The organism is Mesorhizobium sp. LNHC229A00 (assembly GCF_000502415.1).
GTDB lineage: Bacteria > Pseudomonadota > Alphaproteobacteria > Rhizobiales > Rhizobiaceae > Mesorhizobium.
Genome location: NZ_AYWQ01000006.1, coordinates 563132 through 678474, shown reverse-complemented (window position 1 = coordinate 678474; position 115343 = coordinate 563132). Strand labels below are relative to the sequence as shown.

At 63.6% G+C, this 115343-nt stretch carries 102 protein-coding genes, 1 tRNA gene and 4 pseudogenes (2 of these 107 running past the window's edge); 56 read left to right on the top strand and 51 right to left on the bottom strand.

The genetic code is table 11. From position 1 onward, the window contains the following. Positions 1–118, bottom strand: the 5' portion of a protein-coding gene (locus tag X742_RS154210; RefSeq protein WP_023772528.1) for a polyamine ABC transporter substrate-binding protein. The gene continues 986 nt to the left of window position 1, outside the view; 118 of the gene's 1104 nt are visible here — the first part of the coding sequence; the start codon lies at positions 116–118; the stop codon falls past the left edge of the window. 120 nt (positions 119–238) lie between these two features. Here X742_RS154210 and X742_RS154215 point away from each other — a divergent pair, with 120 nt between their 5' ends. Then, the gene (locus X742_RS154215; protein ID WP_023772527.1) at positions 239–1147 is read left to right on the top strand and encodes a LysR substrate-binding domain-containing protein; all 909 of its coding nucleotides are present in this window, start codon (positions 239–241) and stop codon (positions 1145–1147) included. 25 nt (positions 1148–1172) lie between these two features. Here X742_RS154215 and X742_RS1000000176530 read toward each other — a convergent pair whose 3' ends face one another. The 3 genes and pseudogenes from X742_RS1000000176530 to X742_RS154225 all read right to left on the bottom strand — a co-directional run bounded on the left by X742_RS1000000176530 (position 1173) and on the right by X742_RS154225 (position 4924). Then, complete coding sequence (locus X742_RS1000000176530; RefSeq protein WP_023772526.1) at positions 1173–1316, bottom strand: phosphate acyltransferase; 144 nt, start codon at positions 1314–1316, stop codon at positions 1173–1175. Positions 1317–1339: 23 nt separating this feature from the next. Continuing rightward, positions 1340–3598: pseudogene (locus X742_RS154220) on the bottom strand (NADP-dependent malic enzyme); the annotation flags it as partial. A gap of 132 nt (positions 3599–3730) precedes the next feature. Continuing rightward, entirely contained in the window at positions 3731–4924 is a 1194-nt protein-coding gene (locus tag X742_RS154225) for a glycosyltransferase (protein WP_023772524.1), read from the bottom strand. A gap of 159 nt (positions 4925–5083) precedes the next feature. On the opposite strand from X742_RS154225, the gene mutS reads away from it, so the two are divergent. After that, positions 5084–7816 (top strand): DNA mismatch repair protein MutS, encoded by a 2733-nt coding sequence (gene mutS, locus X742_RS154230; RefSeq protein WP_023772523.1) that lies wholly within the window; start codon positions 5084–5086, stop codon positions 7814–7816. On the opposite strand, the gene X742_RS154235 is transcribed toward mutS, so the two are convergent. The 3 genes from X742_RS154235 to X742_RS154245 form a co-directional block, all read right to left on the bottom strand. Further along, positions 7817–8662 carry an aldo/keto reductase gene (locus tag X742_RS154235; RefSeq protein WP_023772522.1) on the bottom strand — a complete coding sequence of 282 codons (846 nt, stop codon included), beginning with the start codon at positions 8660–8662 and terminating at the stop codon, positions 7817–7819. Positions 8663–8760: 98 nt separating this feature from the next. Next, complete coding sequence (locus X742_RS154240) at positions 8761–9153, bottom strand: DUF305 domain-containing protein (RefSeq protein WP_023772521.1); 393 nt, start codon at positions 9151–9153, stop codon at positions 8761–8763. 43 nt (positions 9154–9196) lie between these two features. Continuing rightward, positions 9197–11713 (bottom strand): heavy metal translocating P-type ATPase, encoded by a 2517-nt coding sequence (locus X742_RS154245; protein WP_023772520.1) that lies wholly within the window; start codon positions 11711–11713, stop codon positions 9197–9199. A gap of 237 nt (positions 11714–11950) precedes the next feature. On the opposite strand from X742_RS154245, the gene X742_RS154250 reads away from it, so the two are divergent. The 6 genes from X742_RS154250 to X742_RS154275 all read left to right on the top strand — a co-directional run bounded on the left by X742_RS154250 (position 11951) and on the right by X742_RS154275 (position 19912). Next, positions 11951–12754: a glycosyltransferase family 25 protein gene (locus tag X742_RS154250; RefSeq protein WP_023772519.1), complete on the top strand. Its 804-nt coding sequence runs from the start codon at positions 11951–11953 to the stop codon at positions 12752–12754. Positions 12755–12843: 89 nt separating this feature from the next. Continuing rightward, a complete protein-coding gene (locus X742_RS154255) occupies positions 12844–15645 on the top strand; it encodes a [protein-PII] uridylyltransferase (RefSeq protein ID WP_023772518.1) in 2802 nt (933 codons plus the stop codon). Between the two features lie 46 nt (positions 15646–15691). After that, positions 15692–17299, top strand: a complete 1608-nt coding sequence (murJ, locus tag X742_RS154260; RefSeq protein WP_023772517.1) for a murein biosynthesis integral membrane protein MurJ — start codon at positions 15692–15694, stop codon at positions 17297–17299. A gap of 173 nt (positions 17300–17472) precedes the next feature. Then, positions 17473–18540: a tryptophan--tRNA ligase gene (gene trpS / locus X742_RS154265; protein WP_023772516.1), complete on the top strand. Its 1068-nt coding sequence runs from the start codon at positions 17473–17475 to the stop codon at positions 18538–18540. A 102-nt stretch (positions 18541–18642) separates the two neighbouring features. Then, positions 18643–19134, top strand: coding sequence for a universal stress protein (locus tag X742_RS154270; protein ID WP_010913128.1), 492 nt, complete (start codon positions 18643–18645; stop codon positions 19132–19134). A gap of 208 nt (positions 19135–19342) precedes the next feature. Beyond that, a complete protein-coding gene (locus X742_RS154275) occupies positions 19343–19912 on the top strand; it encodes a NifU family protein (protein ID WP_015314175.1) in 570 nt (189 codons plus the stop codon). 158 nt (positions 19913–20070) lie between these two features. On the opposite strand, the gene X742_RS154280 is transcribed toward X742_RS154275, so the two are convergent. Then, positions 20071–20688 (bottom strand): L,D-transpeptidase, encoded by a 618-nt coding sequence (locus X742_RS154280; protein WP_023772515.1) that lies wholly within the window; start codon positions 20686–20688, stop codon positions 20071–20073. A 225-nt stretch (positions 20689–20913) separates the two neighbouring features. Here X742_RS154280 and cueR point away from each other — a divergent pair, with 225 nt between their 5' ends. Together cueR and X742_RS154290 are read left to right on the top strand one after the other, a co-directional pair. Then, entirely contained in the window at positions 20914–21303 is a 390-nt protein-coding gene (cueR, locus tag X742_RS154285) for a Cu(I)-responsive transcriptional regulator (RefSeq protein WP_023772514.1), read from the top strand. Between the two features lie 182 nt (positions 21304–21485). Beyond that, positions 21486–21956, top strand: coding sequence for a nucleoside deaminase (locus X742_RS154290; RefSeq protein ID WP_023772513.1), 471 nt, complete (start codon positions 21486–21488; stop codon positions 21954–21956). A 291-nt stretch (positions 21957–22247) separates the two neighbouring features. Here X742_RS154290 and X742_RS154295 read toward each other — a convergent pair whose 3' ends face one another. Further along, positions 22248–22439 (bottom strand): hypothetical protein, encoded by a 192-nt coding sequence (locus X742_RS154295; protein ID WP_023772512.1) that lies wholly within the window; start codon positions 22437–22439, stop codon positions 22248–22250. Positions 22440–22520: 81 nt separating this feature from the next. Then, positions 22521–22718, bottom strand: coding sequence for a hypothetical protein (locus tag X742_RS154300; protein ID WP_023772511.1), 198 nt, complete (start codon positions 22716–22718; stop codon positions 22521–22523). A 425-nt stretch (positions 22719–23143) separates the two neighbouring features. Between X742_RS154300 and X742_RS154310 the strand changes: the two genes are divergently transcribed. Further along, complete coding sequence (locus tag X742_RS154310; RefSeq protein WP_023772509.1) at positions 23144–23641, top strand: MmcB family DNA repair protein; 498 nt, start codon at positions 23144–23146, stop codon at positions 23639–23641. A 53-nt stretch (positions 23642–23694) separates the two neighbouring features. On the opposite strand, the gene nhaA is transcribed toward X742_RS154310, so the two are convergent. The 5 genes and pseudogenes from nhaA to X742_RS154330 form a co-directional block, all read right to left on the bottom strand. Next, positions 23695–24888 (bottom strand): Na+/H+ antiporter NhaA, encoded by a 1194-nt coding sequence (nhaA, locus tag X742_RS154315; protein ID WP_023772508.1) that lies wholly within the window; start codon positions 24886–24888, stop codon positions 23695–23697. A gap of 280 nt (positions 24889–25168) precedes the next feature. Next, a pseudogene (locus tag X742_RS01000000170160) lies at positions 25169–25806 on the bottom strand (ActR/PrrA/RegA family redox response regulator transcription factor). 64 nt (positions 25807–25870) lie between these two features. Next, positions 25871–27202, bottom strand: coding sequence for an ActS/PrrB/RegB family redox-sensitive histidine kinase (locus tag X742_RS154320; RefSeq protein WP_032922016.1), 1332 nt, complete (start codon positions 27200–27202; stop codon positions 25871–25873). A 26-nt stretch (positions 27203–27228) separates the two neighbouring features. Further along, positions 27229–29691 (bottom strand): ATP-dependent helicase HrpB, encoded by a 2463-nt coding sequence (gene hrpB, locus X742_RS154325; protein ID WP_023772506.1) that lies wholly within the window; start codon positions 29689–29691, stop codon positions 27229–27231. Positions 29692–29749: 58 nt separating this feature from the next. Continuing rightward, positions 29750–30640 (bottom strand): DMT family transporter, encoded by an 891-nt coding sequence (locus tag X742_RS154330; protein WP_023772505.1) that lies wholly within the window; start codon positions 30638–30640, stop codon positions 29750–29752. Between the two features lie 26 nt (positions 30641–30666). On the opposite strand from X742_RS154330, the gene X742_RS154335 reads away from it, so the two are divergent. From X742_RS154335 to X742_RS154405, 15 genes are all read left to right on the top strand, one after another. Beyond that, a complete protein-coding gene (locus tag X742_RS154335; RefSeq protein ID WP_023772504.1) occupies positions 30667–31356 on the top strand; it encodes a PIG-L deacetylase family protein in 690 nt (229 codons plus the stop codon). A 264-nt stretch (positions 31357–31620) separates the two neighbouring features. Then, positions 31621–32952: an ABC transporter substrate-binding protein gene (locus tag X742_RS154340; RefSeq protein ID WP_023772503.1), complete on the top strand. Its 1332-nt coding sequence runs from the start codon at positions 31621–31623 to the stop codon at positions 32950–32952. A gap of 123 nt (positions 32953–33075) precedes the next feature. After that, positions 33076–34023 carry a sugar ABC transporter permease gene (locus X742_RS154345; protein ID WP_023772502.1) on the top strand — a complete coding sequence of 316 codons (948 nt, stop codon included), beginning with the start codon at positions 33076–33078 and terminating at the stop codon, positions 34021–34023. Next, positions 34020–34709 (top strand): carbohydrate ABC transporter permease, encoded by a 690-nt coding sequence (locus X742_RS154350; protein ID WP_023772501.1) that lies wholly within the window; start codon positions 34020–34022, stop codon positions 34707–34709. The genes X742_RS154345 and X742_RS154350 overlap by 4 nt, the downstream gene beginning before the upstream one ends. Further along, complete coding sequence (locus X742_RS154355; RefSeq protein ID WP_023772500.1) at positions 34706–34912, top strand: hypothetical protein; 207 nt, start codon at positions 34706–34708, stop codon at positions 34910–34912. Before X742_RS154350 ends, X742_RS154355 begins: the two co-directional genes overlap by 4 nt. Positions 34913–34915: 3 nt before the next feature. After that, positions 34916–36028 carry an ABC transporter ATP-binding protein gene (locus X742_RS154360; RefSeq protein WP_015314194.1) on the top strand — a complete coding sequence of 371 codons (1113 nt, stop codon included), beginning with the start codon at positions 34916–34918 and terminating at the stop codon, positions 36026–36028. Next, positions 36021–37034, top strand: a complete 1014-nt coding sequence (locus tag X742_RS154365) for an ABC transporter ATP-binding protein (protein ID WP_023772499.1) — start codon at positions 36021–36023, stop codon at positions 37032–37034. Before X742_RS154360 ends, X742_RS154365 begins: the two co-directional genes overlap by 8 nt. A gap of 68 nt (positions 37035–37102) precedes the next feature. Beyond that, on the top strand, positions 37103–38743 hold the full coding sequence (locus tag X742_RS154370; RefSeq protein WP_023772498.1) for a dihydroxyacetone kinase subunit DhaK: 1641 nt from the start codon (positions 37103–37105) through the stop codon (positions 38741–38743). Between the two features lie 3 nt (positions 38744–38746). Beyond that, complete coding sequence (gene dhaL / locus X742_RS154375) at positions 38747–39418, top strand: dihydroxyacetone kinase subunit DhaL (protein WP_245275546.1); 672 nt, start codon at positions 38747–38749, stop codon at positions 39416–39418. Beyond that, positions 39415–39804 (top strand): dihydroxyacetone kinase phosphoryl donor subunit DhaM, encoded by a 390-nt coding sequence (gene dhaM / locus X742_RS154380; RefSeq protein ID WP_023772496.1) that lies wholly within the window; start codon positions 39415–39417, stop codon positions 39802–39804. The genes dhaL and dhaM overlap by 4 nt, the downstream gene beginning before the upstream one ends. 21 nt (positions 39805–39825) lie before the next feature. Beyond that, positions 39826–40128: an HPr family phosphocarrier protein gene (locus X742_RS154385; RefSeq protein WP_023772495.1), complete on the top strand. Its 303-nt coding sequence runs from the start codon at positions 39826–39828 to the stop codon at positions 40126–40128. A 41-nt stretch (positions 40129–40169) separates the two neighbouring features. Beyond that, positions 40170–41744 (top strand): phosphoenolpyruvate--protein phosphotransferase, encoded by a 1575-nt coding sequence (ptsP, locus tag X742_RS154390; protein ID WP_031247958.1) that lies wholly within the window; start codon positions 40170–40172, stop codon positions 41742–41744. A gap of 11 nt (positions 41745–41755) precedes the next feature. Further along, entirely contained in the window at positions 41756–42178 is a 423-nt protein-coding gene (locus tag X742_RS154395; RefSeq protein WP_015314201.1) for a hypothetical protein, read from the top strand. Between the two features lie 40 nt (positions 42179–42218). Next, a complete protein-coding gene (gene dhaK, locus X742_RS154400; RefSeq protein WP_023772493.1) occupies positions 42219–43205 on the top strand; it encodes a dihydroxyacetone kinase subunit DhaK in 987 nt (328 codons plus the stop codon). A gap of 70 nt (positions 43206–43275) precedes the next feature. Next, positions 43276–44298, top strand: a complete 1023-nt coding sequence (locus X742_RS154405; RefSeq protein WP_023772492.1) for a nucleotidyltransferase family protein — start codon at positions 43276–43278, stop codon at positions 44296–44298. A 9-nt stretch (positions 44299–44307) separates the two neighbouring features. Here X742_RS154405 and X742_RS154410 read toward each other — a convergent pair whose 3' ends face one another. The 3 genes from X742_RS154410 to X742_RS154420 are packed head-to-tail and all read right to left on the bottom strand — an operon-like array spanning position 44308 to position 46030. Then, entirely contained in the window at positions 44308–45294 is a 987-nt protein-coding gene (locus X742_RS154410; protein ID WP_023772491.1) for an HPr kinase, read from the bottom strand. Further along, positions 45291–45728, bottom strand: a complete 438-nt coding sequence (locus tag X742_RS154415) for a lasso peptide biosynthesis B2 protein (protein WP_023772490.1) — start codon at positions 45726–45728, stop codon at positions 45291–45293. The genes X742_RS154410 and X742_RS154415 overlap by 4 nt, the downstream gene beginning before the upstream one ends. A gap of 11 nt (positions 45729–45739) precedes the next feature. After that, entirely contained in the window at positions 45740–46030 is a 291-nt protein-coding gene (locus X742_RS154420) for a PqqD family protein (RefSeq protein ID WP_023772489.1), read from the bottom strand. A 756-nt stretch (positions 46031–46786) separates the two neighbouring features. On the opposite strand from X742_RS154420, the gene X742_RS154425 reads away from it, so the two are divergent. The 4 genes from X742_RS154425 (at position 46787) to X742_RS1000000175685 (ending at position 49721) form a co-directional block, all read left to right on the top strand. Next, on the top strand, positions 46787–48502 hold the full coding sequence (locus X742_RS154425; protein ID WP_023772487.1) for an AMP-binding protein: 1716 nt from the start codon (positions 46787–46789) through the stop codon (positions 48500–48502). Positions 48503–48965: 463 nt separating this feature from the next. After that, positions 48966–49136, top strand: coding sequence for a hypothetical protein (locus X742_RS1000000175695; protein WP_023772485.1), 171 nt, complete (start codon positions 48966–48968; stop codon positions 49134–49136). Continuing rightward, a complete protein-coding gene (locus tag X742_RS1000000175690) occupies positions 49136–49387 on the top strand; it encodes a hypothetical protein (RefSeq protein ID WP_023772484.1) in 252 nt (83 codons plus the stop codon). The genes X742_RS1000000175695 and X742_RS1000000175690 overlap by 1 nt, the downstream gene beginning before the upstream one ends. Positions 49388–49406: 19 nt before the next feature. Further along, the gene (locus X742_RS1000000175685; protein ID WP_245275545.1) at positions 49407–49721 is read left to right on the top strand and encodes a hypothetical protein; all 315 of its coding nucleotides are present in this window, start codon (positions 49407–49409) and stop codon (positions 49719–49721) included. A gap of 119 nt (positions 49722–49840) precedes the next feature. Here the strand turns inward: X742_RS1000000175685 and X742_RS154430 are convergent, their stop codons facing one another. From X742_RS154430 to X742_RS154455, 6 genes are all read right to left on the bottom strand, one after another. After that, the gene (locus X742_RS154430; RefSeq protein ID WP_023772482.1) at positions 49841–52225 is read right to left on the bottom strand and encodes a polysaccharide biosynthesis tyrosine autokinase; all 2385 of its coding nucleotides are present in this window, start codon (positions 52223–52225) and stop codon (positions 49841–49843) included. Positions 52226–52373: 148 nt separating this feature from the next. After that, positions 52374–53270, bottom strand: a complete 897-nt coding sequence (locus X742_RS154435; RefSeq protein WP_023772481.1) for a UTP--glucose-1-phosphate uridylyltransferase — start codon at positions 53268–53270, stop codon at positions 52374–52376. Between the two features lie 74 nt (positions 53271–53344). After that, positions 53345–54313 carry a glycosyltransferase family 2 protein gene (locus tag X742_RS154440; RefSeq protein ID WP_023772480.1) on the bottom strand — a complete coding sequence of 323 codons (969 nt, stop codon included), beginning with the start codon at positions 54311–54313 and terminating at the stop codon, positions 53345–53347. Continuing rightward, positions 54303–55253 carry a glycosyltransferase family A protein gene (locus tag X742_RS154445; protein ID WP_023772479.1) on the bottom strand — a complete coding sequence of 317 codons (951 nt, stop codon included), beginning with the start codon at positions 55251–55253 and terminating at the stop codon, positions 54303–54305. Before X742_RS154445 ends, X742_RS154440 begins: the two co-directional genes overlap by 11 nt. Beyond that, positions 55253–56242, bottom strand: coding sequence for a glycosyltransferase family 2 protein (locus X742_RS154450; RefSeq protein WP_023772478.1), 990 nt, complete (start codon positions 56240–56242; stop codon positions 55253–55255). The genes X742_RS154445 and X742_RS154450 overlap by 1 nt, the downstream gene beginning before the upstream one ends. A 15-nt stretch (positions 56243–56257) precedes the next feature. Next, positions 56258–57430: a glycosyl transferase family 1 gene (locus X742_RS154455; RefSeq protein ID WP_023772477.1), complete on the bottom strand. Its 1173-nt coding sequence runs from the start codon at positions 57428–57430 to the stop codon at positions 56258–56260. 184 nt (positions 57431–57614) lie between these two features. Between X742_RS154455 and X742_RS154460 the strand changes: the two genes are divergently transcribed. Beyond that, positions 57615–59111 (top strand): lipopolysaccharide biosynthesis protein, encoded by a 1497-nt coding sequence (locus X742_RS154460; RefSeq protein WP_023772476.1) that lies wholly within the window; start codon positions 57615–57617, stop codon positions 59109–59111. A 54-nt stretch (positions 59112–59165) separates the two neighbouring features. After that, entirely contained in the window at positions 59166–60188 is a 1023-nt protein-coding gene (locus X742_RS154465; protein ID WP_023772475.1) for a phosphoribosyltransferase family protein, read from the top strand. Positions 60189–60215: 27 nt separating this feature from the next. Here the strand turns inward: X742_RS154465 and X742_RS154470 are convergent, their stop codons facing one another. The 7 genes from X742_RS154470 to X742_RS154495 form a co-directional block, all read right to left on the bottom strand. Continuing rightward, entirely contained in the window at positions 60216–61295 is a 1080-nt protein-coding gene (locus X742_RS154470; protein ID WP_023772474.1) for a glycosyltransferase, read from the bottom strand. A 67-nt stretch (positions 61296–61362) separates the two neighbouring features. Further along, entirely contained in the window at positions 61363–61662 is a 300-nt protein-coding gene (locus X742_RS1000000171525; protein WP_023772473.1) for a hypothetical protein, read from the bottom strand. 65 nt (positions 61663–61727) lie between these two features. Then, positions 61728–63059 carry a UDP-glucose/GDP-mannose dehydrogenase family protein gene (locus tag X742_RS154475; RefSeq protein ID WP_023772472.1) on the bottom strand — a complete coding sequence of 444 codons (1332 nt, stop codon included), beginning with the start codon at positions 63057–63059 and terminating at the stop codon, positions 61728–61730. Between the two features lie 50 nt (positions 63060–63109). Beyond that, complete coding sequence (locus X742_RS154480; protein ID WP_023772471.1) at positions 63110–63976, bottom strand: family 16 glycosylhydrolase; 867 nt, start codon at positions 63974–63976, stop codon at positions 63110–63112. Positions 63977–64119: 143 nt separating this feature from the next. Next, entirely contained in the window at positions 64120–64521 is a 402-nt protein-coding gene (locus X742_RS154485; RefSeq protein WP_023772470.1) for a hypothetical protein, read from the bottom strand. A 277-nt stretch (positions 64522–64798) separates the two neighbouring features. Continuing rightward, positions 64799–65821 (bottom strand): glycosyltransferase family 2 protein, encoded by a 1023-nt coding sequence (locus tag X742_RS154490; RefSeq protein WP_023772469.1) that lies wholly within the window; start codon positions 65819–65821, stop codon positions 64799–64801. Between the two features lie 64 nt (positions 65822–65885). Continuing rightward, the gene (locus X742_RS154495; RefSeq protein ID WP_023772468.1) at positions 65886–67016 is read right to left on the bottom strand and encodes a nucleotidyltransferase family protein; all 1131 of its coding nucleotides are present in this window, start codon (positions 67014–67016) and stop codon (positions 65886–65888) included. Positions 67017–67523: 507 nt separating this feature from the next. Here X742_RS154495 and X742_RS1000000172440 point away from each other — a divergent pair. The 6 genes from X742_RS1000000172440 to X742_RS154520 all read left to right on the top strand — a co-directional run bounded on the left by X742_RS1000000172440 (position 67524) and on the right by X742_RS154520 (position 73338). Beyond that, complete coding sequence (locus tag X742_RS1000000172440) at positions 67524–67676, top strand: lasso peptide (protein WP_015314225.1); 153 nt, start codon at positions 67524–67526, stop codon at positions 67674–67676. Between the two features lie 136 nt (positions 67677–67812). Continuing rightward, positions 67813–68112, top strand: coding sequence for a PqqD family protein (locus tag X742_RS154500; protein WP_015314226.1), 300 nt, complete (start codon positions 67813–67815; stop codon positions 68110–68112). A gap of 109 nt (positions 68113–68221) precedes the next feature. Further along, positions 68222–68614 (top strand): lasso peptide biosynthesis B2 protein, encoded by a 393-nt coding sequence (locus X742_RS154505; RefSeq protein WP_245273778.1) that lies wholly within the window; start codon positions 68222–68224, stop codon positions 68612–68614. Next, positions 68611–70533, top strand: a complete 1923-nt coding sequence (locus tag X742_RS154510) for a lasso peptide isopeptide bond-forming cyclase (protein WP_023772466.1) — start codon at positions 68611–68613, stop codon at positions 70531–70533. The genes X742_RS154505 and X742_RS154510 overlap by 4 nt, the downstream gene beginning before the upstream one ends. Further along, positions 70530–71501: an HPr kinase gene (locus tag X742_RS154515; protein ID WP_023772465.1), complete on the top strand. Its 972-nt coding sequence runs from the start codon at positions 70530–70532 to the stop codon at positions 71499–71501. The genes X742_RS154510 and X742_RS154515 overlap by 4 nt, the downstream gene beginning before the upstream one ends. Beyond that, on the top strand, positions 71494–73338 hold the full coding sequence (locus tag X742_RS154520) for an ABC transporter ATP-binding protein (RefSeq protein ID WP_023772464.1): 1845 nt from the start codon (positions 71494–71496) through the stop codon (positions 73336–73338). The genes X742_RS154515 and X742_RS154520 overlap by 8 nt, the downstream gene beginning before the upstream one ends. A 22-nt stretch (positions 73339–73360) precedes the next feature. On the opposite strand, the gene X742_RS154525 is transcribed toward X742_RS154520, so the two are convergent. Then, positions 73361–73636, bottom strand: coding sequence for a hypothetical protein (locus tag X742_RS154525; protein WP_023772463.1), 276 nt, complete (start codon positions 73634–73636; stop codon positions 73361–73363). A 746-nt stretch (positions 73637–74382) separates the two neighbouring features. Here X742_RS154525 and X742_RS154530 point away from each other — a divergent pair. Together X742_RS154530 and X742_RS154535 are read left to right on the top strand one after the other, a co-directional pair. Then, a complete protein-coding gene (locus X742_RS154530; protein ID WP_015314232.1) occupies positions 74383–75060 on the top strand; it encodes a sugar transferase in 678 nt (225 codons plus the stop codon). Positions 75061–75146: 86 nt separating this feature from the next. After that, positions 75147–76403 carry a polysaccharide biosynthesis/export family protein gene (locus tag X742_RS154535; RefSeq protein ID WP_032922086.1) on the top strand — a complete coding sequence of 419 codons (1257 nt, stop codon included), beginning with the start codon at positions 75147–75149 and terminating at the stop codon, positions 76401–76403. A 190-nt stretch (positions 76404–76593) separates the two neighbouring features. Here the strand turns inward: X742_RS154535 and X742_RS154540 are convergent, their stop codons facing one another. After that, entirely contained in the window at positions 76594–77892 is a 1299-nt protein-coding gene (locus tag X742_RS154540; RefSeq protein ID WP_023772461.1) for an O-antigen ligase, read from the bottom strand. A gap of 454 nt (positions 77893–78346) precedes the next feature. Here X742_RS154540 and X742_RS154550 point away from each other — a divergent pair, with 454 nt between their 5' ends. The 6 genes and pseudogenes from X742_RS154550 to X742_RS01000000170145 all read left to right on the top strand — a co-directional run bounded on the left by X742_RS154550 (position 78347) and on the right by X742_RS01000000170145 (position 84689). After that, complete coding sequence (locus tag X742_RS154550) at positions 78347–79099, top strand: SDR family NAD(P)-dependent oxidoreductase (RefSeq protein ID WP_023772459.1); 753 nt, start codon at positions 78347–78349, stop codon at positions 79097–79099. 192 nt (positions 79100–79291) lie between these two features. Next, positions 79292–80209 carry a hypothetical protein gene (locus X742_RS1000000171520; protein ID WP_280800194.1) on the top strand — a complete coding sequence of 306 codons (918 nt, stop codon included), beginning with the start codon at positions 79292–79294 and terminating at the stop codon, positions 80207–80209. Beyond that, complete coding sequence (locus tag X742_RS154555) at positions 80202–81542, top strand: glucoamylase family protein (protein ID WP_023772457.1); 1341 nt, start codon at positions 80202–80204, stop codon at positions 81540–81542. The genes X742_RS1000000171520 and X742_RS154555 overlap by 8 nt, the downstream gene beginning before the upstream one ends. Further along, positions 81532–82215: pseudogene (locus X742_RS0137020) on the top strand (FAD-dependent oxidoreductase); the annotation flags it as partial. The gene X742_RS154555 and the pseudogene X742_RS0137020, both read left to right, overlap by 11 nt. A gap of 47 nt (positions 82216–82262) precedes the next feature. Then, on the top strand, positions 82263–83285 hold the full coding sequence (locus tag X742_RS0137015) for an FAD-dependent oxidoreductase (RefSeq protein WP_245275543.1): 1023 nt from the start codon (positions 82263–82265) through the stop codon (positions 83283–83285). A 207-nt stretch (positions 83286–83492) separates the two neighbouring features. Then, positions 83493–84689, top strand: coding sequence for a glycosyltransferase family 4 protein (locus tag X742_RS01000000170145; RefSeq protein ID WP_245275542.1), 1197 nt, complete (start codon positions 83493–83495; stop codon positions 84687–84689). A 188-nt stretch (positions 84690–84877) separates the two neighbouring features. On the opposite strand, the gene X742_RS154565 is transcribed toward X742_RS01000000170145, so the two are convergent. Next, positions 84878–85453: a DUF1349 domain-containing protein gene (locus tag X742_RS154565; protein ID WP_023772455.1), complete on the bottom strand. Its 576-nt coding sequence runs from the start codon at positions 85451–85453 to the stop codon at positions 84878–84880. Between the two features lie 64 nt (positions 85454–85517). Then, a complete protein-coding gene (locus X742_RS154570) occupies positions 85518–86957 on the bottom strand; it encodes an aldehyde dehydrogenase family protein (RefSeq protein WP_023772454.1) in 1440 nt (479 codons plus the stop codon). Positions 86958–87232: 275 nt separating this feature from the next. Between X742_RS154570 and X742_RS154575 the strand changes: the two genes are divergently transcribed. Continuing rightward, positions 87233–87892 (top strand): TetR/AcrR family transcriptional regulator, encoded by a 660-nt coding sequence (locus X742_RS154575; protein WP_023772453.1) that lies wholly within the window; start codon positions 87233–87235, stop codon positions 87890–87892. A gap of 80 nt (positions 87893–87972) precedes the next feature. Here X742_RS154575 and X742_RS154580 read toward each other — a convergent pair whose 3' ends face one another. The 10 genes and pseudogenes from X742_RS154580 to ssuD all read right to left on the bottom strand — a co-directional run. After that, positions 87973–88458 carry a hypothetical protein gene (locus tag X742_RS154580; protein ID WP_023772452.1) on the bottom strand — a complete coding sequence of 162 codons (486 nt, stop codon included), beginning with the start codon at positions 88456–88458 and terminating at the stop codon, positions 87973–87975. Between the two features lie 167 nt (positions 88459–88625). Continuing rightward, positions 88626–89873: an SfnB family sulfur acquisition oxidoreductase gene (locus tag X742_RS154585; RefSeq protein ID WP_023772451.1), complete on the bottom strand. Its 1248-nt coding sequence runs from the start codon at positions 89871–89873 to the stop codon at positions 88626–88628. Between the two features lie 24 nt (positions 89874–89897). Then, entirely contained in the window at positions 89898–90689 is a 792-nt protein-coding gene (locus X742_RS154590; RefSeq protein WP_023772450.1) for an ABC transporter ATP-binding protein, read from the bottom strand. A 66-nt stretch (positions 90690–90755) separates the two neighbouring features. Further along, positions 90756–92093, bottom strand: coding sequence for an ABC transporter substrate-binding protein (locus X742_RS154595; RefSeq protein WP_023772449.1), 1338 nt, complete (start codon positions 92091–92093; stop codon positions 90756–90758). A gap of 79 nt (positions 92094–92172) precedes the next feature. Next, positions 92173–93213: a branched-chain amino acid ABC transporter permease gene (locus X742_RS154600; protein WP_023772448.1), complete on the bottom strand. Its 1041-nt coding sequence runs from the start codon at positions 93211–93213 to the stop codon at positions 92173–92175. 3 nt (positions 93214–93216) lie between these two features. Beyond that, the gene (locus X742_RS154605; RefSeq protein WP_031247951.1) at positions 93217–94116 is read right to left on the bottom strand and encodes a branched-chain amino acid ABC transporter permease; all 900 of its coding nucleotides are present in this window, start codon (positions 94114–94116) and stop codon (positions 93217–93219) included. Beyond that, positions 94113–95057, bottom strand: a complete 945-nt coding sequence (locus X742_RS154610; RefSeq protein ID WP_023772446.1) for an ABC transporter ATP-binding protein — start codon at positions 95055–95057, stop codon at positions 94113–94115. The genes X742_RS154605 and X742_RS154610 overlap by 4 nt, the downstream gene beginning before the upstream one ends. Before the next feature lie 124 nt (positions 95058–95181). Further along, positions 95182–96285 carry a dimethylsulfone monooxygenase SfnG gene (gene sfnG, locus X742_RS154615; protein WP_023772445.1) on the bottom strand — a complete coding sequence of 368 codons (1104 nt, stop codon included), beginning with the start codon at positions 96283–96285 and terminating at the stop codon, positions 95182–95184. Positions 96286–96447: 162 nt separating this feature from the next. After that, positions 96448–97905 (bottom strand): FAD/NAD(P)-binding protein, encoded by a 1458-nt coding sequence (locus X742_RS154620; protein ID WP_023772444.1) that lies wholly within the window; start codon positions 97903–97905, stop codon positions 96448–96450. A gap of 79 nt (positions 97906–97984) precedes the next feature. Further along, positions 97985–99142 (bottom strand): annotated as a pseudogene (gene ssuD, locus X742_RS1000000172435) (FMNH2-dependent alkanesulfonate monooxygenase); the annotation flags it as partial. 670 nt (positions 99143–99812) lie between these two features. Between ssuD and X742_RS154640 the strand changes: the two are divergent. Next, a complete protein-coding gene (locus tag X742_RS154640; protein ID WP_023772440.1) occupies positions 99813–100487 on the top strand; it encodes a GntR family transcriptional regulator in 675 nt (224 codons plus the stop codon). A gap of 190 nt (positions 100488–100677) precedes the next feature. Continuing rightward, positions 100678–101379 (top strand): Crp/Fnr family transcriptional regulator, encoded by a 702-nt coding sequence (locus X742_RS154645; protein WP_023772439.1) that lies wholly within the window; start codon positions 100678–100680, stop codon positions 101377–101379. 722 nt (positions 101380–102101) lie between these two features. Here the strand turns inward: X742_RS154645 and X742_RS154660 are convergent. Together X742_RS154660 and X742_RS154665 are read right to left on the bottom strand one after the other, a co-directional pair. After that, positions 102102–102177: transfer RNA gene (locus X742_RS154660), tRNA-Ala, on the bottom strand. Between the two features lie 173 nt (positions 102178–102350). Continuing rightward, positions 102351–102740 (bottom strand): TIGR02300 family protein, encoded by a 390-nt coding sequence (locus X742_RS154665; protein WP_023772436.1) that lies wholly within the window; start codon positions 102738–102740, stop codon positions 102351–102353. 206 nt (positions 102741–102946) lie between these two features. Here X742_RS154665 and aroA point away from each other — a divergent pair, with 206 nt between their 5' ends. The 4 genes from aroA (at position 102947) to X742_RS154685 (ending at position 109016) form a co-directional block, all read left to right on the top strand. Then, positions 102947–104305 (top strand): 3-phosphoshikimate 1-carboxyvinyltransferase, encoded by a 1359-nt coding sequence (aroA, locus tag X742_RS154670; protein WP_023772435.1) that lies wholly within the window; start codon positions 102947–102949, stop codon positions 104303–104305. A gap of 157 nt (positions 104306–104462) precedes the next feature. Continuing rightward, positions 104463–105113, top strand: a complete 651-nt coding sequence (cmk, locus tag X742_RS154675) for a (d)CMP kinase (protein WP_023772434.1) — start codon at positions 104463–104465, stop codon at positions 105111–105113. A 205-nt stretch (positions 105114–105318) separates the two neighbouring features. Beyond that, positions 105319–107016, top strand: a complete 1698-nt coding sequence (rpsA, locus tag X742_RS154680) for a 30S ribosomal protein S1 (protein WP_015314259.1) — start codon at positions 105319–105321, stop codon at positions 107014–107016. Positions 107017–107147: 131 nt separating this feature from the next. Next, complete coding sequence (locus X742_RS154685; protein WP_023772433.1) at positions 107148–109016, top strand: hypothetical protein; 1869 nt, start codon at positions 107148–107150, stop codon at positions 109014–109016. Here the strand turns inward: X742_RS154685 and X742_RS154690 are convergent. The 4 genes from X742_RS154690 to X742_RS154705 all read right to left on the bottom strand — a co-directional run bounded on the left by X742_RS154690 (position 109001) and on the right by X742_RS154705 (position 113108). Further along, the gene (locus X742_RS154690; RefSeq protein ID WP_023772432.1) at positions 109001–109708 is read right to left on the bottom strand and encodes an SDR family NAD(P)-dependent oxidoreductase; all 708 of its coding nucleotides are present in this window, start codon (positions 109706–109708) and stop codon (positions 109001–109003) included. The genes X742_RS154685 and X742_RS154690 overlap by 16 nt on opposite strands. A gap of 225 nt (positions 109709–109933) precedes the next feature. After that, a complete protein-coding gene (locus X742_RS154695; protein ID WP_023772431.1) occupies positions 109934–111514 on the bottom strand; it encodes a 5-guanidino-2-oxopentanoate decarboxylase in 1581 nt (526 codons plus the stop codon). 80 nt (positions 111515–111594) lie between these two features. Further along, positions 111595–112266: a TetR family transcriptional regulator C-terminal domain-containing protein gene (locus tag X742_RS154700; RefSeq protein WP_023772430.1), complete on the bottom strand. Its 672-nt coding sequence runs from the start codon at positions 112264–112266 to the stop codon at positions 111595–111597. Beyond that, on the bottom strand, positions 112236–113108 hold the full coding sequence (locus X742_RS154705; RefSeq protein WP_023772686.1) for a dimethylarginine dimethylaminohydrolase family protein: 873 nt from the start codon (positions 113106–113108) through the stop codon (positions 112236–112238). Before X742_RS154705 ends, X742_RS154700 begins: the two co-directional genes overlap by 31 nt. Before the next feature lie 214 nt (positions 113109–113322). On the opposite strand from X742_RS154705, the gene X742_RS154710 reads away from it, so the two are divergent. The 3 genes from X742_RS154710 to X742_RS154720 form a co-directional block, all read left to right on the top strand. Then, the gene (locus X742_RS154710; RefSeq protein ID WP_031247950.1) at positions 113323–114138 is read left to right on the top strand and encodes an ABC transporter ATP-binding protein; all 816 of its coding nucleotides are present in this window, start codon (positions 113323–113325) and stop codon (positions 114136–114138) included. A gap of 55 nt (positions 114139–114193) precedes the next feature. Further along, positions 114194–114991, top strand: a complete 798-nt coding sequence (locus X742_RS154715; protein ID WP_023772428.1) for a transporter substrate-binding domain-containing protein — start codon at positions 114194–114196, stop codon at positions 114989–114991. 205 nt (positions 114992–115196) lie between these two features. Further along, a protein-coding gene (locus X742_RS154720; RefSeq protein WP_032924130.1) for an ABC transporter permease crosses the window boundary here: on the top strand, positions 115197–115343 show its start. 519 nt of this gene lie beyond the right edge of the window; the window shows 147 of its 666 coding nt (coding positions 1–147); its start codon is at positions 115197–115199; its stop codon lies off the right edge, out of view.

Here is a 115343-nt window from a genome sequence, read left to right as displayed (position 1 = left end):
GCACGTAGTCGTACCAGAAGAAGATGTTGACGATCTTGTCCTCGGCCGCGGCTGCACCGCAAAGCGAGGCGGCGGAGAGGCAAAGCATCGAAGCGGCAAGCAGGGCGAGACTGCGCATGGGGCGGCTTTCCAGCAGAAGGGCTATGGCCACAAACTGACGGACGCGGCATTTTCAGACAAACGGCTTTTCGGCCCGAGTCAGTTGACAAAAATTCACCTGATGCTGTCTCATCACCCCATGAAGCTCCCCTCACTGAATGCCATCAGGGCTTTCGAAGCGGCGGCACGGCTGCGCAGCTTCAAGGAAGCGGCGGACGAACTCCGGCTCACCCCTTCGGCGGTAAGCCGCCACATCCGGCTGCTGGAACAGGCGCTGGGCCTCGACCTGTTCGAGCGCGGCTTCCGGCAAGTGGCGCTGACGCCGAAGGCGACACACTACGCCCGCCGGCTGTCGGCGGCTTTCCGCGAAATCGAGAATGCGACCGAGGAAACCGGCGAACAGGCAATAGGCCGCAAGGCCAGACGCGCTTCGTTGTCGATCAACGCCACCTTCATGAACCTCTGGCTCGCCGATCGCTTGCCACGCTTCCGCGACCGGCATCCCAACTGCGAACTCGATATCTCGATTCATGACGACGAGAACCGGGGCGGCAACCCGAGCGCCGATCTGCTGGTGCTGTTCACCGTTGAGACCGGCGATCCCTCGCTCCTTCCGCTCGTCTCGCTCGTCATCTTTCCGGTGTGCTCGCCCGCTTTCCTCGACAAAACGAATGCACCACGAAAACCCGCCGATCTCGCAAGCTGCCGGCTGCTGCATGAAAACACCACGGTGTGGTGGGAGGAGTGGTTCGAGAAGGAGGGGCTCGCCGGATTGGACGCGAAACCTGGCCCGATCTTCCACGACCCGGCGCTTGCCGTCCGTGAGGCCGTCAATGGCGGCGGCGTTGCGCTGGCCGACAACATCATGGTCGAGGACCTGCTGGCCAGCGGCCAGCTGGTCGCGCCCTTCACGATCCGCCACGCAATTCCACAGAGCTACTGCCTGCGGCAGAAGCCCGGCAACCGCAATTCAATCAGCGTCAGGCTGTTTCGGGATTGGCTGCTATCTGAGATCGCCAGCCACAAGCAGGTGATGCGGCTGGCGTGAGGCGTCCAACACGAAGGAAAGCCCCTCAAGCCCCCGCCGTATAGGCGGCGATCGCCGCCATGTTCACGATATCGCTGTCCTTGGCATTCAGCGACACGATCTGCACCGGCTTGTTCAGACCGACCAGCAGCGGGCCGATGACGGTCGAGCCGCCGAGTTCCTGCAGCATCTTGGTCGAGATCGAGGCCGAGNGGCGATCGCCGCCATGTTCACGATATCGCTGTCCTTGGCATTCAGCGACACGATCTGCACCGGCTTGTTCAGGCCGACCAGCAGCGGGCCGATGACGGTCGAGCCGCCGAGTTCCTGCAGCATCTTGGTCGAGATCGAGGCCGAGTGGAAAGCCGGCATGATCAGGACGTTGGCCGGACCGGTCAGCCTTATGAACGGGTATTGCGCCATGGCGCGGGCGTTGAGCGCGACGTCGGCGGCCATCTCGCCGTCATATTCGAAGTCGACGCGCCGCTTGTCGAGGATGCGCACGGCTTCCTGGACACGCTCGGAACGTTCGCCCTGTGGATGGCCGAAGGTGGAATAAGCAAGCATCGCGAGCCTTGGCTCGTAGCCCATGCGGCGAGCGAAGCCCGCCGCCTCCTCGGCGATGTCGGCGATCTGCTCGGCGTTGGGCATGTCGTGCACCGCGGTGTCGGCGACCAGCACGGTCTTGCCGCGCGCGAGCACGATCGAGACGCCGATGACGCGGTGGCCGGGCTTGGCGTCGATGACGCGCCTGATGTCGTCAAGCGCGGTCGAATAGTTGCGGGTCACGCCGGTGACGATGCCGTCGGCGTCGCCCAGCGCCACCATGCAGGCGGCGAAATGGTTGCGGTCGTTGTTGATCAGCCGCTGGCAGTCGCGGAACAGGAAGCCTTTGCGCTGCATGCGTTCGTAGAGATAGTCGGTGTAGATCGAATTGCGGCGCGACAGGCGCGCATTGATGATCTCGATGCCTTGCTTGTTCAGGTCGATGCCGGCGTGCCTGGCGTTCTCCTTGATGACGTCGTCGCGACCGAGCAGGATGGCGGTGCCGAGCCGCTGGTTCACGTAGGAGACAGCGGCGCGCATCACCTGCTCCTCCTCGCCCTCGGCGAAGACGATGCGCTTGGGCTGGCGGCGCACGCGGTCGTAGATGCGCTGCAGGGTCGAGGCGATCGGGTCGCGGCGGGCGGAAAGCTCCTGCGCGTAACGGTCGAGATCGAGGATCGGCTTGCGCGCGACCCCCGAGTCCATTGCCGCCTTGGCCACGGCGATCGGAATGGCCGAGATCAGGCGCGGGTCGAACGGCACCGGAATGATGTAGTTGGGGCCGAATTTCGGCCGATTGCCCTGATAGGCCGCGGCGACATCGTCGGGCACGTCCTGGCGCGCCAGTTCTGCCAGCGCGCGGGCGGCGGCGACCTTCATGTCGTCATTGATGGTGGTGGCCCTGACATCCAGCGCGCCGCGAAAGATGTAGGGAAAGCCGAGCACGTTGTTGACCTGATTGGCGTAATCCGACCGCCCGGTGGCCATGATGGCGTCGGTGCGGATCTCGGCGACTTCCTCCGGGGTGATCTCGGGATCGGGATTGGCCATGGCGAAGATGATCGGGTTCTTGGCCATCGACTGCACCATGGCGGTGGTCAGTGCCCCCTTGGCGGAAAGGCCGAGGAAGACGTCGGCGCCGTCGAGCGCTTCGGCCAGGGAACGCGCCTCCGTCTTGACCGCATGCGCCGACTTCCACTGGTTCATGCCTTCGGTGCGGCCCTGGAAGACCACGCCCTTGGTGTCGCACAAGATGATGTTTTCGGGCGAAAAACCCATCGCCTTCATCAACTCGATACAGGCGATGCCGGCGGCACCCGCGCCATTGCAGACCATCTTCGTGGTCTTCATGTCGCGGCCGGTAATCTCCAGCGCGTTGATCAGGCCGGCGGCCGAGATGATGGCGGTGCCGTGCTGGTCGTCATGGAAGACCGGAATGTCCATCAGCTCGCGCAGGCGCTGCTCGATGATGAAGCACTCCGGCGCCTTGATGTCCTCCAGGTTGATGCCGCCGAAGGAAGGACCGAGGAAGCGCACGCAGTTGATGAACTCGTCGGCATCCTCGGTGTCGACCTCGAGGTCGATGGAATCGACATCGGCGAAGCGCTTGAACAGCACCGCCTTGCCTTCCATCACCGGCTTTGAGGCCAGCGCGCCGAGATTGCCGAGGCCAAGAATGGCGGTGCCGTTTGAGATGACGGCGACCATGTTGCCGCGCGTCGTGTAGTCGAAGGCTTTGGATGGATCCTCGGCGATGGCTCGCACCGGCACGGCGACGCCCGGCGAATAGGCGAGGCTGAGATCGCGTTGCGTCATCATCGGTTTGGTGGCGACGATCTCCAGCTTGCCGGGTCGGCCCATGGCGTGGAATTCGAGCGCTTCCTGCGCGCTGACGGACGGACCGTTGTTCTCGGTTTTCCTGGCCATGATGCTTTTGATTTCCTCGCCGATGAAGCACCTCCTTGAAACGGGTGCCTGTGTGCTTGCGAATTAAGACCACGGGCCCCCGCGTGTAAACCACGAAGCTGGGCAAGGCTGCTTCAAAGCGGACACGGCTGGTCAGAAGCCTTTCCGCGCCGTTCCAAATGTCGTGATTTCGTGCGCATGCTGGCGGGCCGTTGCCCAGCGCCGCAAGAGACCAATTTCGGGAAACGGCCATTGCGATAGCGGCGGCTGGCTGCTTCCCATCCTCTTCAACAGTTCCGACAGGAACACTGTGAGTTCCTGTCGTTGAGCCCGCACCTTGGCCAGCGTGCGGTTGCGAATCTCCTCGCGGGGAATGGCGCGATCGCGCAGCGTCTCGACCGCGCGCCGGATCGCCGCCGGATCGGGCTCGGCGATGATGCAATAGTCCGGATCGAAAAAGACGTCCCGGCCGCCAAGACTGGGCGTGCTCACCACCGGCAACCCCGCCATCAGATATTCCATGCTGGAGCGCATCGCTCCTTCCGCCGCCGACAGACAGAGGCCAACCGAAGCCTGGTTGTAGATGCGGTTGATCTCCTGCGGCGGCAGCAAGCCAGCCAGACCATCGATGATCGGGTTGGCGATGCGATGCAGCGGCGATTGCGCCTGCAAGCGGCGGATGAAGGCACGGTTGCCGGCCCGCGGCAACTCGCCGATCGAAAAGGTGATGTGGGCCAGCCTTTCGATATCGAAGGCGAGGTGGTGGCGCTTGGTGTGCGAGATGCGAGCATTATAGACCGCGTCGAACTCGACGGGGACATCCGGCAAGGGTCGGAAGATGTCCTCGTTGATCATCAGATTGTGGTTGGAGAAGATCGCGGTTCCTCCAACAGCGGTGACCAGACGGCGCTCTTCCTCGGTGTTGCAGAGAAAAATCAACTCATGAGCTGGAAACCGCTCGCGGTGCCAGGCGAGGTCCCTGCCGAGCTTTGGGATGAGACGCGGCCGCTCGAGTGTCCAGTTAGGCATCATCAGGAAGGCGGCGCGGCGCGAGGCCAGGCGACGGCCGATTGCCACGACCGAGTTGAGGGGGCGCTCGCCGCCGATCGGCGTGTAGATCATCAGCGGATCATGACTGATGACATGGACAGCTACCCGGATGCCTCCGTCGAAACCGGAGAAAGGGCCGGTAGTCGGAAGGATGAAAGGAAGCCTATTGGCCGCCAGCTGCTTCAGATTGCCTACCCTTTGGCCGGCCTGGCGAGCAGCATTGAGCCAGAAGCGCTCGAATGGCGAGTCGATCGGTCCCACCATCTCCTCGAACGTTTCGTGCCCGTCTTTGTCCATGAAGCCCCGCCCTTATACCCAAAGACGACAGATATTTGGGATCGCCGCGTCGGGCAATGCAGCCGAATAGCCATTCCGGGGAGACAGCTCGCGGTCTTCCCCTGCTTTTCGATGGCCTGGCATTAAACCCCGCCATCACATCTGCTAGCGTGCCGCGCCATGAACATGCACAGCCCGAACGAGCCCGACGCCGCCCCCGAGGCGATGACGCCGCCGCAGCCCGGCGTTGCCACCGTCACGCCGATGATGGAGCAGTTCATCGAGATCAAGGCGGCTAACCCGGATTCGCTGCTGTTCTACCGCATGGGCGATTTCTACGAGCTGTTCTTCGACGATGCCGAGAAGGCGAGCCGGGCGCTGGGCATCGTGCTCACCAAACGCGGCAAGCATCAGGGCCACGACATTCCAATGTGCGGCGTGCCGGTGCATGCGGCCGACGACTATTTGCAGAAGCTGATCGGCCAGGGCTTCCGCGTTGCCGTCTGCGAGCAGATCGAGGATCCGGCCGAGGCAAGGAAACGCGGCTCCAAATCGGTCGTGCGCCGCGACGTGGTGCGGCTGGTGACGCCGGGCACCATCACCGAGGACAAATTGCTGGCGCCGTCGGAATCGAGTTTTCTGATGGCGTTGGGTCGGGTGAAGGGCGGCAGCGAGCACAGCTTTGCAATTGCCTGGATCGACATCTCGACCGGTGCCTTCCGCGTCGCCGAGACCACCGGCGACCGGCTGCTGGCCGACATCTTCCGTGTCGATCCGCGCGAGCTCATCGTCGCCGAGCCGGTGTTTCATGATCCCGACCTGAAGCCGGTGTTCGACGTGCTCGGCCGTGTCGCCAGCCCACAGCCGCCGAGCCTGTTCGATTCGGCCTCGGCCACGGGACGGATCGCGCGTTTCTTCGAGGTGGCGACACCGGACAGTTTCGGCACGTTTTCGCGCGCCGAACTGTCGGCCATCTCGGGCGCCATCGCCTATGTCGAGAAGACGCAAAAGGCCGAGCGGCCGCCGCTGTCGAGGCCCGAGCGCGAGGAGCAGGGCTCGACCCTGTTCATCGATCCGGCGACGCGCGGTAATCTCGAACTGTTGCGTACGCTGTCCGGCAGCCGCGAGGGTTCGTTGTTCAAGGCGATCGACCGCACGGTGACCGGTGGGGGCGCACGGTTGCTCGCCGACCGGCTGATGGCGCCGCTGACCGACCCAGCGGCCATCGGCGCGCGACTGGACTCCGTCTCGTTCTTCCGCTCCGAGGTCAGGCTTTGCCAGGCGGTGCGGATGAGCCTGAAGAGCGTCGCCGACATGCCTCGCGCCTTGTCCAGGCTGGCGCTCAACCGGGGCGGGCCACGCGATCTCGGCGCGTTGCGCGCCGGCTTCGAGGCGGCAGGCGCCATCGCCGAAACCTTTGCCGCGACCGCCTTGCCTTGGGAACTGGCCGGCGCAATGGCGGCGATTAACGCGCTGCCCAAGGCGCTTGCCCAGCATCTCACCCAGGCGCTCGGCGAGGAACTGCCGCTGCTCAAACGAGACGGCGGCTTCGTTCGCGGCGGCTATCACCCGGAACTCGACGAGATGCGGGCGTTGCGCGACGAGTCACGAAAAGTGATCGCCGGACTAGAGCGCTCGTTGATCGAGGAGACCTGCATCCGCTCCCTGAAGATCCGGCACAACAATGTGCTCGGTTACTATATCGAGGTGACGGCCAATCATCATGCCGTCATGACTGGCAGCGATGGCGCCAAGGCGCGCTTCATTCACCGCCAGACCATGGCCAACGCCATGCGTTTCACCACGACCGAACTCGCCGAACTCGAGACCAAGATCGCCAATGCCGCCGACCGGGCACTGAGCTTCGAACTGGCCGCCTTCGATGCGCTGACGGCGGAGGCGGTCGGCGCGGCCGAGGCGATCCGCGCCGGCGCCGACGCGCTTGCCGTGCTCGACGTGTCGGCGGCGCTTGCGCTTCTGTCGGAAAGCGAGGCCTGGTGCCGGCCGGTGGTGGATTCCAGCCTTGCCTTCGAGATTTCTGGCGGGCGGCATCCAGTGGTCGAACAGGCGCTGCGCCGTTCGGGCGAAGGCCCGTTCGTCGCCAATGATTGCGACCTCTCGCCGGAGGGCAATGCCAAGAACGGCGCGATCTGGCTGCTGACCGGTCCCAACATGGGTGGCAAGTCGACGTTCCTGCGGCAGAACGCGCTGATCGCCATCCTGGCTCAGACCGGCTCCTTCGTGCCTGCGGCGTCTGCCCATATCGGCGTCGTCGACCGGCTGTTCTCACGTGTCGGCGCCTCGGACGACCTGGCGCGCGGCCGCTCGACCTTCATGGTCGAGATGGTGGAGACGGCGGCGATCCTCAACCAAGCCGGCGAACGGGCGCTGGTGATCCTCGACGAGATCGGCCGCGGCACCGCCACCTTCGATGGGCTGTCGATTGCCTGGGCGGCGGTGGAGTATCTGCACGAGAAGAACCGCTGCCGGGCGATCTTCGCCACCCATTTCCACGAAATGACGTCGCTCGCGGGAAAGCTGGCGCGGCTTTCCAATGTCACCATGCGGGTCAAGGAGTGGGAAGGCGACGTCGTTTTCCTGCACGAGGTCGGCAAGGGTGCCGCCGACCGCTCCTACGGCGTCCAGGTGGCGCGGCTCGCCGGCCTGCCGGAAGCGGTGGTCGACCGCGCTAAGGCGGTGCTGCACCAGCTGGAGGAAGGCGAGGTCTCCGGCAAGACCAACCGGCTGGTCGATGACCTACCGTTGTTTTCGGTGGCGATGAAACGGGAAGCGCCAAAGCCGGTGAAGAGCGACGCGCTGGGCGTCGCGCTCGGCGACATCAATCCCGACGAGATGACCCCCAAGGAAGCGCTGGAGGCGCTTTACCGGCTGAAGGGGCTGACGGGGAAATAATCAGATCATCTCCAGCCCGCGTTTTCCCGTCGGCGGCGGGAAGGCACGGTCAAGATCGGCGAGGTCACCGGACGTAAGCTTGATGTCCAGCGCGGCAAAGTTCTGGCGGACGTGCTCCTGGCTGCTGGCCTTGGGAATGGCGATAACGCCGTCCTGATGCATCAGCCAGGCCAAGGCGATTTGTGCAGAGGTCGCATTGTGGCGGGCGGCGATGGCGTCAAGCCTGCTGTTGCGCGCCAAGGCACCCTGCTCCACCGGCGAATAGGCCATCAACGGGATACCTCGCTCTCGGCTCCAGGGTACCAGATCGAACTCGGGGCCGCGCCGCGACAGATTGTAAAGCACCTGATTGGTCTGGACATTGCCGCCGGCGCCGAGCCCGGTCAGTTCCTCCATCTCGTCGGTGTCGAAATTGCTGACGCCCCAGTGGCGGATCTTGCCGGCCTTCTTCAACGCCTCGAAGGCCTCGACCGTCTCGGCCAACGGCACGCTGCCCGGCCAGTGCAGGAGATAGAGATCGATGCGATCGGTGCGCAAGCGCTTCAGGCTTTTCTCGCAAGCCGCCGGCACGCCGGCTCGCGAGGCGTTGGACGGCAGCACCTTGGAGACGAGAAAGAGTTCTTCGCGCCGGCCTGCAATGGCTTCGGCCACCACCTCCTCGGCGCCGCCGCTGGCATACATTTCGGCGGTGTCGATCAGCGTCATGCCGAGGTCCAGCCCAAGCTTCAAGGCATTGACCTCCCCGGCTCGACGGCGGGCATCCTCACCCATTTTCCAAGTGCCCTGTCCCAGCACCTGGACGGCTTCGCCCGAAGGCAGCTTGGTGGTTCTTGTCGTCGTGGGCATGGGGACTCCTGGGTAAGCGATCGAGGCGCATGGCATCACAAGCAAACGGAGAAATCCAGGATGGAGCTCGGGTTGTCCTGTCGCCGCTGTTTGATGCCTTACTTCACCGGATGGGCGACGAGCCAGTCCTGCATCTGCTTGATTTCGGCTTCCTGCGCGGCGATGACGCCTTCGGCGAGTTTGCGGATTTCCGGATCCTTGCCATTGGCAAGCTCGACCTTGGCCATGTCGATCGCCCCCTGATGGTGCGGGATCATGCCACGGACGAAATCGACATCGGCGCTGCCGGTATATTGGGAGGCCATCATGTCGGTATGCATCTTGTCCATTGCCGCCTTGTAGCCTGCCGTGGAAGGGCTTTCCGCTCCCATGGCCATGGCACCCATGTCGTGCTTCATCTCCTCGCTCTGCGCCGGCACGCTTTCGAGGAAGACGGCAAGCAGCATTCCAGCGGCCATCAGCAGCAGCACAAGTTTTTTAGCCAAGGTCATTCATAGTCTCCTGTCGGTTGGGTTTCGTATCTGGGGGTTAATCTCAGAGTTTCAACGTTCTCAGGCGCAATGCGTTTGCGATCACCGAGACCGAGGACAGGCTCATCGCCGCCGCCGCCAGCATCGGCGACAGAAGCGTGCCGGTGAGCGGATAGAGCACGCCGGCCGCGACCGGCACGCCAAGCACATTGTAGAGGAAGGCGAAGAACAGGTTCTGCCGGATGTTACCGATGGTCGCCTGGGCCAGGGTTCGGGCGCGTACGATGCCGTTTAGGTCGCCCTTGACCAATGTGATCCCGGCGCTTTCGACCGCGACATCGGCGCCCGTTCCCATGGCGATGCCGACATCGGCGGCGGCAAGCGCGGGCGCATCGTTGACGCCGTCGCCGGCCATGGCGACGCCGGCACCCTTGCCGCGCAGCTCCTCGACCAGCGCTGCCTTCTGTTCGGGCAACAGACCTGCCCGGACCTCGTCTATGCCAAGCCGTCCAGCGATCGCCCTAGCTGTCCGCTCATTGTCGCCGGTCGCCATGATGATCCGCAGCCCGCTGTCATGCAGCGCCTTGATCGCCTCGGCCGTGGTTGCCTTGACCGGATCGGCGACGGCGACGATGCCGGCCAGCTTGCCGTCGACAGCGACGAACATCACCGTCTTGCCATCGCCCTGCAAGGCTTCCACGCTGGCCAGGACCCCGGAAACGTCGACGGCGAGATCGGCCATCATCGCGGCATTGCCGAGCGCGACCTTCTTGCCCGACACCGAGCCGGAAACGCCCTTGCCGGTAACTGCCTCGAAGCTGCGGGCCTCTGCGATCTTCACCCCGCGCTGGCCGGCTCCCTCGACGATTGCCTCGGCCAGCGGATGCTCCGACCCTTTTTCCAGGGTCGCGGCGCATCTCAGCAATTCGTCCTCGGAAAAGCCGCCGGCAGCCATGACATCGGTCAATTTCGGCCGGCCCTCGGTCAGCGTGCCGGTCTTGTCGACGATCAGCGTGTCGACGGAGGCGAAGCGCTCCAGCGCGGCGGCTTCCTTGATCAGCACGCCCGCATGCGCGCCGCGCCCGGTAGCGGTCATGATGGACATCGGTGTGGCGAGACCCAGCGCACAGGGACAGGCGATGATCAGCACCGAAACCGCCGAGACGATGGCGAAGATCAGGCTGGGCTCGGGGCCGAAGATCGCCCAGGCGACGAATGCGGCGATCGCGACCAGGACGACGGTCGGGACAAAGTAGAAGGAAACGCGGTCGGCCAGGCCCTGGATCGGCGCGCGCGAGCGCTGTGCCTTGGCGACGAGTTCGACGATGCGCGACAGTGTCGTCTCGGCGCCGATCCGTTCGGCGCGCATGATCAGCGAGCCATTCTTGTTGAGCGTGCCGCCGGTCAAAGCGTCGCCTTCGGCCTTCTCGACCGGCAAGGGTTCGCCCGTAATCATCGATTCATCGATGGAGGAGCGGCCTTCGAGCACCGTGCCGTCGACCGGGACGGCATCGCCGGGACGGATGCGCAGGCGATCGCCGCTCTTGACCTCGTCCAGCGCTATATCGATCTCGGCGCCGTCCTCGGCGACCCGCCGGGCGGTCTTCGGCGCGAGGTCGAGCAACGCGCGGATCGCCGATCCGGTCTTTTCGCGGGCGCGCAGTTCCAGCACCTGGCCGAGGAAGACCAGCGCCACGATGACGGCTGCCGCCTCGAAATAGACAGGCACCGCACCGCCATGGCCGCGAAACTGATGCGGAAAGATGTCCGGGAAGAGCGTGGCGACGACGCTGTAGAGATAGGCGGCGCCGACACCCAGCGAAATCAGCGTCCACATGTTGGGGCTGAGGTTGAGGATCGAGTCCCAGCCGCGATGGAAAAACGGGAAGGCTGCCCACAACACCACGGGGCTCGCCAGGATCAGTTCGATCCAGACCTTCGCGCGATCCTCGACCAGGCCCTCAAGCGACAGGCCTATCATCGGCGCCATGGCGACGATCAGCAGCGGGACCGACAGCACCGCGCTCACCCAGAGGCGTCTGGTGAAGTCGACCAGTTCGGGATTTGGCCCTTCATCGCCCGTCGGCACGCCCATGGGCTCGAGCGCCATGCCGCAGATCGGGCAGGAGCCGGGCTTGTCGCGGATGATCTGCGGATGCATGGGGCAAGTGTATTGCGTGCCCTTGGGCATCGGCGCCGGCGCTGGCCCGTCGCCGAGATAGGTTTGAGGCGCCGCCTCGAACTTCGCCTTGCAGCCGGCCGAACAGAAATAGAAACCCTGGCCTTCATGGCGGACGAAATACCTGGCGTCGGCGCGGTCGACGCTCATGCCGCAGACAGGGTCGACTGCGATCAGGTGGCTTCCCGGCTCGGCCTTGAACTTCGAACGACAGCGCTCGCTGCAGAAATGATAGAGGCGGCCGCCATGCTCGGATGTCGGCTTGCCGGCGGCCGGCTCCACCGCCATGCCGCAGACCGGATCGCGCAGAACCGCATCCGAGCCTCCGCCCGTGCCCTTTGCCGCGCAGCAGCCGCCACCATGGGCGCCATGCGTGTGATGATCGTGATCTGAATGCGTCATTTCGATGCCTCGATGCAATGCTTCGAAGCAGAGGTAGTGCTTCCAGTAACTGGAAGGTCAAGGGCTGTTTTGACCTTTCACATTCAGGAGTTGGGGAGTCGTCGGATCGGAAGAATTTCCCTATACAAACGCGCTATCGATGCTAAACGTTGCTCGCTAGAATTGCCGTGTCAAAATTCTTCTCATTAAAATTGTTGCGCTCTGGCAGCTTGGTGCCGCCTTGGATTCGTTCAACAGATGAAGCGTCTGGTCATCAACCTCGATCGGTCTCCCGACCGGCTTGCGCATATGAGGGCGGAGTTTGCGCGCATCGGCCTCGGATTCGAGCGGGTCGCCGCAATCGATGCAAGGGACCGGCCAGACCTCGCGCTGGAGCGCCAGCATGCACGATATGCGGTGCGACGTCTGTCCGGCAGCGAGATCGCATGCTTGCACAGCCATCGCGCCTGCTGGGCCATCATCGCGCAAGACGACTCGCCCTTCGGCGCCGTCTTCGAGGACGACATGGTGTTTTCCGCGAAAGCCGGTGCGTTGCTTGCCGATACGAACTGGATCCCCGCCGACGCCGATGTCGTCAAGCTCGAGACATTCTTCCACACTACCGTGATCCAGCGGGAGAGGTTGCCCGTCGGCGGCGGGTTTTCGCTGTTCAGGCTCCGCAAGCACCACATAGGCACGGGCGGTTACCTGCTCTCCCGGCAGACGGCACGCGCGCTTCTCGAGACAACCGCCGATGTCAATGTGGCGGTGGACAATCTCGTCTTCGATCCCACATTCGCGATCTCGACCGGCAAGACGATCTACCAGCTTGTTCCGGCGCTCTGTGCGCAGGACCAATTCGTGCGCAACAGGTTGCCGAGCCTGCTCGAACAGAGTCGGGAGGCCGAGTGGGTCGCAAGCGGGCTCGCCAATGGACACGGGATACCGGCTCTCGCGCGTATTCGCAGGGAGGCCAGGCGGGCAGCGCGGCAGATGATCGATCTCTGCAGGCTACGGCGGCAGATTGTCGTCCCGCTCGCTCCAGTCGAGGCAACCGACTAGAGCGTTTGCCGGATTGACAGCAGGCCCATACCCAGCGCCGCGAAAACACGCTATAGACGCCGCCCAAAAGGCAAGGCCAACCGGTATCTATGGCGAAAATCTCCCTGAAGCTCGATGAACTGATCGACGGCGAAGCCTTGCGCCGCGAGATGACCGCGCTAACCGAGGCCAGTGCCGGCGACGGTTCCAGCAAGGCCATCCGCACGGCCGTTCTTCAGCTTCTGAAGCGGCGTCTCGCCGAGGGCCGCAAGACAGCCGAAGCCATGCTGAGGCAAGATGGTGGCGGCAACGCCTGCGCCGAACGGCTGTCGCACCTGATGGACGAGCTGATCCGCTCGCTCTACGATTTTGCCGCAACCCATGTCTACCGGGTGAAGAACCGATCCTCCGCCGAACGCATGGCGGTCGTTGCCGTCGGCGGTTATGGCCGCGGCACGCTGGCGCCGGGATCCGACATCGACCTCCTGTTCCTGCTGCCTTACAAGCAGACGCCGTGGGGCGAACAAACGGTTGAATACATGCTCTACATGCTGTGGGACATGGGGCTGAAGGTCGGCCATGCCACCCGCAACATCGATGAGTGCCTCAGGCTGTCGCGCACCGACATCACCATCCGCACCTCGATCCTGGAAGCCCGTTTTCTGTGGGGCGAACGCAAGCTCTATGACGAGTTGATGCTGCGCTTCGACCATGAGGTGGTGCGCACGACCGGCCCGGAATATGTACAGGCCAAGCTCGCCGAACGCGACGAGCGCCACGCCAAGGCCGGTGAAAGCCGCTATCTGGTCGAGCCCAACGTCAAGGACGGCAAGGGTGGCCTGCGCGACCTTCAGACGCTGTTCTGGATCGGCAAATATTTCTACCGCGTGCGCACCGGCGAGGAACTGGTCGAGAAAGGCGTCTTCACCGGAGCCGAGTACCGCGAGTTCCAGAAGGCCGAGGATTTCCTGTGGGCGGTGCGCTGCCACATGCACTTCCTCACAGGCAAGGCCGAGGAGCGGCTGCATTTCGACATTCAGCGCGAGATCGCCGAACGGCTCGGCTATACGACCCACCCCGGCCTGTCGGCGGTCGAACGCTTCATGAAGCACTATTTCCTCGTCGCCAAGGACGTCGGCGACCTGACCCGCATCTTCTGCGCCGCCCTGGAGGAGGAGCAGGCCAAGCACGTTCCCGGCTTCAACCGCATCTTCCTCACCTTCCAGCGCCGCAAGCGCAAGCTTGCCGGCACGTCGGACTTCATCGTCGACAACCATCGCATCAACATCGCCGACGACGGCGTCTTCGAGCGCGACCCGGTCAATCTTCTCAGGCTGTTCTGGTTTGCCGACAAGCACGGGCTGGAGTTTCATCCCGATGCGCTGAAACTGCTCACCCGTTCGCTCGGCCTGGTCAACAAATCGCTCAGGCGCGACGAGGAAGCCAACCGGCTGTTCCTCGACATTTTGACCTCGGACCGCAACGCCGAGCTCAACCTGCGGCGGATGAACGAGGCGGGATTGCTGGGCCGGCTGATCCCGGATTTCGGCAAGATCGTCGCCATGATGCAGTTCTCGATGTACCACCACTACACGGTCGACGAGCACCTGATCCGCTGCATCGGCGTGCTGGCCGAGATCGAGCGCGGCGACGGCGAGAAGGTGCATCCGCTGTCGCATGCGCTGATGCCGGGGCTGAAGAAAAGCCGCGAGGCGCTCTATGTCGCCGTACTGCTGCACGACATCGCCAAGGGCAGACCAGAGGACCATTCCGAGGCCGGCGCCAGGATCGCAAGGCGGATCTGCCCGCATATGGGGCTTTCGCCGGCCGATACGGAAACCGTCGCCTGGCTGGTCGAGAACCACCTCGTCATGTCGATGACGGCGCAGACCCGCGACCTCAACGATCGCAAGACGATCGAGGACTTCGCCTCGATCGTGCAATCGGTCGAGCGGCTGAAGATGCTGTTGGTCCTCACCGTCTGCGACATCAGGGGCGTCGGACCGGGCGTGTGGAACGGCTGGAAGGGCCAGTTGCTGCGTACGCTCTACTACGAGACCGAACTGCTGCTGACCGGCGGCTTTTCGGAAGTCTCGCGCGCCCAACGCACGGCGGCGGCGCGCGAACGCCTGGCCGAGGCGCTCGCCGACTGGCCCGACAAGGCGCGCAAGCGCTATGTCGGACTGCATTATGAAAACTACCTCCTGACCGTGGACCTGCCGGACCAGCTTCGCCACGCCGAATTCATCCGCGAGGCGGACGCGGCGGGCAATAAGCTCGCCACCATGGTCAAGACCCACCAATTCGAGGCGGTGACCGAAATCACCGTGCTGGCGCAGGACCATCCCCGTCTTCTCTCGGTCATCGCCGGGGCATGCGCCGGCGCCGGCGGCAACATCGTCGACGCGCAGATCTTCACCACGTCGGACGGCCGCGCGCTGGACACGATCCTGATCTCGAGAGAATTCGACCGCGACGAGGACGAACGCCGGCGCGCCGAGCGCGTCGGCCGGCTGATCGAGGACGTGCTGTCGGGCAAGAGCTGGCTGCCGGAGATGATCGAGAAGCGCACCAAGCCAAGGCGCGGATCCAAGGTCTTCAAGATCCCGCCACGCGCCGAAATCCGCAATGCATTGTCGAACCGGTTTTCGGTGATCGAGGTCGAGGGGCTCGACCGCCCCGGCCTGCTGTCGGAAATCACCGGAACACTGTCCGACCTGTCGCTGGACATCGCATCGGCGCATATCACCACCTTCGGCGAGAAGGTCATCGACACCTTCTATGTCACCGACCTCACCGGCCAGAAGATCGACAACCCGGCCCGCATCGCCACCACCCGCAACCGGCTGATAGCGACGCTCGAAGGTGTAGCGCTCGAACGCGGCGGCAAGGCCAAGGCAGCCGCCGAGTGACGGCCATCATCTCCTTCTTCCAACCCCACAGGCAGTCTGCGAACGCATGAGTCTCGTCAAGAAATTCGCTACCGTCGCTTCCGGCACGCTGATGAGCCGTGCGCTCGGTTTCGGCCGCGAGATGCTGATGGCGGCCGCACTCGGCACCGGGCCGGTCGCGGACGCCTTCAACGCCGCCTTCCAGTTCCCCAACACGTTTCGCCGGCTGTTCGCCGAGGGCGCGTTCAATGCCGCCTTCGTGCCGCTGTTCGCCAAGGAGATCGAGACGCACGGCACCGATGGCGCCAAGCGTTTTTCCGAAGAGGTGTTCGGGGTGCTGTTCACCGCGCTCCTGGCGCTGACCATCGCCATGGAACTGGCGATGCCGCTGATCGTGCGCTACCTGGTGGCGCCGGGCTTTGCCGACACACCGGGCAAGTTCGAGACGACCGTCACGCTTGCGACGATCATGTTCCCTTATCTGATCTGCATGTCGCTCGCCGCCATGATGGCGGGCATGCTGAACTCCTTGCGGCGCTATTTCGCCGCGGCAATCGCGCCGGCCTTCCTCAACATCATCCTCATTAGTGTGCTTGGCTATGCCTGGTACCACGGACTGGATGCACACGCTGTCGGCTTCGGCCTCTCCTGGGGCGTGCTGGCGGCCGGCGTCGTGCAGCTCGCCATCGTCTGGGTGGCGGTTCGCAATGCGGGCATCTCGATCGGCTTCCGCCGACCGAAGATGACGCCGAACGTGAAGCGGCTCCTGATCCTGGCGCTACCGGCGGCGATCACCGGTGGCATCACCCAGATCAACCAGCTGATCGGAACAGCCATCGCCTCGGCGCAGGACAGTGCCGTGTCCTCGCTGGCTTATGCCGACCGCGTCTACCAATTGCCGCTCGGTGTCGTCGGTGTCGCGGTGGCGATCGTGTTGTTGCCCGAACTGTCGCGGGCGCTGAAGTCAGGCAATCTGATGGAGGCAGCCAATCTGCAGAACCGCTCCGTCGAATTCACCCTGTTCATGACCTTGCCGGCGGCGGCGGCGCTTTGGGTGATGGCGGAGCCGATCGTGCGGCTGGTCTACGAGCGCGGCGCGTTCGCCACCAACCATTCGACGCCCGTCGTGGCGGCGATCCTGGCGATCTTCGGTCTCGGCCTGCCGGCCTTCGTGCTGATCAAGGCCTTCACCCCAGGCTATTTCGCCCGCGAGGATACGCGCACGCCGATGATCTTCGCCGCAATCTCGGTGGCGGTGAACGTCGCTACCGCGCTGACGCTGTTCCCGAGGATGGGTGCACCCGGCATCGCCGTGGCCTCCGCCGTCGCCGGCTGGGTCAACGCGCTGATGCTGCTTGCCGTGCTGATCCGGCGCGGCCATTGGGGCCGCGACGTGCCGCTGTTGAGGCGCATCCCGCGGCTGGTGCTGTCGGCGGTGGTCATGGGTGTCGCCCTCTATTTCGCCGAGCATTGGTTGGCTACAAGGATCGGGCCCGGCTCGCCGCTGGTGGTCAAGGCGACGACGGTGCTGGCACTGGTGGCCGGAGGGGCGCTGCTCTATTTCGTCACCGCGTTCGCAACCGGCGGTGCCGATTTCGGCATGATCCGGCGCAATGTGGGGCGCCGGGGAACAGAAGCCGGCCTGTCCGTGGCAAAATCGGAACTCGACGAATAAATCGGCCGGCCATCCCGCCTGGCCGGTCTTGATCCCATCCGCGCTCTCGTCCATAAGCGCGCCGTCGCAAGAACTTCGCCGCGCGCGGTTTCCAGCCGCATGATTGGCTCCGAAAAGTCCGCAACTTTTCGGAATCACGCTTATACGGCCCTCCACAAGCCATGAGGAAAACCATGTCCGCCTTCAAGCCACTCGTCTTCTCCGGTGTCCAGCCGACCGGCAATCTGCATCTGGGCAACTATCTCGGCGCCATCAAGAAATTCGTCGCCTTGCAGGATACGTCCGACTGCATCTATTGCGTCGTCGACCTGCATTCGCTGACCGCCCAGCTTGTCCATCACGACCTTGCCGACCAGACGCGGTCGATCACCGCGGCGTTCCTCGCCTCCGGCATCGACCCGAAGAAGCACATCGTCTTCAACCAGTCGCGGGTGATGCAGCACGCAGAGCTCGCCTGGATCTTCAATTGCGTGGCGCGCATCGGCTGGATGAACAAGATGACGCAGTTCAAGGACAAGGCCGGCAAGGACCGCGAGAACGCCTCGTTGGGCCTGCTTGCCTATCCTTCGCTGATGGCGGCCGACATCCTGCTTTATCGCGCCACCCATGTGCCGGTGGGCGAGGACCAGAAGCAGCACCTGGAACTGACACGCGACATCGCGCAGAAATTCAACAACGATTTTTCCGACCGCATCGCCGGTCTTGGCGTCGGCGTCGAGATGACGATAGGCGAGGAGACGGTGAACGGCTATTTCCCGTTGACCGAGCCGGTCATCGGCGGGCCGGCAGCGCGCATCATGTCGCTGCGTGACGGCTCCAAGAAGATGTCGAAGTCGGACCCGTCGGACCTGTCGCGCATCAACCTGACCGACGATGCCGACGCCATCTCGAAGAAGATCCGCAAGGCCAAGACCGACCCGGAGGCCTTGCCGAGCGAGATCGACGGATTGGAAAGCCGGCCGGAGGCGGAGAACCTGGTCGGCATCTATGCTGGCCTCGCCGAGATGTCGAAGGCCGATGTGCTCAAGGAATTCGGCGGCCAGCAGTTCTCTGTATTCAAGCCGGCGCTGGCCGACCTCGCGGTGGAGAGGCTGGCGCCGATCGCCACCGAGATGCGCCGCATCCAGGGCGACCGCGCCTATGTCGACGCCGTGCTGCGGGATGGCGGCGAACGCGCCGGCGTGCTCGCCGAAACGACGATGAAGACGGTGCGCGACATTATCGGGCTGCTGCAAGGCTGATCGCGGCGCCGTGCACTGCACAACACTGGCACAAGGCCGGCGGCTTGCCGCCGGTCAGCGGCGGTGGCAAATTGCGGCCGGAAAGATACCGAGTAGATTGACATGGTCTCCAAACGCCTCAGCCGCGAAGCCGGTCATCGCAGGAAATTCCTGACGATCATCGACGACACGCCGGAATGCGAACGCGCCGTCGCCTACGCCTCTAAACGGGCGCAGAGCACCAGCGGCACGCTGGTGCTGCTGTATGTCATCGTACCCGACGATTTCCAGCACTGGCTGGGGGTCGAGAAGATCATGCGCGAAGAGGCGAACGCCACGGCGCGCGCGGCGCTGGACGGCTACGCCAACAAGGTGCGGCAGAAGCTCGGCATCGAACCGGAGATGGTGGTGCGCGAGGGCAAGCCGACAGAAGAGATCCACAAGCTGATCGAGGAAGACCAGGACATCGCCATCCTCGTGCTGGCGGCCGGCGCCGGCAAGGAAGGTCCAGGACCACTGGTCGGAGCCGTGGCCGGCAAAGGCGCGGCCTTTCCGATCCCGGTGACCGTGGTGCCGCAGAATTTGTCGGATGAGGAAATCGACAGCCTCGCCTGAGCTATGTTGATATTCAGGTGAGGCCGGTCTGCAAATGCATGATACCTGCGCTTCCTGAATCTCAACACATCTCAAGACGGCGGTAGGCTCGAAAAAACATTCCGCCGGCCAGCCGTCCCGGCGATGCGTTTCGCTTGAATGTCCAGCCGATAGAGCCTATTTAGAACTATTCCAAACTAGTTGCCCAAAAACGGGCATGGAGACGGCCATGTTCATCCAGACCGAGTCGACGCCCAATCCGGCGACGCTGAAATTCCTGCCCGGCAAGGAAGTGCTCCTAGAAGGCACCGCCGATTTCCGCGATGCCGACAGTGCGGCCATCGCCTCGCCGCTGGCTGGGCGGCTGTTCGAAATCCCCGGCGTCACCGGCGTGTTCTTCGGCTACGATTTCATCACCGTGTCCAAGGACGGCCCGGACTGGCAGCACCTGAAGCCGGCGATCCTCGGTGCCATCATGGAGCATTTCATGTCCGGTGCGCCTGTCATGGCCAAGGCCGGCCCCGCCGCCGAGACCAGCCAGACCGGCGAATTCTACGACAAGGCCGACGAGGAACTCGTCATCACCATCAAGGAGCTGCTCGACACGCGGGTGCGCCCGGCGGTGGCGCAGGACGGCGGCGACATCACCTTCCGCGGCTTCGAGAACGGCACCGTGTTCCTGCACATGAAAGGCGCCTGCGCCGGTTGCCCGTCGTCGACGGCGACGCTGAAGCACGGTATCCAGAACCTGCTTCGCCATTTCGTGCCGGAAGTGCAGCAGGTCGAGCAGGTCTCTTAGACCTCAATTTCCCACTCACAGACAACAAAAAACCGGGCCGAATTGCCCGGTTTTCTGTTTGGGACGTCCGTTGTTGCCTAGACGGTCCGCGTATGAAGGGCGACTTGCAGTTTAACCACGAATGCCGGAAAAGCGGACAGGCTTTCCGCGATCATGGCCTAAAGAACGATGACCTTGGCGCCGACCTCGGCGCGATTGTAGAGGTCGATGACATCCTGGTTCATCAGCCGGATGCAGCCCGACGACATGGCCTTGCCGATCGAGTTCCATTCCGGGCTGCCGTGCAGGCGGTAGCCCATGTCACCGCCCTTGTTGAACAGATACATGGCGCGCGCGCCGAGCGGGTTCTTCAGGCCCGGATCCATGCCGCCGGCGAACTTGGCGAGTTCGGGCTGGCGCTTGATCATCTGTGAAGGCGGCGTCCAGGTCGGCCATTCCCGCTTGATGGCGATATGGGCGGTGCCGTGCCATTCGAAGCCCTCGCGGCCGACGCCGATACCGTAGCGGATTGCCCGGCCATCGCCCTCGACGAAGTACAGGAACTTGTTCTGCGTATCGACGATGATGGTGCCGGGCTTTTCCTTGGAGTCGTAATTCACTTCCTGGCGATGGTACTTCGAGGGCACCTTCTCGATGGGGATACGTGGCAGCTGGTAACCCGCATCGGTCACCGCGCCATAGTCGTTGGAGAACAGCTGCCCGCCGATGGTGCTGCAACCGGCAATAGCAGTGGACAGCGCCAATGCGGCGATGATTGCAAGCGACTTCATGCGCATGTGGTGATCCGGTGCCCCGCCCAAACTAGAGCGGCACGAGTCGGCCGCTTTCTCGCCATCATTCATGCTGGCATTTGCTTTGCTTGCCAAGCACACGATGCCTATATGCGGGACCTTACGTGCTGGTATGCGTCCCACTATGGCATTTCGGCAACATACTTCACCGGATTGTGAAGGAAATTCAATGGGCCTGAATTGCAGGCCTGGAAAAGTCGAGGACCCGCCATGAATGTCGGCGACGCCGCCCACCGCTCAGGCCTGCCGGCCAAGACCATCCGCTACTATGAGGAGATCGGCCTGATCGCGCCCGCGCGCGCCGCCAATGGCTATCGCGATTATTCGGGCGACGATATCCACCGGCTGGCCTTCCTGCGCCGCGCGCGCAATCTCGGCTTTTCGATAGACGATTGTCGCCAGCTGATGGCGCTCTACAAGGACCGCGGACGCGCCAGCCACGACGTGCGCGCAATCGCCGCCGCCCATGTCACCGCCATCGAGGAGAAGGTGCGCGAGCTGCAATCGATGCGCTCGACGCTGCAGAAGCTGATCCATGCCTGTCACGGCGACGAGCGGCCGGACTGCCCGATTCTGGATGACATGGCAGGGCGGCCTTAGTCAGCGGCAAACCCCACCCCGGGAGCGATAGACCGCCTGGGCGGCGTTAGCCGCCTTGCCACGCGCTCGTGAAAGCCGCCAGCATTGGTTCGTGTGGTATATTGCAGGCTCAATATAAGCGTAGGGTAAAAGCACTGTCGCTGGCCGCGCCGGCCGGTGACCCCAATGGCCGGAGAGAGCGCATGACCCGCGACCAGATGCTCGCCCACCTTCGCGCCGCCGATGCGGTCGCTCGCGAGGCTGCCGTGCACGGCCACCATCCCTTCGGCGCGGTGCTGGTCGGCCCCGACGACGCAATCCTCATGCGCCAAGGCAACATCGACACCGTGCATCATGCCGAGACCGAGCTTGCGCGGCGCGCGGCGGCAGCCTATCCGCCGGAGTTTCTCTGGACATGCACGCTGGTCTCAACCGGCGAGCCCTGCGCGATGTGCACCGGAACGCTCTACTGGGCCAATATCGGCCGGCTTGTCTATGGGTTCGAGGAGACCGAGCTTCTCGCGCTGACCGGCGACCATCCCGAAAATCCGACGATGAGCCTGTCCGCGCGAATTGTGCTCGGCTCTGGACAGAAGAAGATCGAGGTCCACGGCCCCTTCCCCGAAATCGAGGATGAACTTGTATCGGTGCACCGTGGCTTCTGGCGTCGGTAGTTGTTCCCCACGCCCCGCGAAAGGTCAGAAAGAGCGGACCGGACATAGGCGCAATGTGCGCACTGCTACATGGACTTGAGCGGAACGCCGCCCTTCGTTCGAATGACGCCAACCCGTCAACCCTGCGATACCCTGGTCAAAGCTGACGGCGAACTCCCAAATCCCCAAATTTGCCGCCGCCAGTCAGGCTCGGCGGTTTTGCCCGTATTTATGTCCCCCCAAACCGCCGAGCCGCCCCGGTCAGCCGGCAAACTCCCTCGATTTAGGGGCCCTTCCCAAACTGAATTCAGCCTAGAGCAGCACGACCCTATCCAGCCCCAAGCGTATCCGCTGGCCTTCCGCATAGGACAGCGCGAACGATTCCAGTTCAAATGATCGGGTAAGTTCTTGGCCGCCTTCGGTGACGCGGACGAGCCATTCGCCAGAGACTTCCGCCACTTCGACACGAGCCGACACATTGCGGAACGGAACCACGTTATCCATCGCATGCCTCCCTAGAAAGCAATGGGGAACGTCGATTTTTATAGGACCAGCGAAGTCGTCAGATCAAGTGCGATTGTGGGCTTATTGCTGGCTATCGTCCGCCGCTCCGGTGATCTGGCTAACCGCCACTTCCGAAAGTTTGTGAACCGCCAGCTGCTGAATGAACCATTGGGCATGTTCGCCCCATTCGGCAGGCGAGACGTTGTTTTCGCGGACAGACTTCATGAATGCCTCACGAAGCGCATCAAGATCGAAGATGGAAATGTCCCTGCCAGGCATATAGGGGAATATGCTGGTTGAAACCGGAGCTTCAAGGCAGAGATTGCAAAATCAGTTAACGCGCGGGCGATGCCGTTTATTCAACGGAAAGGGACAGGCCGGGTGAAGGGCCGAGGATCGCTTTCGAATCCGCCCGACTTAGGAGACGGCGGGACCGCTCGATGAGCCGGCGGCTTTCGGACATCACGCTGGCGACTTCCTCTAGGAGCTTTCGCGATTGCTCCTGAGTAAGGTTTACCTGGATGATAGAGGATGCGGTGTTCCAATCCATGGCTTGCCGAACTGCCATGCGCCAAAATGGTTCCGTAGCTTAGCAGAATTATTTTTGTGCCGTCTCCCCTATTTCACTTTGGGTTTGGTCAACCGTATAATCGCCCCATAAAAACCGGTTCAAACCGTGAACAAAGTCTGGCATGGTGCCTGCCATGCCAATCATCTCCCCGATCCTGAACCCTCTGATCGACGGTCGCCAGTCCGAGCGCGCCATGCTGGTGCGGCGGGGCGTGCAGCGGTTGCTGATGCAGATGGGCGCGCATGTGCTGCCTGAGCTGTCGCTGGCCACCGGCCGGCGCGCCGATCTCGTGGCGCTGACGCGGCAGGGCGATATCTGGATCATCGAGATCAAATCCTCGATCGAGGATTTCCGGGTCGACCGAAAATGGCCTGATTACCGGCTGCATTCCGACCGCTTTTTTTTCGCCACACATCCCGGCGTGCCGCCGGAGATTTTCCCGGAAGAATGCGGCTTCATCCTCTCCGACGGCTATGGCGCCGAGATTTTGCGCGATGCGCCCGAGCACCGCATGGCGGCGGCGACGCGGAAGGCGCTGATGCTGCGCATCGCGCGGGCCGGCGCGGCGCGGCTGCTGGCGGCGGAGCTGGCGGGTGTCGCGGTGCCGGCGCTGGAGGGGGAGAGCGAGTAATCGCGGCCCAAAAATTGAAGCCCGCAACTGTCAGATGCTCCAGCCCCGAACGGCTACTCCGCTTCTTCCTCGCCACCCACAGCCGGGGCCATCAGCAGCACCGCGGCACCAAGCAGCGCGGCGATGAAGGAACCCGCGAGGATGCCGACCTTCACCGCGTCCTGCAGCGCCACGTCGTTGGCGAAGGCGAGCAGGCCGATGAACAGGCTCATGGTGAAGCCGATGCCGCACAGGAGCGAAATGCCGATCATGTGCGACCAGCCGGCATGGGCCGGCAGGTCGGCGAGGCCGAAGCGGATGGCGAGCGCGGAGGAACCGAAGACGCCGACCAGCTTGCCGACGACGAGACCGGCCGCGACGCCCAGCGTGAGCGGCTCGATCAGGGCGCTAAAACTCAGGCCGGTGAGCGAAACGCCGGCATTGGCAAAGCCGAAGATGGGGATGACGACGAACGCCACCAGCTTGTGCAGGCCGTGCTCGAGCCGGTGCAGCGGCGAATGGTCCGAGTCCTGGCCTGTTCCGGCGGAACGTTCGAGCGGAATGGTGAGCGCGAGTGCCACACCGGCCAGCGTGGCATGGACGCCGGACCTCAGCACAAGCACCCACAGGATGGCGCCAAGCACGAGATAGGGCACAAGGCTCATCACCCGCATACGGTTGAGCAGGACGAGCACGGCAATGACGGCGAAGGCAGCGCCGAGATAGGCCAGCGACAGGCCGCTGGTGTAGAATATGGCGATGATGATGACGGCGCCCAGGTCGTCGATGATGGCGAGCGCGGTCAGGAAGACCTTCAACGAGGCCGGCACGCGGCTGCCGAGCAGCGACAGAACGCCGAGCGCGAAGGCGATGTCGGTGGCGGTCGGGATCGCCCAGCCGGACAGTGCGGCCGAATTGTTGCTGTTGATGGCGACATAGACCAGCGCCGGCACCACCATGCCGCCGGCCGCCGCGATGCCGGGCAGCACCCGGCGTGGCCAGGTCGAGAGCTGGCCGTCCAGCATCTCGCGCTTGATCTCCAGCCCGACGAGCAGGAAGAACACCGCCATCAGCCCGTCATTGACCCAGTGCGAGACGCTGAGCGGGCCGAGATAGGCGTGGAGAACCGAGAAGTAGGTCCCGGCGAGCGGCGAGTTGGCGACGATCAGGGCAAGGGCGGCGGCCACCATCAGGATGATGCCGCCGGCCGCCTCGCTGTCCAGGAACTCGCGGAAGACGGAAACCGGCCGTCGCTTCAAATCCTCCATGTCGCCTCCATTAAGCAGCTAGTTTCGACTTTGCCGCATTACCCTTTTATAGGCGTTAGCGCTGCCCCCTCACCTGCCTGCCGGCATCCTCTCCCCGGGGCGAGGCACGCTGGCATCAGCGGTTTCGCCAATCGCCAACGTCGCGGCCAGCCGCTTTCGCCCCGTTTACGGGGAGAAATGCCCGGCAGGGCAATGAGGGCGGCGCTGACTTCGACGATCGATGGCCTCCACCGCGAATTCGAAATCGGCGAGTGGTAATCGTTCTGCCTGCCCAGTGATCCTAACGCGGCGCGCGCTTGGCCAGGATCCGCTGCAGCGTGCGGCGATGCATGTTGAGCCGGCGTGCGGTCTCTGAAACGTTGCGCTCGCACATTTCGTAGACACGCTGGATGTGCTCCCAGCGCACGCGGTCGGCCGACATCGGGTTTTCCGGTGGCGCGGCGCGCTCGCCGGTGGTGCGTGTCAGTGCCGCAAAGACATCGTCGGCATCGGCGGGCTTCGACAGATAGTCGACGGCGCCGAGTTTCACCGCGGTCACCGCGGTGGCGATGTTGCCGTAACCGGTCAGGATGATGGTGCGGGAGTCCTCGCGCTTTTCGCGGATGGCGGCGACGACATCGAGGCCGTTGCCGTCGCCCAGCCGCATGTCGACCACCGCATAGGCGGGCGGATTGGCGCGCGCCTTGCCCACGGCCTCCTCGACGCTCTCCGCCGTCTCGACCACGAAACCCCTGGTTTCCATGGCACGGGCCAGNCCTTGCCCACGGCCTCCTCGACGCTCTCCGCCGTCTCGACCACGAAACCCCTGGTTTCCATGGCACGGGCCAGACGGGTCAGGAACGGCTTGTCGTCATCGACGATCAGAAGCGAGGTGTCCTCGCCTTCAACCATAGGCCCACTGTTCTCATCGCCTGTCATCGTCTCGAAAATTCCTGCTGCCTTATTTTTACGCAGATATAGTTTTGCGGGGCCATTGTCCAATTTACGCAGTGTCAAACATGGTGGCTGGGGCCGATTCCGGGTTCAGGAAGATGCTTCTCGGCCACGAAATCCGCACCACGGCTCCTTCGCCGAGGCCGCTCGAATTGCGAAAGTCGAGCGTGGCGCCCGAACGTTCGAGCAATGTCTTGGCGATGAACAGGCCGAGCCCGAGGCCGCCTCCAGCTTCCGTGCCCTGGCGTGTCGACATGTAGGGTTCGCCAATACGGTCGATGATCTCGGGCGGGAAACCCGGGCCGTCATCGGTGATCGAGAAGGAGACCATCACCTCGTCCCAGCTCCAGCGCACGGTGACGCTCTTGCGGGCGAAGTCGACGGCGTTCTCGACCAGATTGCCGAGGCCGTAGATGACGCCGGGATTGCGGCGCCCGACCGGCTCCGGCCCGGTTCGCTCGCCTGGGCGAAGCTTGATCGAGATGCCGAAGTCGCGATGTGGCGCGGTCACCTCCTCGACCAGCGAGGTCAGCGGCAGGCGGGATAGATGCGCCTCGCCCTCCGACGACAGGCTGGTCAGGCGCTTGAGGATTTCACGGCAGCGCTCGCTCTGAGAGCGCAGCAGCTTCACGTCTTCCCCGTATTTCGGATCGCTGCCGAGCGCCTTTTCCATCTCCTTGGCGACGAGCGTGATGGTGGCGAGCGGGGTGCCGAGTTCGTGCGCCGCCGCCGCCGCCAGCCCGTCGAGCGCGGAAAGGTGCTGCTCGCGCTGCAGCACCAGTTCCGTGGCGGCGAGCGCGTTGGCCAATAGCCGGGCTTCGGCGGCCACCCTGAAGGCGTACATGGCGGTGAAGGCGATGGAGGACAGCACCGCCATCCACATGCCGGCGACATAGATGAAGGGCATCACCAGGGGCGCGCCTTCGTACCAGGGCAGCGGCAGATGGCGAAAGACCAGCAAGGTCGCCGCGATCATCACCAGCCCGCCGAGGATGGCGGTGAGGCGAAGGGGCAGCGACGTCGCCGAAATGACGACGGGCACGGTCATCAGCAGCGAGAACGGATTGGTCAAGCCGCCGGTCATGTAGAGCAGGCCGGCAAGCTGAAGGCTGTCGAAGATCAGGATGCCGAAGGCGGCGAACGGGGTGAGCCGGTGCGCGGCCGGAAAGCGAAAGGCCAGAAACAGGTTCATCCAGGCCGAACAGGCGATGAGGGCAAAACACAGACTGACCGGCAGCGGGAATTTCAGGCCGTAGGCAACGACGAGCACCGTCACGCTCTGGCCGACAATGGCCAGCCAGCGCAGCCGGATCAGCGTGTTGAGGCGCAGTCGCTGGCTTTGCTGGAAGTCGGGCGTGTTCAGGATGTTGATCATGGCCATGGATTACAGCCGCCAACCAGCAAAGGCTAGGTCCCGCGCGGCTTGGCGCGGGCGGTGGCGGCGGCGAGCAATGGGTTTTCCGGCCAGACATGCTTTGGATAGCGGCCGCGCATGTCGGCGCGCACATCGGTCCAGGAGCCGCGCCAGAAGCCCGGCAGGTCTCGCGTCGTCTGGATCGGCCGGTGCGCCGGCGACAACAGTTCAAGCGTCAAGGGGACGGTGCCGTTGGCGATCGACGGATGACTATCGAGGCCGAATAATTCTTGCACGCGCACCGCCAGAACCGGCCATTCGCCGTCATAGCGGATCGGCACATGGCTGCCCGACGGGGCATCGAAATGAGTCGGCGCCAGCGCTTCGATCTTGCGTTGCAGGTCATGCGGCACGAGCGACGCCAGCCCGGCCGGAACAATTCCGGGTTCAATGGCGGCCAGGGATGCCGCACCGGACAGAAAAGGCAGCAGCCAGTCGTCGAGGCGCGCGATGAGCGCTTCCTCCGACATGTCGGGCCAGGGCGCGCCTAAGCCCTTGTGCAGCCAGGACAGCCGGTGGCGCAGCATCCGCGCCTCCTTGCTCCAGGTCAGAAGGGAAAGCCCATGCTCGCGCAAGGCCTCGATGATGGCGCGGTCGGCATCGGCGCCGGCCGGCGGCGGCAGCATGCGTTCGGCTAGCGTGATGGCGCCAAGGCGCACGGTTTCGCGCACCCGCACGGCGCGCCTGTCGCGATCGAAACTCGTCTGCTTACGAGTTTCGATCCTGCCGCCAAGTGCTGCCCGGATGTCCTCCTCGCTGCTTGCCGCCGCCGCCGTAATGCGGGCATTCTGCGCCTTGCCCTGCAGGTCCGCGACGACCAGAAACGGCTCGCCCGCCAGCGGGTCGCCGGCGTCGAGCGTGGCGCCGGAACCGTTGGCCAGCACGAAACGGCCGCGCTCGCCGCGCGCCTTGGCGACGCGGTCCGGCCAGGCGTGGATGAGCAGGGTTCCGGCTGGAACAGCTCCGCTGGTCTTCGCACCGCCTACCTGCCTGGCCAGGCGCTCGGCAAGCTGGCGCGCCGACGTGGCACGCGGCGATCTTTCCGCGCGAAAGCGCATCAGCCGCCGTTCGAGGTCGGCACCGTCACCGCCAAGGCCGCGCTCGGTCAGCAGTACGGCAAGCATGGCCGCCTCACCACCATGACCGCTGCTGGCCGCCTCGGCGACCATATGCGCCAGCCGTACCGGCAGAGCGAGCTTGCGCATCGAAGCGCCCGCGTCCGTCAACCGCCCTGCTTCATCAATGGCCTCAAGGGCCCGCAAAAGCGACCCTGCTTCATTCAGCGCGGGAGCCGGCGGCGGATCGAGGAAAGCAAGACTGGTTGGATCAGCGACACCGAAGGCGGCGCAGTCGAGCAGCAGGCCCGACAGGTCCGCCTCGAGGATTTCCGGGGGTGTGAAGGCGGGAAGTGCCGCCGTCTGCTCGGCACGCCACAGCCGGATGGCGACGCCGGCCTGCGTGCGGCCGGCCCGGCCGGCGCGCTGGTCGGCGGAGGCCTTGCTGACGCGCACGGTTTCCAATCTGGTCAGTCCGCTGGCCGGCTCATAGCGCGGCAGCCGCGACAGGCCGGAATCGATAACGACGCGCACGCCGTCGATGGTTATGGAGGTCTCGGCGATGGAGGTCGCCAGCACCACCTTTCGGCGGCCTGGCGGCGCCGGCTTGATCGCCGCGTCCTGCGCCTTGCCGTCGAGCTGGCCATAGAGCGGCACGATATCAGTGTCGGCGTCGACCTTGCCGGCCAGCCGCTCGGCGGTGCGCTCGATCTCGCGCTGGCCGGGCAGGAAGGCAAGCACGCTGCCGCTCTCGTCGGCAAGGGCGAAGCGGATCGCCTTGGCCATGGCGTCCTCGATCGGGGTGCCGGCCGGCCGCTCGTCGTATCTGACATCGACGGGGAAGGCGCGGCCCTCGCTTTCGATCACCGGCGCGCCGGACAGGAGTTTCGCGACCCGTGCGCCGTCGAGCGTTGCCGACATCACCAGCAGACGCAGATCCGGCCGCAGCGCGCCTTGCACATCGAGGGCGAGAGCGAGACCGAAATCGCCGTCGAGCGAGCGCTCGTGGAATTCGTCGAAAATGACGGCCGAAACGCCGGCCAGTTCAGGGTCGTCGAGGATCATGCGCGCCAGCACGCCCTCGGTGACGACCAGGATTTTCGTCCGCGCCGAAGTGCGGTTTTCCATGCGCATGGCGTAGCCGATGGTGGCGCCGGGCTCTTCCCCCAGCAACTCGGCCATGCGGCGCGCGGCGGCGCGGGCGGCGAGCCGGCGCGGTTCGAGCAAGACGATCTTGCCCGTGCCCAGCCAGGGCGCATCGAGCAGCGCCAAGGGCACCAGCGTGGTCTTGCCAGCGCCGGGCGGCGCGACCAGCACGGCGCTGTTGCCAGAGCCGAGCGCCTCGCTCAGCGCCGGCAGCACGGCGGACACCGGAAGTTCCGGCAAGGGTTTGGTCGTCATTACGCCCGCATATCAGCGGTCGCGGGCGCCGTGCAACTTTATCGCACCAGGGCCTTGTTTAGAGCCGTGCGCGGGAAAACGGATTCCAGCGCACCGTGCCCAGCCGCACCTCCTCGCGCACCATGGTCAGCAGGCCCGATCCGCCGACGACGGCGAGGCCGACCAGCGACAGCCAGTCTGGATATTCCCGGAAGAACAGCGCGCCGAGGATGACCGCCCAGACGATCTGCGAATAATGAGTCGGCGCAATCCGGTTGGCCGGAGCGTATTTGGCGGCCAGCAACTGCAGCAATTGCCCACAGGCGGTGAAGGCGCCCGCCATCACCAGCCATGCCAGCTGTTTTCCATCGGGGACGGTGAAGGAGGTCGCGGCGGCACCGATGCCGTTGAACAGCAGTCCATAGCCGATCAGCACGCCGAGCATGGTCGTTCGTTTTTCCTGCTGCGCCAGCGACCGCATCAGGATGACGTTGGTGGCGGCGAGAAAAGCGATGGTGAAAGCGGCAAGGTGACCAAGGTGCAACTCGCGAAAGCCCGGCCTGACAACCAGCATGACGCCGGCAAAGCCGGCGACCACCGCGAGCCAGCGCCAGGGCCCGACCTTTTCCTTGAGGATCACGGTGGACAGAATGGTGACGCAGAGCGGCGCCAGAAAGATGAGCGCATAGGTCTCGGCCAGCGGAATGGTGGTGAAAGCATAGACGCTGAGCACGCCCGACGCGATGCCGGCCCAGGCCCGCGCCTGCACCGCCCAGGGACGTTTGGCGCGCCAGAAATCACGCCAGCGCTCGTTGGCCGGCCGGCTGAAAAAGAGGAAGCAGCCGGCAAACAATGTCGAGAAGAAGCCGATCTCGAACACCGTGAATTGGCCGCCCAGGCTCTTGATAACGGCATCGCTGCCCGAATAGCTTGCATAGGCGATCAGGGCGAGCAGGATTCCGTTCGGCACGTTTTTTCATTTCCGGGGAGAGAGAGTTGAAAATACTGGCGCTCGGTGCCCATCCAGACGACATCGAGATCTTCATGTTCGGTACGATGGCCGCCTATGCCGCGCAAGGCGCGGAACTCACTTTTGCCGTGGCCACCGATGGTGCCAGGGGCGGCACGGGCGATCCCGCTGTTCTGGCTCGTGTCCGGCGCGAGGAGGCAATGGCCGCGGCCGCGCTGCTCGGGGCGGCACCACGCTTCCTCGACTTTCCCGATGGCGGGCTTGTGGCCGACGCCGCACTGATCGATGCGCTGAAAACGCTGGTCAGCGAGATCGGGCCGGACTTGGCGATCACGCACGGGCCCAATGACTATCACGCCGACCACCGCGCGCTGTCGGACGGCGTGCGCATCGCTGCTTCCTTCGGAGTTCCGGTGCTGCATGCCGACACGATGGGCGGAACCGGATTCTCGCCGACGCACTATGTCGATATTTCCGTCCATGCCGACATCAAGGCCAAGGCGATCCGCATGCACCAGTCGCAGGACCCGGACCGCTTCGTCGAGATTGCACTGACGCAGAACCTTTTCCGCTCGGGCCAGTGCAACGGCGCGCACGGTTCGCTGGCCGAAGCTTTCCGGTTCGAGCCGACGTTTCCCTTCGGCGACGTCCGCGCGCTGCTGCCGCCGGCGCCGCCGATCCGGACGGTGATGGTGAGCACCAAACGGGTCGACTGAACCCGCGGACGATCGGCCAGACGTATCCCATTCCGCGCTCGTCCCCCTGACGCCCGGCGCTTTTCCCAACATTTTCAGAGACCGGCTTCAGCATGTTGCGGCGCAGCAACGAATTCGCTTGCCTTGTTTAGTAAAAATTGCATCACTAAACAAATTACTAAACATTGGCGATGCGACCACGCCGCCATGTTTGGGCCTCTGAGGAGAGAGGTTGAGGGATCTTGAGACCGTCATCCGGACGTGTTTCGCAAATGGGAGGAAGGCATGAAATCGAGCTTGAAACTGGCGTTGGGACTGACCTCGGCTATCGCAGCATCGACAGCCGTCTCGAACGCCGCGCACGCTGAAGACCTGACGCTGTGCTGGGCCGCCTGGGACCCAGCCAACGCGCTGGTTGAACTGTCCAAGGACTTCACCAAGGAAACCGGCATCGGCATGAAATTCGAATTCGTGCCGTGGACCAACTATGCCGACCGTTTCCTCAACGAATTGAACTCGCACGGCAAGCTCTGCGACCTGATCATCGGCGACAGCCAGTGGATCGGCGGCGCCGCCGAGAATGGCCATTACGTCAAGCTGAACGACTTCTTCGACAAGGAGAAGATCAGCATGGATGACTTCGTGCCGGCGACCGTCGTCGGCTATTCGGAATGGCCGAAGAACACGCCCAACTACTGGGCGCTGCCGGCCATGGGCGACGTCGTCGGCTGGACCTACCGCAAGGACTGGTTCTCCAAGCCCGAACTGCAGAAGGAATTCAAGGAGAAGTATGGCTGGGACCTCGGCCCGCCGGCCACTTTCGACCAGCTGAAGCAGATCGCCGAATTCTTCCAGAAGCGGCAGGTCGACGGCAAGACGGTCTATGGCGCCTCGATCTACACCGAGCGCGGCTCGGAAGGCATCACCATGGGCGCCATGGACGTGCTCTACAGCTACGGCTTCCAGTACGAGAACCCGAAGAAGCCGTACGAGATGGAAGGCTTCGTCAATTCGCCAGACGCGGTCAAAGGTCTGGAATTCTACAAGGCGCTCTACGATTGCTGCACCCCTCCGGGCGCCTCGAACAGCTACATGGGTGAAGGCGTCGATGCCTTCAAATCCGGCCAGGTGGCGATGCACATGAACTTCGCCTTCACATGGCCGGGCCTGCAGAAGGACGAGAATGTCGGCGGCGACAAGATCGGCTATTTCGTCAATCCAAAGGGTCCCGGTGGCGCCCAGTTCGCCCAGCTCGGCGGCCAGGGTATTTCGGTGGTCTCCTATTCCGACAAGCAGGAATCGGCGCTGAAATATATCAAGTGGTTCGCCAACAAGGACGTGCAGGCCAAGTGGTGGTCGCTCGGCGGTTATTCCTGCCTTAACGCGGTGGTGAAGGATCCGAAATTCCCGGCCAGCCAGCCTTATGCGCAGACCTTCCTCGACTCGATGGCGATCGTGAAGGACTTCTGGGCCGAGCCGAGCTACGCGCCGCTGCTGCAAGCCTCGCAGAAGCGCTTCCATGACTATGTCGTTGCCGGCCAGGGTTCGGCCAAGGATGCTCTCGACGGCCTGGTCAAGGACTGGACGCAGGTCTTCCAGGACGACGGCAAGATGTAGCCGCGGCAACCGCAAGGCTCCTCCCGAGCCATGACCACGCGTCCCGTGCCGCCCTTGGCACGGGACGCGGTTCAGATAAATTCCATGACAGAGACGAACGAAGTGACCGAAGCAGGACTGACCATGCTCAATCGGACCGCGGACACCGTTGCCCGGGCGACCCCGGAACCGCTGGCTCGCAAGGTCCGGGGCATCAGCGACAAGGGCCTCGCCTGGCTGTTCATCTCGCCGACGATCCTGTTGCTGCTTGCCATCAACATCTTCCCGCTGTTCTGGGCGATCTACCTGTCTTTCACCAATTTTCGCGCCAACCGCCCGAACGAGGTGGTGAAGAACCTCGGTTTCGCCAATTACCAGCGCATCCTTGGCGACCAGGACATCTGGATCGCCATGCAGACGACAGCGCATTTCGTGTTCTGGACCATCCTCTTGCAGACGCTGATCGGCTTCACGCTGGCCTGGCTGATCGACCGCAAGTTTCGCGGCCACGCTTTCTGGACGACGCTGATCCTGGTGCCGATGATGCTGTCGCCGGCCGTGGTCGGCAATTTCTGGCGCTTCCTCTACGAGCCGCAGATCGGCCTGTTTTCCTATGTCGTCTCGTTCGTGTCGGGCATTCCGCCGACAAGCATCCAGATGCTTTCCAACGTCTCGCTGGCGCCGTGGTCGATCATCATCGTCGATACCTGGATGTGGACGCCCTACGTGATGCTGATCTGCCTCGCGGGCCTGCGCTCGATTCCCGAATATATTTATGAGGCGGCCGAGGTCGACCGCGCATCCAACTGGCGGCAGTTCTGGTCGATCACGCTGCCAATGGCGCTGCCCTTCATCATGCTGGCGGTGCTGTTTCGCGGCATCGAGAACTTCAAGATGTTCGACATGGTCAACCTGCTCACCGGCGGCGGGCCGGGTTCGACCACCGAAGTCGCCTCGATCACGCTGAAACGGCAGGCCTTCGAGAGCTGGCGCACCGGCTATTCCTCTGCCTTCGCCATCATCCTGTTCGTCGCGGTGTTCGGTCTCGCCAACATCTACGTCAAGGCGCTCAACAAGGTGAAGCAGAGATGAGCCTGACCACAGCCCATTCGGTCGTCGCGCCCTCGTCGAATTCGAAGCGCATCGCCGGCGCCATCATCATCGCCTACGCGCTGATCTCGATCGTGCCGCTCTTGTGGATCTTCGCCACCAGCTTCAAGACGCCGCCGGATTCGATCGCCTATCCGCCCAAGATCGTGTTCCAGCCGAGCATCGAGGGCTACTGCAACCTGTTCACGACGCGCACCAGGCAGACGCCTGAATATATCAACTCGCTCGGACCGGCGACGGGCTTCTGCGACGAGACTGTGCGCAAGCGCAACATGGTGATCGCCGGACCATCCAACTTCCTGCCGCGCTTCATCAATTCGCTGATCATCGCCTTCGGCTCGACCTTCTGCGCCGTGTTCCTCGGGACATTGTCGGCCTACGGCTTCTCGCGCTTCAAGGTGCCGCTCGCCGACGACCTTCTGTTCTTCATCCTATCGACACGCTTCATGCCGCCGATCGCTGTCGCGATTCCCATCTACCTGATGTACCGCGAGCTTGGCCTGTCGGACACNCCGCCCTTCATTCCGACCATCATAGGCGAAGGCGGCCAGGACTGGCCGGCCGTGGCGGCCGGCACGACGATCTTCCTGGTTCCAATCCTGGTCTTCACCATCCTACTCCGCAAGCAATTGCTGCGCGGCATCACCTTCGGCGCGGTGCGCAAATGAGCATGACACAATCCGCAAAACGCAAATCGCGCTGGCCCCGTTGGGCCAGACGCGGGCTGATGGAAAACATTGCCACGGCGCTTATCGCCATCGGCTTCCTGATGCTGTTCCAGCCTTTCGCGCTGTCGCTCTATACCTATTCCTTCATCACCATGCTTGCCGGCACGGTGATGTTCATCATCGTCTCGAAGTTTCCGGAATAATCCATGGCCGAAATTCGCGTCCAACATCTGAGAAAGGCCTTCGGCGATTTCGTCGCCGTGCAAGACTCCAACTTCGTCGTCGAGGATGGCGAGTTCTTCGTCATGCTCGGACCGTCGGGCTGCGGCAAGACCACCACCTTGCGCATGATCGCCGGGCTTGAGCTGCCGACCGGCGGCCAGATCCTGCTCGGCGGCGACGACGTCACCATGCTCAGGGCCCGCGAGCGCGACATCGCCTTCGTCTTCCAGCTCTTCGCGCTCTATCCGCATATGAACGTGCGCAAGAACATCGGCTTCCCACTTTTGGCGCAAGGCATGCCCTCGGCCGAGATCCGCACCCGCGTCGAGGAAACGGCGAAGCTTCTGCGCATCGACCATCTGCTCAACAAATCCGTATCCGGTCTCGCCGGCGGCGACCGCCAGCGCGTCGCGCTTGGCCGCGCCATCGTGCGGCGGCCGAAATGCTTTCTGATGGACGAGCCGCTCGGAACGCTCGACACCGAGTTCCGTGACCTAATGGTCCATGAACTGCGCGAGTTGCACAATCGGATCCACGCGACGACCGTGTACGTCACACATGACCAGATGGAAGCGATGTCGATGGCCGACAAGATCGCCGTCATGAACCACGGCGTCATCGAGCAGTTCGGCACACCGCGCGAGATCTACGACCGCCCCGCTACCATGTTCGTGGCCGATTTCATCGGCTCCCCGCCGATGAATTTTTTGAAATTTGGCGGTGGACTTACAAAAGGTGCGAAGGAGGTAGTCGTCCAAGGGGCGACCGTGGCGGTGCCTGAGGTGCGCGAGGACGTAGCACCTGCCGACATGGCGCTCGGCATTCGCCCCGAACACATCCGCTTCGACGATGCATCCAAGCTGCGCGGCGCCATCTACGGCACCGAATACCTCGGCACCACCCAGATCGTCGCGGTGGAAACGGCGGACGGCATCATCAAGGCGCGGGTGCCGGCCGAAATCCGGCTCAATGCTGGCGACCATGTCGGCCTGACACTGAACAGCGCGCGACTGTCGCTGTTCGAAAAAGGCTCCGGGCGCGCGGTGAGAACGGCAATCCACGACACCGCCTCTCAGGGGAGAGCGCAGCATGGCTGACGTGCACATCAAAGGCGTGACCAAAAGCTTCGGCGACCATGTCGCCGTCAGTGGGCTCGACCTGCATATATCGGACGGCGAATTCGTCGTGCTGCTGGGGCCGACCGGCGCCGGCAAGACGACCACACTGCGGCTGATTGCAGGGCTGGAACGGCCGGATGCAGGCACGATCGAGATCGGCGGCCACAATGCCACGACCCTGTCGCCGGCCGAACGCGACACAGCCTTCGTCTTCCAGCAATATTCGCTCTATCCGCATCTGTCGGTGTTCGACAACCTCGCCTTCCCACTGCGCTCGCCGGCGCGGAAAATACCGGAAGACCAAATCCGCCGCCGGGTCGAGGAGGTCGCGAAGATGGTGCGAATCCATCACAAGCTTGCCAACCGTTCGACCAAATTGTCGGGCGGCGAAATGCAGCGCGTCGCCATCGGCCGCGCGCTGGTGCGCAAGCCTTCCATCTACCTGATGGACGAGCCGCTGTCGTCGCTCGACGCCAAGCTGCGCGCGGATCTCAGACTCGAATTGAAGCGCATCCAGTCCGAGCTCGGTGCTACCATGCTCTACGTCACGCACGACCAGATCGAGGCGATGACCATGGCCGATCGCATCGGCATCCTCGCCGACGGCGTGCTGGTGCAGATCGGTTCACCACGAACCATTTATTCGGAACCGGCAAATCTGCATGTCGCAGCACGGCTCGGCCAGCCGGCCATCAATCTTTTGCCGACGGGGCTACTTCCCGATGGCGGCGCGCCGGCCGGCACCAGGACGATTGGCGCGCGCACCGAGCACCTGGCGATCGAGAAGGCCGTGAATGGCCATGCTGATGGCGTCGTCGACTGGGTCGAGCATCTCGGCGACCAGAACCATCTGCATGTGACGGTGGGGCAGAAGAAGCTGGTGACCCTGACCGATCCCGACACCGATCTGGCGCAAGGCGACAAAGTGGTGATCCGCTACCGCTCGCCGCTCTATTTCGGCGCCGACGGACAACGACTGATGTGACCGGTTTCGGCGCCCGCCAAGGCGGACGCCGGCTTCTGATTGAAGATTGCGAATACGGGACGAATTCGATGAAGCACTTTTTCAACCGCAGGGAAACGATTGTCACCGAGGCCCTGGACGGCCTGTTGCGCACCATTGGCTCAGGCGACCTCGCGCGCCTCGACGGGTATCCCGAGATCAAGGTCGTGCTGCGCGCGGATTGGGACAAGTCCAAGGTTGCCGTCGTCTCCGGCGGCGGCGCCGGGCACGAGCCGTCGCATGCCGGCTTCGTCGGCATGGGCATGCTGACGGCGGCGGTTTCGGGCGAGATATTCGCCTCGCCCAGCGTCAAAGCTGTGCTGGCGGCCATTCGCGCGGTCACCGGACCGGCCGGTTGCCTGCTGATCGTCAAGAACTACACCGGAGACCGGCTCAATTTCGGCCTCGCTGCCGAGAAGGCGCGCGCCGAAGGTTTTGCCGTCGAGATGGTGATCGTCGCCGACGACATCGCGCTGCCCGACATCGCCCAGCCGCGCGGCGTTGCCGGCACATTATTCGTGCACAAGATATCAGGCCACCTGTCGGAAGCCGGAAAGGACCTGGTATCCGTCGCGGCGGCCGCGCGCGCGGCGGCAAAGGATATCATCTCGCTCGGCATGTCGTTGTCGTCCTGCTCCATTCCCGGCCAGCCGCACGAGGACAGGTTTGGCGAAGACGATGGCGAGCTCGGCCTCGGCATCCACGGTGAGCCCGGCGTCGAGCGCATCGCGGTACAGAGCGCCGACAAGTTGGTGGCTGTCATGGCGGAGCGCCTCGCGGGGCGGCTCGACGCGAAAGCGGACCATGCCTTGCTGATCAACAATCTCGGCTCCGTGCCGCCGCTCGAAATGTCGCTGGTTGCCAATGCGGTGCTTGCCTCCCCGCTGGCAAAGACAGTGAAGTTCACCATCGGTCCCGGATCGTTGATGACGGCACTCAATATGAACGGGTTCTCGCTGTCGCTGATCCGGCTCGATGCGGCACGCGAGGCCGCCTTGCTAGCGCCGGTCGGCCCGCCCGCCTGGATGCCGGCCAAGCCGCTCGTCGCGCCCGCTGTCGTACCCATGGCGAAGGCAGCCGGACAAAGCTCACATAGGGCCAGCCAGGATGCCGGCACCAAGCGCTTGATCGTCACGGTCTGCGAGAAGCTGATTTCGCTCGAAGCGGCATTGAACGGACTGGACGCCAAGGCGGGCGACGGCGACACCGGCTCGACCGTGGCGACCGGCGCACGCAGCATTCTTGATCGGCTCGACACGCTGCCGCTTGCCGATCCCGCGGCGACCTTAGGTGCAGTGGGCGACATATTGAGCGCATCGATGGGCGGCTCCAGCGGGGTGCTGCTGTCGATCTTCTTCACGGCGGCGGGGCGGGCCTTGGACGGTGGCGCCGGTGTGCCCAAGGCCCTGCTCGCCGGGCTTGAACGCCTGACCTTCTACGGTGGCGCCAAACCCGGCGATCGCACCATGATCGATGCGCTGGAGCCGGCCTTGAAGGCCCTCGACGGCAAGGGCCTTGGCGACGCGGCGGCAGCAGCCCGGCGCGGTGCGGAGGCCACCGCGGCCATGGAGAAGGCAAAAGCCGGGCGGTCCGCCTATGTCGGTGCCGGATTGCAGGGCGTGGTCGATCCCGGTGCTCATGCCGTGGCAGAGGTGTTCGCGGCCGCCGCCACACTGCTTGTCACGGCCTGACGCATGCACCAGTTGTCGAACGACCGTTCTTTCGCTACTGCCGGCGAGGTGCAAACCGGGAATTCGGGCGACACGACGGCGCTGGACCTTTCGAGGCTTATCACGGCCGCCGCGGATGCGATTGCCGCGCACGCCGAGGAATTGACCGCGCTCGACCAGGCGATCGGCGACGGCGACCACGGGCTGAACATGAAGCGCGGCTTCGACGCCGTACGGGCCGAGGCCGATGTGTTCGCCGCGAAGCCAATGCCGGATGCCCTGAAGGCTATTGGCACCAAGCTGGTGATGACGGTGGGCGGCGCTTCCGGCCCGCTCTTCGGCACGCTGTTCATGGCGCTCGGCAAGGAGATTTCGGTGGAACCCGACCGCGCCAATCTGACGGCTGCCTTCGGCAAGGCGATCGACGCGGTGGCAGCGCGCGGCAAGTCGCAGGTAGGACAAAAAACCATGCTGGATGTTCTGCGACCGGTGCATGACGCCTTGGCCGGGGGAAGGACGGCGGCTGAAATAGCCGATATCGCCGACGCCGCGGCCGAGGCGACGGTGCCGATGAAGGCACTGCGCGGTCGCGCCTCGTTCCTCGGAGACCGCTCGATCGGCCATATGGATGCCGGCGCGCGCTCGACCGCGCTGCTGGTGCGCACGCTGGCGCAAATCATCGGGGGCAAGGCATGAGCAATGTCGGGATCGTGATCGTGTCGCATTCGCCGCTGGTCGCCCAGGGCACGGCCGACATGGTACGCCAAATGGTCGGCGACGAGGTGCCGCTTGCGTGGTGCGGCGGAAACGGCCATGGCGGGCTCGGCACCAATGTCGAGGCGATCATGGGCGCCATCGACAAGGCCTGGTCGGACGCCGGCGTCGCCGTACTTGTCGATCTCGGCGGCGCCGAGACCAATTCGGAAATGGCGGTGGAATTGATCGGCGAGCCGCGTGCGCACAAAATCATCGTCTGCAACGCGCCGATCGTCGAGGGCGCGGTGATGGCGGCGACCGAGGCATCCGGTGGCGCCTCGCTCCGGGAAGTGGTCGCGACGGCGCACGAATTGTCGCCGTCATGAGCGAACGGGATTTTTGAACACATGTCCGCAATGGCCGAAGCGACTGTCCTGATCACCCACGATGTGGGCCTGCATGCGCGTCCTTCGGTCAAGTTCACCAAGCTGGCCAAGAGCTTTGCCGCCGAGGTGGAGATTGCACTCGCCGCCAACGGCCCATGGTTCGATGCAAAAAGCATCGTCAAGGTGATGGCGGCCAAGGCTCCGAAGGGCACGGTGCTGCACATCAGGGCCAACGGCGATGGTGCCGGTGATGCTATCCGCGCGCTGGTCGAACTGGTGCAGCGCAATTTCGACGAGGACGCCGGCCATGTCCGCTCGGCTTGAGGCCGATCCGCGCCTGCGCTCACCCGCTGGGAATGCGTGCCATGCGCATTGAGGGTGTTCCTGCCTCGGCCGGCTATGCAGAGGGGCCTCTGTTCGACCTCGGCCGGCCCGCGCGCGTTTACGCTAGCAAGGCAAGCTCCGTCGAGGAGAGGACGTCCCTGGAGGCCGCGATCGGCAAGGCGGTGAACCGGCTCGTGGACATGGTCGGCACCGCCGAGAAAGACGCCGCCGGCATACTCGAATTCCACATCGCCATGTTGGAAGACGACGCGCTGAGCGGGCCGGCCTTCGCATCGATCTCTTCCGGAACACCCGCCGACGCGGCCTGGCGGCAGGCGCTCGATGCCGAGATCGCCGGCTACGAGGCATCGGACCAGGATTATTTCCGCGCCCGCGCCACGGATCTGCGCGACATCAGGGACCAGGTGCTGCGCGGCCTGACCGAGGACGGTGGCATTACGGCACCGGCTGGCGCCATCCTCTACGGCGAGGACATCGCGCCGACGCGCTTTCTCGAAACCGACTGGAGCCATGGTGGCGGCATCGCCCTGAAGGCAGGCAGCACCGCCAGCCATGTCGCCATGCTGGCGCGCTCGCGTGGCGTGCCGATGGTCGTGGGCCTGCGCGAGCCGCTCACCGGTGTTACCGACATGGCACTGCTCGACGCGGAGCACGGCAATATCGTCCTGGCACCCTCGCCGGCCGAGATCGGCTCGTTCCGGCAGTCGTCCTCTTCCTTCATCGCCAGCCAGGGTAAGGCACGGACGTTTCTGGCGCGGCCGGCCGTGACAAAAAACGGCACCGCGGTGCGCGTACAGGTCAACATCGCCGACCCTAGGGATGTCGATACCATCGACATCGCGACCTGCGACGGTGTCGGCCTGATGCGCACCGAATTCCTGTTCGGCAAGACGCTGCCGGATGAGGAGACGCAATATCGTGCCTATCGCAAGGTGCTGGAATGGGCCGGCGAAAAACCGGTGACGATCCGTACCGTCGACGCCGGCGGCGACAAGCCGGTGCCGGGCTTCACCGTCGAGGAAGGCAATCCATTCCTTGGCCTGCGCGGCATCAGGCTGTCGCTGGCCAGGCCCGACATATTCCGGATTCAAATCAGGGCATTGCTGCGCGCCGCGCCGCACGGCAATCTCAAGATCATGTTTCCGATGATCGCCACATCCGCAGAGTATGAGAGCGCCGCCGCCTTGTTCGCCGAGGAGCGGGCGGCCCTTGCCGCGCGCGGCATCGCGCAAAAAATGCCGCCGCTCGGCATCATGGTCGAAGTGCCTTCGGTGGCCATCGCGCCGGAGGCGTTTACCGGCGTCGCCTTCCTGTCGATCGGTTCCAACGATCTGACGCAATATGTGATGGCGGCCGCGCGCGACAATGCCGCCGTGGCACACCTGAATTCAGTCCGCCATCCTGCGGTGTTGAGGCTGATCGCCTCGGTCGCGGCCTTTGGACGGGAGACCGGGATTGTCGTCAGCCTGTGTGGCGATGCCGGCGGCGACCCCGCTTCGATTCCCTCTCTGCTGGAAGCCGGTCTGCGCGATCTTTCCGTGGCGCCGGCGCAACTCGCCATGGCCAAGGCGGCCATAGCCGACGTTCCGGTCTAGGCACGGCAGGCATGGCCGACATCAAACCCGAACCCGGTTCCGAAGAAGCGATCCGCGCCTACAAGACGATCCTGTCGCAGGTTATCGACCAGCGGCCGTCCGGCATGCGCCAGCGGCTCGCCGATGCGCTTGGCAAGCATCGCAGCTTCGTCACGCAGATTTCGAGCCCGAGCTATTCGATTCCCATCCCGTCGAAACATCTGCCGGCCATCTTTTCCGTCTGCCATTTCAGCCAGGCCGAGCGGGACCAGTTTCTTGCCGCCTATCACCAGGCACATCCCGGGAAGATCTCGGTCGCCGCGGGCGCGCGCAAGACAAGGCACGTTTCGCTCATCGTGCCGGATTTCGGCGACGACAAGCAGAATGCAGCGCTCGACCGCGCGATCAACGAATTCATCCAGAAGGTCACCAGCATCACCGGCAAGAGCGGCTGAACGACCCCTTGATGCCAGGCTATTTCGGGAGGAGACGGCCGTGAAGAAATTCATGAACTCGGTGGACATGGTACTGACCGAGAGCCTCGACGGTTTCGCGGCCGCCCATGCCGACATCCTGATGCTTGGCGAGGAGCACAAATTCATCCGCCGCAAGATGCTCAAGCCGGGCAAGGTGGCGCTGATCTCCGGCGGCGGCTCCGGCCACGAGCCCCTGCATGGCGGCTTTGTCGGCCATGGCATGCTGGACGCCGCCTGTCCCGGCCAGGTGTTCACCTCGCCGACACCGGATCAGATGCTGGCGGCCGCGCAAGCCGTCGACACCGGCGCCGGCTGCCTGTTCATCGTCAAGAACTACGAAGGCGACGTGATGAACTTCGAGATGGCGGCGGAGATGTCCGACGGCGTGCTGCAGGTCGTCACCAATGACGACGTCGCCGTCGAGAATTCGTCTTACACGACCGGGCGTCGCGGCGTGGCGGGCACGCTGGTGGTGGAAAAGATCGTCGGCGCCGCGGCCGAGCACGGGATGGCGTTGCTGGCGTTGAAGGCGCTGGGCGACCGCGTCAACGACGCCACCCGCTCGATGGGCGTGGCGTTGACCAGCGGCACCGTGCCGGCTGCCGGCAAACCGACCTTCGACATCGGCGATGGCGAGATGGAATTCGGCGTCGGCATCCATGGCGAGCCTGGCCGCCGGCGCGACAGGCTGAAAAGCGCCGACGCGATTGTCGAAGAAATCTGCGCTGCGATCCTGGGCGATCTCGACGAAAGGGCGAAAGGATCCGCGCTGCTGTTCGTCAACGGCTTCGGCGGCACGCCGCTGATGGAGCTCTATCTGATGTACAACAGCGCGCGCCGGGTTTTCGAGCAACATGGCGTGACGGTTACCCGGTCGCTGGTCGGCACCTATGTCACCTCGCTCGACATGGCCGGCTGCTCGATCACGCTGAGCATGCTCGACGACGAACTGACGGAATGGTGGGACGCACCTGTCCACACCGCCGCGCTGCGCTGGGGCGTGTAAGGCTGGCTTCAGCCGTGCTTTTCTGCGACCATTCCGGACACTCCACATAACGATGGATTTGTCCGGATCGATGCTGCCGTCTCTTACTCCAGCTGAAGAAAAACTGCTGCTGCGCTTCGCCGATCCGGAGGCTGCGGCGGTCGGGGACGATTTATCGGCGAAGGCCCTGTCTGCCCTGCTCGACAATGCCGAATTCCACGGCGTCCTGCCGATCATGCTGCGCAAGCTTGGGGAGCGTGGCGACGCGCACCTGCCGTCGGATACTGGTTTGCGGGACAAACTCGACGACCTGCGCCAGACGGCGACGATCGCCACCGGCCAGTCGATGCTGCTGCAGTACCATGGCGACCGCATCATGAAGGGAATGGCGGCGGAAGGCATTCCAGCGCGAATCGTCAAGGGGCCGGTCTTCGCGCGAAAACTCTACCGCAATGTATCCGACCGGCCTTTCACCGACGTCGACATCCTGGTCGAGCCCGCCAACCTCGCGCGGGCAAACCGGGTGATTGCGGCATGCGGCTTCGAGCTCGCCAGCAACGAAGCCGAATCGTACCGGCTGCAGGAATTCAAATGGCTGGAAAAAGAGAATTCCAGCCTGCTGGTCGAGTTGCATGGCGACCTTGTGCACGACACCGGCATGCGGCGACGCCTGTCGCTGGGTTTTCGCGAGCTCGGCATCATCGATGGCGATGCCATGGATACACCGGCCGCCCTTTTGACGATCGCCATCGTGCATGCCGCCGGCGGCCACAAATTCCACCGTCTGCAGCTTTGCGTCGACGTGCTGCAGGGCGTGAGGGCGCTGCAATCCCCGATGTCAAAAACCCGCCTGCTCGACGCCGCGCGCATGACCGGCATCGAACTCGAACTTGCGATTGTGCTCAACGTGACCGGACAGCTGTTCGACGAACCGCATGCGCTGGCACTCGCCGGGCGAATCAAGCCCGACCTGTCGATCCGGCTGGCCAAGAAGCTGATCACGACCAACACGTTGCTCAGGGTCAATTCCCGGGAGAAGATCGGCTCGCGCCTGCGCCGCGATGCCTTTCGCTGGATCCAGCGGCTGGCCAAGGCCAGGCCATACGCCGCTTGAGGGGAACCGTCAGTCCCGTGATGTCAACGTAGCGCTTATCAGCGCCGCCGCATCGGCCGGACGCGCGCCTACTTCCAGGGTGAAGGTCGGCACCGACGACACCAGTCCGCGGATCGCCGCCAACCTGCGCTTCTGCAGCGGCAGCAGACCGGTCGCGCCGGTGCGGACATTGTCCATCGCCAGCGCCACCATCGCGTCGGTCCGGGCCATGGGCGCGAGCCTGGTCTCTCCGTCGGCGGATCGCGCAAGATGCAGGAGTGCTGCGACCGGACGGGCGGTCGGGCTTTCAACTTTTACGATCCCACTCAACTTTTCCAGCGAAACAGCCTGTTCGCCATTGCGGTCCCATGACGGACCGAGGCATGGCGCCACAAGCGGGACCATCCGCGCGGTCTTCTCATGGATCTTGACATGGCGCGGCAAACCCCAGGCGGCAGGCGTGGTGGAAGCGAGACTCAGGATCATGGCGTCGTCGGAGCACAGGCCGAATCCTTGCGTTGCCAAGGCCAGCGATGTGGTGGTCTTGCCGGTACCGCTCGGGGCATGGACCAGCACGACGGCGTCGCGGCCCGGCAGCGTCAGCCCGGCCGTGTGCAGCATATGCTGGCCGCCTGCGTCGAGTGCTGCGTCCAACACCAGCATCGATGGCGTCCAGGCGGCCTTCGCACCAGGGCGAACCCGGAGTTCGGCCCAACCCTCCTCGTCCTTGACGACAACGGTCTGGCGTTCGGGAAAGACGAGATGGACCGTGCCGCCATCCGCGATCATCCGGCAGTAACCGTCCTCCGGTATGTCGCCCTCGAAGACGAGCGATCCGCTGGGCGCTTCGTCCAGAACGTCCGCCTCTGTGATCTCGAGACGAAAATCCGGCTCGACGGGACCTTTGACACGCAAGATACCGAGCATCCCGTCGAAATCCTGCCACAGCCCGGGGCGCTCGGCCGATATGCCGAAGATCTGGCCATTGAGGTCATAGAATACTGAAGATCTGGTCAAGCGGAGCGCACCTTCGTGGCGGCGGTGGCTGGGTGACGATAGATCTCGACCATGCCGGGAAGGCTGTCACTGACCACCGGCTTGCCGTCCAGGCACACCCAGCAATGCGCCGACAGCCGCGACGCTTGCAGCGACTTCGGATCGACGCCGAAACGCAGTTGCGGATCGAAACCGGCAAGGCGCAGGAAGCGATGGCCGAGCAAGCCTTCCCGCAAGCATCTGCGGTCGCGCATCAGCCAGGGATGACGCACGGCACGGTTGACGCGGGCGACAATGTAGTGGGCGGGCAGGCCGCGATAGGGCGCCGGCGAGACGAGCGGCGCCCATTTCAGCACCTTCTCGAAGCTGCGATTGGCAATGAGAACTGGCATAAGCCGCGCGCTTGCCCAGAGATGGCAGCGGAACAAGGCGCGCAGGAGAGGACCGTCCACCATCATGGGTGCCTTCAGCCATCAAGCCCTGGAGCAGCGAGAATGCCCTCCGAGACCAGATCGCTGGCCAGCGCCGCCATGTCCTCGTCAAGCGTGCCCTTGTCGATTTCGAACTCCTCGCAAAGCAGGCCGACGATCTGGCCGAGGCTGCGCGCGCCATCCACCTTGTCGAGAAAGGCTTCTGTCGTGCCGTTGCAGGTATAGAGCTGGCCGCTACGCGCCAAAAGCACCACCGCGCCGTCGCCTACATGCTGAACCGAGGCATCGTCCGCCAGTCGAAGAACCGTTCCAGAGGCAATTTCCATAACGAACCCCAAAAGCCATGCAACACCCGGAAATGAGATAGCGCGGCGGTGGAGCGCTGTCTATTGGCCGGCCGCGATGGCTCGCGTGGCTTTATTTGCGGACAGACTCTCGTGAGGCCGCAACGTCCATCCAGAGTCGAAAATCGTTCCAGAAATAGTCGCCGGAATGGGGCGTAGGCAGGCATGCTGACGGGCAGGACCGTTGCTTTTCTTCCCTTAGGTAAGGTAAGAACTCCCCGGGTCTTGGGGAGATAGCGTATGCGTTACAATTGGGAGCGGGCTCCGACGACTTTCGAACGTCATCGAAAAGCTCTGGCGACAGCCATTTTGATCTTCGGCGGCGTCGGTCTCATGCTGGTGGCGTTGCCGATCTAGCGCCGTCGACATTCGCCCAACGAATCCGGCTTGTTAGACGGCAATCGACGGATTGTTCAGCGGGGTTGTCCGGTCACCGCTATCAAGCGGCGATCGCACCCTTCAAAAAGCTGGCTGAAGCGCTGCACCGGCACGACGATCACCGCCGGCTTGCCGGCCGGTGTTCACAGGATCCGACAGGCTGTAGGAGGTCGGACGGTTCCTCGAGCCTGGTCTCGATCGACCATCAATGGCGCATGCGCTCACATCCTCCGCTCGATCGTTTTGACAGCAAGCATCCCGATCAGGAAGACCGGCTCAAACGAAAATCAGGGAAGACAGCGCCGGAAAAAACAGCATAGGCTGTTTGCAAAGACGACAAATGGTTTCCGGGAGGTACGGATGGCTTCACGCTATCACGAGATCTATGACGGCTGGAAACGCGACCCGGAAAGGTTCTGGGCCGACGCGGCCGGCGCCATCGACTGGTATTCGCCCTGGAACAGGGTGTTCGATGCCACCGCCGGCGTCTACGGCCGCTGGTTCGCCGGCGCGGCCTGCAACACCTGCTACAACGCCCTGGACCGGCACGTCGCCGGCGGGCGGGCCGACCAGATCGCGCTGATATACGACAGCGCCATCACCGGCACGGTGAAAAAGTTCACCTATGCCGAGCTGAAGCGCGAGGTGGTGGCGCTGACCTCGGTGTTAAAGAACCGCGGCGTCGGCAAGGGCGACCGCGTCATCATCTATATGCCGATGGTGGCGGAGGCGGCCATCGCCATGCTCGCCTGCGCCCGCATCGGCGCGGTGCATTCGGTCGTGTTCGGCGGCTTTGCCTCGCATGAGCTTGCCACCCGCATCGACGATGCAAAACCGAAACTGATCATCTCGGCCTCCTGCGGCCTGGAACCGGGGCGGGTCGTCGCCTACAAGCCGCTGCTCGACAAGGCGATCGAGATGTCCCGCCACAAGCCGGACGCCTGCCTGATCCTGCAGCGCGATCAGTTGCGCTGCGATTTGAAGGACCATTTCGACATCGACTATGCCGACGCCGTCGCTCGTGAGCGGGCAGCCGGCGCCAATGTCGACTGCGTGCCGGTGCTGGCCACCGACCCACTCTACATCATCTACACGTCAGGCACGACGGGCCAGCCCAAGGGCATCGTGCGGGACAATGGCGGCCACATGGTCGCGCTGAAATGGACGATGGAAAACGAGTTCGGCGTGAAGCCGGGGGAAGTGTTCTGGGCGGCATCCGATGTCGGCTGGGTGGTCGGCCATTCCTATATCGTCTACGGCCCGCTGCTGCATGGCTGCACCAGCATCCTGTTCGAAGGCAAGCCGATCGGTACGCCCGACGCCGGCACCTACTGGCGCGTCATCGCGGAACATGGCGTGGTCGCGTTGTTCACCGCGCCGACCGCCTTCCGCGCCATCAAGGGGCAGGATCCCAAGGGCGAGTTCGTGCCGAAATACGATCTGTCGAAGTTCCGNCGCGTGCTCGACGATGCCGGCCATGAGGTGCCGCGCGGCGCGCTCGGCAATGTCGTGGTCAAGCTGCCGCTGCCGGCGGGCTGCCTGCCGACCCTGTGGAACGCCGATGCCCGCTTCCGCCAGGCCTATCTCGATGAGTTCCCCGGCTTCTACAAGACGGCCGATGCCGGCATGATCGACGAAGACGGCTATCTCTACGTGATGGCCCGTACCGACGATATCATCAACGTTGCCGGCCACCGATTGTCGACGGGCGCCATGGAAGAGGTGCTGGCCGCCCATCCCGATGTCGCCGAATGCGCCGTCGTCGGCATCGCCGATGCGATGAAGGGCCAGATTCCGCTCGGCTTCGTGGTGCTGAACGCCGGTGTCGCGCGCGACGGCAGCGCCATCGAGAAGGAGGTCGTCGCGCTGGTGCGCGAGCGCATCGGGCCGGTCGCCGCCTTCAAGACCGTGGTGACGATCAAGCGCCTGCCCAAGACGCGCTCGGGCAAGATCCTGCGCGGCACCATGCAGAAGATCGCCGATAAGGAAGCGTGGACGATGCCTGCAACCATCGACGACCCCGCCATCCTCGACGAGATCACGGCTGCCCTGACGGAGCGCGGAATCGGCGTGTAAGGAGCACGCCGGGACCTGACTGGAGCTACCATTCCGCGATGTTGCGACGCGGCGAACTTTGTGATGACCGCAGGGCGCAATCGTAGATTGTGCAATGCAACATTCCGCCTACAGATCCTGCGGGGGGCCATTCGATTGGATCGCATGGCTCAGCAAAAAACTTTGGCGGTATCGACATCCCGCGGTTTCTCGCCGCCGTGCTGGTCATGGTCTATCACAACGGCTTCTGGGTGTGGGCCTATCCCGACGGCATCTCGGCGCAAGCGACCGGCGGTCTTCCGGAGCAGCCCGGGATCGGCGCTTGGGTCGGGTCCGGCTGGATCGGCGTCGGGATCTTCTTCGTCATCAGCGGTTTCGTCATTGCCTTCAGCCCGAGAATTCGACGCCACTGCGGTTCTTCGAGGCAAGGGTCAAAAGACTGGCGCCGGCGGTCTGGATTTGTGCCCCGACCACCGCGGCGCTGTTGCTGCTGATCGGCTTGAGCTGGCGGACCGATGCGGTGATCCGACTCGTGCGCACCGGCCTGTTCGCGCCTTATGGTCACTGGGTGGACAGCGTCTACTGGACGCTCGGCATCGAAACGCCTTCTACGCCATCGTCTGGATCCTGCTGCGGCTCGGCCGTTTCCATCTGATGGAAAGGGTTGCCATCGTCATCGGCATGGTCAGCACGCTGTTCTGGTGCCTTTATTATCCGCTCGGCTGGTCCGCCTTCGCCGAGACGCGGTGGCTGCAGCTCGTGCTGGTGCATCATGGCTCATTCTTCGCAGTCGGCGTGCTCATCTGGCTGATGCGGTTCAAGGCGGTGACGGCGTCTCACCTGGGGCTTCTGCCTGCTGTTCCTCGGCGGGGTGCTGCAGATCGCCAGCTCCGTCGACGTCCATAGCATCAAAGCCGGGGCCGTGATGCCGTACGCGCCGCCAATCCTGATCTTCCTCGCGGCCATCGCGCTGATGGCGTGGTCGCTCACGCTCGACCTCAGATGGAGCGGCCGGCGCCGGATCGGCCTGATGACCTCTCCGCTCTATCTGATCCACGACGTCATCGGCGCGGCGATGCTCGGCGCCATGGTGCGCGCCGGGCTGCCCTATCTCCTGTCGATGGCAGTGGTCGACGCGACCATGATCGCGGCAAGCTGGCTGGTGGCAACCGAGGCCGAACCGCGCATCCGGCTGCTGCTCGAGCACACGCTTTTCCGTTACCGGCTGAAAGCGGCATAGCCTCGAGCTATGCGCCGCTCCGGCCGCATGAGCCGCGGCCGGACGGTGCCGAAACTTTGTGCTATTTCGGAATGAGAACCGCTGCGCAGGTCCAAGACATGATGGGCAACGGCCTTATCTCAGACCGTTGCCTTCGAACGCACTTCCGACTTGTCGAGATAGTAGCTCGAGTACTTGTCGAAGAATTTCTCCGAGGCGCCGAACGACCCGTATTTGGCGAGCTTCTTCAGATCGACCTTGTTCAGCACCGCGCCGACGATCTTGTTGGCGACATAGGGCTCGGATTCCAACATCGAGCGCACCATGGCGCGCGGCGTGCGGCCCCATTCGGTGACGAGCACGAAGCCGTCAACCAGCGGTGCGAAGGCCTTGGCGTCGACCACCGGGCCAAGCGGCGGCAGATCGACGACGATGTATTCGAAGGTCTCCTTGGCGTTTTCGATGAAACGACGCATACCGGCCGAGGAGAGAAGCTCGCTGGTGTGCGAGAAATGCCCGCGCAGCACAGCCGGAATGATCGCCAGCTTGGTCTGCCTGTCGATCTTGCCGACGGACTGCCAGGTCTGGCCGCTCACCACCGCTTCCATCAAGCCTTGCTCGGCTTCCATGCCGAGGCTGCGGCTAAGGCCTGGATTGCGCAGATCACCGTCGATGAGCAGCGTCCTGGAGCCATTGGCGGCGAGCAGCCCGGCGAGATTGGCCGCGACCGTCGACTTGCCTTCGCCGGGCAGGACCGAGATCACGCCGATGACGCGGCTGCCTTGCCCTTCCATCACCACATCGAAGGCGATCTTGGCGCTGCGCAGCGTTTCGGAGAACATCGATGCCGGAGCGTCGACGCTCACCCGCATCCGTGCGCGCCTTTCGATGGCGGCCGGCGATCTGGCGACCTTGAGATCGGGTTCGGCTGGCTTGTCTTCCTTGCTCGGTTTGCTGCCGATGGTCGGCAGGTAACCCAGGAATTTGAGGCCGACGCGGTCGCGGACCTCCTCGCCGGTCCTGAAGAACCGCTCGTTGAACTCGTTGAGGCCGCCAAAGCCGGCGCCCATCAGAACCCCGAGCACCAGCGAAAGACCGAGCACAATGACCGTGCGCGGGCTCGAGGCGGCAAGCGGCGTCGACGCATCCGAGATGATACGGATCTTGCCGACCGGGAAGGATTGCTGCTGCGCGGCTTCCTCGTAGCGTCCGAGGAACGTCTGGTAGAGCGTGGAGAGTGCCGTCGCCTTCTGGTCGAGATCACGCAATTGAACCTGCGACTGGTTGTCGATCGAACTCTTGCCCTGCGCGGCGGCGACATTGGCCCTGAGCGCGGTCTCGCGCGCCAACGCCACCTCATACTCGTTGCGGTAGCTTTCGGTGAGCTGCTTCAGTTCGCCGAAGATCTGCGTCGAGATGTCGGCCTTCTCCTTGGCGAGCGCCACCGCCTGCGGATGCTGCGGGCCGAAATTCGCCTCGACATCCTGCTGCCGTTTGGCGACCGTGAGATAGCGGGTCTTGAGCGCCGCAATGACCGAGCTGCTTGGCTGGTCGCTGGATATGGCGGCATCCTTGAAAGCGTTGTCCGAGCCGCTGTCGACGATCGACTTGTATTGCTGGTAACGGGCGCTGGCACGCGCGGTGTCGGCCTGCGCCACGATGAGCTGGGCGTTCAGGTCGGCGAGCTGCTTGTCGCTCATCAGCTGGCCGTCGCTGTTGGCGGACAGGCCGTGTTCGGCCCTGAATTTCTCGACCGCCAGCGATGCCTGCTGCGAGCTCTCGCGCAGTTCCGTCAACCGGCCCTGCAGCCAGACCGCCGCGCGCTCGGTGGCGTCGAAGCTGGCGTCGAGTTGGTCGGCGAGATAAGCGTCGGCATAGGCCTTGGTGATGGCCTTCGCCAATGCCGGATCCGTCGCCTGGTAGCCAAGCGCGATAACGTAGCTTCGCCCGACGCGATCCGCCCGGATCTCGTTCTGCAGCTTGAGAATGGCGTAGTCGCGGCTCGACCCGGCGATCAGCGCATCGCGCGCGGCGGGGTCGAGCTTGGAGATGTCGCCGACACCCGGCATGACCGGGCTGCTCGGACGAACATACTGGATTAGACCGCGGACAAAGCCGACGCCCTGGGCAAGGGCCGACTGGGGCGGGTTCATGAACGTGTCGTTCTGGTCGAGCTTGAGCTTGTCGACGACCACGGCGGCAAGCCGCGTCGAGGTCAGGATCTCGATCTGGCTTAGAATCGCGGAATCGGTCTGCATGGTCGTCGATGCCGCCGAGATGTCGTCGACGATCTTGTTCAGACCTTCATCGATCAGCACGCTGGAGACCGACACGAATTTTGGCGGCGTGGTCTGCAGATAGAGCATGCCCAGGAAAAGACCGATGATGGCGCACACGCCAACCACCTTGGCCTGGCGTGCGGCCATGCCAAGCAGCCGCTCGATATCGATGAAGTCGTCGCCGTCTCCTGCGTCCGAATTCGGCAATGGCACCCTCTTGTCGAGAGGAAAATTGGCATAATTCATCTTCGGTCCAATTCTGGCTTGTCTCGCTCGCAGGCTCCGGAGAGATCGGGAGCATTGGCAGGCGCGACACACGCTTGGTGCCGGACAGCGCGGAGCCGGCCGGCCCCTGCGCCGTCAGCCACCCGACAATACTCCCGAAAGATGGGCATTATGCGGCTTCTTCCTGGCGTTCATGCGTCCGGACGAACTCCCGGAGCATCTCGAAAACCGGACCCTTCATGTCATCGCGCGCCAGCGCGAAGGCGATATTGGCCTGGATGAACCCTTCCTTGGAACCGCAGTCGAACATGCGCCCCTTGAAAGGCTGGGCAAAGAATGGCTGCTCCTGCGACAGGCGAACCATGGCGTCAGTCAGCTGGATCTCGTTGCCGGCGCCGCGCTGCTGGTTGCCCAGAAGCTGGAAGATCTCGGGCTGCAGGATATAACGGCCGTTGATGTAGAAGTTCGACGGCGCGTTGGCCGGCGCCGGCTTTTCGACCATGGCCGTCACCTCGAAACCGCCGCCAATGTCGGCGCCACGGCCGACAATGCCATATTTGTTGGTCTCGGTGGGATCGCAGCGCTCGACGGCAATGACATTGCCGCCGGTCTGCGCATAGAGGTCGGTGATCTCGGCCAGGCATCCGCGCCCGCCGAAGGAGACCATGTCAGGCAAAAGCAGGGCAAAGGGCTCATTGCCGATGACCTCGCGGGCGCACCAGACGGCATGGCCGAGACCTTGCGGCGACTGCTGGCGGATGAAGGAGGTGGCGCCGGCCACCGGCAGCATGCTTTCGAGCGTCTCCAGCTGAGTCTTCTTGCCAGTTTGCTCCAGGGTTCCGATCAATTCCGGATGCAGGTCGAAATAGTCTTCTATGACCGCCTTGTTGCGGCCGGTTACGAACACGATGTGCTCGATGCCGGCCTCGAAGGCCTCGTCCACCGCATATTGCACGACGGGCCTGTCGACGACAGGAAGCATTTCCTTCGGCATCGACTTGGTCGCCGGCAGGAACCGTGTTCCAAGCCCCGCCACCGGTATCACGGCCTTCCTGATTTTCTTCATCGCAAATTCCTTCTGAGGAGATCGACTACAGTCCATTCACAGGCCACGAAAAATCCCTCCATGTGCCTGCATCTTCACCTCCCCGCCCCCACGGCAAACTGTGCCGCTACTCTTCGCAACCGTACGGCGATCGGCATGCCCATATGCCTGACCGCCGCCGGGTCGCTGAGCGCCGTCCGGATCGCCTTGAGCGGGGACCGCGCCTTGATGTGCTGGACCATCGCCAGGAACGACGCCGCCTTGCGCAGGCTGCGGCCGCGCCGGGCGAATGCGGCCTGGGCCGCTTCGTCCATTCGGTGGGTTTGCGCGAATTTGGCATCCGCCACGCGCATCGCTTCGACGTGATGAGGCTCGAGCACACGCGAGATGGAGCCGCCGCGGATATGATAGGCATAGCCGATATCGGGCTCCACCACGCATCTGCCGCCCATGGCCAGGGCTTCGGCAAACAGGATGTAGTCCTCGCCGATCCTCAGCTTCTCGTCATAGCGGAGCCGGTTTTCGTCGAGGAACCGGCGCAGGAAAATCGGCTTGAGATAGCCGAGATTGAACTTCGATTCGAAGACGACGTTGCCGGCGATGTAGGTGGCCAGCGAAATCTCGCGCAGGCCTTCCAGATACCGGCGCGGGAACATCGCGTCCTCGACCACGCCGTCCTCACGGACGACCTGGAGATTGTCGACGGCGATCTCGGCGCCCGCCTTTTCGGCGCGGCCGATCATGGCGGCGACACGTCCGGGAAAGACGGCGTCGTCGGCATCGAGAACCGCTATCCACCTGCCGCGGGCGGCGTCGAGCCCGGCATTCCTGGCCCCTCCGGGCCCCCTGTTCTCTTCCAGCGCCACGACACGCACGACATGCTCGGGATAGGCCCTCGCCACATCGAGCGTCGCGTCACGCGACTTGTCGTCGACGACGATGATCTCGAGGCTGACGCCCTTTTGGGCGATGGCGCTGGCGACGGCCCTATCAAGGGTTGCCTCGGCGTTGTAGGCGGCGATCACAAAAGACACATCGGGCACGGACGAAACGTCAGGCTGCACGCTTGCCTCCTTCCCCTGGTGAAGGCTGGCCATAGAGGCGCAGTTCGCGAACGCCGACAAGACCGCTGACAACCCCGACATGCATGATGCCGCGCAAGACGCTGCGGTTCCTGCGTACCGGACTGGCTGCAACCGGAACTGCCGCGGCGAAGCAAAAAGCGGCCTTTGCCGCGGCAAGGCCGGCCTGCTTTGCTCGCGCGATGCCGCTGGCGCCGCGGGCCAGGAGATGGCCGTGCGTCTGGCCAACCCGGAAGCGGCGGCGGCTGAGCCAATCGAATGCGGCCCTGGCCCTCGGCACCGCCTCGTCCACCCATGCCTCCGGCGCAAAGGCGATTCGGCCGCCTGCCTTGTGCATCTGGTCGAAGAACTCGGTGTCCTCGCCGCCGGTCTGGCCGCGCGCCAGGCTGAAGCGGCGGCCGCGCAAGCTGTCGGATCCCATGCGCAGCAGGACGTTGCAGGTGTAGCCGGTGCGGATTTCGCCGTGCACGTGGACTGGCAAGGTGGAATGGAAATCGCCGCGGCGCATCCAGTCCGGCGCATCCGGACGATAGAGTGCGCGCACCGGGCCGAGAACCGCGGCGGCGCCGCTTTTTTCGGCCGTTGCCACCAGTTCGGCGAGCCAGTGGGCGGTGGCGGTCTCATCGTCGTCGATGAAGGCAAGGAAATCGGCCTCGCTGGCCTCGAGACAAGCGTTGCGGGCGATCGAAATGTTACGGGCCGGGCAATGCCGATAGCGGATCGGCAACTTCAATTCCTGCGACAGCGCCGTCACCAGGTCCTTGGCGCTCGGCGTGTCGTCATTGTCGGCGACGATGACGCCGACCTCGAAGCCGTCAGGCATGGCAAGGGCGTCGAGCGAGCGCAGCGTGTCGGCCAGTTCCGGCCGCCGGAATGTGCACACGCCGATGTCGATGCTGCGATGCTTGACCTCAACCGCCATCACGCCGCCCTCCGCCGCGTGCCGAGGCCGAGAAGTTGCAGCCAGAAGCCCACGGACCAGCCGAAATGCATGACCATCGCCGAGACTCCGGCAAGCGCGATATCGGCATTGCGCTGGCTGACGGCCGCCACCAGGCCGTAGCCCAGGCAAACCGCCACCCACAGCATCAGCGGCAGCGCCGCGATCCAGTGCACGAAGGAGAAGGCCGCCAGCAGAACCACCGGGAAGACCGCCAGCGGCACAATCTGCCTAACCTTCGGGATCACACGATGTTTCAGCACGTTCTTGGCGCGGCCGCGGCCATAGCCGAGATACTGGACATAGAGGCCGCGCAGCGAGGTCCGCGGATAATAGACCATCTGCGTCCTGCCGCTCATCCAGATCCTGTAGCCTGCCTGCCTCAGCCGATAGTCGAGTTCCGCGTCCTCATTGTGACTGAACGTCTCGTCATAGCCGCCGACGGCCTGGAAGGCAGATATCCGCATCAGCGCGTGGTGTCCGTGGTCGACCCACTCCCCGGCGGAGATATGGCGATGCTTGGAGCCGCCGGTGCCGAGCTTGGAGTTCTGCGCCGCCGCCGCCGCCTTCTGCACGGTGCCGCTGCCGCTGGTCAGCATCGACACCACGACCGAATCCGCGCCGGTGGCCAACGCCTCCTCGACCAGTCGGTCGCAATAGTCGTCGGGATAGCCGCCATGCGCGTCGATGCGGATCAGATAATGGGCACCCTCGCCGAATTTGGCCACCGCCAGGTTGATCGCGGCGCTCTGGATGCGCTTTTGGTTGTGAAGCAGGATGATGCGAGGATCATTCCTCTGGCGCTCGCCGACAATGGCCAGCGTGCCGTCGGTGCTGCCGCCATCGGCAACGACGATCCGCGCGTCAAGCCGTTCCGCCGCCGGGCAAAGCTGGTCGAGCAGCGCACCGATGTGAGTCGCCTCATCGAGACACGGGATCACGATCAGGGTGGAGGCAAGCGCTTGCGTCATCGGGCGATGTCCATCCTATGCCAGGGCCTCGGTCGCGAGCGGCTCGCGCACGGTGGTCAGGCGGCGCAGTTTTTCGACCAGGGCGCCGCAGTCGCTGCGATCGTAGCTCCACATCCTCGGATCGTGGGCCAGCACGCGCGCCTTCAGCCTGCCGAAGCGGTGCTTTTCCATCCCGCCAAGCGCGGTTGCGAGCGCCTCGGGCGTGGCCTGCGGCAGCAAAACGCCGATATCGCGCTGCCGCAGAAACCTTCCGGTCTCGGTGTTGTCCATCGAGATCGGCACCGCGCCGAAGCGGCAGCCTTCATAAAGGCGGTTGGGCAGCAGCCATTCGGAGTTCTGTCCCTCCTCGAAGAAATCGATCGCCCAGGAGAAATGGACGTCGTGATAGATCGCCGCCATGTCCTCCGGGTTGCGGTACGGCCCGCGAAACGACATGTAAGGCTCGGCATCGACGAAGGCATGAAAATCCGGGAACTCGGAAAGTGCCGGGCGGCCGCGCAACACGATTTCGAACCGGCCTTCCATGTGACGCGTGAAACCGGCCAGCAGTTCGAGCGAACGGCGGCACCGAAGCGCCCCGAACCAGCCGATCCGCCACGGCGGGGCGAGAGGTCCTTCCACCGTCTCGCGCTCGGCGGGCAGAATCGCCGCCGCCTCGAAATATTTGTTCTCAACCAGTTCCATCGGCGCCGCGACCTGGCGGAAGGGCTTGAAATAATTGGCGATGAACGCGGGGGAACTGGTCACCAGCAGCCGCACATCCCGCGCCAGATGACGCTCGGTGGCGCGCAGCGCCTTGCCCAGGACATCGTCGCGCAGCACCAGGCGGTGAATGTCGAGACATTCATAGACGATCGGGACAGCGGCGCCGAAAGCCGACCGGGCGCGGCGGGCCAGCGCCAGCATTTCCAGATTACGCGCGATGATGATGTCGGGCTTCGGCACGTCCCTAAGCTTCGAACCTATCGAGACCGCTGTTTTCGCCACCGCCGCCAGGCGCTGGACGAATCGCCCGTCGCGCGTCGCGCCAAGGTCGATTGGCCGCAAACCTTCGATATCCCCAATCGGGGCGGCGGCGCGGCGGAAGCCCGCCAGGGTAACCCGGGCGCCACCTGTCCTGAGCATCGTGATACGCCGGCGAACCGCCGGGTCGGAAACATCATGTACCAGGTACAAGACATGCAGCATGAAAACTCGACCGCTGTTTGACCCACCCAGGGGAAGCCTAGTACAGCTCTTGCTGCATCGCAACATTTTTGGCGCGTCGTTCCACGTTTTCTGTTGCACTGCAAAATTATTGCCGTAGTTTGTGGTCGGCGGCGGTTGTGAATTTCGGGCTCCGAAATCCACGCGAAGATCAGGAATCCTGAATTTGGAAGCCAATCCATTCGATCCGCCGGAAGGCTCCCTGCGCAAATCGGTCGGCCGCGGTGCCGTCGTGACCGCAATGGCGCAATCGGTGCGGGTCGCCACGCAGATCATTTCCGTCATCGTGCTGTCGCGACTCCTGTCGCCGCAGGATTTCGGCGTCGTGGCCATGTGCGCGCCCGTGCTCGCCTTCATCGCCCTGTTCCAGGATTTCGGCCTGACCCAGGCGACCATCCAGAAATCGGGCATCCAGCATGAGGAGGTGAACTACCTCTTCTGGATCAATGTCGCCGTCAGCGCGGTCCTCGCCTGCCTGCTCGCGGGCGCGGCACCCCTGGTCGCCGCCTTCTATGGCGAGCCGCGCGTCGCCGGTCTGGTGGCGGCACTGGGATTGCAGATCCTGGCTTATGGCCTTGGCGCCCAGCACCTGGCGCTGCTGACGCGTCGCATGCAGTTCGGCCGCCTGGCGATCATCGACGTCGCCGGAGCCGTCGCGGGGCTGGCCGTCTCGATCGCCTGGACTTTCATCGACCGCTCCTACTGGGCGCTGTTTGCCGGCACGCTGACCGGCGCGGTGCTGCCGACGCTGTGCTACTGGGCCAGCTCGCGCTGGCGCCCAGGCATGCCGCGCAAGGTCGCCGGGATCAGCGAGCTGATCAATTTCGGTGCCGGGATCACCGGTTTCAATTTCGCCAATTTCTTCGCCCGCAATCTCGACAACGTGTTGATCGGCAAATACTGGGGCGAGGCTCAGCTCGGGCTCTACGACCGCGCCTACAAGCTGCTCCTGTTCCCGCTCAGCCAGATCACCAACCCGCTGTCGAAGGTGATGGTACCGGCGCTGTCGCGGCTGAAGGACGAGCCGGACCGCTATCGCAGCGCCTATTTGCGCGTCATGCCGCTGATCCTTCTGGTGGCGCTGCCCGGCGTCGCTTTCGCCACCGCGATGTCGGATGTGCTGATCCCCTTCGTGCTCGGCGAGCAGTGGCGCGCCAGCGCCTCGATCTTCCTGGCGCTCGGCTTTGCCGGCCTGCTGCAGCCGCTCAACAATCCGGCTGGTTGGCTTTTCGTCAGCCAGGGCCGCTCCGGCGACTTCATGCGCTGGGGCATCATCACGGCGGTGACCTCGGTGCTTGCCTTCGCGCTTGGCCTGCCCTACGGCGCGCTCGGCGTGGCGGTCGCCTATGCGGTCAGCGAGTATCTGCGCACGCCCTTCCTGTGGCTCTATGTCGGCAAGAGCGGACCGCTGCAAGCCAGCCATGTGCTGCGCACGGCAACGCCGTTCGTGCTAGGCGCGCATCTGGCGCTTGGGGCGGTCTGGCTGGCCAAGCCGATGCTGCCGCAGCAGCATGTCGTCGCCCTGGCAAGCGGCGCCATCCTCGCCTACGCGATCACCATCGTCGTCGCGCTGACCTTCGCCGCCGGCCGCGAAGCCTTGCGGGACGCCTTGAAAATGCTGCCGGCAAGGGCGCCGGCGGCGACGCCGCGCGAGGCGCAATAATTTCGGCGCCTTTGTCGTCTATTCCATATCCCACCCAAGCATCAGGCCTGATCCATGCACTACCGATCGATCTCCGACATGAACGACGCCATCGTGAGCAACCTTCACCGGCTGCCACGCGACATCGACCTGGTGGTCGGCGTTCCCAGAAGCGGCGTGCTGGCGGCAACGCTGGTCAGCCTTGCGGCGAACATCCCGATGACCGACCTGGACTCCTTCCTCGAAGGCAGGGTCTACACGTCAGGCATCACCAAACGCCGCGCGGCCCTGGACCGGAAGGTCTCGGACATGCGCAAGGTGCTGGTGATCGACGACAGCATCGCCGGCGGCAATGCCATGCGCGACGCCCGTGCACGCATCAAGGGCGCCGGTATCGAGGCTGACTACACCTTTGCCGCCGTCTTCGGCCTGGAGCCGGAGCATCAGGAGACCGATCTGGTGTTCGAGGTAGTGCCGCATCCGCGCATGTTCCAGTGGAACTTCATGCATCACAAATTCCTGGCGCAATGCTGTGTCGACATAGACGGGGTGCTGTGTCTCGACCCCACCGAGGCCGAGAACGACGACGGGCCGGCTTATGAAAAATTCCTCAGCGAGGCGCGGCCGCTTCATGCCGTGACCCGCAAGATCGGCTGGCTGGTCACCAGCCGGCTCGAAAAATACCGTGGGTTGACGGAGGCGTGGCTCGCCAAGCACGAGATCAAATACGACAAGCTGATCATGCTCGATCTGCCGAGCAAGGCGGAGCGCCAGCGGCTTGGCGCGCATGGCAGTTTCAAGGCCGATTTCTATCGCAAATCCGACGCCATCCTGTTCATCGAAAGCGAACATGCCCAGGCGCTGAGGATTGCCAAACTGTCGGGGAAACCGGTCCTGTGCGTCGAAACGCACATGGTCAGTTTTCCCGATGCGCTGTCGCTGCCAGCACTTGGGCAGGCCGCGCGAAACCTGCCGGCGAGGCTGCGCCAGATCAACTCGCAGGAGGGCCGCAAGAGCGCCGCCAAGACGATTGCCCGCGCCCTGCTCGGTGCACGCGGCTATGAAACCCTGAAGAACAGGGTCAAGCGCCCAGCCTGATGCAGAACAGATCGGGTCGCTGCTTGACTACGCGGCCTGGCGTGCGCGCTGCCGCACCGCCCTATCCAGTATCGAGAAGAAGGTGACGAACTGACGGTCGGGGTCGAGTTCCGGCCGGCCAGCGAAGCTACGCGCGAGGGTCGAGACCCGCTCATATTCCTTGTTGTCGTTCCACAAGAGCCTGACGGCCGCGACCCAGTCGGCAAGCGGGGCATCATAGTCGAGCACCGTGCCGCCAGGGCCGACCGCTTCCGGCAGGCCACCGCGGCGCGAACCGACGACCGGAATGCCGCTGCAATGGGCCTCCGAGGCAACCCGCCCCCAGGCCTCTTCCCATTTGCTGGGCGCCAGCAGGATCCGGGTGCGGCCATAGACCGTCTTCATGTCACTGGTGCGGTTCTCCAGCGTGACATTGCCGAGCGGCTTGATCGTCTGCTCGATGCGTGCCCGGTGATCGTCCGCCAGCTTCCAGCTTTCGACGAACAGGAACGGGATTTCGGGGCACGCGGCGGCGATCCTCACCGCAAGCTCGAAGCCCTTTTCCTCATACGGGTTGATCAGGGTGACGAACTGCCCTGAGGTCGGCGTGCTGTAGTGGGTGGGATTGATGGTCGGAGGGATCACCGCCGCCTCGATACCGAACTCCCTGGCGTAGGTACGCGCGGTGAATTCGGAATTGGCGATGTAGAGCGCCGAGCTCAAGTCGCGCAGGTCGCCTCCAAGCTCGCGAAACTCGACATTGCGGAGGTAGACGACCAGCGGCACGCCCTTGGCCTGCAACGCCTTGCCGAGTGGAACCGACTTGTGACACTGGACCACCGCCACATCCGGCTTGACCCTGTTGACGGCGAAGGCCGCCGCCTCCCAGGGAAACCAAGCCCGGATGACCGGGTAGCCGGGAAAACTGTCGACGACCGCCGGCTGACGCAGAAGCTTCATCTTGGCACGGGCCTTGAAGCCGAAGACACCATCGCCAAACAGCGCGGCGAGCACCGCGGCCTCATGCCCATGCTCGATCAACTGCTCGGCCAGATGATGGGTGCTCGACTGCACGCCGCCGCTGAACTCCGGTGTGTAGCCATTGCCGCCTGCAAAGAGAACTTTCATGGTCCTGGCTCCTCGTCTATCGGGTTTCAATGCCCATGGCCGATGAACGGCAGCGTCAAGTGCCGCCTCACGCAGTCTTTGGCGGATCAAGCGTCGCGAACGGATTTGTGCATGGCTGCCGTCCGGTGAACCGGATGGGATCATTGGGCGAACTGCGCGAGGTCGTCTCGTCGTCTATGTCGGTGTTGACGTTCTGGTCGAGCTGCCATTCATGCGTGTTGTGGCGGCCCCATTCCAGGACCAGGATGCGCGCCTTGCGCCGCCGGGCGAACTCATGCAGGACGAAAGCCGAACCGAAGCCGGAACCGATCGCGACAACATCGGAATGATCCTTGGTGACTTGCTCGGGCTTTAAGTCCAGCACCATCAGCTACAATTCCTTCTACGCCGGGCGGTCGGCCCGATTCTGCTTTCGGCTCTCCGAGTCCGATCTCATGCCGCCATTCTGCCGATCGAGTGATATTCGATGCCGTGGCGGGCCACGACCTTGGGATCGTAAAGGTTGCGGCCATCGAAGATGACCGGAGTGGCCAGGGCATCCTTCAGCGCATCGAAGGACGGTGCGCGAAAACTCTTCCATTCGGTGGCGATCAGCAGCGCATCGGCGCCGCGCAGGGCCGCCTCCTTGGTGCCGCACAACAGCAGGTCGTCGCGCAGCCCGTAGATGGCCTGGCATTCCTGCATGGCCTCGGGGTCATAGGCCTGCACGGCCGCGCCGGCGTTCCAGAGCGCCTCCATCAGCACGCGCGCGGGCGCCTCGCGCATGTCGTCGGTGTTGGGCTTGAAGGCCAGGCCCCATAGCGCGAAGGTCTTGCCCTTGAGGTTACCTTTGAAATAGCGGTGCACCTTGTCGAACAGGACGGATTTCTGGTCATTGTTGCGCTCCTCGACGGCGCGCAGCAGCTTGGCGTCGTACTTGACGCCCTCGGCGGTCTTGATCAGGGCGCGAACGTCCTTGGGAAAGCACGAGCCGCCATAGCCGAGACCCGGATAGATGAAGTGATAGCCGATGCGCGGGTCGCTGCCGATGCCCTGGCGCACTTCCTCGATGTCGGCGCCGAGCTGCTCGGCGAGATTGGCCATCTCGTTCATGAAGCTGATCTTGGTCGCCAGCATGCAATTGGCGGCGTATTTCGTGAATTCGGCGCTGCGCACGTCCATCACGATCATCTTCTCGTGGTTGCGGTTGAAGGGCGCGTAGAGTTCGCGCATCACCGCCTCGGTTTCTTCGCTCGACGTGCCGACGATGATGCGGTCGGGCTTCATGCAGTCGGCGACCGCGGAGCCTTCCTTGAGGAATTCGGGATTGGAGGCGACGTCGAAGCTCAGATCCTCGCGGCCCCGCTTCTTCAGCGTCTCGGCGATCCTGGCCTTCACCTTTTCGCAGGTGCCGACCGGCACGGTCGACTTGCCGACGACGATCTTGGTGGAATCCATCTCGCGGCCGATCGTCTCGGCCACCGCCAACACATATTTGAGGTCGGCCGAACCATCCTCGCCGGGCGGCGTGCCGACCGCGATCATCTGGATTTCGCCGTGCCTGACGGCGGCCGCCGCATCGGTGGTGAACTTGATGCGGCCGGCGGCGTGATTCTCCCTGACGATCGTTTCAAGACCCGGCTCGAAGATCGGAACGAGGCCCTGATTGAGCCGCTCCACCTTGTTCGCGTCAATATCGACGCAAACAACCTGGTGGCCAACCTCGGCAAGCACCGCCGCCTGCACCAAGCCGACATAGCCAATTCCAAATACCGTCAAGTTCATTCGGTTTCATTCCCATCCAGGGCAGCGGACCGCTTCTCGGCCCTGCCGGTTCAATTCGTCTTTCCCAGCGCTTTTACACTACACACCAGCGATTCCGGAAACTGGCAGGGCTGACCCAGCGCGGTGAACGCGACCCGTTCGATCTGCAGCGAAAGCGTGCGGCCCGGGTCCGCGAACGCTCCCATCCAGCCCTTCATGGTGTCGCTGCCCCAAAGGCTGAAGAAGATCTTCTGCGCATGGCTGGGCAACTTCGCGGGATCGGTGATGGTGTTAACCAACTGGCCGTTGAGATACCAGCGCAGGCTATCCTTCTCCCAGACGAAGGCATAGTCGTTGAAGGCACTGTCGGTGCCGCCAGGCACGTCGACCAGCTTCTCGTTCTTGCCCTTGCCGGCGATATAGGCGTTGACCTGCACCTTGGAAGTGTCCTTGGTCAGGATCTCGAAGTCGATCTCGTCCCAGGGCTGCTTGTCGGACGGGCCGATATAGGAGAAGAAAGCCGCGTTGAGGCCGGGGCCGGTGTCGGTCTTCATCCGCGCCTCATAGGTACCATAGCCGAAACGCTGCTTGGTCTGGATCTCGCCGCAGGCGAACTCGCGATCCTTGGTCTTCTGCTTCGCGAATCCGAGCGAAAGAACGCCATCGGAAAGCTTGACCAAGCCTTTCGACCAGGTGCAATTCTGATGGCTGCCGTTCGTCCAGCCGTCTGAAACGTACCAGCGCTCGCGGTCGAAATTCTTGAAATCGTCGACGAAAGAGGGCGCGGACTGGATATCCTGCGCATGAGACGGGGTTGCCGGCAGGCTGCCAAGAGCGACCAGCAGCAAAGCGACCGCCAGACCAGACCGCCGCCAGAAATGCAGGGCTGAAGGGGCATCGATTGCTGTCGTGGACATGGTCTTTGGATCCGAATTCATGACTAACTCACCTTTGCGCTGTGTCCCCAACCCAAAGTCGACGTTCGAACCGCTTCCAAACGGGCCAACCTTGACCTTTTCAATTGTCCTCCCGACTTCCAGCCTCGCATCACCTTCGCCGTAACGGTCCCGCGCCGCCGCCTTCAATTTCGGCCGGCTCCCGCCTGCCTGGCCGGTTCGACCGTCGCCGCCGGATCGGTTGTCGTATTCTCGTCGAAGACCACGCCCAGCGAATGACGGAGCTCGCGCATCCTGCCGCCCTGGCGCGACAGTGCGGCGATGCGGCGCTCGCTGTTCAGGATCGACTGCGTCAACGCGCTGACTTCGGACGAGCGACGGTCGGAGGCGGAGCCGTTTTCCATGGCTTCGACAAGAAAGGCCGCGTTGGTGGCGTCCTTGCGGTAGCGGGTCTCCAGGCCGGTTTTCTCCGCCTCGATCTCCGCGGCGATCTGCTCGAAAAGCTTCGCCAGCCGGTCCAGGCGCGCAACGTCGGTCTGCCTGTCGCGGGCCGGATCCCTTGATCTGAAGCCGAATATCGAGGCCATGAACTTAAATTCCCGTCATCGCCGGCTTCCTGGCCGCCTTTCAGGCCACAGGCCGATCCCCGCAACCGGGGTTGAAAACTCGAAACCGCGTCGCCCAACTCCTCTGACGAAGAGAGACTTCGCACCAGTCCGCCAGTTCGGCTGGTCGGTCAATTTGTTGCACCGCAACATAGACTGCCATCCTCAGAGCCGCGAGGCAACCACCCAATTCGTAAACTCATAAATCCAATCGAAATGGTTGCGTGGCGGGCTCGCGGTCGGCAGGTAACATCGCGCCTTACCGTCCCTTGCCAGTGCTGGTTCCAGCCATCAGGAAACGCAGCGGCGGCACGTGCTTGTTCCTGGAGACCAGGCCAACACTGCGAAACAGCGCCTCGATCTTGTCGGACGCCACGCCCTGGACGATGGGGACGAGGTTGGATTGGCTTGCGAAGGCGTAGGCAGCGGCCGAAGCCAGGCCCCGCTCGGCCTTCACGTCGAGGAAATTGCGCAGCCGGTATTTGTCGCGCACGTGCCGCTCGTGCCGCCGCAGCACTGCTTTGGATCCTTCCGGAAGGCTGTCGATCGCCAGCAGCGCCAGATCGGCATCGGCCAGCCGCTTCAGGTCCTGCGTCTTGTGGCGGCCGCTGAGTGAATCGGCGCGCACGATAGCGCCGTAGCCGCAGGAACGAATGACCTTGAACCGTGCCCCGTGGGCGACCGCTCGCGCGTAAAGCTCGTAGTCCTCGCCCAGTCGCAGGCTCTCGTCGTAGCGCAACCCGTGGCGGTCGAGAAAGGCACGGCTGATCACCGGCTTCAAGAAGCCGAGTTCGCCTCTTTGGACGCGGCGCCTGGAGATGTTGCCTTCCACGAAACCTTCGAAATCGAGGAATTCCGGATCGGCGGCAAAATCCGGGGCGACGATTTTGGTTGCATCCCCAGCCGCGTCATCCCTGATGAGCATGATGTTGTCGGCGGCGAAATCCCAATCGGCGCCGGCAAACAGGTTGCGAAACCGGCCCTCGAGGAAGAAATCGTCGGCGTCCAGAATGCTGATGAACGGGGCTCGTGAACCGGCGATCGCCGCATTGCGGGCAAAAGAAGGGCCGCGATTGACGTCCAGGCGCATCACCGCAAGCCGGCCGCTGCCATCGTCGGCGGAGCGCGCGACCTCGACCGTATTGTCGGTGGAGCCATCGTCGACGACGACGACCTCCCCAACTTCCGGTTCGCGCAACGCGGACGCGATGGCGACGGCGATCGTGCGCGCCGCGTTTTTGGCCGCGATGATCACGCAGATTTGGGATTTCGTCATCGACATGGAATTGCCTCTTGCACAGGTTCCGATCTGCCCTCGCCCTGTACGCGTTCGATATCCACCCCCATCACGGGCCGGCCGGCCGTTCGAAGATGCGGCGGCTGATGTCCGCCGACGCCGCCCAGCCGGCCTCGGAAAGGTAACGGACCGGAGCCCGGCCGCACAATTCCCACAACACCGTCCGTCGCTGCGGCCAGCGCAGCGACGACAGCCATGGCGCGATGACCATGTTGAGCAGGTCCTCGTTGCCGATGCGCGACAGGATCGGCTTGGCCCGCTCCGACAGGAGCGTGCCGGTGCCGCCGAGCAGCACATCGGCGGCGCGCAGGCCGAGCAGCAGCGTGTCCTCCAGCCCTTGGCTTACCGCTGCATCGAGCACACGCTGCTGATCGGCGTGGCCGAGACGGCTGGCGCTGGCCCTGATGTCGCAGACGTAGCCGGCGCAAGGCTCCCGGTTGAACAGTGCCTTGGCGACGCTGATGCAGGCCAGCATCAGCGTGTCGGCGGCCGACGTGAACGGGACTTCGGCGCCGGTGATCTCGACCAGCCGTTTTCGCCGCAGGAACCCGTCGGCATCGCGCGGACTGGGCGAGCCGGGCTGCTGAAGCCGGTAATGAAGGTCGACAGTGGATGATTTCGACCCCTTGCCACGGATCATGTGCTGTTCGCCGAGAAAGCGGACCCACCAGACCGAACGCGACTTGCCCGATACTTCGTAGCCGATCGAGCCTAACGCTTCGCGCGCCTTCAAGAACCCGGCAGGTGAAACCAGAATGTCGATATCGCCCGAGGGTTTCATGAAATGATCGTCATAAAGCAGATGCTGCTGGAACGGCCCTTTCAGGAAGACAAAATCAATCCGCCTGTCGAGCAGCGCCTCGTGAATGGCCATCGAATCCATGAGGCAGGCGGCGTTCATCGACACCGTCCTCCTGCGATAGGTTTCGAGCCACTGGAACAGTTCCGCCGGCCTCTCATGCGCCGGCGTACGCGACAGCGCCTTCAGGACGAACGTACCGACCTTGTTCAACCTGGCGATATCGGTGACGACAGCGTCGGAAAGGCCCGGCGTCCACGTTTCACCGGCCGAGGCCGCCGGCCCCGCGAAATATAACCGTAAGCAGGCCCGCACATAAGCGATCTCGTCGGCGCAGTCGGTGGCGCGCAGTCTTTCATAGGTGCTTTCCGGCAAGGCCATTGAGCGCACAGTCTCCAAAAAGCGGTTTGCGCGAAGCGTATGCTGCAGCTGCTAAGCAAAGCATCGTCAAAAACGGCGGCGCCGTAAAGCCTTTCCTTTCGCAGTGCGAGATTTTGCAACCATGGCGTTTGACGGCTTCGCGGAAGGTGATGAGATGTGTGGACGAATTCCCACCCTGGCGTAGCGCTTCGGCCGGGCCATCGATGGGATCAGCTGAAAGTTGCGTATCTTTTAGCGTTGTCCAATGGTAATGGCCAGCATTGGCTGCCTCTTAATTGTGGAAAATCAACGGGGTATGGAATCCCTTATGACGAGGATCACTCGCACCCGGCTCCATGTCGAAAGAGGTCGATTTCTTACACTCCGAGTGACGTTCGCAACCCATAATTGATTAACGGCTGGTAAATCAGGCTTGACTCATAAATGTTGCTGTGCAGCTATTGCGGTGCAGCATGAAAGTGCTGACGGCAATCGACAGGCCGTTTCCAGTCCTTATGGAGAGTAAAAATGGAACAGAATGTTGAAAAGCATGAGTACGAAACGCCAAACCTGACAGTACATGGTTCAATCGAAACCATCACCCAGGGCGGCGGTGGCAGCACGGCAATCGACGCGTCGTTTCCCGCGCACACCCCGATCGGCGACCTGACGTTCTCCTGAGACTAGCCTGATTCTGGAGGAATGACGTTGGGCCTCAAGAATCGAAGACAATGAAATGGAGCCGGGGATGAAAAATCCCCGACTTTCCGTTGAACTTGATGACGCGTAGACCGTGTGTTGCAAACGAGGTTTTAGGATGAACTGGAACCCATCCGAGCACGATTGCGTAAAGGCCACCAAGGACGCCGTTGCTTGCGAATTCGGCGATGGCCTCGCGCTTCTCAACCTGAAGTCCAATATCTATTACAGCCTCAACGGCGTCGGCGCCTTCATCTGGGAACTGATCCAGGAACCCAAGCCGATCGCGGATATCCGCAGCGCCGTCCTCGCTCGCTACAATGTCGACGCCGAACGCTGCAAGGCCGACGTCGACGCATTGCTGAAAGGCCTGGCGGAAAACGGGCTTGCGAGGCTTGAGCATGAGGCACTCGTCTAGGCAGGTGTCGCAGAAGGCCATGGTTGCGCGGCAAAGACCTGTGACGCAGAGAAATCCCCGGCCGATGAAGCAGCGGCCTGGCAGGCGCAGCGTGGCCAGGATTTTGTCCTTGAGCGGCTCGGAAGCGCTTTTCCTGTGCCGCTGCCTGCTGGTGGTCACGACCGTCCGGCTCGGGCTGACATTGTTCTCCTACAACCGCGTCCGCGGGATGGTGACGCGGCTCAACGCGCACCAATGTGCCAGCATGGGCGAGTTGCGGCTTGTCGCCTGGGGGGTTGCTGCCGCCGCACGGTTCGTTCCGGGCGCCACATGCCTGACCCAGGCGCTGTCGGGCCAATACCTGCTCGCGCGCCAAGGCAATGCGTCGAACATCCGCATCGGCATCGAGCGCGGCACGGGCGAGCAATTGAAGGCGCATGCCTGGCTGGTCAGCGATAACCACATCGTGCTTGGCGGATCCGTCGATGGTTTCGCCCACCTGGTCGACCACGGCAGCCGATGAGCGGCCTAGCCGGAATCCTGCTGCGACAAGGCCCCGCGCCGGCTGAAGCGGCGAGCGACATCCAGCAGATGCTGGCGCGCATGCGCCATCGTGGTCCCGACGGGACGTCGTGGTGGCAGGACAGCGGCGTCGCGCTTGGCCATGCCTGGCTCAACACCACCGACGAAGCCGGCCCCGGCCCGCTGACCATGGCCGGCGGCAAGCTGGCCATCACCGCCGATTGCCGGCTAGATAACCGCGACGAGCTGCTCGCAAGGCTCGGCATCAGGGACAACTCAGTCGCCGATGCGGCGTTGCTGATGCGGGCCTATCTGCGCTGGGGTGAAACGTGCCCCGTGCATCTGCAAGGCGACTTCGCCTTTGCCATCTGGGATGCCGAGCGGCAGCTTTTGTTTTGCGCGCGAGACCATTTCGGGGTCAAGCCTTTCTATTACCACGCAGCGGAACGCCGCTTTGCCTTTGCCTCCGAGATCGGGCCAATGCTCGGCCTCGACGGGGTCGGCGCGCGCCTCAGCGAGCACCGGATTTCGGGGTTCCTGGCCGGGCTGCCCGATGACCCACAGTCCACGCCCTACAGCGACATCTTCGCCCTGCCGGCGCGTCACAGCCTCACCGTCACCGTGCAACGTCTGGTGCTGCGCCGGTACTGGCAGATCGAACCATCGCAGCGAGCACCGCGGCCGGATGCCGCGGAGGAATTCGCCCATCTGTTCGCGCAATCGGTCCGCAACCGCATGCGAGGAAGTCCGTCGATCGGCGCGATGCTGAGCGGCGGCCTCGATTCATCCTCGATCACCTGCGTGGCGGGATTGCAAAATGCGGCCGAGCGCAAGCCGAGGCTACCGACCTTCTCACTCGTGTTCGAAAAGGGTTCATCGATGGACGAGCGCCCGTTCATCGATGCCGTGCTCGATCAGCAGAAAGCCGATCCGACGTTCATCCCAGTCGGCAATTATGCACCCTTCGCAGAATTCGAACGGGTGCTGGAAGAACAGGAAGGCACGTTCCTGGCGCCGGGCCTGACGCTGACCCGCGGTATCTATCGGACGGCCGGCGCCAAGGGCATCAAGGTGCTCCTCGACGGCCATGGCGGCGACGAGGTCGTTTCACAGGGACATGGCCATCTGCACGAGCTTGCCAATGGCGGCAGATGGCTGGACCTTTGGCGCGAGGTCCGCAGTGCCTCCAACACCTATGGCGACAGCACGCTCGGCCTGTATTTCCAGTTCCTGACCATCTACGGGCCGGCCTGGCGCATCGCCAGGCTGAGACAGCTGGGGAATCGAGCCCTGAACAGAATGCGCAGGCCCGCCCGGTCGCAGCGTGGCCGCAGCTGGCGCGACCTGATCAATCCGGACCTTGTTAGGCGAACCGAGCTCGTCGACCGGTTCCATCGGGCTGGCTACATGCCGCCCGGCGTCCAAGCCAGCGACGCGCTCAGCCATCGCTGGATCCTGTCCAACGGCTATGTTCCGCACTCTTTCGAGGTTCTGGACAAGGCCGCCGCCAATTTCGGCGTCGAGCCGCGGTACCCCTTCTGGGACAAGCCGCTGGTGGAATTCTGCCTCGGGCTGCCGGGCGAGGAGAAGCTCCGTCATGGGTTTGGCCGCTACGTGCTGCGCCGGGCCATGGAGGGCATCCTGCCGGCGGCGGTACAGTGGCGGCGCGACAAGATCGATTTCACCGCCAATCTGGTCAACGGCATGGTGCGCAACCATCGCGACCTGCTGGAGCAGTTGCTGGTCGGCGATGCGGGCCGCATCGCACCCTATGTCAACCTGCCGGAAGTAAACGCCGCCTATGCGCGGCTGCTCCGCCAGCCGGACCAGGCGGCACCGCTCGATGTCCAGTATGTCTGGCGCTCGGCGTCGCTGTCGCTGTGGCTGCGGCAGGTCCAGCATGGCGGGAGCCCCGCATGATGTCTCGCCATGAGCCGTTCGCTGGCGATCTCGACCGTCGCCGCGACAGGACTGCGGGAGAACGAAGTTACTACCGGGCCTACGGCCTGCTCATCGCGTCCGACGTGTCGCTGCCCGAACTGGAGCCGGCGGACCCGGCAACGGCCGACATCGAGATCGTCATCGGCCCGATCGATATGCCCAAGCCTTCGGCGGAGGCAGCGACCGTCTTCCGTTTCGAGCCTGGCCGCCAGTATCTGGCCTGGGAGGCCGTCGGCGCATTCCTGATCAGCGACGCCCGCCGCATCGATGTCCAGCCGGCGCCCGGCGTCGGCGACAGCTTGCTTGCCTTCCCGTTGCTGGGGCCGGTGCTGGCGCTGCTGCTGCACCAGCGCGGCCTGCTGGTGTTGCATGCCAGCGCCATCGCGGTGACCGGCAGGGGCGCCATCTTCATGGGCGATAAGGGCGCCGGCAAATCGACGACGGCAAGCGCGCTGATCCGGGCCGGACACGACCTGCTCACCGACGACGTCGTGGCGCTCGATCTCACCAACCCGGACGAACCGATGATCGTTCCGGGATTTCCGCAGATCAAGCTTGCCGCCGATGCCGCGGCGGCGATCTGGCTTGGGCAAGCGCAAGTGCGACCGCAAGTGCATCCGGCGATCGAGAAGATGCAGCATCGCCTGCACGGCGCCTTCTCCGGCAACAGGGTGCCGGCGGCCAGGATCTACATCCTCGGGCGCGGCGAAAGGGCCGGGATCACCCTCCTGCCTCAAATCGCCGCCTTGCCAGCCATCATCAAATTCTCCTACGTGACGCGGTTTGGCCGCGCGGCGCTCTCCGGCGATTTCGCGGCGATGCATCTTCGCCATTGTTCAGCGATTGCTAACCATGTCGGCGTGTGCCGGCTGGACGTTCCGACGGGCATCGACAGGATCGGCGAGGCTGTGGCGCTGATCGAAAAGGAATTGGCTGGAGATGCCTAGGTCATCGGTCTTCAGCCTGTCGCTGTTTCGCGATGTCGCGGCATTCGGCGCCGTCATTGCCCGGATCGGCGGACGACGAACCTGGACGGCGCTGCTGTTCCTGATCCTCGGCAGCCTGACGGAAGGGGTTTCCATCCTGCTGCTGGTGCCGCTGCTGCACCTGGTCGGCCGTGCCGACCAGGATTTCGCGGTAAGGCTGCCCAATATCGATTTCCTGCGCTGGCTGGTGCCCGGCGGAACGCTGCAGCTGACCACGGTGCTTTGCGCGCTGGTCGGGCTTGTTGCCGTGCAGGCAGCCTTCAACCGCTTCAAGTCGGTGTACATGGCAAGGCTGCTCTTCGATTTCATCAACCGCTTGCGAATGAACCTGTTCGAGAGCATCGGCAAGGCGCGCTGGGGCGTGTTCACGCGCATGCGCGGCTCCGATCTCGACCATGCCCTGACCGGAGACATAGACCGCGTCCAAGGGGCGGCTTTTGCCCTGCTAATGCTGGTGCAGATCGCCGTGCTGCTGGCGGGCTATCTGGTGATTTCCATGTTCATATCGCCGGTCATGACGGCGTTTGCCGTCGTCATCGGCATCGTGATGTTCATAGCGCTGCAGCCCTTTCGCTCGCGAGCCACCGCCTTCGGCCGGATCCTGACGACCAATCGCCAGGACCAGTACCGCACGGTCTCGGAATTTCTGGGTGGCATCAAGGTGGCCAAGAGCCTGAATGTCGAGGCCAGCTATTTCGCGCAGCTGCAGGTCACGCTCGAAAAGATGAAGGCCGACAATATCGCCTATGTCCGCAACTCTTCGATCGGCACCGCCGTGTTCCAGGTGGCGAGCGTCGTGGGCTTGAGCGTCTTCATCTATGTGGCGTTGGTCCGCTTCCACCTGTCGCTGGCCGAGATCGTCGTGCTGCTCCTGGTCTTCATGCGCATCGCGCCGCGGTTCATGGACATGCAGACGCAGGCCCAGCAGGTGCTGATCAACCTGCCCGCCTATACGGCAATGCGCAACCTGCAGGCGCGTTTCGACGCCGAACGGGAGCCTGGCCATGTCGACTCCACGGATGCCCGCAAGCTGACCCTCGATACGGGGCTAAACATTCGCGACGTCTCCTTCGTCTACGACGACGGCGCCGGCAAGGCAGTGGTGAGCGACATCACCTTCGGCCTTCCGGCCGGCAAGGTCACGGCGCTCATCGGCCCGTCCGGGTCAGGCAAGAGCACGATCGCCGACATGCTGCTCGGGCTGCTCGAGCCGACCGCCGGCAAGATCCTCGTCGACGGCGTCGAGATCGATGCGGGCAATCGCCGCCGCTGGCGCGATCAGGTGGCCTATGTGCCGCAGGACGTGTTCCTGCTGCATGACACGATCGCGGCGAACCTGCGCCTCGCCGCGCCCCAGGCCAGCGAGGACGACTTGTGGAGGGCACTGCGCGCCGCTCACGCCGGCGATTTCGTGGACCGACTGGACCTGAGGCTGAATACCGTGGTCGGCGACCGCGGCGTGCGCCTCTCGGGCGGCGAGCGCCAGCGCATCGCGCTGGCACGTGCTTTGCTGCGCAAGCCGTCACTGCTCATCCTGGACGAGGCAACAAGCGCGCTCGACTGGCAGAACCAGTCGCTTATCGCCCGGTCGATCGACGGCCTGCGCGGCGCAATGACGATCCTGACCATCGCGCACCGGCCGTCGATGATCGCCTTCGCCGACTGGGTGGTGGCGATGGAAGATGGTCGTGTGGTGGAGGTCGGGCAATATCAGCGGTTGAAGGCGAAGCCGGGGAGCCGGTTGTCCCGGATGCTATCGGGAGAACAGTCGGAAACCGAACCCGCCGATGTGGCCTGAGGACGATGATGTCCCCGTTGATCTAATGCAGCCCCCGCCGGACGCTGCCCAGCTTCTCGCCCTCGGGCACGTCGGTGGAGTTCTGTTTTCTCTCGGCTTCGCGCAGCCTGTCGGCAGGCGTTGGCGCGCTCCTGGCGATCATGGCATAGACGACCGCGAAATAACCGGTCTGGATGACCACCGCGCAGATGATGACACGCAGCAGTGTCGTGCCAAGCGAAGCTCCACCCAGCCAGGACCAGGCGACGACGATCGCGAGCGCGAACAGCATCCCAACGATGAATTTTGGAAGCGACATACCCAACAGCCCATAAACCGGCTCGGGTTATATCCAACGATAGCCCCACCCGAGCGCCGTCCCTTGTGATGCGGGCTTGTTAAACCACCCGCTCTCGACCGGTTGCTTCCGGCCTTTCAACCTGTCGCCACCGTAACAGGTATAATTTGCAATTCTATTAAGGCGAGCAGAAGGCGGCAAGGGCAACCGCACATATTTTTGATTGAGCTTACGCGTTCGACTCTGCCATGCTGCAACGCACCCGGCCGCATTTCACTCAACCTGGAGCCATTGTAAATCTGGAGTACAACCCGTAATATTAGATGGTATTTTAGGTGAATAGTCTAGAATATAGCGTNATATTTTTGATTGAGCTTACGCGTTCGACTCTGCCATGCTGCAACGCACCCGGCCGCATTTCACTCAACCTGCAGCCATTGTAAATCTGGAGTACAACCCGTAATATTAGATGGTATTTTAGGTGAATAGTCTAGAATATAGCGTCGCCGTTAAGGACTCGTATGCTCCGGATCCCGACAGTGGGAACGCACCGCCCAAAAATCGCCCCAAAAACGTCCGGATTTTTTTATGCTTGCCCATTTATTGTCACAAATGTGCTAAAAATTCCGAAATTTGAGCAGGACTAGCTTATTATTTGGTCAATTCATGACGCGACTATTTCAGCGGCGTGGGAAATTGTGTGTTGCGCTGCAGCATTTTTTTGGTATCGTGCGGTAAACCATTCGTTGAACGCATGGAGTTTCCGTATGAGGGATATTGCCAAGTCGGCCACGGCGGGGTTTTCGCAGGCCGACACCGACTTTCCGCCGCCGATCGGCGGCCTCATCAAGCGGAGTTTCGACATCGTCGGTTCGCTGGCTGGACTGATCGCGCTCAGCCCGCTGTTCATCATGATAGCGTTGCTCGTCAAATTCTCCGATGGCGGATCGGTTTTCTACGGTCACCGCCGAATCGGGCGCGGCGGACGGCTCTTCTCCTGCCTCAAGTTCCGCACCATGGTTCCGGACGGCGACAAGGTGCTGGCCGCCTATCTCGCGACCAATCCAGAGGCCAATGCGGAATGGATAGCGACCCGCAAGCTGAAGAACGATCCGCGCGTCACCCGCGTCGGAACGGTGCTGCGCAAGCTGAGCCTCGATGAATTGCCGCAGATCATCAACATCCTCCAGGGTGACATGAGCCTTGTCGGGCCTCGCCCGGTGGTCCGGGACGAACTTGAAATCTATGGCAGCGCGGCTGTCTACTATCTGAAGTCCCGGCCCGGGCTGACCGGCCTGTGGCAGGTCAGCGGCCGCAACGACGTTTCCTATGACAGCCGCGTCGCGTTCGACCGCCACTATGTCGAGAACTGGTCGCTGTTCGAGGACGTTCGCATCATCATCAGAACAGTGCCGGCCGTCTGGATGTCGCGCGGTTCTTACTGATCGGCCGGCAGGATCAAGGCATCCGGCGGCAAGCTCATCGGGCGATGGGGGCTAAAACGGATCGGAACGCTCAGTTGAAGATAGACATTTTCGAAGCCTTTGGCAGCGGCCCGCTTTCCGGCCGCTCGCGACTCGTGGCGACCTGCCTTGCGATGTCGTTCGCTTTTCCCCAGATGGCCGCCGCCGACGATTACCGTCTGGGCTCCCAGGACAAGCTCACCATCCGCATCGCCGAATGGCAGACCGTCGAAAGCACGTTCCGCGACTGGTCGTCGGTCAATGGCCAATATACGATCGGCCCGGCAGGCACGCTGTCGGTGCCTTTCGTCGGCGAGTTGCCGGCGGCCGGCAAGACCACGGCGGAGGTCGCCGCGGCGATCGGCGAGGCGCTGCAGCACAAGCTCGCTTTATCGGACAAGCCCGAAGCCTCGGTCGAAATGGCGCAGTTCCGCCCCTTCTACATTTCGGGCGAGGTGCAGAATCCCGGGCAATTTCCCTTTGTGCCCGATCTTACGGTGCTGAAAGCGATCAGCGTCGCCGGAGGCATCAGGCGCAACGCCGACTACGGTCCCCAGCTCGGCAAGGACCTGGTGACCGCCAAGGGCAATTTCGATATCTCCGACGACCAGCGCGTTCGGCTGATCGTCAAGCGCGCCCGCATCGACGCCGACATGGCGGGCAAGACGAGTTTTGAGGCACCCAAGGAGGTCGAAGGCGATCCCCGGCTGCCGACCATCGTCGCCGACGAGATGACAATCCTTACCGCCGACCAGAAGGCGCTGAAGCTCAAGCTCGAGGCGCTCGATGATCTCAAGGGTGTGCTGCAGGCCGAAATCGAATCGCTGCAGAAGAAGATCGTCAACCAGCAGAAGCAGGTCGACCTGGCCCAGCAACAGCTAGCCAGCATCGGTCCGCTGGCCCAGAAGGGCCTGGTGGCCAATGCGAGGCTTCTGGATTCGCAGCAGTCCGTCACCGACCTGCAGGGCAAGATCCTGGACTACGAGACAGCCATCCTGACCGCCAAGCAGGCGATCAGCAAGGCGACGCAGGACGCCATCGACGCCCAGAACACCTTGAGTTCGACCCTCGCCGCCGATCGCCAGCAGACCGAAGCCGACCTGAACGAGGCCGCGCTGAAGGTGAATATGCAAAAAGGCCTGATAGCCCAGGCCACGGATCCCGCGACGACGGCCGCCATCACCAACGACCAGCAACCTACCTTGCTCTATTCGCTGGTGCGCGATGTCGACGGCAAGACCACCGAAATCGCCGCCAAGGAAGACACACCGGTGCTGCCTGGCGATGTGATCAAGATCAAGCTGGCGCCGCTGGCCAGCCAGTAGAGACGCGGAACCGTCGCGCGGCCCGCCGCGTACGATCCATAGCGCAAGAACTTTGAGCCTCCGCCAAGCCTGCTTGGCGGAGGCTTTTGCTGATTGATCTTCAGCACCGGAAAACCAGAATGGCTGTTGACGCAATTCCGAACGGAACCGCTACGCGTTTTCCCGCGATGGCTTTAGCGGACTCTCGTCATTACTCGGCTGCCGCGGGACGGTGAGGCCAAGCTGCCTGTCCAGCCTTCGCATCCGCCGGCTCGAAAGCCGGTGACCATCGCGTGCGGGTGACCGGCAACCGCGCCAGCTTGAAGAAGCTGAAATACATCAGGAATGAACCCATGATGTAGGGGTTGAGTATCTCGACCTCGACGAAGGAGCGGATGAGCAGCAGCACCATCACGCCGATGAGAACCACCGATTCGGCCTGCCATGTCTTGAAGACCACCGCCGCGATGTGGCCGAAGAGCGTGCGCAGCATGATCAGCGATATCAGCACGGCCCCGGTGAAGCCGAGTTCGACAAGGGCTTCGACATAGGTGTTGTGGAAATGGAAGCCGGTACGGGTGCTGATGTAGAACTCGTTCCACAGCCGCTCCGCCTCGGCAAAGCCCTGCACCCAATAGGCGGCATAGCCGACGCCAAGGATCGGCGATCGCATCGCGGCGTTCCAGCCCTGCTCCCACAGATAAGTCCGCCCGGTGAGCGTCGAATCCTTGCCGAAGATGCCAAGCACGAAGTCCATGAGCCCGAGATTGAGGGCGACGATGGCTACCACGACGATCATGCCGGCGCCGACCAGGAAGATCACCCGGCGGTAGCGTCGCGACAAAAGCTTGCTCATCGCAAGAAGCGCCACCAGCGCCAGAACCGCCGGTATCGAGGCCATCGAGGTGGCGGAATGCGAGACGACCAGCACATAGGCCGACAACAGCACGACCGGCACGGTCAGCATGAAACTCAGCCGGCCACGCCGAAGGAAAGCAAGGAACACGACCGAGAAATAGATGCCGAGCGAGCCGACGAAGCCGATCTGATTCTTGGAGGCGAAGGCGCCGACGAAATTATAGGTGCCGTCGAGGACATCCTCGGAATAGGCGCCGACCTTCAGCGAATAGAGCAGGACGAAGAATATGCCGACCAGAGCGCCTATCGTCAGGGTGCGGACGCTGACGGTGCGTGCGGCGACATAGGCGCAGGCGATATGGGACAAGTACTGGACCGCCGTTCTGGCGGTGACGCCGGGCGCCTGCGACCAGAACACGGAAAAGCCGATATAGGCCGCGAAGAGCAGCGGCAGCCAGGCGCTGGACAGTTGCCGCAGGAAACGCTGGTAGTCGACCAGAATGAGCGGAAGCCAGACGGCATAATAGGCCAGGATCAGCACCTGGCCGAAAATGACGGAATAGGAGAACGCCCAGATCGAAACGGCAATGGCAAAGCTGCCATAGACCGAATTCTTCTCGGGATCGACGAGCAGGGATTTGGGAATTTTCATCTCACGGTCCCGTCGACACGACCCAGGACCGGCAGGCCGCGAACCAGCCGGCATTTCCGCAAACAGGGTCGTACAAGAAACGGCGTCTCCATTGTGCAGTGCAATATAACCTATCGCACCCCGTGCTCAATGGCAAATCCGGTCACCTTGTCTTACAGCGCGGCGATCGCCGAGAGACCGCTTGCCAGCAACCGACCAATCGGACGTGCGCTCCGGCTGCCCATCGGGAACGAGGCGCTGCCCTTGAGGTTCCTTCCATGGGTATGCCGAAATCGTCCCGCCATGGTGGGTATGGTGGAAGCGCTGCGCGACCAGTTCGAAGGAGCCGCGCCATAATCCGTCCGATTGGCCCAGACGATCCGGCCGCATGCCGGCTTGAACTCGGCCCGCGGTAACCTCACACTCCCTGGGGCGGGGCGTCACACGGGTCAGCCAACATGGACAGGGGAATGACATGCCGATGAACTTTGCGGGACGCTTCGCCGGCCGGTCGGCGGTGATCACCGGAGGCGCCTCGGGCATTGGCCTGGCGGTCGCGCAGAGGATCGTCGACGAAGGCGGGCGCGTCTGCGTCTGGGATCGCGATCCCGCACAGATCGAACAGGCGAAAGCCATTGTTCCCGGCCTGCGTGGAGTGACGTTGGACGTTGCGGATGCGGCAAGTGTGGAGGTCGCCGCACGATCGACGATCGAAGCCTTCGGCGGGGTCGACATACTGGTCACCAGTGCGGCCATCACCGGCCCCAACATGACCACCTGGTCCTATTCGGTCGAGGACTGGCGTGGGGTCATCGACATCAACATCAACGGCGTCTTCTACTGCAACAAGGCGCTGGTGCCACACATGCTCGAGCGCAACTATGGCCGCATCGTCAACATCGCCTCGATCGCCGGCAAGGAAGGCAATCCCAATGCTTCCGCCTACAGCACCTCGAAGGCGGCGGTGATTGGCCTGACCAAGTCGCTCGGCAAGGAACTCGCCAAGACCAAGGTGACGGTCAATTGCGTGACGCCGGCCGCCGTGCGCACCGCGATCTTCAAGCAGATGAAGCAGGAGCACATCGATTTCATGCTCTCCAAGATACCGATGGCGCGGTTCGGCGAGGTCGAGGAGGTGGCGGCGCTGATCTCATGGATCGCCTCGGAGGAATGCTCGTTCACCACGGCCGCCGTGTTCGACGTCTCGGGCGGCCGCGCCACCTACTGATGCACTACAAATCCGCGTGAGCAGGCAACGAATATGCCATCGCCGGCGTCTAGTCGGTATGGAAGGTGTAGAAACGGCAAACATTTCAGATAGTCCCACGGGCGTGACCTTTCGCCGCGACCTTGGTGTCCAGGGCGAGGAATGGAGGCCAGAGGGCTGGTTCAGGGCTACAGCTACTGAGCCTTTTCGGATATTCTCGACGAGAATTGTTTTCCATCCCTGCCCTTTCATGGTGGTTTCGGCCTGATGAACCTTCACGGCGTCGCCAAACCGGCTTACCGTGCCTTCGAAATGCTGCATGGCCTTGGAACCGAAATCCTGTCGACTCAAGGCAATCACCCCACCGTCGACAGTTGGTGTGTGCGCGACGGAAATTCGTTGATCGTGCCGATTTCCAACTTCGCCTTGCCGCGGCATCCGATCGCGAACGAGACAGTGCATGTTCAACTTGAGAATGCACGGCGGCCCGACATGGCAACCATCCGATGCGTCGATGCAGCAAATGCCAACCCCAAGGCGCCATGGGTGAAGATGGGAAGTCCCGATTACCTGAGCCGAGCAATGGTAGAACATTTGCATGCGGCCTCGGCGATGCCGGAACAGGCGCAAGCGATCGCCTTCAGCGATCATGCCCTTCTGGTCGATGTCACCGTACCGGCGCAGGGCGTTGCCGCCATCAGGCTGGAGTNCTTCGAAATGCTGCATGGCCTTGGAACCGAAATCCTGTCGACTCAAGGCAATCACCCCACCGTCAGACAGTTGGTGTGTGCGCGACGGAATTTGTTGACCGTGCCGATTTCCAACTTCGCCTTGCCGCGGCATCCGATCGCGAACGAGACCGTGCAGATTCAACTTGAGAATGCACGGCGGCCCGACATGGCAACCATCCGATGCGTCGATGCAGCAAATGCCAACCCCAAGACGCCATGGGTGAAGATGGGAAGTCCCGATTACCTGAGCCGAGCAATGGTAGAACATTTGCATGCGGCCTCGGCGACGCCGGAACAGGCGCAAGCGATCCCCTTCAGCGATCATGCCCTTCTGGTCGATGTCACCGTACCGGCGCAGGGCGTTGCCGCCATCAGGCTGGAGTTTTTATCGTTTGCTTAGAGCAGATCCCGCCGCGCTGGCCGATGACGAACTGCTGGACCACTGTCAACGCGCCGCCTTCGGCTATTTTCTGGAGAACGTGAACCCCGACAACGGGCTGGTCGCCGACACGTCGCGGCCCAATTCGCCGTGCAGCATCGCCGTCGTCGGGTTCGCCCTGTCCTGCTATCCGATCGGCGTCGAACGTGGCTGGATAGCGCGCGACGCGGCTGCCCGCCTGACCCTTGCGGCGCTACGCTTTTTCCAGACCAGCACGCAAGGCAGCGGTCACGACGTCACCGGCCACAAGGGTTTTTACTATCACTTTCTCGACATGAGGAGCGGCTTGCGCGTTTGGCGCTGCGAACTGTCGATGGTGGATACCGCCCTGCTGATCGCCGGCATGCTGGTGGCGAGCGCGTATTTTTCCGGCGACAGCGACGACGAAGCCGAAATCCGCCACCTGGCCGAGGCGCTTTACAGGCGCGTCGACTGGCGATGGGCGCAAGGCAGCAGCCCGACGCTCCGCCAGGGCTGGAAGCCGAGGAGCGGCTTTCTGCATTATGGCTGGGAAGGCTATAACGAGGCGACGATCCTATATGTGCTGTCGATGGCCTCTCCGGACCGCCCGACCTCGGACGACAGCTACGAGGCCTGGACGGCGACCTATCAATGGGAAAACATCTACGGCCACGACGTGCTCTATGGCGGGCCGCTGTTCATGCACCAGTTCTCGCATGCCTGGATCGATTTCGCCGGCATCCGCGACGCTTTCATGCGGGAGAAGAATTCGGACTATTTCGAAAACAGCCGCCGCTCGACATACCTTCACCGCGACTACGCCCGGCACAACCCTTACGGCTTTGACGGCTATGGCGAGAATTTGTGGGGCCTTTCGGCCGGAGACGGACCGGGCGGCTTCCGCGCCAGCGTGGAGCGGCGGACCCACAGGTTTTCCGGCTATGCCGCGCGCGGCGCGCCTTTCGGACCGGATGACGGGACAATCGCGCCATGGTCCTATCCGGCGTCGTTGCCCTTTGCGCCGGACATTTGCCTGGCGGCGCTGCGTCACCTCGTCGATCGTTATCCGGAGGTACTCGACAATTTCCGGCTGCCGAGCGGTTTCAACCCGACATTGGCCAACCGGCGCAGATTCGGCCGCGCCGGCTGGGTGTCGGAAGGCCATTACGGGCTTGACCAGGGCATCGCGGTGATGATGATCGAAAACCACCGTTCCGGACTGATCTGGGAGTTGATGCGTTCCAATCCCCATATCCGTCGCGGCCTGGACAAGGCGGGTTTCACCGGCGGATGGCTGTCGCGGCCGGTATCCGGAGGGCGCGATGTCGCGTGAACCGACGAGAACCGCCGTCTTCCCTCTCGACAGCAACGACGTCGAACTGATCAGGGGCGCGCATCCCGCGCACTGGGAGAACCCGACCCCGAACGGCCTCTACAATCTCGTCGTCATCGGCGCCGGGCCGGCCGGGTTGACCGCCGCGCGTGACGCCGCGAGCCTTGGCGCGAAGGTCGCGCTGATCGAACGCGGGCTGATCGGTGGTGCCTGCGTCAATGTCGGCGGTATTCCGTCGAAGTCGATCATCCGCACGGCCAGGCTCTATGCCGATATGCGCGATGCCGAGAGCTTTGGCGGCGACCCGCCAGACCACCTTCGCGTCGACTTTCAACGGGCGATGACACGGATGCGGCAGATACGGCAGCGGATCAGCCGTGCCAATTCGGCCGTTTCCGTCGCAGCCGAGGGCATCGACCTCTATTTCGGCGAAGCGCGCTTCGGCGGACCGGACACCGTCGTGGTCGCGGACAGGACCCTGCATTTCAAGAAGGCATTGGTCGCGACGGGGGCGCATGCCAGCGGGCCCGCGATCCCAGGACTTGCCGAGGCCGGTTATCTCGACAACGAGACCATGTACGACCTTACGCAATGCCCGCCGCGGCTCCTCGTCATCGGCGGCGGGCCGCTCGGCTGCGAGATGGCGCAGGCCTTCTGCCTGCTCGGCGCCAAGGTCATCCTGGCGCAGAGCGATCNAGGACCCTGCATTTCAAGAAGGCATTGGTCGCGACGGGGGCGCATGCCAGCGGGCCCGCGATCCCAGGGCTTGCCGAGGCCGGTTATCTCGACAACGAGACCATGTACGACCTTACGCAATGCCCGCCGCGGCTCCTCGTCATCGGCGGAGGGCCGCTCGGCTGCGAGATGGCGCAGGCCTTCTGCCTGCTCGGCGCCAAGGTCATCCTGGCGCAGAGCGATCCGATGTTCCTGCCCGGCGAGGAGCGCGACGCCGCTCAGATCCTTTCGGATGCGCTGGCACGCGAGGGGATCGAGGTGCGGCTGAACACCGAAGTGGTGGCGGTGCGGATGGAGGGCGGAAAGAAGGCCGCCGACCTGATGCGGGATGGCGACATGACGACGATTTCGGTCGATGAGATCATCACCGGCGTCGGCCGTTCACCCAACGTCGATGGCCTGGGCCTCGATGAGGCCGGCGTGGCCTATGACGTCAACGGCATCAAGGTCGACGATTATCTGCGATCCACCAACCCACATGTCTACGCGGCGGGCGACGTCTGCCTCGAATACAAGTTCACCCACACCGCCGAGGCAGCAGCGCGCATCGTCGTGCGCAATGCCCTGTTTCGCGGCCGCGAAAGGCTCAGCGAACTGGTTATCCCCTGGTGCACCTATACCGATCCGGAGATCGCCCATGTCGGTCTCTATCCGCTGGAGGCGCGGCGCAACGGCATTCCCGTCAAGACCTATACGGTCCTGATGCACGATGTCGCCCGCGCCGTGATGGACGGCGAGGAGGAAGGGTTCGTCAAGATCCATGTCAGGGAGGGGTCCGACCGCATCCTGGGGGCGACGGTCGTCGCCAGCCATGCCGGCGAGATGATCAACGCGGTGACCCTCGCTATCCGGTCGGGCATGGGATTGCATGCGTTGGCCGACGTCATCCATCCATTCCCGACACAGGCGCAAGGCATCAAGATGGCGGGCGACGCCTACAGACGGACACGGTTCACTTCATTGCGCAGGCGCCTGGCGGCCCGCTGGCTGGCCTGGTCCAGGCGATAAGCCTTTGCGCTCGGTCCCAGCCGGACCCGCATTGCGGCCGATCCGGAAGGCAAGCGCGCCGGCATCGGACCATGATCCAGCGCTTGACGAAGGCACGGTTCGGCTAAACAAGTCGAAGCTGATTTCTGAGGTGGCGGAGGCCTCGTTGATGTCGTCCGAGAAAGAGCTTGCGCCGCTACTCCTGGCGCGAAGCGTCGGGCGTCCGCTTTGAGCGCGCGGCCCGACGTCGACATGCCGGCGCACGGCAGCCGGCGACGCGTGCTGATCGTGTGCCATGAGCCGGCGTTTCCGCCGACTTCCGGCGCGGATCTTCGCAACTATCGCAATGCCGTGGCGGCGGCCGCGTTCGGACCGGTCTGCCTGGCCTCGGTGTGGCCCAGGGCCATCGCCATGACCGCGCCCGATCCGCTTATCCGCACCGAGGCGCTGTCGATCGAGGGAGAGCCCCGGACGGCTTCCATCGGATGGTGGCGCCTAAGGGAGGAGCATCGCATTTCGCGCGCGGCCCTGGCGCGGCTGGAAGCACTGATCCTGGAGTTCCGCCCGGACACCGTCGTGGTCGAGAGCATCGGCCTGTTCAAGCTGCTGCGGCCTTTGCGATCGCTGGCAAAGCAGCTCATCCTCGATATGCACAATGTCGAGTCCGACCTGTCCGCGCAGATGAAACGCGCCGAAGCCACCGCATCGCGCTTTTCCGTGGCCGCATCGCGGCCTGGCATCAGGCATCTCGAAAGAAAGGCGCTCGCCCTTGTCGACAGGGTCTGGGTCTGCTCGAACGAGGACCGCGAGAAGCTGATGCGCGTTGCCGGGCGCACGATGCCCATCGATGTCGTTCCCAATGGAATTCCCAACGTCGAGGCGATTCCCGATATGCTGCCCGCGGAACCGTCGGCCGACAGCGGCTTTCCGGTGATCCTTTTCATAGGTCATCTCGGCTATCCTCCGAATGTCGACGCCGCCGGGCGATTGGCCCGGACCATATTGCCCCGCATCCGCCAGGCCCTGCCCGACGCGAAGCTGGTTCTAGCTGGACGCGGCCCGGAACCGCCCGTGCTGGCCCTGGGCGGATTGCCCGATGTCGAGCTCGTCGAAGATCCCGAAAGCGTGGCGCCGCTCCTGTCCCGCGCGCATCTCAGCATCGTCCCGCTCCGGGCGGGCGGGGGCACGCGCATCAAGATCCTGGAGGCGATGGCCTGGGGGGTGCCGGTGATCGCGACACCGCTCGCGGCCGAGGGCCTGGGCCTGGTCGAGAACGACGAGGTGCTGCTGTCGGCCAGCGACGAAGGCCTGGCCGCCATGGCCGTCCAACTTTCACTCGACGCCGGGCGCCGGGCAAGGCAGCGCGTGCGCGCCCANGCAAGCGATCCGCGATGCCGTCCGCGTCGGGCTTGCCCTGGACAGTGACGGCGATGACGACCAGCCATCTCCGAGCACCCCATGAGCCGCCGATGGTCCCGCGGATCCTGCACCAGACGTGGAAGACCGACAACGTCCCGAACGCTTCCAGGCCTATGCCGAGCGCTGGAGCGCACTGGGGTCGCAATGTCCTACCGGTCCGTTCGCACACGCCACGCGGAGCCCGGTTGCCAGGGTCAGTCGTGCAGATCCCGCGCAATCGGCGGGCCGACCGAAAATCCGGAGAACGTGACTTCGAAACCTTCACGCTGCGGCGAACAGCACATCACGCCGACATCGACCATCCTCGAGGTCGGGAAATAGGCGAGCCGCACCGGCTTCCAATGACCGTCGGAAGCGTCGAGATACTGGACGCGGACCGCCTCGCCGTGGCGGGTCAGGCGGATCCTGACGCCGTCAGGGCCGGCGGCAATGGCCACCAGCGACCAGTCCGAAGTGTCGTTGGTGACGACGACGGAGAAATAGGCAAGGCCATCGGTGTATTCGATGCCGGCCTTGATCCAGTGCATTTCGCTCAGTCGGACCATCAGCCCGGCCTGGTCGTAAAGCACCTCGTAGTCGCCCTTGACGGTCACTTCGGCGGTGAAATCGCCCTCGACCCGCCGATACAGGAAATGGCCGTTGTCGCGCCAGAAGCCATAGAAGGTCTGACGCCAGAAATCGGTTTCCTTGCCGGTGCGCACGCGCACGCCATCACCTTCGATCGCATGGTGCGGCGGCGGGTTGAGCCAAGTCAGGTCCTGCAATGTCATCCCTTTGCACCGGTCCGTTTCCAGAGGAGGTGACGGTCCGCCGGCGGTCGGCCGGCGCGCCAGATCATCCCGCGAACGTATAGGCGGTCTTTACCGTGGTGTAGAACTCCATGGCATAGCGGCCCTGTTCGCGCGGACCGAAGCTCGAACCCTTGCGACCACCGAAAGGAACGTGGAAATCGACGCCCGCCGTCGGCAGGTTGACCATCACCATGCCGGCTTCGGAGTTGCGCTTGAAATGCGTGGCGTGCTTGAGGCTCGACGTGCAGATGCCAGAGGTCAGGCCGAACGGAGTGTCGTTGGCAACGGCAAGCGCCTCGTCATAATCCTGGACCCGGATGACGCTGGCGACGGGGCCGAAAATCTCCTCGCGCGAACTGCGCATGGCGTTGGTGGCCTCGGTCAACAGCGCCGGCTTGAGATAGAAGCCCGGCGTCTTGCGGTCGAGCCGTTCGCCGCCGAAAGCGAGCGTGGCGCCTTCGCGGACGCCGATGGCGATATAGTCTTCGTCCTGCTTAAGCTGGATCGCGTCGACGACCGGGCCGATCTGGGTCCGCGCGTCGAGCGCGTCGCCGATCACCAGCTTCTCCATGCGCTCCTTGAGCGCGTCGACGAAACGGTCGTGGATGCCTTTGGTGACGATCAAACGCGACGAGGCCGTGCAGCGCTGGCCGGTCGAGAAGAAGGCGCCGTTCAGCGCGCAATCGACAGCGACCGCGAGATCGGCATCGTCGAGCACGACCAGCGGATTCTTGCCGCCCATTTCAAGCTGGAACTTGCGCATGTGCTCGACGCTTGCCGCCGCGACGCGCTTGCCGGTTCCCACCGAGCCGGTGAAGGAGATGGCGTTGACGTCGGGACTGTCGAGCATCGCCTGGCCGACCACCGAGCCCTTGCCCATGACGAGGTTGAGCACGCCCTTGGGCAGGCCGGCGCGATGCAGGATGTCGACGATGGACCAGGCGCTTTCGGGAACGAGCTCGGCCGGTTTGAAGACGATGGTGTTGCCATGGGCCAGCGCCGGAGCGATCTTCCAGGCGGGAATGGCAATAGGGAAATTCCACGGTGTGATGATGCCGACCACGCCGACCGCTTCGCGCGTGATCTCGACGCCAACGCCCGGCCGCACGCTTGGCACCACCTCTCCCGACAGGCGCAATGTTTCGCCGGCAAAGAAATCGAATATCTGGGCGGCGCGGATGGTCTCGCCAATGCCCTCGGCCAGCGTCTTGCCTTCCTCACGCGCCAAATTGCGGCCGAGTTCGTCCTTGCGCGCCACGATCTCGTCGGCCGCCTTTTTCAGCACCGCATGGCGCGCCAGCGGACCGGAACGGGACCACGCTGGAAACGCCGCCTGGGCGGCCGCTATCGCCTGGCCCGCCTGTTCGACCCCCGCCGAAGCATATTCGCCGACGACGTCGCCGGTATCCGAGGGGTTGATGTTGCGGGAGCCGGCATCGCCGACCCATTCACCATCGATGAGGTTCTTTCGAAACGCTGTCATGTCCTTGCCTTCCTGGCTGTTGGCCGCGCGGCGGCATCTGTCTGAAGTGGTATTTGCCAGACAATTGCCTTGCGGGAAAGCGCGCACTGTGTCTGGAGACCGCGACAAAAATCCCCGGGCTGCGCTCATGCCTTCGGGGCAGCGGCGACCGAGCCTCATCGCCAAGCAATCCGGCCAACATGGGCGGGCAGCGCTCCGGGTCAAGGCCGGAGGGCCCTGTACAGATATGTCCACAATCTTGATTTGCCTTGTGTGGCGTGTCATGCGTCGTCGAGATGGCAGCACTCGAAACGACGATCCAGCGCGCCGCCGCCACCGGCAACATCAAGGCTACTCGCGAAGACTGGCTGAAGCTGGCGCTTGAAACCCTGATCTCGGACGGTGTCGAACGCGTCCGTGTGCTGACGCTTGGCCAGCAACTCGATGTCTCGCGCTCGAGCTTCTACTGGTATTTCAAGAGCCGGCAGGATCTGCTCGACCAATTGCTGGACCACTGGCGGCAGACCAATACCCGATTCATCGTCGAGCGTGCCGCACGCCCTTCCGCGACTGTCATTCGCGGGGTGATGAGCATTTTCGAATGCTGGGTCGACGAAAAGCTGTTCGATCCCCGGCTGGATTTCGCCATCCGGGCATGGGCTCGCCGCTCCCCCAGCATCCGGCGTGCGCTCGACGAGGCCGACGAAGAACGCGTCACTGCCATCCGCGGCATGTTCTTGCGTCATGGCTATGAGGAGGAAGACGCGTTCGTTCGCGCTCGCGTGCTCTATTTCATGCAGATCGGCTACTATTCGCTCGAACTCAACGAGCCGATGAGCAGCCGCCTGCCGCATGTTGCCGCGTATCTGCGCAGCTTCACCGGCCAGGAGCCTTCGGCTGCGGATGTCGAGGATTTTTCGCGCTACGTCGCGAAAGCGGTCTCCGGCGGCCGGTAGCCGAAGACTCCGAACTCGCGATCCCAATAGCGCTTCGCCATGGAACGAAGACCAGGCGGCGATAGGATGGTAAGTTCCGGCTAAAGCGTAAACGACCAGAACAGGCAGGCCACCGTGGCGGCGGCAAAGATCACGAAGAACAGGCTGCGCAGCAGCACGTTGCGGCGCAACTCGTTCATGACGAAGTGGCAACCGACGACCGCCACGGCAAACAGGAACCGCCAGTTCAACAGCGCCAGAAGGGCGCTGCCCTGACCGAAGGCCCATCGGGCGAGCAGGCCGCCGACGATGGTGGCGAGCAGCACGATGACAGTCCAGAAGATCGCATCGGCGGCATGGAGGAGGACGATACTGGCCGCGCGGATCGGCAGGATCATCATCAACAGCGCGCTAAAGAAAAAGGCCGCGGCAAGCGGAATGAACGTTCCGGCGTCGGCGATGCCGTCGAGACGCTTGACGCCGATCACGCCATAGGGATAGCCGTGGCGGGCCACCGCAAGGCTCAGCGCCATGAGCAAGGCGGTCAAGACGGCGACGAGGGCGAAGGTCGTGAGGGCTTTGCTCATGGTGTTCCTGTCCTGGGCGAATCAGACAGGAACCGGTGTAACCGATGGTCGTAAATTGCGCGTAAGCGGTCACCCGCCGCGGGCATCCCGAAGGGGATGACCGTCAGGGCAAAGCCACTCGGCGACGACCAGGTCGACCGCAGCGCGCGCCGCCCGCCTCCGGCAGATCAGCTCCAGGCGTGCAGCGGCGGATTTTCGCCGTTGAGGAAATATTTGCCGAGGATCGAATATTTCCAGCGCACCGGATCGTGCAGCGTGTGCGTGCGGGCGTTGCGCCAATGGCGGTCGAGATTGTGTTCGGCCAGCGTCGAGCGCGTGCCGGCCAGTTCGAACAGCTTGTTCGTTGCGGCGATGGCGATCTCGGTCGACAGAATTTTTGCTTCCGCGGTGACGATCTGGGCATGCGCGACCGTCTCGGCTGTCGGCTCGGCCACCGCCTTGTCGATGGCATGACCGGCCTTTTCGAGCAGCGCCTGCGCCGCGTGCAGGCGCAGCGTGAGGTCGCCGATAGCCTGGATGGTGTAGGGATCATCCCAGGCATTGTCGAAGCCGCTGTCGATCCAGGCGCGACTCCTGGTCCTGACAAAGTGAACCGTCTCGTCGATCGCCGCCTGGGCGATCCCCGTGTCCACCGCCACCTGGATGATCTGGAAGATGGCGCCGTCGGCGGTCGGCTTGTCGTAGCCCTTGTAGCCCGGCACCAGATACGTCTTCGGCACCTTGACGTTGTCTATGATGACAGTGCCGGAGAGCGTCGTGCGCTGGCCGAAGCTCGACCAGTCGTCGATGACGGTCAGGCCGGGCGCGCCGCGGTCGGCGATGGCATACCAGGCGCGACCTTCGTCATCGAGCGCCACGATCGGCACCAGATGGGCAAGCAGCGCGCCGGACGAATAGAATTTGCGGCCGTTGACGACGACATGGTCGCCGGCATCGGTGAAGCGGGTTTCGAAATCGGCGGCGCGCTTGGAGCCGAACTCGGAAAAGGCGTTGCCGAACCGGGTGCCCTTCAGCGCCTCGGTGAACAGCAGTTTCTGCTGTTCCACATCCGACACGGTGCGAATGGCGGCGATGACGCCGAGATGGTTTTGCGCGACTTGGCCGATTGAGGAATCGGCCGCCGAGATGATCTCGATCACCTTGGCCAGCGTCGCATAGGACAGTTCCGGCCCGCCGAATTCCTTCGGCACATTGATCGACCACAGGCCGCTTTGGGAAAAGGCGTCGAGCTCGGCAACCGGCCAGATACGCTCGCGGTCGCGCCTGGACGAGTCCTTGATGAATTCGGCGGCGAGCGCATGGGCGACGGCGATCGCCTCCGCATCGTCCCTGATGATGTGTGCTGGTGCCGAGGGCCTTGCGACCGGCGGTACGGCGGCGGAAGCATGGTCTGTCTTGACGGTCGAGACGGTCATTTCATTGCTCCTTCAAAATTCGGTTCAGGCAACGGCGTGGAGACGGGATGGCTTGGCGGCGGGCGACGGCTGCTGGCCGAGATAGAGCGCCCTGATATCCTCGCGCTGGCGAAGATCGGCGGCCGCGCCGGACAGGACTGAGACGCCGCTTTCGAGCACAGTGGCGTGGTCGGCATAGCGAAGCGCGACCGCCGAGTTCTGCTCGGCGACCAGGATCGACAGACCGGTCTCGCGGTTGAGTTTTTTCAGCGTCTGAAAAATGTCCTGCACGATGAGCGGGGCAAGCCCCATCGAGGGCTCGTCGAGAACCAGGAGGCGCGGCCGCGACATCAGCGCGCGGCCGATGGCAGTCATCTGCTGCTCGCCACCGGAGGTGAGGCCGGACAATGTCCGACGCTTTTCCCTGAGGCGCGGAAAACAGGAATAAACCCGTTCGAGGTCCGCGTTGATCTCGGCGCGGCGGCCGCTGCGGCCGATGCCGCCGGCGACCAGGTTTTCCTCGACTGTGAGGCTCTTGAAACAGTGACGGCCTTCCAGCACCTGGACCAGCCCGGCGCGTACGAGATCGCCCGGCTTGCGGTGAGAGACATCCGAGCCATCATAGCGGATGGAACCGGCGTTGACCTGGCCGCGCTCTGCCGGCAGCAGATTGGAGACGGCTTTCAACGTGGTGGTCTTGCCGGCGCCGTTGGCACCGAGCAGCGCCAGAATCCCGCCCCGCCTGATCTCGAAGCTGACGCCATGCAGCGCCGTGATGGCGTTGATATAGCTGGCGTGGACCGCGTCCACGGCCAGGATGATGTCGTCGTTCGGCATGGCTGTTCCCGTGCTTTGCGGATGCGCCGGGCGCCGAGGACGGTGTCCACGGCGCCCGCCCGGAAATCAGTTGGTGGTCACGGCGTTGGCATCGTCGGCCGTGCGCAGCTTGATGCCCTTCTCGGCGGCATAGGCCTCGGCCGACTTCTCGATGATCGGCCGCAGCAGCGCCCAATCCGGCGCGATCCAGTCGGAAACGACGTTCCACTTCTTGCCGTCCCACTGCTGGAAGGTCACGTAGCCCTCGCCCTCGTGGTTGTCCCAGCTGACATTGATCGAGTGGAACAGGTCCTTGGCCCCGAGCGCTTCTACCTTGGACGGGTCGAGCTTGAGGTGTTCGAAGCCCCAGCGGACTTCGTCGCCGGTCAGCGTGCGATGGCCGAACTTCTCCTGCGCGACGCGGATCGCCTCGACATTCAGGATGCCGTTGACGATGCCGAGATTGTGGTAGACCGAGCCGATGCGCGACTTGTCTTCGAGATTGCCCTTGCCGGCGCCGTAGACGGTCTTCACGATCTCCTGCACCACCGGATAGGTGCTGCCCGAGGCCTGGGTGGTGATGGCGGTGTAACCCTTGGCGGCATCGCCGGCGGGGATGACGTCCTCTTCCGAATTCGACCAGACATTGCCGACGATGTGGTCGACGGGGTAGCCGACCTTGACCGCCGTCTTGAGCGCCACCGGGTTCATCACACCCCAGCCGCGCAGGACGACGAAATCAGGTTTGGCGCGGCGGATGGTCAGCCATTGCGACTGCTGCTCGTTGCCGGGATGCGGCACTTCGATCTGCTGCACGGTGAAGCCGTATTTCTGCGCCAGCAATTCATAGATCGGGATGGTCTCCTTGCCGTAGGGCGAGCCGTGATAGAGCACGACGATCTTCTTGCCCTTCAGCTTGTCGATGCCGCCTTCCTTGGCGGCGATGTAGTTCACGATGCCTGACGTCTCGCTGTAGGGGTTGAGCAGCAGCGGGAAGACGTAAGGGAAGACGCGCCCGTCGGTGGAGTCGGTGCGGCCGTGGTTGACCGTGATCAGCGGCACCTTGTCGGCGGTGATACGGTCGATCATCGCATAGGCGATGCCGACCGAGAGCGGGTTCCAGGCAGCGGCACCCGCATGGCTCTTCTGCCGCTCGTAGCATTCGACGCCGCGCTCGACCTCATACTGGGTCTCGCACTCGTCCCAGGTCAGCTTGACGCCGTTGACGCCGCCGTCGCGGATGTTGATGAGGTTGAGATAGTCGATGAAGCCGCCGAAGAAGCCGGTGCCGCCGGCCGCGTAGGGTCCGACGCGATAGCTCTGCAGCGGGAAATATTGCTCGTCGGCATGAGCGGATGGCAAGGCCACCGACACGATCATCGCCGCGGACAATGCCGCCGCCTTGATGGTGCTGAGGAAGGTCATGGCTAGGGTACTCCCGGTATCGGCCGTCTTTGATCCGGCCTCTGGTTCATCTTCGAATAGGATTTTGCAGTGCGAGGGCTCAGGTCGATTGCCAGGCGAACAGAAGCCGTCTTCGGATCCTGTCCCACAAGGCCACCAGCCCGTCGGGTTCGAGGATCAGAAACAGGATGATGAGGACGCCGAGCACGACGCGCTGGCTCATGTCGAGGACGCCCGAGTCGAAGACATCGCCAAGCAGGAAGCCGCCGAGGCGCGACAGTGCGAGCGGAAAGACCACGATCAGGGCGGCGCCGAAGAACGCGCCGCGGATCGATGCGAGGCCGCCGATGATGATGATGAACATTATCTGGAACGAGCGGTCGAGATCGAAGCCATCCGGCTCTACGGTCCTGAGATAAGCGAACGCCCAGATGACACCGGCGACGCCGATGACGAAGGACGAGACGGCAAAGGCCAGAAGCTTGGTCTTCAAGACCGGGATGCCGATGATGCGAGCGGCGGTCTCGTTGTCGCGGATGGCGATGAAGTTTCGTCCGGTCTGCGACGACACCAGCCGATAGGCGAAGAAGGTCAGGACGACGACGATGGTCAGTGCAAAGAAGTAACGGCCGACGGGGCCGTCGAGTGTGAAGCCTGAAATCGACAGCCTCGGCGCATCGATGACGCCGGATGCAGAGTTGTTGGAAAACCAGCTGAACTTGGTCAGCGCCCATTGCACGAAGAACTGCGCGGCAAGCGTCGAAACCGCGAGGTAAAAACCTTTCAGCCGCAGGCTCGGCAGGCCGAAGACGATGCCGATCGCGGCGGCCACGATGCCGGCGAGAAAAATGCTGCCGATCAGTGGCAGGCCTTCGACGCGCAGGTTGAGATTGTAGGTGGCAAAGACGCCTGTCGCCATGAAAGCGGCGCTGCCCAGCGAAACCTGGCCGGCGTAGCCGGTCAAGATATTGAGGCCGACACCGGCGAGGCTGAGCGCCAGGAACGGCAGCAGGATGGCCTCGAACAGGTAGCTCGAGCCGATCAGCGGCACGACGCCATAGGCCAATGCGAGCAGGAGTGCGGGCACCGCCCAGTTCGGCAGCACCGTAGCGGCGGGAAAGTCGCTTGTAGTCGCGGCCATGGCTCAGACCCTTTCGACGAGCTTCTGGCCGAACAGGCCGGAAGGACGGATCAAGAGGAAGACAAGCGCAACGACATAGGCGAACCAGCTCTCGATGCCGCCGCCGAAATAGTCGCCGATAAAGACCTCGGCGAGCTTCTCGCTGGCGCCGATCAATAGCCCGCCGACAATGGCGCCAAGAATGGAATCGAAGCCGCCAAGCACCAGCACCGGCAGCGCCTTGAGCACCACCAGCGACAGCGAGAACTGCACCCCGAGGCGGGCGCCCCAGAGCAGCCCGGCGACCAGCGCGACCAAGCCGGCCGCCGCCCAAACGATGGCCCAGATCAGCGGCAGACGCAGGCCAACCGCGAGTGCGGCGAACTGGTCGTCGGCGACGGCGCGGAAGGCGAGGCCGATGCGGGTGTAGCGGAAGAATAGCGACAGCAGGAGAACCATGCCGGCCGCGACCACCGCCGCGAAGATATCGAACTGGCTGATCAGCACCCCGCCGACTTCCAGCGGCACATCCTCGATGCCGAGGTCAAGGCCATGGACCTGCGTGCCCCAGATCAGTTGGGCGGCGCCCTCGATGATGTAGGACAGGCCAAGTGTCGCCATGAACAGGGTGATCGGCGGCTTGTTGGTCAGCGGCCTCAGCACCGTGCGCTCGATGGCGATGCCGATCGCCACCATGGTGGCGAACGTTGCCACCAACGCCAGTGCAAACGGAACACCGCGTTCAACAAGGCTGACGAAGGTGAGGGCGGCGAACAGCAGCATCGCGCCTTGGGCGAAGTTGAGCACGCCCGAAGTCTTGTAGATCAGCACGAAGCCGATCGCGACCAGCGAATACATGACGCCGGAAAGCAGCCCGCCGACGAGCACCTCGATGAAGAACTGATAGTCGAAATCGGCGATCATATGCCCGCCCTTCCTTCATTGCGAGAGAGGGCCTCACCGTCCGAGGCGACGCCCAGATAGGCATCGATGACGCGCAGGTCGTTGCGGACCTCGTCGGGTGTGCCGTCGGCTATCTTGCGGCCATAATCGAGAACGGCGATACGGTCGGACAGGCCCATGACGATGCCGACATCATGTTCGATCAGGACGACCGTGGTGGCAAAGCGGTCACGCGCGGCGCGCACGAAGGCAGCCATTTCGCTCTTCTCACCTGATGTCATGCCGGCCATCGGTTCGTCGAGCAGCAGCAGGCGCGGCTCCGCGACCAGCGCCCGGGCGAGTTCGACCCGCTTCTGCAGCCCGTAGGGAAGCGTGCCGGCAAGACGATCGCGCACGGCGGTGAGGTCGAGAAATTCGAGGATCTGATCGGCGCGACTGCGTGTCTCACGTCGCTCGCCGCGCGATCGTCCGATGCCGAGCACCTGGCCGGCGAAGTTGGAACGGACCTTGTAGGCAAGGCCGGAGGCGACATTGTCTAGGACGCTCAGTCCCTTGAACAAAGCAAGGTTCTGGAAGGTCCGGGCGACGCCGAGATGGGCCAGCCGCTGCGTCGGCACCTGCGCATAGTCGACTCCGGCGAGTTGGACCTGGCCGCGATCGGGCCGGTAGAGACCGCTGATGACATTGATCAGCGAGCTCTTGCCGGCGCCGTTCGGGCCGATGATGGCGCGGATTTCCCCTGATCGAACAGACAGCTCGATGTCGGCCAGCGCGACGACACCGCCGAACGACAGGCCGATGGCCTCGAGTGAAAGCATCGGGGATGTGGCAGCCGCGGTGCCTGCTACCGGCACGGTACGGCCTTCGGACGGCTGCTGCGCCGAAGGCAGGCCCCGCGCAAAAACTTCCGGCGCATAGACCGAGGCTTCCATCGCGCCTAGGGCATAGCTGGGCAACGGCATTCCAATCGTCCTCGATTTCGCCCGCAGGCGCACGAATTCTCGATGCCGCCCGAAAAGATCGAGCGCGCTTGAAAACTTTCATTCGGGTGCTGGCCGGATTACCCGGCCAGCCTTGGGGAGATGACTATTCCGCCGCCAGCGAAGCCGCCTGCTCGGCATCCTCCAGCTGGCGAACGAGCGGGATGACATGCCTGCCGAAATACTCGACCTCTTCCTGGAAATGCAGGAAGCCGAGCAGGATGAGATCGGCGCCGGCGCGCTTCAAATCGACGATGCGCTCGGCAACCTGTCTCGGCGTGCCGATCAAGTTGGAGCGAAAACCGTCATTGTACTGGACGAGGTCGTCGAAGGAGGACTTCGCCCAATTGCCCTCGCCTTCCGGCGAGGCCTTGCCGGCGTTCTTGACCTCGTGCCCGAAGGCGTTGACCGCTTCCGGATTGGCCTTGGCGATGATCTCGGCAAGCACCGCCTTGGCCTCGTCCTCGGTCTCGCGGACAATGGCGAAGGCGTTGACGCCGACCTTGACGGAATGATTGCTGGCCTTTGCCTTGGTCTTGAGATCATCGACCTGTTTGGCGATTTCGGCCGGCGTGTTGCCGTTGGTGAAATACCAGTCGGAGACGCGTGATGCCATGTCGCGTGCCGCGCGCGACGAGCCGCCCTGGAAGATCTCGGGCAGCGGCCGCGGCGGCTTCGGTTTCAGCGAGTATTCGTTGAAGCGGTAGAAGTCGCCTCGGAAGGTGAAGCTGTCTTCAGTCCATATGCCGCGCAGCGCACGGATGAATTCCTCGGAGCGACGGTAGCGCTCATCATGGTCGAGCCAATGCTCACCGATGGCGTGGAACTCTCCACGGAACCAGCCGGAGACGAGATTGATGGCGACACGTCCGTTGGTCAGATAACTGATGGTGGCAATCTGCTTAGCCGCCAGCGCGGGATTCCAAGGGCCCGGGAGGATCGCGGCGATCACCTTCAGCGTCGTGGTGGCGGCCAGCAGGTCATGGCTGAACGCCACTGATTCATGCTGCTCGTCAGCGCCGTAGCCGGCGGTGAAACGGATCTGGCTCAGCGCGTAGTCGAAACCGGCCTTTTCGGCGATCTGTGCCAGCTTGCGGTTGTACTCGGCTGAATGGCTGGTGCGCTGCTCGACGTCGGAGATCACCAGGCCGCCCGAAACATTGGGCACCCAGTAGGCGAATTTGACCGCGTCGGTTCCTGCGTGTGCCATGAATTGTCTCCCAGTCAGGCTATTGATCGGTCCAGCCGCAGCCAGATGTCCCCATAATTTATTATGTTTATCGAATTTATATACAAAGGACGATTTTCCCTTTTTGGCGCGCTTGCGGGACGGAAATACCAATTTTGCGCCAGCCATGCCGGCTTGCGGTTGTCAGCCCGCGCCCGCAACGCTCCCGACGTTGGGGCCAACCGGTCCACCTGAAGAGAGTGTGTCGAGCAGCCCCGCGATCTCGCCCGCGACCCTTTGGGCGTGGCGAGCAACCTCCGGCAGGCCCATGAGTTCGCCAAAGGTGCCTCGCGCCAGCGGACCGGCGACGAAAAGCCCGGCAACCGCCTTGTCGTCACCACCGACGGCGCGGCTATCGAGGCTGGTCTCGATGCCGAGCCCGTATGCGTCCGCCCTGATCAGACTGGCCTCAGTCAGGGAACGCAGCGCCGGATTTAACTGGAGCGCCTGCCCATGGGCCGGCCCTGTCGTGTTGATGACGGCATCGAAGCTTGCCGTCTCGATGCGCGTCTGTCCGCGCCGTTGAAGGCTGACCGCGAGGCTGTCGCCCTCGTCGTTCGACGCGACAAGCCGGGCGGCAATGGTGTCGAATGTGCCGGCGGTCTGGCGGTGGTCGAGCACGGAAGCCACCTGCGGTGCGATCCTGAAGCGATGCACGTCCCAAAACACGCGCAGCTTGCGGACCAGCCTTGTCCGCTCTGGCGGAGCGAGGGCGGACCACAGCACCGGCCCTTGCATGCGCAATTGGTCGAAGACCGACTGCCAGTTGACGTTGGCGGCTCGCGCCGCGGCCAGCGTGGCGCGAATGTTCTTCAGCAGGCCAAGTGCGGATGTGGCCGGCACCGACGCAAAGTCGCCGAAGGGCTCATGTCTGATATCCGGGTGGCCGCGCGAACGCAGTCCGCGGCGCGACAGCGCCAGGATGCGGCCGCGATGCCCCCGGCGGTCAAGCTCGGCCACCATGTCGGCCGAGGTCAGTCCGGAGCCGACGATCAGGACCGACGCCTCCGGGCCGATCCCGGCGAGTGCCGACGGCGCGTAGGGATCGGCGATGAAGCCAGGTGCTTCGGCCAACAAGGCAAGTGCTGCCGGGATGGCCGGCAGAGGATGAGTCGCGGCGAGCACGACGATGTCGGCCGCGACAGGTCCGGCGGAGGTCTGTACCGTCCAGCCCGCGCCGTCGGCTCGAATTACCCGCGTGGCCTGAGCCTCGACATGACTGATAGCGCCCGAGCCGAGCCAAGGTGCGAGCTGCTCGGCGACATAGCGACCGAACACGCGCCGGCGCGGAAACACGTCGCCGTTCTTCCACAGCGCATCGGGGTCCCGCTCGATTTCGCCACTGCCGGCCAGCCAGCGCGCAAAATGCTGCTGGTCTTCGGGAACCATGCTCATCCGGACGGCCGGGACGTTGACGCGGTGCGACGGCTCTTCGCTGGAATAGGCAAGACCGCCGCCGAGCGCGGAACGCGGTTCGATCACCGAGATCGACAGGCGCTCCGGCCCATGCGCCCGCGCAAGGTGCCAAGCGACCGCCGCGCCGGAAAAACCACCGCCGATTATGGCGACGCGTGATCGGCGGACCGGAGCCAGCGCGTTCACGAGGCGCTGGCGAGCGACTTCGGCCGATGGTCACCGGCAATGGTCTCGCCGAACGGCCCGGTGTTGACCGACGACCCGNGAGCGACTTCGGCCGATGGTCACCGGCAATGGTCTCGCCGAACGGCCCGGTGTTGACCGACGACCCGGCCGACTTGACCGGATGATCGGTCGGCAGTTTCGGCAGCACCAGTTCGCCGAAACGATAGGCTTCCTCCAGATGCGGGTAGCCGGACAGGATGAAGGTGTCGATGCCGAGGCGACGGTATTCATCGATGCGCTCGGCGATCGTATCCGGGTCGCCGACCAGTGCCGTTCCCGCACCGCCGCGCACAAGGCCGACGCCGGCCCATAGATTGGGCGCGATCTCGAGCTTGTCACGGTTGCCGCCATGCAGCGCGCTCATGCGCGCTTGGCCGACCGAATCCATGCGGCCGAAGACTTTCTGCGCCGAAGCGATCGTCGCGTCGTCGAGCCGACTGATCAGGCTGTCGGCGGCGGCCCAAGCCCGTTCGGTGGTTTCGCGGGCGATGACATGCAGACGAATGCCGAACGAGAGTTTGCGGCCGGCCTTGTCGGCCAGTTCGCGCACGGCATCGAGCTTGCGTCCGACGTCGGCCGGGGGTTCGCCCCAGGTCAGATATTTGTCGATTTCCTGCGCCGCGACTGCCGATCCGGCATCCGATGAGCCACCGAAATAGAGCGGCGGATAGGGCGCCTGCACCGGCGGGAACAGCAACCTTCCGTCCTCGATGCGGAAATGCTTGCCCTCGTGCTCGACCGTCTCACCGCTCAGCACCCGCTTGTAGATTCGGAGGAATTCCTGCGTCACCTCATAGCGCTCGGCATGCGAGAGAAAGATGCCATCGCCCTTGTTCTCCAGCGGATCGCCGCCAGTGACGACATTGATCAGCAAGCGGCCGTTGGAAATGCGGTCGAGCGTGGCGGTCATGCGCGCGGCAAGCGTCGGCGACTGCAAGCCGGGCCGCACGGCGACGAGGAAACGCAGCCGCTCTGTCAGTGGCGCCAGCGCCGAGGCAATCACCCAGGAATCCTCGCAGGCCCGGCCGGTCGGCAATAGCACGCCGTAATAGCCAAGCGTGTCGGCGGCTTTCGCCACCTGCGTCAGATAGGGCAGATCGACGGCCCTGCCTCCCTCGGTCGTTCCGAGATAACGGCTGTCGCCATGCGTCGGCAGGAACCAGAGAACCTTGACGCGGTCGGGAACATCTTGGGTCATGCCCTGCCTCCCGCGGTTGGGCAATGGCGGCCCGGGTCCGGCACGGTTGAGAGTAGACGCGGAAATGCTGGCATGGCGTGGTCCTGTGCAGGGAAAAAATCGCCCGTGCAGATTGCTCATTCTATAAATTCTGTAGAGTTAGTTTGTTCTAAATCCGTCCACGGTATTGGAAATTCTTCCTNGCGGCCCGGGTCCGGCACGGTTGAGAGTAGACGCGGAAATGCTGGCATGGCGTGGTCCTGTGCAGGGAAAAGGATCGCCATGCAGATTGCTCATTCTATAAATTCTGTAGAGTTAGTTTGTTCTAAATCCGTCCACGGTATTGGAAATTCTTCCTCATGCCCCTGCGAGAGGATAGGCCGGTCCCGGCTTGTCTAGTCAGAACGCCGGCTCGACCGCGTTGACGTTGTCCTTGGCGACGACGGTCGGCGGGGGTCGACGACGGCGGCGTCGCCTTGGAAGGATTGGCCTCCTTCAGGCGTCGAGTGACTTGACCGANGGCGGGGGTCGACGACGGCGGCGTCGCCTTGGAAGGATTGGCCTCCTTCAGGCGTCGAGTGACTTGACCGACGCTTCCTTGTCGACAGGGACGCCCCCCCATTGGGTGCATTCCAATTTACATTCTAATATAATCCCATCATTTCCGGCGAACGAACGCTACGGATTTGCCATGGACCTTGACCCGTCGACCCTCAATCGGGCTTTGCCGCTGCGCGATCAGATCTATCAGAAGATCCGCAACCTGATCGTCGTCGGACAGATGAAGCCGGGGGAGGTGATCAATGAGGTGGCCATCGCCGAAGCGCTCGGCGTTTCGCGAACCCCGGTGCGGGAAGCGGTCAAGCGCATCAGCGACGAAGGCCTGGTCAATATCCTGGCGCAGACCGGCACCTATGTCGCGCCGATCAGCCGCGCCGACCTCGAGGAGGCCTACGTCATCCGACGGGCGCTCGAGATGGAGAGCGCCAGGCGCGCGGCCGTCAAGCTCACGCCGGCATCCGCCGAATTGCTGGAGGATAATATGACGGCGCACAAGCTCGCCATCGCGCGCGGCCGATATGCCACCGCGATTCAACTCGACGATGTCTTTCATCGCACCATCGCCGAAATCTGCGGCCTACCGATGATCTGGCGAGCGGTCGACATCTCCAAGGCGCAGATGGACCGCGGCCGCTATCTGGCCATTCCAAAGCCCGGCTATGGCGAACAGACGATCGAGCAGCACGAAGCCATTCTCGAGGCCCTGAGGCGACACGATGCCGAGGGCGCCGCACAAGCAATGGAACACCACCTCGAGACGTCGTTCCGCAACACGCTCGAAGTCGCCGCGGACCTTCTCGGCTGAAGCCTTCTTCGGCGTCTGGCAGCGCTGCTGCTCCGGGGACGCCTAACCGTCGATGCTCTTGGCTTTCCACACAGGCGCAGTCGTTTGCCAAGCCCGCGTATGGAGCGTAAGGTCTGCCATCGGCCGCCGTTTATCCGGGTGCAGCCGACAGTAAGAGGGTACGTGCTCTTGCCCGTCAGGGAGAAGAGCCATGCCGCAATCCACGCTTCGCAACCATGTCTTGAAAACCCTCACTCCTGAGGATTTTGGGCTTTTATGGCCATCGATGCATCACGTCGAACTGGCCCTCAACGCCCGGCTGGAGGTCGCGTATCAGCCGATCGAGCATGTCTATTTTCCCGAGACGGGCATCGCCTCGGTTGTCGCCGCCATGACCGGAGGGCGGCAAAGCGAAGTCGGCATCATCGGCCGCGACGGCATGACGGGGCTAGCGGTCGTTCTCGGCCAAGACCGATCTCCCAATGAAACCTATATCCAGGTCGCCAGCAACGGCTGGTGCCTGCCGGTTGAACATCTTCGCATTGCGATTGCCGAGAGCCAAACCCTTCGCCCGTCGCTGCTTCGCTACGTCCACGCATTCCTGGTCCAGTCGTCGCGAACGGCGCTGGTCAATGGCCATTCGAAAATCGAGGAACGGCTCGCCCGCTGGTTGCTGATGGTTAACGATCGCGCTGAAGGAGATATTATCTATCTGACGCATGAATTTCTGGCGACCATGCTTGGCTCCAGGCGCCCGGGCGTTACCACCGCCCTCCAAATGCTCGAATATCGGGGGCTGGTTCATGCCAAGCGCGGCGAGATCACGATCGTCGACCGCATCGGAATGATAAAACTCACGGATGGTGCATATGGCGAAGAGGAGCAACATCAGTTCAGCATAGAGGCTGGCTGATCGTCTGGAATCGGACATAGGGTTGAGACCACCAAAGTCCTGCCGTAAACCATGTTGGTCAGGGTTCAGGGAGGAATTCTCGATGACCAACTCTTTTCACTCCATCACGGTTGAAAGAGCTACCGAGGCCTATGTTCTTTCAAGAGGCAAGGCTCGGTTCCTCTCCATTGCGCAGGCAATACGCGCCATCCGAACACTCATGCCCGCATGCAGGGCTACCGACCGCGAGTTGGAGGAGTTGCTGGCGACCCTATCCCTCGTTCACGGCGTACCGGTGGCCTTCGACACAAACTCAGCCGATGGCGTAGCGCCGCAGCTCCATTCGTAGGGCGGAGATGCCTGCGCTCGCGCAGACGCCTACCCTGTCGGACGTTCGCCAAGCGATTGTCCGCTGCCTGATCGACACCGTCGACAGGCCGTGCATTTCGATATCCGAGGTGAGCCACGCAGTGAGGAGAATGTACCCGCTTTGCGAACTCACGGATTGGGAACTTGGCGATCTCATTGCGCGAAGCGCGATCGACGCGGGATTTGCCGTCGAGTTCGGCGCTGACGTTCCGTGATCGTGCAAATCAGGCGTCGCCAATGGTCGAACAGGTCCGAGATGCGCCGCCGAAGCGAATAGACGCCAGCAGAGGCCGGATATGTCACGCTAGATGAAACACATCCACGGTAGAGGGCTTTGAAAGCGAAGCGTTTCCTTGAAAGCCCTGGAAGGCGACTGGTGGAGCCAATCGGGATCGAACCGACGACCTCTTGAATGCCATTCAAGCGCTCTCCCAACTGAGCTATGGCCCCACTCCCGGCAGTCAGCCGGCGCCGTTTCCGGCGAGAGATCGGCGCGGGTTGGAAGACCGCGCCGTTAGTGCAGGCGGCTTCTAACCCCGCCATTCCCAGATATCAAGCCTTCATCGGCGGCTTTTTCTTCACAGGGCGTGAAAGCCGGCAAACGCTTAGGTTAGACGCCTTTGTCAGACCTCGTCGTCGTCGTCGCCGACGCCGATCATGTCGGAAACGTCGTCTTCTTCTTCCTCTTCGTCGGCAAGGAAGGTGTCATCCTCGTCGTCGCCGAGATCGACGTCATCCTCGTCGTCGCCGAGATCGGGAAGATCGTCGCTCTTGGTGTCGTCTTCCGCCTCTTCGAGCGAGACGACCTCGACGCCCTCTTCCTCCTCGGCGTCCACTTCCTTCTCAGCCACTTCCTCTTCCTCCTCGACGGCGGCGATCTTGCCTTCCTCGAAATAGGAGCGCGGATAGGTCTTGCCCGTATAGGGCGAGACGATCGGGTCTTTGTTCAGGTCGTAGAATTTCCGGCCCGTTTCCGGGTCGATGCGTTTTGTGCCAAGTTCGGTTTTTGCCACGGCAAGCCTCGTCGATAAAAGAGTGGTCCCCTTAACCACAGTTTGCAGCGCTGTCAAAGCGAAAAGCCGGCGTCGCAAAACCAAGCACCGAAAGGCCTCGCGCCAAGTGACGAGCATGGGGATGACCATTTCGCCCCGCCGTGATACGAGACCGCCGCAACAAATGAAAAGCGCCGGCATGCCGGCAATCCGTCCAGGGAAATTCCATGTCTCACGCCGCCGCTGCCAAGCCGGCCACCGCCCGCAAGTCACCAGCCCTTTCCGGCACGGCGCATGTGCCGGGCGACAAGTCGATCTCGCACCGTTCCTTCATGTTCGGCGGGCTCGCCTCCGGCGAAACCCGCATCACCGGCCTGCTCGAGGGGGAGGACGTGATGCGCACGGGCGCGGCCATGAAGGCGATGGGCGCGCATATCGAGAAACGCGGCGCCGAGTGGGTGATCCGCGGCACCGGCAACGGCGCGCTGCTGCAGCCAGAAGGTCCGCTCGATTTCGGCAATGCCGGCACCGGCTCCCGGCTGACCATGGGCCTTGTCGGCACCTACGACATGGAGACGACGTTCATCGGCGACGCTTCCTTGTCCGGCCGCCCGATGGGCCGCGTGCTCGAACCGCTGCGCCAGATGGGCGTGCAGGTGCTCAAAGCCACGCCCGGCGACCGCATGCCGATCACCCTGCATGGTCCGAAGCACGCGGCCCCGATCACTTACCGCGTGCCGATGGCCTCGGCGCAGGTGAAGTCGGCGGTGCTGCTGGCAGGGTTGAACACGCCAGGCATCACCACCGTCATCGAGCCTGTCATGACGCGCGACCATACGGAAAAGATGCTCAAGGGCTTTGGCGCCAACCTGTCGGTCGAGACCGACGAGCGCGGCGTGCGCCACATCTTCATCGAAGGCCAGGGCAAGCTGACCGGTCAGACCATCGCCGTGCCTGGCGATCCGTCCTCGGCCGGTTTTCCGCTCGTGGCGGCGCTGATCGTGCCGGGCTCGGACATCACGATCGAAAACGTGCTGATGAACCCGACCCGCACGGGGCTGCTGCTGACGCTGCAGGAAATGGGCGGCCAGATCGACATTCTGAACCCGCGCAATGCCGGTGGCGAGGACGTCGCGGACCTGCGCGTTCGCTACTCCGAGCTGAAAGGCGTCGCCGTGCCGGCCGAGCGGGCGCCCTCGATGATCGACGAATATCCGGTGCTGGCCGTTGCCGCCAGCTTCGCCGAGGGCGAAACGCTGATGCAGGGGCTGGAGGAACTGCGGGTGAAGGAATCCGACCGGCTGTCGGCCGTCGCCAACGGGCTGAAACTCAACGGCGTCGACTGCACCGAGGGCGAAGCTTCGCTCGCCGTGCGCGGCAAGCCTGGTGGCAGGGGATTGGGCGGCCACCCCAATGGCCGGGATACGACGGTGCAGACCCATCTCGACCACCGCATCGCCATGAGCTTTCTGGTGATGGGCCTGGCGACCGAGAAGCCGGTCACCATCGACGATCAAGCGATGATCGCGACGAGCTTTCCGGAGTTCATGGGACTGATGACGGGGCTGGGCGCGGAGATCGAGTGATAGTGGCATTCGCGAACCTTGAGGATTGCAGCCAAACTGCGATGTCGGCGGGACAGCGCCCCCCTCAGTCCTGCTGGACATCTCCCCCACGAGGGGGGCGCGAAGGATCTCGGCGCTCGTCCCATTCATTGAGGCTTTCGATCCCGACGGCCCGCCAATGACCCACCCCTTTACCATCGCCATCGACGGACCGGCCGGCGCAGGCAAAGGCACGCTCGCCCGCCGTCTCGCCGACCACTACCGCCTCAACCTTCTCGACACCGGCCTCACCTATCGCGCCGTCGCCCATGCCTTGCTGCGGCTGGGCCTGCCGCTCGACAATGTCTCGGCGGCGGAAACCGCCGCCCGCCAGGTCGACCTGGCAAAGCTCGACCGCGCGGTGCTGTCGGCGCATGCGGTTGGCGAGGCCGCATCGAAGGTCGCGGTTTTTCCGACCGTGCGGCGCATCCTGGTCGAAAAGCAGCGCGACTTCGCCAGGACGCCGCCGGGCGCGGTGCTCGATGGCCGCGACATCGGCACCGTCGTCTGCCCTGACGCCGACATAAAGCTCTATGTAACGGCGAGCGCGGAAGTGCGCGCACAGCGCCGGCTGGCTGAGATCGAAAGCATCGGCGGCACCGCCGATTTCGCCGAAATCCTTGCCGATATCGTGCGCCGCGACGAGCGCGACATGGGTCGGGCCGACTCGCCGCTGAAGCCGGCCACCGACGCGCACTTGCTTGATACCAGCGAAATGGCTATAGAAGCCGCGTTTCTCGCGGCCATGTCCGTCATCGACGACGTGCTGGACAAGAGAAACAAAGCCTGATCCGGGTTTCATGCTGCTTCCGGTTGCCGGAGGCGAAGAAAATACCCATATCGGGTACGAACCAGCCTGCCAGCATTCTTCATGCGCCGGAATTGCCGCTTAAAAGCGGCCTAGGGCTTTTGCAGCCCGGAACGCCGGCAGGCCAACGCAACGCTAACCCACGGCGCCCGCCCCGCGAAAAATGCGGGGTACTCCAGGAGAAACAATGTCTGCTGCAAATCCCACTCGCGATGATTTCGCGAGCCTGCTCGAAGAATCATTTACCACCGGTCATTCCGGCGAAGGCCAAGTCGTCAAGGGCACGATTCTGGCGATCGAAAAAGACATGGCCATCATCGATGTCGGCCTCAAGGTCGAAGGCCGTGTGCCGCTGAAGGAATTCGGCGTCAAGGGCAAGGACTCGACTCTCAAGGTCGGCGACACGGTCGAAGTCATGGTCGAGCGCATCGAAAATGCGCTGGGCGAGGCCGTGCTGTCGCGCGACAAGGCACGCCGCGAGGAGAGCTGGGTCAAGCTCGAAGAGAAGTTCACCAAGGGTGAGCGCGTCGAAGGCGTCATCTTCAACCAGGTCAAGGGCGGCTTCACCGTCGACCTCGACGGCGCCGTGGCCTTCCTGCCGCGCAGCCAGGTCGATATTCGCCCCATCCGCGACGTCTCCCCGCTGATGCACAACCCGCAGCCCTTCGAGATCCTCAAGATGGATCGCCGCCGCGGCAACATCGTCGTGTCGCGCCGTACCGTGCTGGAGGAGAGCCGCGCCGAACAGCGTTCTGAAATCGTGCAGAACCTCGAGGAAGGCCAGGTTGTCGAAGGCGTCGTCAAGAACATCACCGATTACGGTGCGTTCGTCGACCTCGGCGGCATCGACGGCCTGCTGCATGTCACCGACATGGCATGGCGCCGCGTCAACCATCCGACCGAAATCCTCAACATCGGTCAGACGGTCAAGGTGCAGATCATCCGCATCAACCAGGAAACCCACCGCATCTCGCTCGGCATGAAGCAGCTCGAGAGCGATCCGTGGTCCGAGATCGGCACCAAGTTCCCGATCGGCAAGAAGATCAAGGGCACCGTCACCAACATCACCGACTACGGCGCGTTCGTCGAGCTGGAGCCGGGCATCGAAGGCCTCATCCACGTTTCGGAAATGTCGTGGACCAAGAAGAACGTGCATCCCGGCAAGATCCTGTCGACCACGCAGGAAGTCGACGTGGTGGTGCTCGAAGTCGATCCGGCCAAGCGCCGCATCTCGCTCGGCCTCAAGCAGACGCTCGAGAATCCGTGGCAGGCTTTCGCCTCGAGCCATCCGGTCGGCAGCCAGGTCGAGGGCGAGGTCAAGAACAAGACCGAGTTCGGCCTGTTCATCGGCCTCGAAGGCGACGTGGACGGCATGGTGCACCTCTCCGACCTCGACTGGACCCGTCCGGGCGAGCAGGTCATCGAAGAGTACAATCGCGGCGACATGGTCAAGGCGCAGGTGCTCGACGTCGACATCGACAAGGAGCGCATCTCGCTCGGCATCAAGCAATTGGCCAAGGACACGGTCGGCGAAGCCGCGACGTCAGGCGAACTGCGCAAGAACGCCGTCGTTACCTGCGAAGTCATCGGCGTCAAGGATGGCGGTCTGGAAGTGCGGCTGGTCGACAGCGGCATCGAGACCTTCATCAAGCGCTCCGACCTCAGCCGAGATCGCGACGAGCAGCGCCCCGAGCGCTTCACCGTCGGCCAGAAGGTCGACGCCCGCGTCATCGCCTTCGACAAGAAGACCCGCAAGCTGCAGGTCTCGATCAAGGCGCTGGAAATCGCCGAAGAGAAGGAAGCCGTCGCACAGTACGGCTCGACCGACTCCGGCGCTTCGTTGGGCGACATCCTGGGCGCCGCGCTGAAGAAGCAGGGCAACTAAGGATTAACCGCTTGCCGCACGATTTAGTGCGGCCTTGAACAAAGGCCCCGCCGGAGCGATCCGGCGGGGCTTTTCTTTACGGCAAGATAAACTTCCTCGCGTATTTGGCAGTCGTCCCGGGGAAGCCTTCGATGAGCAAAGACGACGACAGGGCCGCAGCGCAATCTTCGTGGCTGCCGCGTCTCTATACGAGCGCACCGGCCCTTTTCTGCTTCTGCGGCATGGTGACGGTGATGATCGTCCTCTGGTCCCTGGGCTTCCGGCTCAATACCGATGCGGACGACCTTCTCAAAATACACGAGATCCGCACCTTGCTCGAGACCGGGAATATATTCGACCGGACAATGCCCGGCATTGCCCAGCCCGAACCCTACATCTCGCACTGGCCATGGATCGTGGATCTGCCCTATGCCGCCTTTGCGTGGTTGCTCGCGCCGTTTGCCGGCTTCGAGCCGGCGCTGATGGCGGCAAGCTTTGTCGTGCCGCTGCTCCTGTTTGTACCCGCGCTTTACTTCTACAACCGGCTGATTGTCGCGATGGGCTTTGCCTATCCGGCCATTGCATTGCCGTTGGCCTTGATCTTCGCCGCGCGCACCTTCTTCGAATACGCGCCGGGGCGGATCGACTATCACAATCTGCAGATATTGCTTCTGCTTGCCGCCCTGGTCCTGTTGCTGTCGCGGAACCGCCTTTCGCCCCTCGTCAACGGCTTGCTGACCGCCCTGGCAATCGCGATCAGCGCCGAGTTCGCACCGTTCTTTGCGCTCGTGATGGCCGTCTACGCCTTCGACTGGATCGCCGGCCGCGACGAGAGTGCAACAGGGATCACCAGCTTTGGATTGGCCCTGGCGATCGGCGCGATCGGCCTGTTCGCCGCCACCGTCGCGCCCTCGGCCTATGCCGCGATCAAATGCGATACCTATTCCGCGCCGCATGGACTGGGGCTGACCGCCGCCGGGCTCTCGTTCGCCGTCGTACCTCGGCTTGTTGGCACGCGTGGCGGCTGGGCAATGCGGACAGCGCTTCTGCTGGCGTTCGCCGCCATCAGCGTGGTGGCGCTGGTGAAATTGTTTCCGCAATGCCTGGGCGGCCCTTACGCGTCGATGGACGCCTATGTCCGCGACAACATGCTGAACAGAATTCTTCAGGAGATGAGCCTGTTCCGGCGTTCCGATTTCGTGCTGTCGTCCGGCTTTCCCAGCATGTTGCTGCTGTTCGTCGGCGCGCTTGCGCCGGTCGTCATCTGCACCGGGTCGCATGGCCGCAGCCGGCCTCTGGTCATACTGGCCCTGTTTTCGCTGCTCGGATTGGTGCTGGCTATCGACTATCTCCGCTACTTCCGCTATCTCCCGATTTTCTCCGGCATCGGTCTGATCTTCGTGCTGGAGAGCCTCCTGCCGCACGGTTCGGGGCTGCGGCGCTATTTGAAATCTCCCGTGCCGGCGCCATCGCGCAAATACGCGCTGATCCTGCCCGGCCTGGTTTTGTCCGCGGCCATCGCGTTGTACCACCTGGCGGTCGGCCCCTCCCAGGCGGCTATACCCGCCGCCGAATTCGCGGACAGTTGCGACCTCGATCATTTCGGAGTGCAACGGGGTTGGCCGCCGGGCGCCATCGTCTTTTCGCCACCGCTCATCGGATCGCATTTCGTCGCGCTGGCCGAGGGCCCCAAGGTGGTGACGATCCCCAACCACCCTTCGGCCATGGGCATCGAACGGAGCTACCGCTTTCTCGACCCCATGACCGCCGACCCGCGTGCGATTCTCGACGCGTCGAAGGCGACACATGTCGCGATCTGCGCCTGGCGAGGCGCGCCCTCGCCAAGTCTTGAAGCCGCCTACCCGTTCGCGGCGGCCCTGATGGAAGGCAAGCCGCCGGCTTGGTTGAGGGAGTGTCCCACGGACGCTTCATCGCCGCTGCGTATCTACAGCTTCCGCAATGCCGATGGATCCGACGCCGGCTGCCCGGCGTCGACGCTCTCCGCTCAGGCCCTGCCGTAGAGCGGCACCAGCGTTCCGCTCATTGCCTGATTGGCCGGCGAGGCAAGATAGGCGATTGCCTCGGCCGCGGCTTCGAGGCTGACCCATCTGGTGAAATCGGCATCCGGCATGTCGGCGCGGTTCGCCGGCGTGTCGAGCGTCGATGGGGCCACCGCGTTGACCAGGATGCCCTGGGCCTTCAATTCTTCCGCCATCGCGACCGTCATGGCCGCGACCGCCGCCTTGCTAGCCGTATAGGCGACCATGCCGGCGCCGCGGCGCGGGTCGAGCCCGGCGCGTGCCGTGACATTGACGATGCGGCCGGCAGTATCCGACGCCAGCATCGAGCGGATGGCGGCGCGGCTGCACAGGAAGGCGGTGCGGGCGTTGGTGTCCATCATCTCGGCAAAGGACGCCGATTCGATCTTCTCCACCGGCGCCATGGCAAAGCCGCCGGCCAGATGGATCGATCCCCACAAGGCAGGAACCTGGCTGTAGAATGCCTCGACCTTGGCGGGGTCCGAGAGATCGACATTGTGCGCCAATTTGACATTGTCGTGCGTGGTGAAGGGGAAGTGCTGAGGTGCCGCGGCATGCGCGTTCGGCACGTGGCAGATCGCGCCCTGCTCCAGCAGTCTGCCGACCACCGCCCCACCGAGCGCGCCGGTTCCGCCGGTCACAACGATGTGCCTGCCTTCAAGTGTTTCCGTCATCCTTGACCGCTCCTGTCATTTTTATGACTTTTGTCGTGGTTTGCCGCGCCGACGCGAAGCGTCGCCCCTTTCCGTCGATCACTCAACCGATATCTCGACATGGCAGCCGTCACGTCTTTGCATGCGTCAGGACGTCGCCGAATAACGAAGCCGCCCGGAAGCGGCTCAACTCTTGAAAACCAAGCCGGCGAATGGTCCGCTTCCAGTTGGGAAGGACGGCCGGTTTCAGACGACCGTGACTTCGATGACGCGCGGCAGCCCCGTTGCCGAGGCGTGCTTGAGCGCCCGTGGCAAGGCGTCGATGTCGGCCAGCCTTTCGGCGCCAATGCCATAGGCTTCGGCCAGCTTGCAGAAATCCGGCGGCGCCGGGGATACGCCGACAGGTTCCACGCCGACATCGAGCATCGAGGTCTCGATCTCGCGATAGCCTCTGTTGTTCCAGACCACGAAGATGACGGGCGCTCCAGAATCGAGCGCCACCGCTATCTCCGGCAAGGTGAACTGGAAGCCCCCGTCGCCGGTGAGGCAGACAACCGGGGCATCGGGCACGGCAAGTGCCGCGCCGATCGCCGCCGGCGGACCGTAGCCAAGCGCGCCGAAGCCGGTCGCGGCATTGAACCAGCCGCCGGGCCGGTCGTGGTCGTAATAGAGGTTGGCGGCGTAAATCGGCTGGGTCGAGTCGCCAACGATGATGGCGCCGGGCAAAGCGTCGCGGATCATTTCCACGGCACGCACCTGCGCCGCATAGGCCGGGCTCAACTCGGCAAAAGCGGCCTTTCTCGCCGCCGCGGCGCGGCCATGGCCATCTTCGCCAGCACCGTGGGCGGGATCGATCGCCGCAAGCAGCGCCTCGATCGCCTCGGCGCAATCGGCCTCGATGGCGACCGTCAACGGACGCCGCGCAAGCTGGTCGGCGCCGATGTCGATACGGATCAGGTTCGAAGGCAGTATGAAGCCGCCGTCGCCATAGCCGTCATAGTCGGTCGGGCCGAATTCGGTACCGGCGGCGATCACTAGATCGGCCCCGGCCATCAGCGCGCGAACCGCCTTGAGGCTCGGGCTTGCCGGCACGCAAAGCGGATGGCCATGCATGAGACCGCGTGCGTTGGTGGTCTCGACGACCGGCGCGCCCAGCCTTTCGGCAAGGCGCCGCAGCGCCGCATCAGCTTTCTTGGCGCCACCGCCTGCAAGGATGAGCGGGCGGCGCGAGGCGGCGATGAGTTCGGCAGCCCTGGCAATGGCGGCGCTGTCTGGCGCCGGCGGCGCGGCATTGCTCAACGCGGCCGACAATCCGTCCGCCGGCTTGACCATGATGTCGGTCGGGATCTCGATATGCACAGGGCCGGGCCTAGATGAGGAAAACAGGGCGAAAGCCCGCGCCAGCGCATCGGGCAATTCGCTGGCCCCGGTCACGCGTAACGACAACAGTGCTACCTTCTCCATCATGCCGCGCTGATCGGGCAGTTCATGCAGGAAGCCGAGCCCCTTGCCGAGCGTGTCGGTGGCGTTGACGCCGGAGATCACCAGCATCGGCACCGAATCGGCGCGTGCCTGGCCCATGGCGGTGATGGTGTTGGTCAGCCCCGGCCCGGTGATGACGAAGGCGACTCCCGGCCTGCCGCCGGCGCGCGCATAGCCGTCGGCCATGAACCCGGCGCCCTGTTCGTGGCGCGGCGTGATGTGGCGTATCTTCGAGCGCGCAAGGCCGCGATAGAGTTCGACCGTGTGGACGCCGGGAATGCCGAACACGGTGTCGACGCCATGCGCCTCGAGCAGCGAAATGAGCGCTTCGCCCACAGTGGTCATTGGTTTTCTCCCCTATCTCTTTGTTTCTACGCATTTCCCAAGGGGAAAGCGCTGCGCGCTTTTCACGGGAAAACCGCTTTTCACTTTTCCAGGAATTGCTCCAGCGGCGCGAGGCCGAGCTCCGACTCGACAGCCTTGATGCCGATCGCCGCCAATTCGCCGGGCGAGAACATCTCGCCGGCCAGGCAGCCTTCGATCCAGAGTCCGTCGATGATCGCATTGATGGCGATGGCATGGTGGCGCAACTGGGTTGCGTCCGGCTTGTGCTGTTCGGCGGCGAGCACGTCGGCCACAACTGCTTCCACTTCGTTGCGAAAGCCAAGGTAGCCTTCGCGGTGGGCACGGGCCAGGGCAGGATCCGCACTGGCGCGGCCGATGAAGGTTGCCCACAGCGAAAACACCCGCGCGTCGATGATCGGCGCATTGAGATTGGCGGTGATGAAAGCCGCGAGGCGCTGGCGCGGCGAGGCATCATCCATGACCAATGCCGCCTTCGCCTGCTCGGTCATGCGGTCGACCAGCGCCGTATAGGCTTCCTGCAGCAATTCTTCCTTACCCGGGAAATAATGCCGGATCAGCCCGGCGGTGACGCCGGCACGCAATGCGATGGTGCGCAGGCTGGCGCCTTGCAGGCCATATTCCGCCACGCTGTCCAGAGTCGCTTCGATCAGATCCTGCCGCCGCCGCTCCTCGCCCTCGCGACGGAACTTACGGCGCTCATTCATTGGCGCAGGATCGGTCGCGTCAGGCATGTCGGCCCGCCTTCGCAGGCGATGCAGAGCGCGTCCGCCTCGAAGATTTCAACCGTGCAGCCGGCGGCTTCCATGGCGGCCTTGGTCCTGGGAAAGCCCGCGACGGCAATGACCTTGAGCGGGCTGGTCGGCAGTACGTTAAGGCTGAGGCCGTTGGAAGCCGCGAACTCCTCGGCGTCGCCTTCGACCAGCCGGATGCCGCGCGCCTTCAGCGTCTGATAGAAAGGGGCCGGCAAAAGTGGTGAATAGACCAGCGCCAGGTCGTCGGCCAGCGGGCTGATCACCGACATCAGATGCAGGCACGCCTCTTCGCCCTGCCACAGCGGCAGATCAAAGCCGTAGACGGAAATCCCCAGCGGCGACAGCAGGTTGGAAACCTGCTGGATGCCTTCCTGGTTGGAACGGACACCGCGCCCGATCGCCAGCGTGCGGGCATCCACCCATACACAGTCGCCGCCTTCTACCTGGCCAGGAGCCTCGACGCGGCCAAGGATCGGAATGCCCAATCTTCTGTAGGTTTCTTCATGAAGCGAAGGCTCCCTGGCGCGCAGCGGCTTGCCCATGGACAGGATCAGCGCACCGCGGTCGGTCATCAGCGAAGGGTCGTGCGTGAAAACCGAATCCGAGAGTCCGTCGGCCTTGTCCTCGATCCATTCGATCTCGGCGCCGGATGCCGCCACCAGTTCAGCAAGGACTGCGTGCTGCGAGGCCGCTTTCGCCGCGTTGAATCCCGGACCATAGTGCCAGGCGGCCCGGTCGGCGTCGCGCATGGCGTTGGCGGCCGACCGCATCAGCACGCGCCGTAGCGGCGCCGCCATGGACTGGGATCCGAAAGCGCTCATCGATACCCTTTTTTAAGCTGAAAAAAACCGAGAAAATTTCATGAGAGGTTATTTATACACTTGCACAACAAGGCCGCAAGTGCCGTAATGAGCGGGATTGACGGGCTCGCTCTGTTGGGTCCATGCTTGAGGTCTGGAGCGGGGCAGTACAGCGTATGTTGATTAGCCGGATAGACGTTCGACGAACCGCCGGCGGCGATATGGAGGTCATTTGGTGAGCGCTGTGGCAGCTGCCAAAGTCCCATCCGGCGAGGCGCAGGACGGCGCCGCAGAAGCCATCCATGTCGAGAACCTGCACAAGAAATTCGGTCAACTGCATGTGCTGAAGGGCGTATCGCTGTCGGCCCGCGACGGCGAGGTCATCGCCATCATCGGCGGCTCGGGCTCAGGCAAATCGACGCTGCTGCGCTGCATCAACTGCCTGGAAAACCCGACCAGCGGCATCATCCGGGTCAATGGCGAGCAGATCAAGCTCAAGGCGGACAGCCATGGCCATACCATTCCGGCCGACCGCAGGCAGATCGAACGCATCCGCTCCAAGCTCGGCATGGTGTTCCAGAACTTCAACCTGTGGAGCCATATGACGCTGATCGAAAACGTCATCGAGGTTCCCGTTCATGTGCTGGGCGTCAAGCGCGACCAGGCTATCGCCCAGGCCGAAAAACTGCTGGTGCGCGTCGGGCTGGCCGAGAAGCGCGACGTCTATCCGGCCTATCTCTCCGGCGGCCAGCAGCAGCGCGCCGCGATTGCTCGCGCCTTGGCCATCAATCCGCGCGTCATGCTGTTCGACGAACCGACCTCGGCGCTCGATCCCGAACTGGTCGGCGAAGTGCTGAAGGTGATCGGCGATCTGGCCCGTGAAGGCCGCACCATGGTGCTCGTCACCCACGAAATGAAATTCGCCCGCGAGGTCGCGACCCATGTCGTCTACCTCTACAACGGGTTGGTCGAGGAGGAAGGCCCGCCGGAGCAGATCTTCGGCGCGCCCAAGTCCGAAAGGCTAAAGCAGTTCATCCGCAACATCGGCTAGGCACAGGCCGGGACGGAAGAAAACCGGGAACCAACAACAAACTGGGAGTTCTGAAATGAAGACTGTTCTGAAGACATTCGCCGCGGCGCTGCTGCTCGGCGTCGCAGCCATGGGCGTGGCCAAGGCCGATCCGGTCAAGATCGGCGTCGCCGCCGAACCCTACGCGCCTTTCACCTCGCCCGATGCTTCGGGCAAATGGGTCGGCTGGGAGATCGACTTCATCGACGCCGTGTGCGCCGAAGAGAAGCTCGACTGCGTCATCACCCCTGTCGCCTGGGACGGCATCATCCCGGCACTGACCACCAAGAAGATCGACCTCATCGTCTCGTCGATGTCGATCACCGCCGAACGCAAGAAGACCATCGACTTCTCCGACAAGTACTACAACACCCCGACCGCGATCATCGGGCCCAAGGACCAGAAGTTCGGCGCCACGCCCGACGATCTCAAGGGCAAGGTCGTCGGCGTCCAGGTGTCGACGGTGCATGCCGTCTACGCCAAGAAGCATTTCGGCCCCACCGCATCCGAGATCAAGGAATACCAGACGCAGGACGAAGCTAACAACGACCTCGCCGCGGGCCGCCTCGACGCGGTACAGGCCGATTCCATCGCGCTCAAGGAGTTCCTCAAGACCGACCAGGGTAAGGCCTGCTGCGATCTCAAGGGCATGGTTGCCCCTGACGACGAAGTGCTCGGACCGGGCGTCGGCGCCGGCGTGCGCAAGGAAGACACCGATCTGAAAGAGAAGATCAACGCCGGCATCAAGGCGATCCGCGCCAACGGCAAATATGACGAGATCTCGAAGAAATACTTCGATTTCGACATTTACGGCGGCGCCACGCAGTCGAACTGACGACCCTCGCATCGGCTGGAGGACGGGGGGCTGACGCCCTCGTCCTCCAGCCGGCCTGTCCACGCATGCTTGCCGCCGGCTGCTGGTGCCGGCGGACAGAGCCAGCAATCCGGGGGCGAAGCTGATCGAATCCTTTCTTCCGGCTTCCGCGGCCGGCATCGTCGAACTGCTCTCGCCGGCTCCCGTCGGCTGGGGCGGGACGCTCTTGCTCGGGCTCCTGCATTCACTCGAGATCGCCGTCGGCGCGACCATCGTCGGCCTGCTGATTGGAACCTGCGGTGCCTATGGCAAGCTTTACGGCGGACCCGTGGTGCGCGACCTGTTCGCGGTCTACACCACCGTGGTGCGCGCC

Coding starts and splice junctions, on each gene's coding strand:
- X742_RS154215 (WP_023772527.1), top strand. CDS start 239: ATGAAGCTCCCCTCACTGAATGCCATCAGGGCTTTCGAAGCGGCGGCA.
- X742_RS1000000176530 (WP_023772526.1), bottom strand. CDS start 1,316: ATGCTGCAGGAACTCGGCGGCTCGACCGTCATCGGCCCGCTGCTGGTC.
- X742_RS154225 (WP_023772524.1), bottom strand. CDS start 4,924: ATGGACAAAGACGGGCACGAAACGTTCGAGGAGATGGTGGGACCGATC.
- mutS (WP_023772523.1), top strand. CDS start 5,084: ATGAACATGCACAGCCCGAACGAGCCCGACGCCGCCCCCGAGGCGATG.
- X742_RS154235 (WP_023772522.1), bottom strand. CDS start 8,662: ATGCCCACGACGACAAGAACCACCAAGCTGCCTTCGGGCGAAGCCGTC.
- X742_RS154240 (WP_023772521.1), bottom strand. CDS start 9,153: ATGACCTTGGCTAAAAAACTTGTGCTGCTGCTGATGGCCGCTGGAATG.
- X742_RS154245 (WP_023772520.1), bottom strand. CDS start 11,713: ATGACGCATTCAGATCACGATCATCACACGCATGGCGCCCATGGTGGC.
- X742_RS154250 (WP_023772519.1), top strand. CDS start 11,951: ATGAAGCGTCTGGTCATCAACCTCGATCGGTCTCCCGACCGGCTTGCG.
- X742_RS154255 (WP_023772518.1), top strand. CDS start 12,844: ATGGCGAAAATCTCCCTGAAGCTCGATGAACTGATCGACGGCGAAGCC.
- murJ (WP_023772517.1), top strand. CDS start 15,692: ATGAGTCTCGTCAAGAAATTCGCTACCGTCGCTTCCGGCACGCTGATG.
- trpS (WP_023772516.1), top strand. CDS start 17,473: ATGTCCGCCTTCAAGCCACTCGTCTTCTCCGGTGTCCAGCCGACCGGC.
- X742_RS154270 (WP_010913128.1), top strand. CDS start 18,643: ATGGTCTCCAAACGCCTCAGCCGCGAAGCCGGTCATCGCAGGAAATTC.
- X742_RS154275 (WP_015314175.1), top strand. CDS start 19,343: ATGTTCATCCAGACCGAGTCGACGCCCAATCCGGCGACGCTGAAATTC.
- X742_RS154280 (WP_023772515.1), bottom strand. CDS start 20,688: ATGCGCATGAAGTCGCTTGCAATCATCGCCGCATTGGCGCTGTCCACT.
- cueR (WP_023772514.1), top strand. CDS start 20,914: ATGAATGTCGGCGACGCCGCCCACCGCTCAGGCCTGCCGGCCAAGACC.
- X742_RS154290 (WP_023772513.1), top strand. CDS start 21,486: ATGACCCGCGACCAGATGCTCGCCCACCTTCGCGCCGCCGATGCGGTC.
- X742_RS154295 (WP_023772512.1), bottom strand. CDS start 22,439: ATGGATAACGTGGTTCCGTTCCGCAATGTGTCGGCTCGTGTCGAAGTG.
- X742_RS154300 (WP_023772511.1), bottom strand. CDS start 22,718: ATGCCTGGCAGGGACATTTCCATCTTCGATCTTGATGCGCTTCGTGAG.
- X742_RS154310 (WP_023772509.1), top strand. CDS start 23,144: ATGCCAATCATCTCCCCGATCCTGAACCCTCTGATCGACGGTCGCCAG.
- nhaA (WP_023772508.1), bottom strand. CDS start 24,888: ATGGAGGATTTGAAGCGACGGCCGGTTTCCGTCTTCCGCGAGTTCCTG.
- X742_RS154320 (WP_032922016.1), bottom strand. CDS start 27,202: ATGGCCATGATCAACATCCTGAACACGCCCGACTTCCAGCAAAGCCAG.
- hrpB (WP_023772506.1), bottom strand. CDS start 29,691: ATGACGACCAAACCCTTGCCGGAACTTCCGGTGTCCGCCGTGCTGCCG.
- X742_RS154340 (WP_023772503.1), top strand. CDS start 31,621: ATGAAATCGAGCTTGAAACTGGCGTTGGGACTGACCTCGGCTATCGCA.
- X742_RS154345 (WP_023772502.1), top strand. CDS start 33,076: ATGCTCAATCGGACCGCGGACACCGTTGCCCGGGCGACCCCGGAACCG.
- X742_RS154355 (WP_023772500.1), top strand. CDS start 34,706: ATGAGCATGACACAATCCGCAAAACGCAAATCGCGCTGGCCCCGTTGG.
- X742_RS154360 (WP_015314194.1), top strand. CDS start 34,916: ATGGCCGAAATTCGCGTCCAACATCTGAGAAAGGCCTTCGGCGATTTC.
- X742_RS154365 (WP_023772499.1), top strand. CDS start 36,021: ATGGCTGACGTGCACATCAAAGGCGTGACCAAAAGCTTCGGCGACCAT.
- X742_RS154370 (WP_023772498.1), top strand. CDS start 37,103: ATGAAGCACTTTTTCAACCGCAGGGAAACGATTGTCACCGAGGCCCTG.
- dhaL (WP_245275546.1), top strand. CDS start 38,747: ATGCACCAGTTGTCGAACGACCGTTCTTTCGCTACTGCCGGCGAGGTG.
- dhaM (WP_023772496.1), top strand. CDS start 39,415: ATGAGCAATGTCGGGATCGTGATCGTGTCGCATTCGCCGCTGGTCGCC.
- X742_RS154385 (WP_023772495.1), top strand. CDS start 39,826: ATGTCCGCAATGGCCGAAGCGACTGTCCTGATCACCCACGATGTGGGC.
- ptsP (WP_031247958.1), top strand. CDS start 40,170: ATGCGCATTGAGGGTGTTCCTGCCTCGGCCGGCTATGCAGAGGGGCCT.
- X742_RS154395 (WP_015314201.1), top strand. CDS start 41,756: ATGGCCGACATCAAACCCGAACCCGGTTCCGAAGAAGCGATCCGCGCC.
- X742_RS154405 (WP_023772492.1), top strand. CDS start 43,276: ATGCTGCCGTCTCTTACTCCAGCTGAAGAAAAACTGCTGCTGCGCTTC.
- X742_RS154415 (WP_023772490.1), bottom strand. CDS start 45,728: ATGGTGGACGGTCCTCTCCTGCGCGCCTTGTTCCGCTGCCATCTCTGG.
- X742_RS154420 (WP_023772489.1), bottom strand. CDS start 46,030: ATGGAAATTGCCTCTGGAACGGTTCTTCGACTGGCGGACGATGCCTCG.
- X742_RS1000000175690 (WP_023772484.1), top strand. CDS start 49,136: ATGGAAAGGGTTGCCATCGTCATCGGCATGGTCAGCACGCTGTTCTGG.
- X742_RS1000000175685 (WP_245275545.1), top strand. CDS start 49,407: ATGCCGTACGCGCCGCCAATCCTGATCTTCCTCGCGGCCATCGCGCTG.
- X742_RS154430 (WP_023772482.1), bottom strand. CDS start 52,225: ATGAATTATGCCAATTTTCCTCTCGACAAGAGGGTGCCATTGCCGAAT.
- X742_RS154435 (WP_023772481.1), bottom strand. CDS start 53,270: ATGAAGAAAATCAGGAAGGCCGTGATACCGGTGGCGGGGCTTGGAACA.
- X742_RS154445 (WP_023772479.1), bottom strand. CDS start 55,253: ATGGCGGTTGAGGTCAAGCATCGCAGCATCGACATCGGCGTGTGCACA.
- X742_RS154450 (WP_023772478.1), bottom strand. CDS start 56,242: ATGACGCAAGCGCTTGCCTCCACCCTGATCGTGATCCCGTGTCTCGAT.
- X742_RS154455 (WP_023772477.1), bottom strand. CDS start 57,430: ATGCTGCATGTCTTGTACCTGGTACATGATGTTTCCGACCCGGCGGTT.
- X742_RS154465 (WP_023772475.1), top strand. CDS start 59,166: ATGCACTACCGATCGATCTCCGACATGAACGACGCCATCGTGAGCAAC.
- X742_RS154470 (WP_023772474.1), bottom strand. CDS start 61,295: ATGAAAGTTCTCTTTGCAGGCGGCAATGGCTACACACCGGAGTTCAGC.
- X742_RS1000000171525 (WP_023772473.1), bottom strand. CDS start 61,662: ATGGTGCTGGACTTAAAGCCCGAGCAAGTCACCAAGGATCATTCCGAT.
- X742_RS154475 (WP_023772472.1), bottom strand. CDS start 63,059: ATGAACTTGACGGTATTTGGAATTGGCTATGTCGGCTTGGTGCAGGCG.
- X742_RS154480 (WP_023772471.1), bottom strand. CDS start 63,976: ATGAATTCGGATCCAAAGACCATGTCCACGACAGCAATCGATGCCCCT.
- X742_RS154485 (WP_023772470.1), bottom strand. CDS start 64,521: ATGGCCTCGATATTCGGCTTCAGATCAAGGGATCCGGCCCGCGACAGG.
- X742_RS154490 (WP_023772469.1), bottom strand. CDS start 65,821: ATGTCGATGACGAAATCCCAAATCTGCGTGATCATCGCGGCCAAAAAC.
- X742_RS154495 (WP_023772468.1), bottom strand. CDS start 67,016: ATGGCCTTGCCGGAAAGCACCTATGAAAGACTGCGCGCCACCGACTGC.
- X742_RS1000000172440 (WP_015314225.1), top strand. CDS start 67,524: ATGGAACAGAATGTTGAAAAGCATGAGTACGAAACGCCAAACCTGACA.
- X742_RS154500 (WP_015314226.1), top strand. CDS start 67,813: ATGAACTGGAACCCATCCGAGCACGATTGCGTAAAGGCCACCAAGGAC.
- X742_RS154510 (WP_023772466.1), top strand. CDS start 68,611: ATGAGCGGCCTAGCCGGAATCCTGCTGCGACAAGGCCCCGCGCCGGCT.
- X742_RS154515 (WP_023772465.1), top strand. CDS start 70,530: ATGATGTCTCGCCATGAGCCGTTCGCTGGCGATCTCGACCGTCGCCGC.
- X742_RS154520 (WP_023772464.1), top strand. CDS start 71,494: ATGCCTAGGTCATCGGTCTTCAGCCTGTCGCTGTTTCGCGATGTCGCG.
- X742_RS154525 (WP_023772463.1), bottom strand. CDS start 73,636: ATGTCGCTTCCAAAATTCATCGTTGGGATGCTGTTCGCGCTCGCGATC.
- X742_RS154530 (WP_015314232.1), top strand. CDS start 74,383: ATGAGGGATATTGCCAAGTCGGCCACGGCGGGGTTTTCGCAGGCCGAC.
- X742_RS154540 (WP_023772461.1), bottom strand. CDS start 77,892: ATGAAAATTCCCAAATCCCTGCTCGTCGATCCCGAGAAGAATTCGGTC.
- X742_RS154550 (WP_023772459.1), top strand. CDS start 78,347: ATGCCGATGAACTTTGCGGGACGCTTCGCCGGCCGGTCGGCGGTGATC.
- X742_RS154565 (WP_023772455.1), bottom strand. CDS start 85,453: ATGACATTGCAGGACCTGACTTGGCTCAACCCGCCGCCGCACCATGCG.
- X742_RS154570 (WP_023772454.1), bottom strand. CDS start 86,957: ATGACAGCGTTTCGAAAGAACCTCATCGATGGTGAATGGGTCGGCGAT.
- X742_RS154575 (WP_023772453.1), top strand. CDS start 87,233: ATGGCAGCACTCGAAACGACGATCCAGCGCGCCGCCGCCACCGGCAAC.
- X742_RS154580 (WP_023772452.1), bottom strand. CDS start 88,458: ATGAGCAAAGCCCTCACGACCTTCGCCCTCGTCGCCGTCTTGACCGCC.
- X742_RS154585 (WP_023772451.1), bottom strand. CDS start 89,873: ATGACCGTCTCGACCGTCAAGACAGACCATGCTTCCGCCGCCGTACCG.
- X742_RS154590 (WP_023772450.1), bottom strand. CDS start 90,689: ATGCCGAACGACGACATCATCCTGGCCGTGGACGCGGTCCACGCCAGC.
- X742_RS154595 (WP_023772449.1), bottom strand. CDS start 92,093: ATGACCTTCCTCAGCACCATCAAGGCGGCGGCATTGTCCGCGGCGATG.
- X742_RS154600 (WP_023772448.1), bottom strand. CDS start 93,213: ATGGCCGCGACTACAAGCGACTTTCCCGCCGCTACGGTGCTGCCGAAC.
- X742_RS154605 (WP_031247951.1), bottom strand. CDS start 94,116: ATGATCGCCGATTTCGACTATCAGTTCTTCATCGAGGTGCTCGTCGGC.
- X742_RS154610 (WP_023772446.1), bottom strand. CDS start 95,057: ATGCCGTTGCCCAGCTATGCCCTAGGCGCGATGGAAGCCTCGGTCTAT.
- sfnG (WP_023772445.1), bottom strand. CDS start 96,285: ATGGCACACGCAGGAACCGACGCGGTCAAATTCGCCTACTGGGTGCCC.
- X742_RS154640 (WP_023772440.1), top strand. CDS start 99,813: ATGGACCTTGACCCGTCGACCCTCAATCGGGCTTTGCCGCTGCGCGAT.
- X742_RS154645 (WP_023772439.1), top strand. CDS start 100,678: ATGCCGCAATCCACGCTTCGCAACCATGTCTTGAAAACCCTCACTCCT.
- aroA (WP_023772435.1), top strand. CDS start 102,947: ATGTCTCACGCCGCCGCTGCCAAGCCGGCCACCGCCCGCAAGTCACCA.
- cmk (WP_023772434.1), top strand. CDS start 104,463: ATGACCCACCCCTTTACCATCGCCATCGACGGACCGGCCGGCGCAGGC.
- rpsA (WP_015314259.1), top strand. CDS start 105,319: ATGTCTGCTGCAAATCCCACTCGCGATGATTTCGCGAGCCTGCTCGAA.
- X742_RS154685 (WP_023772433.1), top strand. CDS start 107,148: ATGAGCAAAGACGACGACAGGGCCGCAGCGCAATCTTCGTGGCTGCCG.
- X742_RS154690 (WP_023772432.1), bottom strand. CDS start 109,708: ATGACGGAAACACTTGAAGGCAGGCACATCGTTGTGACCGGCGGAACC.
- X742_RS154695 (WP_023772431.1), bottom strand. CDS start 111,514: ATGACCACTGTGGGCGAAGCGCTCATTTCGCTGCTCGAGGCGCATGGC.
- X742_RS154700 (WP_023772430.1), bottom strand. CDS start 112,266: ATGCCTGACGCGACCGATCCTGCGCCAATGAATGAGCGCCGTAAGTTC.
- X742_RS154705 (WP_023772686.1), bottom strand. CDS start 113,108: ATGAGCGCTTTCGGATCCCAGTCCATGGCGGCGCCGCTACGGCGCGTG.
- X742_RS154715 (WP_023772428.1), top strand. CDS start 114,194: ATGAAGACTGTTCTGAAGACATTCGCCGCGGCGCTGCTGCTCGGCGTC.